Raw genomic sequence first — 115,064 nt, 5'->3', positions numbered from 1 at the left:
CCGAGCTGTTCAGGAAGGATTCAGGAACGTTGGTAACAACCTTGCACCTACTCCGTTCCTACTCTTGCGACAATTACCGCACGTTGCCTTCGGGTGATGTTAACCACTTATAGCCTTACACAGCCCATGTCCGTCCCAAATTTGACAACAGAAGAAGCCAGCCCTGTTTCTTCACTGCCTTCACAACCCACACCCATAGTTGATCAGGAAGTAACCGATTTAGTATGTTTTTCGCACCTGCGATGGGACTTTGTTTTTCAGCGCCCACAGCATTTACTTAGCCGGGCCAGCCGTCAATGGCGGGTCTGGTTTGTAGAAGAGCCAACGTATGGCGAAACGTACCAACTGGAACTTCGCGTTATTGACCCACATCTTACGGTAGTCGTGCCGCATATTCCCCACGGTAGCAGCCCTGAAACTAGCCTTGATCTGCAACGAAGAGCAGTCGATCAGCTGATAGCTCAGAATTCCATCCAGGATTTTATTAGCTGGTACTACACACCGATGGCACTGAGCTTTAGCCATCACCTGCAACCCAGGCTGGTTATTTATGATTGTATGGATGAGTTGTCTGCTTTTTTAGGGGCTCCGGCAAACCTGCTTGCCCAGGAGAAAGAGTTACTCAAACGAGCCAATCTGGTATTTACAGGTGGGCTTAGTTTATTTGAAGCCAAGCAGGCTCGGCATGCGCATGTATTTGCTTTCCCGAGCAGCATCGATTTTAATCATTTTGCACCAGCCCGAAAGGGACTATCTCAGCCTACAGATGTAGCGTCCATTCCGGGGCCACGGATTGGTTATAGTGGTGTTATAGACGAGCGGATGGATCTTCATTTACTTCGATCTCTGGCCCAGAAGCGGCCCGACTGGCAGTTTACGTTGCTGGGTCCTGTCGTGAAAATTGACGGATCAAACTTACCACAGGCGCCTAATATCCATTATCTGGGCTTCAAGCAGTATTTGTCGCTACCGAATTATTTTGCTCATTGGGATGTAGCCATCATGCCATTCGCAATCAACGAAGCAACCCGATACATAAGCCCTACTAAAACGCCCGAGTACCTGGCGGCTGGCCTGCCCGTGGTATCAACGCCAATCCATGACGTTGTGAGTATGTATGGCCATCTGGCACCCGTTGCCATTGCGAATTCGCCTGACGCTTTTGAACAGGCTATTGCCAGGGCGCTTCAGGAAAACAACCCATGGGAAGAGGTCGATGCCTTTCTGTTGAGCCATTCCTGGGATACAACCTGGGCCAGGATGAACCAACTCATTCAATCGCAGCTCGCCTTAGTGTTCGAATAGAGCCCAGATTATTGGCTGCAAAAGTAAGGCAATGGGCCGGTGGAGAGCAGTCAGTCAGGAGCTTGCCAGGGCTGTAGGCGTTGAACGGATGTCAACCGACGAAGCCATTCTTTACGTGGGTACCATCGCAATACGGTTTGTTGCTGCTGCCACCACACCGACAGAAAGCCGTCACTTTATTCTTTTGCGTTTCATGGCCGCTGGCATCTTTCACCCTAAGATTGCCATACACCAACAGCGGTCCATTGGGCAAAGGCTCGACGATACTTTCGGCCTGAATGTCGTCGGGTTTGATCGGCTCTTCATTTCGGTAATAGCTCAATGCCTTCGATGGGCAACGATCCACCTGTTCAACAATGCGCTGCGTCGTCGCTCCGTCCATATTGACCCACGGGCGTATTCGCGGGTTGAAAACCTCAGCCAACTGTGTCCAGCACATTTTAGAATGGATGCAGACGGCTGGTTTCCAAACCACTGTGACCTCCCCATTGGTGTAGGTTTTAGTCACGTCGGGCGCGGGCGAATGTTCCGATTGGTTCATAGGAGTTGGTTGGTTGAAGGTGTTGATAGGCTGATTGTAACGACAAACAGGCATCTGTTTTAGGGACGTCAGCCTATCCTAAACGGAATTTCACGTTTATTGGCCCCATTCGGATGGGTTCTGCCGCCAGGCAGCCAGTGATTGCATGGCATTGGCTGGAATATAGTCAAGCGCCTGGGCTTCTTTAAGGAGCGCGTCATAGTTGCTTAAGCAAACCAGGGGCACACCTTTATTGGAAAAATTCTGGTCAGCTATTGAGAACCCATAGGTAAAGATAGCGGCCATACCCAGCACTTCAGCCCCAGCCGCTCGTAGGGCATCGACTACTTTAAGGGAGCTGCCCCCCGTCGAAATTAAATCTTCAATAACGACTACCCGTTGGCCAGCCGTCAGATGACCTTCGATTTGTTTCCCCATACCGTGCGCTTTGGGTTCGGGCCGGACGTAGCAATACGGCAAAGACAGTACATCGGCTACCAGAACACCCTGGGGTATACCGGCCGTAGCTACACCTGCGATCACATCAGCCGTAGGGAATTGCTGCCGTATGGCCTGAGCTAAGGCATTCTTGATAAAACTCCGAACCTCGGGGTGAGCGAGTGTAATCCGATTGTCACAGTAAATGGGGGATTTCCATCCTGAACTCCAGGTGAATGGCTCAGTGGGCCGAAGCCGAACGGCCTGTACAGCCAGTAGATGCTGGGCTACCGTTTTTTGAATGAGTGAAGAATCCACAGAATCATAAAATAGTAAGGACTCAAAAGTACACAAACTCCGTTGGTCCATCAGCACCGAAGGACGAAAATCGCATGCGTGTGGAATTTTGAATGAACCACAAGGAGCACTACGGCCGATTCAGGCGCCAATTGTTCCGTTTCATCTGGCGAAGTGTTGTATATAGGGTATGTGGTCCACCAACTTTGACAGACCAAAGGAACTATAGATATGGCTTACGCGACTAAATCGATCCGAAACAACGTGACTGGACAGGAAATCCGCTTCCTGAAAACGAGTGAGGATACGGATGGCGAATTGCTGGACATGGATGCTACGTTCAAGGCGCATTCCAGGGAGCCTGCGCCCCATTATCATCCGTCCCAGGTTGAAGATTTTACCATCCGTTCAGGACAGTTAACCGTTCGGCTCAATGGTAGGCTACGGGTTTATAAACAGGGCGATTCTTTCCGGATTCCCCGGCATACGGTGCATTCAATGTGGAATGAGGCAGACCAGCCCACTGTGGTGAACTGGCAGGTTCGTCCGGCATTGATTACGGAGTATTTTTTAGAAACGGCCACCGGCTTGGCAAACGATGGCAAAACGAACGAGGAGGGGGTTCCTAATTTTTTGCAGGCAGTTCTTCTGTTGAATCGGTTTATGGGTGTTTATCGACTTCCGAAGCCTCCCCTGGCCATTCAGAAACTGGTTTTTACAACGTTAACGCCATTGGCCTATCTGTTTGGCTACCGGCCAACCTACAAAAAGTATATTGACTGATACAGTTGTGTTGGTCTACGTCCTTGCACGACAATACGGATGTTATTCCCGATTCAGATGTACTTTAACCGTATCGATGCGGGTACCATCCATGGAAACTATGGTGAACGTAAACGGCGAAAATTCGATGACTTCACCAACCTGGGGCACATCTTCGTGGGTAGCCAGGATAAGTCCGCCCAGCGTATCGTAGCTACCTTCCGGGATATGCCAGCCGTAGGTTTCGTTCAGGCTGTCGATTTCATGACGAGCGCTCAGTAGCCAGGTTCGCTCATCGAGTTGCTGTTCAACCCAATCTTCGTTGGTATCGTATTCGTCCTGAATTTCGCCGAATATCTGCTCCACCATATCCTCAACGCTGACGATACCAGCTGTTCCGCCAAATTCATCGACTACCAAAGCCAGACTTTTTCGCTCTGATAAAAACCGCAGGAATAAATCCTGGGCAGGCATGGTTTGAGGAACCGTAATGATTGGGGTAATGATTTCTTCAACCGTAGTCGGTTTTCTGAAAAGAGCGAGCGCATGACAGTACCCAATTACGTCGTCGATGGTATCACGGTATACGATAATCTTGGAATGGCCGCTGTCCTGAAAAGCCTGCCTGAGTTCTTCGACGGAATCATCGACAGCTACGGCCGCAATTTCAGTACGAGGTACCAGACAGTCACGCACGCGAACATCCCGAAACTCAATGGCGTTATTAAAAATTTCAGTGTCAACTTCCACTTCTTTTTCGGCATCGGCTTTCTGATTAAGCTGCTGCAGGTACTGGTTGAGATCGGTCAAGCCAAAAACTGGCCGAATTTCCGGGTTCCTTTTGCCAAGCACGTACCGGATAAAAAAGCGAGCAGTGCCAACCAATACCCGGACAATAGGGGCAATGGCTTTATATATAACCCAGAGAGGAACCGCCAGACCTTCCAGAAATCGGTCGGGATGGATCAGAGCCAGACTTTTAGGAATATAATCGGCAAACGGCAGAAAAATGATGGTCAGAATCAGCGTCTCAATGGCAATGATGACAAACTCATGCGTCGCCCAGGCTGGAGGCAGTACCAGCATCAGCAAAGGGTTCAGCGCCATCACCCCTAGTACCGTATATAAAACCAGGAAAAGGGTATTGCCGGTCAGCGTTGTTCCGATAAACAGAATAGGGTTTTTCAGGAAGCCCGACACCAGTTTCTCACTCAATGGGCCCTGCTTACTGTGCAGTTCAAAATACAGCCGGTTCACCGATACATAGGCCATCTCGACGGCCGAAAAAAAGCCAGCCAGTACCAGAGCCAGTAAAGCACCAAACAAAAGGGCGTAAGATTCCATAGGCAACGGAGAAATGAAGATTGAAGAATAGCAATACCTATTCCTCACCCTTCATTCTTCACTTCTTTTTCTTCTTCCGTTCTTCTATCATTTGCTTAATGGTAGGCGAAACGGCTTTTTCGCGTTCGAGTCGTTTGTTTTTAAAATATTGAAAAGCCAGCAGAAAACCCAGGCACAGCATCAGTAGCCAATAGCTTTCGGCAAAACTTGTGCGCTGATACTCGGCAATCCAGAGAATCAGAAAACCGGCAGCCGCCGACAGGAGTAAAATCTCAGAAAGTTTTAGCTTCATGGTACATTAGTCGTCAATTTTCATCGATTGACGACTATAGACTATCGACTCTTTTGGAATTCACGGTATCGGCGAACGGTCGAAATGCTTAGACCAAGCACCACCACCAGTGTTCCAATCCAGAGAATATTAATGAGTGGTTTCTCAACCGCTTTCATCACGATATAATCGCGTTGGGTACGGTTCACGGCAAAGGTAAATTTGCCCGTACGGGGGTCAATTTCGTTCAACTGGATACGTACGCCAAGTTCGTCGCTGATTTCGGCTGGGTGCGCCACCATTCGGTTCTTGATAACAAAGGCCGGACTCAGTATATGCTCGCCGTTTTTATCGAGTACACGCACACGCGCCCGAACGGCGGCATCTTCTGGTCCTACTTCAATGCCGTCGACTTCATTCGTGCGTACTACATCGTCCAGAATAGCCACGTAGTCGTTCAGGAAGAACGTGTCTTTAATCGCCACAGAATAGGTTTCGGTCTTTTCCCATTTATTCTCCGCATTCGGATCGGGTACCGACGACACATACGTATACATATCCCGGTCGACCTTATGCCGAATATCGGGCGATGCCAGCAGCCCCATTCGTTCGTTTACCTGAGCGCGTGGATACAGGCTAAATACCTTGCCGCCTGGCTCCCGGTATTCGACCTCATAGTAGGTGTTTTCGGGGTAAAGGGCCAGGGTATCTCCTTTTTTATAGTAGACTTTACCGTTCTGCTCAATATCTCGTTGGGCAATGCCGTGAAAATCGCCCTCGATAACCATCACATCTTTCCGGGAAAGATAGCCTGGTACGTCGCGGGCTTCGATCCGCTGCCCCCGGTAGGTTAGCTGGTAGGGACCCATGCGTTCGGGCTGGTTCAGCCAAAGCAGGGTATTCTCCTTATTTTCCTTATTGTCGTTCTTGGTAAACTCATCCTGTTTGGAAATGAGTAGCCCCGTCGTATTCAACGAAATGACTTTCGAAAAGCCTGCCGAGTAGAGAATCCCCAGCAGCATCAGCGCCATACCAATGTGGGCAATGGCTCCACCCGAAAACCGATAATTGCCCCGGATAACACCGATCAGAATAGAGCCGTTGGTAACCAGCGCAAACACGGATGCTACCAGCAAGGCCATATAAACCGGGTTTTTCATCGAGCCGAAGGCGATCAAACCGGCACTAATGAGTAGGGTAATGATACCCGGAGTAATAAGCGCATCCCATTTTTTAGCCTCTATTTTACGCCACCACATGTACTGTCCAACGCCCGTCAGCAGGCAGATGGCAACAAAAAACCAGACCTGGAATTTGTTATAGTGGGCAATCTGATCGGCAGGCAGGGCCAGATTGGTTATTTTACCGAACGATTCCAGGATTTTTGTATAAACCGGAATCGACGTTGTGGCAATCACCTGAAAAGCAGCCAGGCATAGAACGGTAGCACCTATAAAGAGCCAGAACTCTTTGGTATATATTGAGGCTTCCTTTTCATCGCTCGGTATGAATTTCCATTTGCTGGCGGCCAGCACAACCGATACAGCCACAAACACCAGCAGGTAAATCAGTAATTGACCGGAAAGGCCCAGATCGGTAAAGGAGTGAACCGACGCATTGCCCAGAATGCCACTACGAGTCAGGAAAGTAGCATACAGCACCAGCAGAAATGTACTGATAGCCAGGATAATCGCCGTTTTAAGCCCTGTTGAACTACGTTTGGCAATCAGCATGCCGTGAATGGAGGCCACCATGACAAGCCAGGGAACATAAACCGCATTTTCGACAGGGTCCCAGTTCCAGTAACCGCCAAAGTTCAGGGTTTCGTAGGCCCAATAGCCCCCCATCATAATGCCTACCCCCAGAATCATAGCCCCGAAAAGGGTCCAGGGAAGGGCTGGCCGAATCCATTCGGAAGGTTGATTCCGCCAGAGACCCGCCACACAAAACGCAAACGGAACGAGGGTCAGCGCAAAACCCAGAAACAGGGTAGGCGGGTGAATAACCATCCAGTAGTTCTGGAGTAATGGGTTCAGGCCGTTGCCATCTTTGGGAATGAAATTAGGATCTGTGGCGAAGATCGGCGCATCGGGTATGGCATCCCGGAGTAAAAGGAAAGGAGAAGAGCCGATTTTGAAACTATCGCCAAAAACAACGCCCAGAATCATTGACGCCAGAAAGGCCTGAACCAGGGCAAAGATGGTCATCATGGGGGCTTCCCATTTAGAGCCAGCCGTGCGGATCAGTATAGCCCCCAGAACTGCATTCCAGAATAGCCACAGTAAGAAGGACCCTTCCTGGCTTTCCCAGAAACAGGCAATCATGTATTTGACTGGGAGCGCTCGTGAGGAGTGACTCCAGGCGTAATGGTACTCGAAATAGTGATTGAAAATGATGTAGAACAGGCAGGCCGCAACACCAACGACCGCAGCACCATGAACATAGAAAGCCCAGCGCGCCAGTTTCTTCCAGTCGTCGCGAGCGGGTGGTTCCGTAACCTGAACCGTAGACTTGGCTTTACGTTTCGCTGTTTTTCCTCCAAAACTGGCTTCATTGGAGATCGACTCGCCAGCATAGGCTAGCTGGGGTTCTTCTACAGCCTTTGCCTGAACGCTGGCAGGCTTTCCAAGAGCCGACAAAAAATAACCTACCGTTGCCACCAAAGCCGTGACAAAGGACAGGATAACGAAAAAGTGGCCGAGGTTCCCGACGGTTGTGTGTATCATAATTTAAAAAGAGTGAAAGAGCGAAAGAGCAAAAGAGTGAAAGTGCCTAAGTCGCTCATTCACTCTTTCGCTCTTCCACTCTTTTTACAATTGTGCTGTTTTAGCTTCGTGTTCGGTCGTTTCGAGCTTGTTGTTCTGGTATTTCGACGGACACTTCAGCAGGATCTTCTTGCACTGGAAATGGTCGCCCTGCATCGCCCCAATAACCACCACCTGCTCTGAGCGGTCGAAATCCTGAGGTTTGGGACTGTTGAAAATCACTTTCTGCGCCCGTTGGTCATTATCGACCAGCGTAAACTCAAAATGGTTGGGGTCAATGGCCGGATTGTAGAACATATCGACAATTTGCCCGTGAGCATCCTTTTTGAGCTTGCCAACTACGTGAATCATCTTGTCGTCACCATCCTGCGCCATTTTTTCAGCCTTGGTGAAGGTCGTGTAAACACTGGCATCGCCTGCTGTGCTGGCAATGACGCCAATAGCGATGGCGATAACGATAATGCCGATAATGTGAGAGATTTTCATGGGATTAGTACTTGTTAGCTGTGGTTTATTCGTATTGAGGACTTACTAACTGACTACAGTCGGTTTCCGCTTAATGTCTTTTTCCAGTTTAGTGATTTGACGATCCAGCCGGATTAGGTAAATCACGATTCCAGCAAATACGGCAGCAATTACGGCAACAACCACCCAGATTTTACCATCGGCCCGAAGCCGATCAGCCATTTCAACACCGTCTGCAACGGGCTGCTGGGCAAAGAGAGGCTGGCTGAGTAACAGAAAAGCGGCTAGTGGCGCTTTTCGTAAAAATGACAATCGCATTTGACTACGAAATGGTTAGAAAAATAACGCAAAAATACACTGAATCATTCATGAACACTACATGAGTTTACTCATCGAGAGCCGCTTTTATGCGTCGGTAGCGCACACGCAGTTGGGTAATCCAAACCCCCAATAACGTAAATCCGATAATGGCCGGATAAAACACCATGCGCAGTTTATTGTCCATATCGTATTTACCAAATGCCGGATTACCACCATTTCCAGGGTGCAACGAGTCGGTTAGTCGAGGAACAATAAAAATGAGCGGGATGAATACAGCAAAGGCAAAAATGTTGTAAACCGCCGAGATCCGCGCTCGTCGCTGCTCATCATCGAACGAACCCCGCAGAATCATATAGGCCAGATACATCAGCATGGCAATGGCCACACTATTTAGTTTCGGATCGTTGGGCCAGGGCTCTCCCCAGGTAAAATTTGCCCAGATCGACCCCGTAGCACACCCCAAAATACCAAATAAGATGCCTGTGTTGGCAAACTCAACAGCCACGACGTCGTCATCGAACCGACCGTTGCGCAGGTAGCGGATGGAATAAACAGCGGAGGTAAGCAACAGGGTAATCATGCCAAACCAGAGCGGAACGTGGAAATACACATTACGGATGCTCTCGTTCAAAATAGGCTGCCGGGGCACTACGCCAAGCATCCCCTGCAAAATTACATAAGTCAGAATCAGGACGGCCAGGGCCTTCCACCAGTTTTTATTCATAATGTAACGCGGACATCCTGTCCGCATTTAGCTTTTTACATGCGGACAGGATGTCCGCGTTACTCAACTCCGCCATAAAAACGGAAACAACAGCCAGGACACCGTCAGAACAATGGCATCGATCGCCAGTACTGTCCCTACTTCACTCCAGCTCACAGATCGATCGAGACCGTCGAGGGCATTTTTGGCAATTTTCAACAACATCAACAACAAGGGCAGAATGACCGGAAAACTCATTACGGCCATCAATGTAGCGGGATTTTCCGCTTTGCTGGCAATGCCCGATACCAGGGTCAACGAGGAGGAAAACCCGATGGCTCCCAGCACCAGTGTTAAAAGATATAAAGGCATATCGCCTACCGGGTTTCCCAGCACAAAGGCGTATACACCGAATCCCAGAAACGCCAGTACCAGCATCAATAACGTATTGTACAGGATCTTTGACAGGATAATCTGCTGAGGGCTGGCGAGGGTATAGTAGTAAAGCTGCCGACTCGCGCGTTCCTGGACAAAGCTTTTGGCAATGGCGTTGATGGCCGTAAACAGCAGAATAATCCAGAACAAGGTATTCCAGACAATCGGTGTTAACTGGCCACGTCGGGCATTAAAGCTTAAATAGCAGACGAATACAGCACTGACAATATAGAGTAGCATGCCATTGAGTGCGTAGCGTTGCCGCCATTCGAGCAGAAATTCTTTCCGCATCAATGCTCCCATCTGCCTAACCGATTCGCCCATGCTGTTTTGTTTGTTACCGCAAAGTTACGGTAGGCGGAGGAAAGGAGGAAAGGAGATGGGGAGAAAAGCTGTGAAGCGTACAAGAATCTGTTTCAAATGATGATCTTTGCCGTTCATTCGTTTCTACATGGACTATAGTTCAATCGGTACACTTTGTTTTTTTTCGTTTCTGGCTGGCTTTATTGATGCCATTATTGGTGGAGGTGGACTGATTCAAACACCTGCCATTTTATTCACACTTCCGCAATACCCAGTACCTACGCTGATCGGTACCACAAAAATTCCTTCCTTGTCGGGCAGTCTTATGGGGGCTTTTCAATACAGTCGGCGGGTAAAGGTAGTCGGTCGATTTATAGCGCCCATGATGGCTATTGCCTTTGGCGCTTCGTGGTTAGGGGCGTTGACACTGACACGGGTGCCGAACAGTTTTATGAAGCCACTGGCCTTAGGCATCCTGATCGCTGTCTTCGTGTATACGTTTACCAAGAAAGATTTCGGAAAAGTGCCACAAGGTGTCGTTACGGAGCGGCAACAACGCATACGAATGTGGGCAATGGGCCTGATAATCGGGTTCTACGACGGTTTCTTCGGGCCGGGAACGGGTAGTTTTCTGGTACTTGGATTTATCGCCCTGATCGGTTTTGATTTTCTGAAGGCCAGTGCGCATGCTAAGCTGGTCAACGCATCGACTAATCTGGCCTGTACGATTTTCTTTATCCAAAAAGGGTTTATCCTTTATACAGCGGCCATCCCGATGGCCGTGGCTAATCTGTCGGGTGCATTCCTGGGGGCGCGACTGGCAATTCTGAAGGGGAATCGTTTTATCCGGGTTTTCTTTTTGCTGGTGATTGCCGCTACGATTCTGCGCTTTGCCTGGGATTTACTGACTTAGAAGTGGTCAGGATAGTCAAAGGTGGTCAGGAGTGGTCAGTTGTAGTCAAAGGTGGTCAGGCGTGGTTAAGGGCTATGACCACCTTTGACTATTCCTGACCACTCCTGACCCATTATGACCGGATCTTCTTCCACCATTTTTGCATGGGTTCCATCCAGTCAGGAACATCGAGCTGGGTTGGGTCCTGAATAATGTCCAGAACCTGTAAAGCCGTCGGCCGGCGTTCGGGCGATACCGTGAGGAGTTTATGAATGAGCCGTTCGCTGGCACGGGATAGACCTGGGTTTAATTTGACGGGGGAGAGGTAGTCCGCTTTTTGAATGAGTCGGCCGATTTCCGATTCTGTACTGCCCCCAAAAGGGGTATAGCCGGTTAATAATTCATAAAACAGGACTCCAAGCGCCCAGCAGTCGGAAGCGGCACTACTAACACCCGAAAATTGCTCGGGTGCCATGGAGGCCATTGTGCCTACTACGTGTCCCTGGCGGGTCAGGCGGGGGGTATTGGCCTGCCGGGCCAGCCCGAAATCCAATAACTTGGGCTGGCCTTCACGGGTGAGTTTTATATTCCCGGCTTTCAGGTCGCGGTGAACGATTCCCCGGCTATGCAAATGGTCCAGAGCCGACGCTAGCTGGCCTAGTATTTTCCAGGCTGAGGCTTCCGACATGGGACCATTCCGACGGAGTATCTGCTGCAGAGTTGGGCCTTCTACATACTCCATAACCAGGCACGGAAGCTGGCCGTCCACAAAAAATTCATAGATCAGGGCCACATGCGGATGGCGGACGGATGCCTGTAGAGCCGCTTCATTCCGAAATCGTTCGGCCTGCTCCAGTCGGCTTAAGAGCTTGATGGCTACAGTACGCTGCGTGGTGTCATGGATGGCCTGATATACCTCGCCCATACCGCCCGAACCGAGCCATTGCAGTAATGTGTATCCTCGAATAGGTTGATTCATAGTAGATTAAGTTTCAGGTTGAATAGTTGCCAACGTGAAACTATCCAAGTACGGTAGCGGCTAGTCGACTTAGGTTCAGTGTGCGGGCGTTTGAGTCTATAATATCCCGGTAAAGCCCCTTTACCTGATAGAGCGATTCATGGGAGCCCTCCCCAATTACTTCGCCCTCTTCCAGTACGTAAATCTTATCGGCATCCATAATCTGGCTGATGTTGTGGGAAATAATCAGAACCGTCCGGTCTTTTTTGATCGCGTCCAGGCTTTCTTTGATCTGTTCGGTCGTAATGGCGTCCAGACTGGCGGTAGGTTCGTCGAGGAACAGAACGGGTGGATTTTTTAAAAACAGTCGGGCAATAGCAATGCGTTGCTGCTGCCCTCCCGACAACGACCGGGCTTCGGTATTGTAGCCGTTGGGTAATTTAAGCACCTGTTCGTGCAGACAGGCTTTCCGGGCTGCTTCGATAACCTCTTCGAGCGTAGCCTCCAGACGGCCATAGCGGATATTTTCTTCGATGGTTCCGGCAAAAATGTGATTCTTCTGGAGCACGAGTCCTACATTTTCCCGGACAAACTCGCTGTTGTAGGCCGAAAGAGGCTGTTCGTCGAGTAGTACCTGCCCGTTTGTAGGGTCATAGAAACCAGCCAGCAGATTCAGTGCCGAGCTTTTACCCGCACCCGAAAGGCCCACGAGGGCAGTGACTTTTCCCGGCTCCAGCTCGATAGTGACATTACGAAGTGCCTGTTTCCCATTGGGATAGACAAAATCGACGTTTCGTAACGAAAAATGTCCTTTCCAGGTCGAGCGCGTCAATGAACCTGACTTTGGAAGGTAGGTATTATTTTCGATCATGTCGAAGAAGCCTTCGGCATACACAAGGGCTTCCGTGTATTCGTCGTAGATGCGGTGAAGATGCCGAACCGGAGCGGATACATTATTGAACAGCATAATGTGCAACAGAATCGCCCCAACCGTCATTTGCCGGTTCAGTACAAAGTAGATGGTAACCACAAACACCAGTATGATACCCACCTGTTCGGCCACACTTTTCAGCCCATCGAACAGATAATTGGTGCGGTGGTGGCGGATTTCGTTTTCACACAGGCTCCGGTTAATATCCCGCTGGCGTAGTTGCTCGTAATCTTCTCTTACAAAGGACTTTACGACGAAGATGGATTCCAGGAGCCCAAACAATGCGTTGGCCTTGTTTTCGCGAACCTCCTGAATGTTGCGTCGAATCTGCTTCTGTCGGTTGGTTTGTTCACGGCTGATGTACGCATAGATGGGCAAAACCAGCGTGGCAACAAACCCGACCCCACTATTTTTATTGTAGATCAGGACCAGCGCAAATACCGCATTGGCCAGCATCGGTACTATATCGACAAACAGATTCTTAACGGTTTTGGTCAGGTTCTCGATGCCTTTATCGATTCGCTTTTCGAGTTTGCCGGTCTGGTTCTGATTAAGCGCAAAAAACGATAAATGATAGGAGACAATCCGGCGGATGGTATACTCATAGAGGTCAGCTGCCATCCGAAACCGAATGCGGTCGCTCAGAAATTTTTGGCCTAGCTGAACCAGTAAACTCAGTACTTCTTTGGCCAACAGGATAGCCACCAGTGTGCCAACTACCCAGGTTACCTCTGCTTTATCAATAGGCTGCTTTAATAATCCCTGAACGGTATTGACTGTGTACTCCATTACCAATGGGGTAACCTGTGCCAGCAACGCACCAAGCGTGGTTAGCACCAGGGCCAGTACCAGACTACCCCGGTAGGTACGGATGAAAGGCCATAGTTTTTGTACGAGTAACCAGGTAGACATGAGTGTAGCTTGATTTATGAGTCGATCCCGACGGTTGGATTATTTCATGCTGATGTGGCCGATAAACTCCTGAGTATTCATACGGCCATCGGTCTGGTAGTCGTAGAAGAGTTCGGTCATGGAAGCAACAATGTGGGGGTCTTCGGTCAGGAAGGCGGTCAGTTTGGTGGCCCGTCCGCTGGCACTTGAACCGCTACCCAGGATGCAGACACAAAGACCTCGGAAAATACCCGGTTTATTTTCGCGGGGCGCGCTAATAAACAGTTGGACTGGCAGCGTTTTGTTGACCTTCGATACGCGGATACCCAGTTCCTGCATTTCCTGAATAGCCTGCGAATGATCTTTGTATAACTGACTAACCAGTAAAGACTTAGGATCGGTTGCGTCGTCGGCCGACGAGGGTACCAGAAACCGATTATGATGCGGAATTTCTTCCCGATTAGTCAGAATGGCGTTGCTGCCAGGCCGATACGTTTCAACAGAAATATGTTCGTTAACGACTTTGCCGAGGTATTTCAGAAAAGCATGCGTAGCTCCTTCGTTCTGGTCGTTGAGGGTTACGAATTCAACATGGGCATCACTTCCCATATTTTGCAGGTAAAGAGCCGCTCCTTTTAGTTTGTTTTCAATATCGGTACGGTCGCGCTGGAGTGCTTCGGCTTTGCGGGCGTAATCGAACTGAGTCGCGTTACGCAATTCATGCGGTTTCAGATGGGCGTGTTTGGCTACGTATTCCATACGATACGGAGCAATACCTTCGATGCGAGCCGTGTTGGATAATACCAGCAAATCATTCCCCTGCGACTGCGCCGACTCAACTACCTTGCCAATGCCTTCCAGCAGTTCATCGGCTCCTTCCATCAACTGCACTTTCTCGTTGACCTTGCCGCTTACATCGACCATCAACGTATTGAGCGACTGGGTTGCCTGAACCAGCAGATTGGTTTGTGTTTTGATATGCTCCATCTCCTGTTGATTGATCTTCTCTTTCTGGCGGTTGGCTTTCTCGGTCGATACCGTTACGAACAGACCAATGAAAATACCGACAATCCCGCCGAGCAGACCAGCGATGTCAAGCTCGCGAATGTAACGGTCGATACCGGGGCTGAAATAGACCTTCTGATCCGACCAGCCTCCTGTTTGGGGGTCGATCTGGAAATTGGACAGGTAATGAGCAGAGTCGTTGAAGACGTAAAACCATTTGAAACCCAGTGAGATCAGTAACGCCACGAAAGGGATCATAAACAGAACCGTGAACAGGACGGGGTGTCGGCGAATGATTTCGTACAGTACAGTAAAGAAGCCCTCGTCTTCTGGTCTGGAATCGGCGCCAGAAAATGCGGAAGGGGTAGGGGTAGGCAGAGCGTGTTGCATGAGTTCCTGATTGTTAAAGTGTTACAAAGTTCCCCTATAGCTGGCTGTGGTACTATCCACAAAGACCTACATTCTGACTACAGGAAAACCTATAAATTGGAGAAGTAAAGACTATGAAGTGAAGGCTGTAAACGGTCGTGAAGCCAAACGATCCGATCCGCCGGAAAAGTGAATCGGGCGTTGAATGCCTATTGCCTACAGACTGGTAAGTGATAGAAGGGTGTCGGAGTCGTTGAGGGCAATAATGACCAGCCCGATAGCGCCGAGTGTCAGAGCAACATATGGGGCTATTCTGTCGAGAAACCGGGCATGTTCCCGGGCATCTGCGGGCTTATTGGGCTGGTAAAATAAATGAACCGATTCACCAACAGCGGGTACAGGGGCATACGGACTGCAAAGGATAGCATAGGTGTAGGCAATGGTATGAATGGTATAGGCAACTGTGAGCACCTGCCACGCTTGACCGAATCGGTTGGCTTTTTGCCTGCTGATAACAGTGCCAGTTACTGAACTTGCTGCCTTAAACCAGTTGCGTTCGCGTTGGTACGTAAAAACCAACATACAAACGGGGATTAAAGCAATCAGCCACAAAGCGATTGGATGCCGCCATACATTGGCTACGTAACAGGCAAAAAGACCAGCCTGCATACAAACAATTCCTGAAATCAGGGCCACTGGTTTGAATAGAGTTGTCATGTTCATTTGGGTTTGTTTTTTGAAAAGGCAAGTGATGAATGAACATGACAAAGGTCATAGCCTTCCTTTTGCTGAACTATCGGCAAACACCTACATTTGGCGTACAGGAAAACCTATAAATTTCAGCTATATGTATTTTGTGGGGACCTTCCTTGGATTCTACAACTTTCCGTTGTAATCTTGCGTTAATTAAACTGAATCTAAATAAATATTAGCAGTACCCACCATGAGTAAGCGTAGTGTTGCTGATTTAAAAATAGGCGAGCGTGCCACCATTCAGTCGTTTGAGAACCAGGTGATGTCGCTTAAATTGCTCGAAATGGGCTGTTTACCGGGTGCCGAAGTATGTTTATGCGGGAAAGCTCCCCTTGGCGATCCTATTTGTCTGGATGTATCGGGCTATTGCCTGGCGCTCCGTAAATCGGAAGCCGCTACTATTTTTGTTGACTAAAGTTCTAGGCTTGTAGGGGCAAGATGCTTTGCCTTCACCAACCTGGTAGACTACAAACTATACCGAGTTGAGTTCCCCTGTCATTGCCCTTGTTGGCAACCCCAATGCCGGAAAATCCTCCTTATTCAATCAGCTAACCGGCCTGCGTCAGAAAACTGGTAATTTTCCGGGTGTTACGGTCGATAAAAAGTTTGGAACCTGGTCGATCGATTCGCAGACGGTTGCTACCGTTGTCGATCTTCCCGGCGTTTACTCCATTTATCCGAAGTCGCTCGACGAACAACTCGTTACGGATATTCTGGCAAACCCCGACCATGCCGATTACCCCGACGTAGCGATCGTTGTGGTCGATGCGTCGAACTTACACCGAAATTTATTGCTCTTTACCCAGGTTGCCGACCTGAGAGTACCAGTTATTCTAGCGTTGAATATGCTGGATGTAGCTCATAAACAAGCGAAGGAGGTTAATGCTGTCAAGTTGGCTATGCGGTTGGGCGTACCTGTGGTCCGAATCAATGCCCGGACAGGAGAGGGGCTTGATACCCTCAAAAAAGCAGTAACCAGCCAGATCGAGGAACCAACTCTACCCGGTAAATTATTTTTTGACCCTGCCGACGAAGCCCCTGACCTGATTGGCGACACGAAGCAGCAGTATGGTCTCGACAACAATTATCTGGCCTTACAATATCTTATTCAGCACGATGGCTTCACCTTTTTAAATCGGCAGCAACAGATTGGGCTGGATGCGATTATCGATAAGCATCAGTTCAATGAACAAACCTTTCAGGCGGGGGAAACCATTACAAGGTACAAGCGGATTGCGGCCATTGTGGCCGAAACGATGACCAATCAGCGGCCGATAGGTCAACCTACCTGGAGCCAGAAACTGGATCGTGTCTTGCTTCATCCGATTTGGGGCTATGCCATTTTTGGATTCATTCTCCTGTTGATTTTTCAGGCCATCTTCGCGTGGGCGCAACCATTTATGGACGCGATTGATACAGGGGTAGCCTGGCTGAACGGCCAGTTGAAGGAAAGTATGCCCGCCGGACCGCTTACCGACCTTCTTACCGATGGGGTTCTGGCCGGAGTTGGGGGTATACTGGTATTTATTCCACAGATCGCTTTTCTGTTCTTACTGGTTTCGCTACTGGAAGAGTCGGGATATATGTCGCGCGTGATGGTCATCATGGACCGGATCATGCGGAAATTTGGCCTGAATGGCCGTAGTGTAGTACCCCTGATCTCGGGGGTAGCCTGTGCTGTACCGGCTATTATGGCCACCCGTAGTATCGGAACCCGGCGCGACCGGCTGATTACAATTCTGGTAACACCGCTGATGAGCTGTTCGGCCCGGTTGCCGATCTATACCATTCTTATTGCTTTGGTGGTTCCGAGTCAGCGGGTACTTGGCCTGTTTAATTTACAGGGGCTGGCTCTGATGGGATTGTATTTGCTGGGACTGGCAAGTGCCCTGTTGGCCGCTTATATACTAAAACTGTTTTTGCGCACCAAGGAACGGAGTTTTTTCATTATGGAGCTGCCTACGTTTAAGCTTCCCCGTTGGAATCACGTTGGCCTTACCGTCTGGGAAAGCGTTCGATCGTTTGTTTGGGAGGCCGGACGCGTTATTCTGGCTATTTCAATTATTTTGTGGGTACTGGCCAGTTATGGACCCGGTGATGCCATGGAACAGGCCGAAGCCCGGGTTCGTCAGCAAAACCCCACACTAGCCACAGATCAACTTCAGAACCAGATTGCATCCGAACGGCTCGAAGCGTCGTATGCTGGGGTGTTTGGCCATGTCATCGAGCCCACGATTCGGCCACTCGGTTACGATTGGAAAATTGGTATTGCACTTCTGAGTTCGTTTGCTGCCCGCGAAGTATTTGTAGGGACGATGGCTACCATTTATAGCATTGGCAATGGCGCTGACGACGAAGGGGTTACTGTACGTGAACGGCTTTTGCAGGAGCGTAATCCGAATACAGGTGGACCTATGTATACGCCTGCCTTGGCCTGGTCGTTGCTGATTTTTTATGTATTCGCCATGATGTGCATGAGTACGCTGGCGGCTACAAAACGCGAAACCAAGAGCTGGAAATGGCCTGGTATACAGTTGCTGTATATGATGAGTCTGGCTTATTTGGCAGCCTTTGCTACCTACCAGTTTTTGAAATAAACCCGTTCGGTGTTTGAGCTTGCCTGATTTAAGATCAACATCAGGCAAGCTCAAACGGTAAACTACCTACCAAAATAAGCCTTTCGACAGGAGCGGGTAAATATGGTAAAGAATGTAGATCAACAGGGCAACGGTCAGGCTCCCTAAAGCAGTTGTTTGGTCGAAACCAAGACGGTCCTTTCGTGTGGGGCGGTTACCCCGGTGTGTAATTTGTTTCACGGGTGGGTCAGTATGATTTGGGTAGTACAAAATTGGGCGTTTGTCGGCTCTGAAAACACCGCAAAAACCCTCCTTTTTCATGCGTAATACTACCTGATCTGACAATCACCTGTTGGCATTACAGTGGCTGGCAGCGGCAGTTGGTTCATAAGACACCGCTGCGTCCATAAAGTAACGGTCTGGTTTATCGTTTTAGAGAATTTTTATTCAGTCCCAGCGAATCGCATCAATAACATCAGAAGCTGTCATGCCAATTGGGCCTCGTTGCTGGGCTATACGGTCGCCTGCCAGTCCATGCGTAAATACCCCCAGAACAGCGGCTTCAATTGGATCGTAGTTTTGGGCCAGTAGAGCAGTCAGTACCCCTGTCAGTACATCGCCGGTACCACCTGTGCTTAAGCCCGGATTACCTGTCGAATTGAAATGAATATCACCCTCTGGGGTTGCAACAGCCGAGAAAGCGCCTTTCAGTACGACAACCACCCGATGTTGTCTGGCAAAATCCCTCAGAATGTCCAGTTTCTGATAGTCGTTTTCCCATTTTTGGGTCAACCGTTCAAACTCTTTAGGATGGGGAGTGAGGATACTGTTCTGAGGAATGTATTTCAGTAGCTCGCGGTTTTCGGAAATCAGGTTTAGCGCATCTGCATCCAGCACCATTGGCTTCTTTACAGACTTCAACAGCCCTTTGAGCATATCCAGCGTTTCGGGAGCTTTGCCAATACCGGGTCCAACGCCTACTGTAGCATAATCAGCGGGGGTAAGGCTGCCTAGGTCACTAATCCCCCGGTCTACTGTACCCGTCAGTACATGGGCCCCTCCGTCGGGACGGCACATGGCTTCAGGAACGGCAGTCTGTACCACGTCGTAACCACAGCGGGGAATCTGAATGGTCAGCAGGCCAACGCCCGACCGCAGACAGGCTTTCGCAGCCAGTACGGCAGCGCCAATTTTACCATAACTGCCGACCATTAACAACGCATGCCCAAACGATCCTTTATGCGAATAGCGATCCCGTTTGCGAAGCAGGAGACGCGCGTCCTGAGGCTGGGTGAAATAATAAGGGGTTGGCGCCAGATCAATGTACCGTTTCCGGAGCCGGATGTCAACAATCTGCCAGTCGCCGACAAACTTACCGTTGGATGGCAGCATGAATGCCAGCTTAGGCAACTGAAACGTGACGGTATAATCGGGCTCAATAATGGCATCGGTAGCCTCATTGGGCTGATCCGCAAATAAGCCGCTGGCAATATCGACCGATACGACCGTTGCGGGCGAACGGTTGATGGATTCAATAACGCTTTTTACAATACCTTCAGTGGGGCGGGATAGCCCCGAACCCAGGATGGCATCAATAATGACTTCATTATGTCGTAAGGCTGGAATATCCTGAGCACGCTCCACATAATGAATGGTTTCGACGAGTAATTTGAGCCGCCGATGATTATGCATGAAATCGTCAGACTCGCGGGGAGCGTACCGAACCACATATACCTCAATCGGATAATTACGCTCCAGCAGTAATCGGGCAATGGCCAGTCCATCTCCGCCATTATTCCCCAATCCACAGAACAGCTTTGTAGGGGTTGTATTCGGGAATTGGCGGGCAAACCAGTCAACAAAGGCAAGCGACGCCCGCTCCATTAAATTAATGGGAGCTATGGGTTCATGTTCAATAGTGGATTGGTCAAGCGCCCGGATTTGGTTAATATTGAGGATTTTCATAGGATCGGTGCCATAAACACAGCGTAATTTTACAAAAGTATTTTCTGCAACCGAGAATTTTACTATCTTTGCGGCTCAATTCGCAAATACTTATCTGGCGATTATATACAGTCATGAGCGACTTAATCAAATTAGTGGAGGCAGACAACGCGCAGCGTCGCACCGAGTTGCCCACATTCCGGGCAGGTGATACGGTGAACGTACACGTTAAAATCCGCGAAGGAAATAAAGAACGTATTCAGGTATTTACGGGCACGGTTATTCAACGCCGGAACCCAAGCAGCGGTGGTGAAACCTTCACCGTCCGCAAAGTATCGAATGGTGTAGGTGTTGAACGTATTTTCCCATTGCTGTCGCCCAATATCGACAAAATCGAAGTAGTTCGGTTGGGTAAAGTACGTCGGGCCCGGTTATTCTATCTGCGTGGTCGTCAGGGTAAGGCGGCTCGTGTGAAAGAACGCAAGCCAAAAGCAGTGGCAGCTTAATTTCCTGTTTTGTTTGCCTGAAAGATCAAAAGCTGCCTGAAAAGGTGGCTTTTTTTGTTCGTTTATAACGTAATGCCATGACCTTCGACTTTTTTAAATACCAGGGCACCGGAAACGATTTTGTGATGATCGACGACCGTAGCCAAACCTTTCCGGCTTCTGATCAGGCATTGGTGGAGCGCATTTGCCACCGACGGTTTGGCGTTGGTGCAGACGGTCTTATTCTGCTTCAGAATGACCCCGAATACGATTTTCGGATGGTTTATTTTAATGCCGATGGGGCCGAAGGCAGCATGTGCGGCAATGGGGGGCGCTGTATTGTCCGGTTTGCGCACGACCTTGGGCTGTTTGAAAAAGAAACCCGCTTCCGGGCTGTCGACGGAGAACATATTGCCGTGGTAACCGACGAAGAGATATTCCTGAAAATGAGCAATGTATCAGGCATAGCGGATCGTGATGGCTTAACCTTCCTGAATACGGGGTCTCCACACGTGGTTCGGTTTGCCGACGATCTGGAATCGCTCGACGTGGTTGCCGAAGGACGGGCTATTCGCTACGATTCACGCTTTCAGCCCGGTGGTACGAATGTTAATTTCGCCCAGGTTATTGATGATAAAACGGTCTTTGTCAGAACGTATGAGCGGGGTGTTGAAGATGAAACGTATTCATGTGGCACTGGGGTCACGGCTGTCGCTCTGATAGCCAGTCAGCAACTGGGCATGACCGAACCCATTTCGGTTCGAACGCTGGGTGGTAATCTTCGCGTATCGTTCCAATCTGCCGGTGAAGGGCAGTTTGAGACTATTTATTTAATTGGGCCAGCCAAACGCGTTTTTACAGGGCTCATAACTGTTTAGGGGTATACGTAGTTAAGTACGTACTGATCTGACAGGTACGTATTTACTGACGAATGATTCACTACAAAAACAAAGGATTACTCTCTTCCATCTGGCACTTCCATACGGGCCCTACGGCCAAAGCCCTGCTTCGCCGACTTGTGGTGGTGGCCATCTACGTAACCATCGTAACGATTGGCGAGATGCACTATACAGACCTGATTTTAAAAGACACACCCGGTCCGTTTTTGAGTGCGATGGGAATCCTGCTAAGTTTACTGCTCATTTTCAGGACCAATACGGCATACGATCGGTTTTATGAAGGGCGGCAGGCCTGGGGTACGCTCGTCAATAACTGCCGAAATCTGGCTATATTTTTTAACGCCGTCCTGCCAGAAGGCGACACCGCAAGTCGGGCTTTCTTTGCCAAAGCCATTTCAAATTTTCCGTTTGCCCTCAAAAATCACTTGCGGGATAACCCTGGTGTTGACGAACTGGATATGGTTGAAGAAGGAGAACGCCGTGATCTACGCAATTTCGATCATAAACCGGCTGGGGTTTCTAATCAGCTTTGGGTCAAAACAGAAGTACTCTATCGGGAAGGGCATTTATCGGAGTCGCAGCACATTAATGTCAATCAGCATCTGACTACGTTGATGGACGTGTGTGGGGTTTGTGAGCGCATCAAAAGCACCCCTATACCATTCTCGTACATGCTGTTTATCAAACTATTTATTATGCTCTATGTGCTGTTGTTGCCGTTTACGGTTGTGTCCGTGTATGGCTATCTGACGATCCCGGCCGTACTGCTCACATCCTATATTCTGGTTGGGCTGGAAATGATTGGCGAAGAAATCGAGGAGCCGTTTGGTTTAGAGCGTAACGATCTTCCTTTGAACCAATTAAGTCAGTTGATTCGGGTAAATGTGCATGATATTCTACAGATATATCTGCCGCACGTTGAAAAGCAGGCAGCCCGCCCCGGATTCACCATCATGACGTAGGAGGGGGATGTATGATGTATGATGTATGATGTATGATGTGCATTATACATCTTCTGCTTCAATGATTCCGCCATGCAAATGATAAATTAATTTGTGTTGAAGCTCGGGTTGACGGAGTAAATCTTTGGCGGCTACCCGACTTCGTACACCATTTGTACAAATTACAATAATGGAATCATATGGCAGCAGTTCGGCTTTGCGTTGGCGTATATCGGGCAAAGGAATGTTTAATCCGCCAATATTGAATTCGTCGAACTCCCATTCATCGCGTACATCCACTACGATGGTGTTGGGTTGCATACGTATCCGTTCCAGTTCGGGTAACGTAATATCGGTGTATGAATGTGTAAGCATATACGTACACAACAGCCAAGTCCTGCAAGCTGTTCCGAAAGAATTCTAGAGTGTCTTTATTAATAAAATATGTATTTCGCTCACTTTATATCGATTTCCCCAGCCACATTCCAGATCGACCTGCTTGCCTGTTTCGATAAAGCGGACAATAGCCGTACGCTCTGATGGTTTTGGATTGGTAGGGAGGTCATTCAGGGCTTTTTCCAGAATGGGTCGCGTGGCCAGACTCGGTTTAAACAAATTAGCGGTCGCCTGGGAAGAGTTGCTATACACGCGAATGTGACTGTCGCAGCCGTCAACAAAAAGTTGGTTCTCGAAAAGCTCGGCTGCCTCAATGCGTTCAGGCCCTTGTGAAACAGTTTCGGAATGACAACCGATCAGAACAACTAGTATTAGCACGCAAAATATCTTCATGGCTGAGGCTTATTTTTGATATAGACTCTGGAAAACAGAGCAGGGTTGGAAAATGGATGCCAGAGAGTGGATAAAGAAACTCTGTCAATCTGTCAGCTTAGGGTATACTGGAACAGGATTTGAGAAAAGGCAGCTAGGTTATAAGACTATACTCATAGCTAACTATCTATTTATGGAAGCCGTACAGAATGAAAAAGGGCAGATTTCGATTCATACCGAGAATATCTTCCCAATCATCAAAAAGTTCCTTTATTCCGACCACGAAATTTTTCTACGCGAGTTAGTTTCCAATGCGGTTGATGCCACCCAAAAACTGCGTCAGTTGTCGTCATTTGGCGAATTTGGTGGTGAGCTGGGCGATTTGAAAGTGACCGTAGCGCTGGATGAAGAAGCCAAGACCATTACCGTCAGCGATAACGGTATCGGGATGACGGCCGATGAAATCAAAAAGTATATCAACCAGATTGCCTTTTCGGGAGCCACGGATTTTCTGGAAAAATATAAAGATAAAACGGACGATAAAGGGCAGATCATCGGCCATTTTGGACTTGGGTTCTACTCGGCCTTTATGGTGGCTGAGAAGGTTGAGATCGTTACTAAATCGTATCGGGATGGAGCCGAAGCCGCTCGCTGGGTGTGCGATGGATCAACCGAGTTTGAGTTGACACCTGCCGAACGGGCCGGACGTGGAACAGATATTATCCTACATATTGCTCCTGATTCGGAAGAGTTTTTGAATAAAGGGCGATTGCAGGGCATTCTGGATAAGTATGCCCGGTTCCTGCCTGTGCCGGTTGAATTCGATGGGAAGGTGGTAAATAACACCTCGCCAATCTGGACGAAATCACCTTCCGAACTGACCGACGAGGACTACAAATCGTTTTACCGCGAGTTGTATCCGATGAGCGAGGAGCCGCTGTTCTGGATTCATTTGAATGTCGATTATCCGTTCAATCTGACTGGAATCCTGTATTTCCCCCGAATCAAGAACGAGCTGCGTTTCCAGCGTGAAAAGATCCAGCTCTATAGCCGCCAGGTATTCATTACCGATGAGGTGAAGGACGTTGTGCCCGACTTCCTAATGATGCTGCATGGCGTGATCGACTCACCGGATATTCCACTTAACGTATCGCGAAGCTTCCTGCAGGCCGATGCCAATGTGAAGAAGATCAATGGCTATATCACCCGTAAAGTTGCCGATAAGCTGAATGAACTGTTCAATGCCGACCGGAAAGCTTTCGAAGAAAAGTTCGATGATATTGGTCTGTTTATTAAGTATGGGATCCTGAGCGACGATAAATTCTGGGAGAAAGCCAAAGCGTTCGTTCTGTTGAAAAACACGGAAGGCGCCTATGCTACCCTGGACGAATACCGGGAGAAGATTCAGGCCAACCAGACCGACAAAAACGGAACGCTGGTGATGCTCTACACGACCGATGTCAAGCAGCAGCATGCCTACATTGAGTCGGCTACGCGTCGGGGTTACGACGTGCTGAAAATGGATAATGTGATCGATGCGCACTTTATCAACGCGCTGGAGCAGAAGCTCGAAAAGGTACATTTCCAGCGTGTTGATGCCGATACGCTCGATAAATTGATCGACAAGGGGCTAAACAACGAGAGCGTTCTGTCGGAAGCCGATACCACGAAGTTGAAAGAGGTATTCGATGGGGTGCTGGATAATAAAATGCTCAATGTGAGTGTAGAAGCCCAACCCGTGGATGAACTGCCCGTAACCATTACGTTTCCCGAGTTTATGCGTCGTATGAAAGATATGGCGGCTCTATCGGGCGAACAGTCCTTCTATGGGAACTTGCCCGTTACATACAATGTCGTTGTCAACGCAAATCACCCGATTACGGCTCGCATACTGGCGGAAACAGAAGCGGATGCTCAGAAAGCGCTGGTAAAACAAGTATACGATCTGGCACTACTGTCACAAAATATGCTTTCGGGCGCAGACCTGACTGCGTTTGTAAAACGTACTGTAGCCGGACTATAGGGTTTTATTCTGTAAATACAGAGCGGGCCGATGCACAGACAATGTGGCGTCGGCCCGCTATTTTATAGCCGTCCATTACTGCTCCGGGGCATTTTGGTCATTGAGTTGCTTCCCTGTTTAGCAGGGCGGGTAAACCATATTTTCCGTCGGGCAATTAGTCGTCCGAGCACAAACAGAAGCAGTAGGCCAATCAGCACCATGGCAATGAGTGGCAAAAAGATGGTAAACAGGGATAGCCCCAGAGAGGCTGCGTTTTCGCCCGTTGCCACAACTGGATTGGCAACACCTCCTGTTGTAGCGGTAGAACCTAGTCGTAGTAAGCTGGTTCCGGCCTGAATAATACCTGCCGAACTACCACCAAGCATCAAACCAAGCCCCCAATGCAGTACCGGATTGTCGATGTGTAGAAAGGATGTACTGAGCAGAGTTCCGGCAATAATCGAAGTTGGTGTCGCGAGGGTGTCCAGAGCATTGTCGAGCCAGGGAATATAATAAGCCCCTATTTCGACCACAGTGGCAATGGTTAGTCCCAGAAGAGCGGGCCACTGACCTATCCATTCAAAGCCCTGTACGGTACCAATCAGCCCCAGCTTTGTACCAATACTGGCCACGAGTAGAGGGACAAAGATCCGAAAACCACAACAGGCTGCCAGGCCAACGCCAACACAGGCACTCATGATCCATTCGAGAGACATAAAGACGGATATTGTAAACCGATAACCTTTTTATGTAAAAAACTGTGGACTAAAATTCATTAAAAAAGCTTCATCGGTTGCCCTTGTTAAACCCGTATAAAGCCAGCGTACGAATTCGTCGTTGACCTGCCCGTCAGGCAGGAAACCCTGATCGATAAATATCGCACTCCACTGGCCCCCCTGGGCTTTGTGGCAGGTGAGTGCATAGGCAAACTTTACCTGAAGTGCATTCAGATACGGATCGCGACGGATGGCTTCGGTTCGCTCTTTTTTACTTTTGATATAAAAGTAGTCTTTCACCACACTTTCATATAAAGCTTTGTATTGATCGGAACTTAGCGAAGGCGATGGCGAATACAAGGTGTCAAGTATGATTTTAGCTTCAAAATCAGGCTGATCGTCATAGTCGACCATGTGCAACGTGACCGTAGCGAACCGGAAGCCGTGCATTTCCTCTTTATTGCGAATCTTCTGCACTTCCACAAACTCTCCATTGGCCAGAAATCCGGCGGGGGAGTCTTCGTCCAGAATGGTGTAGTTGTTTCGGGCAATCATCAGCATATCACCGGCGTCCAGCTCTTCTTCGCATTGGTCGATCATTCGTCTTACAAACTGATTATACTGGACGGCTGTTTTGTTCGACCGGCAAATGATAGCGGTATTTTCGCGGCCATATTTATCATAGGCATATCGGATACCATCTTCCAGCTTAGTCAGGGGCATTTTGTAGATGTCGCTGAACGGCTGAACAGCCAGCCGTATGGCTGGGACTTCGGAGGTTGAGCTACCGGGTTTATCGCTCAGTAAGGCATCGAAGCCAACCGCCTTAGGGGTTGGCGAAGGTGAGCCGTTGAGAAGCATGCGCAGGTTGGTAGCATTATAGAGAATACCCGATTCTTCATCCTGCCGCATCACTTCCGTAAGTTCCTGCTCATAAACGGTCATGTCGAACGAACTGGCGAGAAAGCCGCGATCAAGAGCTGGGCTCAACTCCTGACCGATAGGGGGTAGCTGAGCCGTGTCGCCAACCAGCATGAGCTTATTACCAGGGCCCTCAAAAACAAAGTCAATCAGGTCGGTCAGCAGACCTTTTCCGCCAAATTCGGCTTCATCGGAAATCATGGAAGCCTCATCGACGATAAAGAGGGTGTCTTCGTGGTAATTTTTCTGTCGTTGAAAAGCCAGTACGCCCGAACCCGGATCTGCTACCTGCCGGTAAATTTTTCGGTGGATGGTTTGGGCCGGTTTCTTGGCATAGCTGGTCATCACTTTAGCGGCCCGTCCGGTAGGAGCAAGTAATACGGATTTATAGCCAAATCGGGGAAGTACTTTGATGAGCGTTCCGACCAGTGTGGTTTTGCCCGTACCGGCATAACCACGGAGCAGAAAACAGTCGCGATAATGTTCGTATTCTTCGCGGGTGATGAACGCGCCGATCTGATCGAAAAACTGGATCTGGCCAGCAGTGGGTTTAAAAGGGAAACGTTTAGCCAGTAATTGAGCGGCTGTTTGGGTTTCGTTCATGCTTCTAAGTTACAAAAAAAGCAGCAAAGAAGAAAGGGTAAGGATAGGAGAAAGGGAAGCCGAAAGGGGAGATGGGAGGTGCAGGGAAATCAGAATCGGAGTAACTGATTTTTATCATTTTTTAATTCTTTATCCTGATCGCTTTCATCCCTAACTCCTTTTTTTTATCTTCACCCACCACTAAATCCTTCTAACTCAAATGAAAATACGTCAGATTCTTCAGGGTAAATCGGTTAATGCCCTCTATTCGGTTTCGTCAGGACAAACTGTATTGGCTGCGCTGGAACTTATGGCTGAAAAAAATATCGGGGCCGTATTGGTTGTGGACAATGGCGTGCTGACCGGGATCTTTTCAGAACGGGACTATGCCCGTAAAATTATTCTCAAAGGACGCCATTCAGACGATACGACCATTGCTGATGTAATGACGGCCAATGTGATTACCATTGCGCCAGACCAGAGCCTGGAAGAATGTATGCGCATCATGTCGGATAAGCATATTCGCCACCTGCCCGTAATGGACAAAAATGAGCTAGTAGGTATCATTTCGATCAATGACGTAGTAACTGCGATCATCCGTGATCAGAAAACCCGGATCGATTCGCTCGAAAGTTATATTTCAGGAACGTATTAAGTATTGAGAGCGAGAATGGCTTGCGCGTTCTTTTTAATGCGTCAGCCATTCTCACACGAACTCCTCGCTCCCAATACTCAAAAATGTCTACCTTTGCGTCCCCTAACATGGAACAGGACATGACACAGATAGATATGTCCCATCAGGAGGTACAGACGCTATATGGAAATCGGGTTCGGGTTCGGGTTTGTGGACTATGTCGCCAGGGAGATCGATTGCTGATGGTTCGTCACCGGGGGCTTAATCCAGCCAATAGGTTCTGGAGCCCTCCAGGTGGAGGAGTACAATTCAGCGAAAGTGCTCCAGATGCGTTGGCACGGGAATTTCTGGAAGAAACGGGACTCATTGTTGCGATTGGCGGCATGCTCTTTGTTAGTGAATTTATCCAGCCACCGCTTCATGCGCTGGAGCTGTTTTTTGTCGTTGACGTGAAGGGTGGTAGCCTTCGTTTGGGAGGAGATCCCGAAATGAGTCAGGATAATCAGCTTATCGATGAGGTAAAATGGATGCATTTTGATGAGATAAAGCAACATCCGGTTCAGGAGATGCACCAACTGTTTCAGCACTGTCAGTCACTTGACGATGTATTCCAACTGAAAGGGTATTTGCCATGGGGCAACTAAGGATTGGTTATTAGTTGATTGATTTATTTTTACTGCTTAGTTTTTGAATTTGTGCAACTTGCTGTGACCCTTTCACCTACTGTAACCATTCGAGCCGATTCGTTCGATCCACGACGTACCGACCAGTCAATTCTATGCCTGGAAGTCGGAAAAGATCGGTTTCAGGTATTGGTTCAAAATGGTCGTAAGCAGGCGTTATATCTTGAAGATTATACCTTTCCGTCGCTACTGACCGACCGTTTATTAACCAATGTATTGCCGGATATTTTTCGGGATCATAAAGTCTTATCGGCGGGTCCGTGGCAGGAAATTCGGATCGGTATTAATTCGCCCTCGTTTACGCTGGTGCCCCAGCAATTGTATCGGAAAGAATATGCAAGCAGTTATCTGGCACTGATGCGTGGGAGTGAGCTGCCGGCCCATGAATTTGCCCAGGCGTTTCTTCACGCCAATGAAGGGTTTCTGACGGTATTTAATCTGGAACATCCATTAGCCGATTTCTTCTCGGAGATGTATCCGCTTCAACCGTTGACCTTCGTTCATCAGACCAGCACCCTTGTGCGGGCTACGGCCGATCTGGATCGGCATTCACTAACGCCCAATACAGTTTATTTATATTTTGAAGACGAGTTTGTGACGATTCTGTGCCGAAAAGACCACCAATTGCACTATTGTAATCGATTTGGGTATAAGAATGTGCAGGACTTAGTGTATTACGTACTTTATATACTTGACGAGCAAGGGTTACCTACCGATAGTAGTAGTATATCGCTGTATGGCGAAATCACCCCTTTTTCGGAAGCCTATATTGAACTGAGCCGTTTTCTGCCAAATCTTTCGTTCGGACAGATACCCCCGGGTTTGTCGCTGGCCAATGAATTTGACGACTTGCCAGCCCACCGCTATTTAAGTTTATACGGATTAGGTTTACTTAGTGAATGAAGGAGGGAAAGAACGATAACTGCTCCAGGCTTTTATCCGCTCTTTCGCTCATTCACTCTTTCGCTCTTTTATGAAACGAATTGCTTTGTTTCCAGGCTCGTTTGATCCATTTACGAAAGGCCATGAAGATATTGTGCTGCGTGGTTTACGACTGTTCGATGAGATTGTGATCGGTATTGGTCGTAATGCCCACAAAGAACGTTATTTTCCGCTCGACCAGATGATCCGCCTGATTGAGGGCGCTTTTGCAAACGAGCCCGCCGTCCGTGTTATTAGTTACGATGGACTGACGGCCCATGTCGCTCAGGAAGTCGGAGCCCGCTTTTTGCTGCGTGGCCTCCGCAATACAACCGATTTCGAGTACGAAAATGGAATCTCGCAGGTAAACCGATACGTTTACGAAGGCGTCGAAACGGTATTTCTGATTACGTCACCTCATCTGGCCCCTATTAGTTCGAGTATCATTCGCGACCTGCACCGCTACGGCCAACATGTCAATGAATTTCTGCCCTATCCGTTAGATGACCTGCATTTGGTCAGGTAATAGGAATTAGGAGCGAGGAGTGAGAATGGTTCGCCCAATTTCAATACCTATCAACGATCAAAATATCTTAGCGACCGTTGATTCGCTTGTCTCTATCAAACCTTAACGGCTACGTTGCCTGACTAGTAATGGAAAGTTAATCGAGCTGCTTTAGCGAATTGGTCCCATCCGGCGAAAACCGATAAGCCCGCTCAATTCCAGTCAGACTCTGATTCGTAATCGTCGTGGTGAGTGCTCCAGCCGGAACGACAAATGCAATAGCGCCGTCTGGCGAGCGAATCGTTCCACCGTCAAGGTAATCCTGCAACTGCCCAATCTCGGCTATAGAAGCTTTAAAACGACAAACGAGGTTCGCTAGCCGAACTTAAGGAGCTGGTGGCACGGGAGCCGGAACCTTGTTTTCGACGGGTTTCAGCGATTTTAAATAGGTATAGACCGCTTTCATATCGTCATCAGTCATGCGTGAGTAGTTCGGCCAGGGCATTGGCGGCAGCAGCGGCCGGGTGTTATACAGTCCTTTGGCTTTATCCTGTCGCATAGCCTTGGTAAACTAACTGACGATACCCGTTGCATCTTATGTGAAAATTAAGTCGCACAACATCTGCCAGTGAATAGTTCGCCTGCTGCAATACTGTTTCCAGGTTGTCGAAACTCAGGTTAATCTGGCAACGCATGTCGGAATCGACAGGACGACCGTCAGCGTCCATAGCCGCCTGACCAGCGCAGTACAAGGTTCGGGTTGCCTGCGGGATTTCAATGGCCTGAGCGTACCCGAGTTGGTCTTGCCACTGCCAGGGATTGATAATTGACTTTTGCAGAGTTCTAAGTATTTGGAGAAGCTTTGTGTTAAACTTCTATGCAAAAGTAGGTTGTGCAGTAGGCCTGGTATTGAAGAAATGCGACAACCGAAAATTTTAACGTGAATTAGGATTGAAAGTCGCTGATGGCAGTAGGGGACAAGCCATAAGCGAAGCCTACGGAGCCAGCATAGAGGCTTCTCACTTGGGAGCGGTTAGGGCGAATGGTAGATTTGTACAGGTTCATGCTCTAATCGAAATAGGCCTTAGGAGAGGCCGCTCCGAATGTGTAGTTTATCGGGATTACGCACGTAAAACAAGCGATTGATTTGGTTAGCCGTGCAGCCAATATAGGTCATCGAGTCCAGCTCACCGTTTTCTCGGCGAAAAATGAGGGAGCCAGGTTGCCCGTTGATAAAAGCTGATCGGTGGACAAAATCATTACTTTGATTTTCAGGTAACTGCATCACCCCTAACAAAAAACGTAGCACCTTCTGAAGACCAAACAAGGGCTTGAGACCAGCGGCCCGTTTGCCTCCTCCATCGCTGAATAAGTCAATGTCAGACCGAAGCACCTCATTGAGTAAATCGCGGTCCTGCTGCTGTAAAGCCACCAGGAAGGCCTGGGTAAGGGCATGCTGGGTGGCGGGTTCTACCGACTGAGGTTTGTCACGCGCCAGTTTCGCCTGGGCTCTGTGCAACAACTGGCGGCAGTTGTCGACCGAGAAGCCGGTGAGCTGGGCGATCATACGGTAATCTTCTGAAAAGCTCTCCCGTAGGATAAATACCGCCCGTTCCATCGGATTGAGCCGTTCCAGGAGAAATAGCAGACCGTATTCAAGGGTCGGTGGTGGCTCTGCATCCAGGGTAATATAGGGTTCGGGTAGCCAGGGACCTATGTAGCTTTCCCGCTGTTTTTTTAATTCTTCAAGACGTTTAATACTTTTATTGACCGTCATGCGTCCCAGATAGGCCTTTGAATCGTTGACATTATCCACCGTCATCCATTTTTCGTACACGTCCTGAACGATGTCTTCCGCTTCCTCGATCATACCCAGCATATTATAGGCAATCCGAAACAGATAAGGACGGAGCTGAAGTATTTGCGGGGTGATTACCATACGTAGTTGACGGCAGGGCAATAGGGCCAGCCTTTTTGTTTAATTATGCCCTAGTAGTTATTCCCCTGGCATCGGGAATGACTTTTTTCTGTGCGATCTCGCAGATCATGTCAGAGTGAATATTGAGACCAATATTACCCATGTTATAATAAAATTCAGAGGCTACAATCCAGACAATTTCGCAGATCGAGCGTTCGTCATAATGCCGGGCCAGCTTATGGAACAACTCGGCTTCCATCTGGCGATCACGGGTCAGCCGGGTGACAAAATCGAGCAATACCTTTTCTTTTTCCGAAAATAGTGGACTGCGAGTGTAGTCAGGTAGGGCGTCGAACTTAGCCTGATTCATGGAGGCCATAATGGTGTATGCCCGGCCGATATCGATACAGAAAAGGCATACATTGAGTTGCGCTACCCGTTCCCGAACCAACATAACGGTTTCGGCAGGAAGTTTAAGCTTTTTATCGAGCTGGCCAATTTTACCGGAAAACGAGCCAAAGGCGACGGGTAGCCGGACGGCCATCACCTTCATAGGGGTAATGACTTTACCGAAGCGTTTTCGGGTGAAGAAGTAAAGCAGCTTCCAGAGTAAGCTCTTGGGCTTTTCAATAGGAGTCAGAAACGGAGTATCCATTGGCGTTCGTGTTTTAAGCAAAGACCGGCTACCACCCGTTTTGTGACAAGATAGATCAGGTTTTTTTACTCAGTGACTCCACTGCGTTAACCTTCCGAATAGCCGGGACTTAATCGCTTTTTTCCATAGAGCAGGAAATAGAACCATTGGTGTAGTATGTTTAGCAAAGTACTAGGCTATACACTAACTATGGGGGCTATTCTACTTAATACATTAACTTCTGCTTATATGCTATTCGTTAAAGCTATCGTATTGGCTAGTTTGATTTTACTGCCCAGGGTTGCTGTAGCTCAGTACTTTCATGGACAAATAGGCGACAATCGCACTTATAAACCTTTACCAGAGGCCAGCATTCAGGTAAAAGACAAACCGATTAGCTGCCAGGTGAACCCCGATGGTAGTTTTGAAGTCGACCTGTCAGCCGTCTCAGATACCGATACGGTCCTTATTAGTTGCCCGGGTTATACATCTAAAATCCTGCTGAAGCAGGAACTGATCGATGCCTGGTACGACATTAAGCTAAGTCCGGTCAAAGCGCCGGGTATGATGGGACTGAATGCCGATCGTTTGCCTTCCCAACGATTCCTGAAGGATTAAAACGATCTCTTTTATACACGTTCTCAAATCACTGCCTGGTCATGATATACAACTACGTCAAAATCGCCTGGAGAAACCTGTTAAAATATAAACTCTTCTCCCTGATCAATAGTATCGGTTTGAGTCTGGCTATTCCGACCGCCTTAATGGCTTTAATTCAGATCGTCAACTATTACGAGTACGATAATTTCCATCCCGATCAAGCCCGAATTGTACGGGTCATAACTGACGAAAAACATACCGACGGCTCCATCACCAACTGGGCATCCAGTCCGGAGCCATTGGCTGCTTATGCCAAAGAAAATCTGGTGGGCATTGAGAAGGCCACCACCTTAGTCAGGGAACCAGATTTTACATTGAGTAACGGACTCAAAACAAAAAACAGTAAGGCAATTTATACCGATCCCTTCTTTTTTCAGTTGTTTAACTTTCCGCTCGAAACCGGTTCCTATCCAACCGAGCCTAATACGATTGTGCTGACTCATGAGACGGCTCAGTGGTTTTTCAATGATTCCAATCCCATTGGCAGCACCCTGGAACATCCCCAGCTAGGCAGTTTTAAAATCGTGGGTGTTTTAAAACCATTCAATCCGCAGAAAACCCAGTTCAGAACCGATGTTTTTATACCCATTGCCAGCCATGGGGTCAGTAGGTATCAACCCAGTGACTGGACCAACTTAAAGGCGCATACCTTCTTGAAACTAGCCAACGGAATGACCCTGACCAGCCTCACCCAACAGCTAGCCAACACATCCCATACGATCAATGGCTTACTCCCGTCATCTGCTGGGAAGAAACTGTATTTCAAAGGGCAATACCTGGCTGACATTTCACCCGCCAAAGACATACTCAAAAATGACCCCTACATTCAAGACGTTCAAAGTATAGCCATCAATTTCGCCTTTCAGCTCATTATCCTTTTACTGGCTTCGTTGAACTACATCAATCTAACCCTGGCCCGATCGATGAATCGAAGCCGGGAGGTTGGGGTACGGAAGGTAGCCGGTGCCACGAAAGCTCAACTGGTTTTTCAATTTTTGGTTGAATCTGTCCTGGTTTCGTACATAGCTCTGATTTTTGGGCTGCTGATTTTATGGCTGATCAAGAGCTATCTTCCTGTTTCGTGGCTCACCTGGGATATTGATCATTTAGGCTACCTGATCCTGCTCTTCTTCGTTTTCAATCTGTTGTTGGGCTTACTGGCTGGGGCTATGCCTAGCCTGATTCTGTCTTCTTTTCAACCGATAAAGGTCTTGAAAGGACAAGTAGCACCCGCCAGTTTTGGGAAGCTAGGGTTCCGCAAATCCTTACTTGTCGCTCAATTTGCCATCGCCCTGATCTATCTCTTTTTTATCGGCCATGCCTACCACCAAATCAAGTATATGGCCAACGATAACGAGAACTACCAGCGTCATCATATCTTCAATATCAACTTACCTGATTCTGCCTATCAACTCTTTGCGAGTGATATCAATGCCCTTAAAGACGTACAGAAAATAGGCTATAGCTCGCTTACGTTTGGTAATAAACCTCCACAATCCACGATTAAACCCCTAAAAAGCGAGGCTGGTCACTCGACGTTTTATTATGCCACCGACCCTGCTTTTATCAGCAATATGGGCTTGAAGTTTATGGCCGGAACCAATCTGGTGCCCAGTCATAGCGGGCAGGTGTCACCGCTGATTGTGGTCAACCAAAAGGCAGTTGAAAAGCTGGGCCTCGGTTCACCCCAGGAAGCCATCGGCAAACTGGTCATTCTGCATGATACCCTTTCCGCAACCATCATCGGAGTTGTGGCTAATTTTTGTCACTATGATTATGAACGTAAGATCGAGCCGGTCGTTTTCCAATACGCTCCTTCCTTATTTAAGGTGATGTGTTTACAGACAAACCCCCTCAGTGATCGGGAATCGGTCGAAGCATCCCTGCAAAGCCTATGGCGTAAACGCAATCCTCAGCAGGAGATGGCTTTTTCATGGCTTGATCAGGATTTGTATGAGCGTTACTTTCCCCGCCATGAAATGCAATTAATGAGCCTGGAAGGTCTGGTTATCTTCGTGATTGCGATCCTGGGACTCATCGGTATACTGACCTACAGTGTAGAAAAACGGGCTAAAGAAATCGGGATCAGGAAGGTCATTGGAGCTACTACGCTGGAAATTATAAAATTGATGTCGAGGGAGTTTATTAATCTATTGGCCTTTGCAACGATCATCGCCCTACCGAGTGGAATCGCCATTGGGATGTACATGAATACGTATTTTGTCTTCAATAATGGGTTAAGTTATGGGATAATGGGTTTTCTGTGGTTGCTCGTTGTTGGGGTTGCGTTAGGGGCGGTAGGGTATTTTTCAGGAGCAGCCGCTCAAACCAATCCTGCTAAAACCTTGAAGAGCGAGTAAATGCGGCTAACTGACATATGGTGTATGATTCAGGCTTAAGTGCTTGAGTTGCCAAAGGCGTTAGGTTATTGAATCGAATGAATCTATGGGCTGCAAATAGAAAGGCCGAACTGAAAATCATTTTCAGTTCGGCCTTTCTATTTGCAGGTTGACTATGGATCTTTTCCACCTCGTCGGCCAGAACTTTAAAACAGGTGCTGCACAGGTCAATTTTGCGATCTCAAGCAAACAACACCGTCTACATGAATTTACTTGTCAAAACGTCTCTTTTGTTCGCTATTATTGCCCAGGTAGGACTCACCGCTAAAGCACAGATGTACCAAAACAGTATTGGGCTGTCTATAGGAACATTTCGACTCTACTCACTTGATGAGCAAGCCTCTCCACTTCGGTATGCTGGCGTGCTAAAACCACTGGTTGGACTATCCTATCATCATCATTCAGAAAATTCACACGTCAATCTGCGGCTGTCTGGTGGGGCAGGTACCATGAACCCCGAGCGTTTCGGCGCTCGGACGTACACAACGACGTTCGATGATGGTACTCCCTATACGTACCAGATTTCGTCAGCATTGTACCATATGAATCTCGAAGTGGATTACCTCCGGCGCATCGGTCCGGTTGAACCAACCCGGTTGACTACCTGGGTAGGCGGTTCATTTCAGGAGTCACTGCTGTATGCAGATGAAGTGGCTAATTTCCCATGGGTTGTCAACACCGCCACGTTGTCGCCCCTCATCCAGAGCGAGTATAGGTTTGCCGCCGATCACAGCCTGACCTTACGTGTAGATATGGCCGTTGTGGGATTAATCACCCGCGCCATTTGGGCCAACTTCCCTAAGTCCACTCGAGATAATAACGTTACTGCCTTTTTTAAGCAGGGTACGAATCCAGCCACAGTGAATAAGATGGGTAAGGTGAACGTACAGCTTGGGTATACGTATCGGATCAGCCCACGGTTTAGTTTGGGAGCCATGTACCGGGCTCGTTACCTATCCTATCCGGACCCTCGCCCGATTCGCGCTTTAACCAGCTCTGTTTCTCTGGAAGGTGAAATCCATTTTTAAACAACCTCGAAAACGACCATGAAATATCGCCGTACATTCTTCCTATTGTTGTTGGTTAGCGCTCTGTTCACTTCCTGTTCCAACCGACTTATTGGTCCTGAATTACCCAATACGCCCATTGCCAATTTCGACTATCTGTGGAGTGAATATGATAAACTTTATGGAGCTTTTGAGCCGAAAAAGCTCGACTGGAACGCCCTTTATCAAACCTACCGGCCACAGGTGAACCAGCAGACGACCGATGCCGAACTCTACCGGGTTATGGTTGCCCTTCTCAATCACCTGGACGATAACCACGTGTATCTGCGACCTACTGCCAATACGCAGCTACCCTGGTATAATGGGGGGATTCTGGGGCGCACCAAGATAACGGATTATGATGGCACCGTGGTAAAAAAATACCTGACCGAAAGTCGAACAATTACCAGCGAACTGGTCTGCGGAAAATTAGCTGATCGGGTGGGTTACATACTGCTGAAAGGCTTTGAACAGAATATGGATACGTATGAGAAATCAATGGATTCGGTACTAACCTATCTTCAGGATACCAAAGGCTTAGTGATTGATCTGCGTGAGAATGGGGGAGGGGAAGACCGAGTCGGGCAGTATATCGCCAATCGATTTGCTACGGAACGGCATCTATCCTTCACTGCCCGTTTGCGCAATGGCCCCCAGCATACTGATTTTGGGCCCGAACTGCGATTTTATACCGAACCAGCCGGCCGTTTTCAGTATACTAAGCCGATCGTTGTGCTTACCGATAGAACGACTTACAGCACGGGCGAAACATTCATGCTGGCCATGCTTCAGAACAAAACCGTCACGCAGGTAGGCGACCTCACAGGCGGTGCATTTTCGGACGCGGTGACGCGTGATCTACCCAATGGCTGGAGCTTCCGCGTACCCCTTGCCGATGTGCGCGACGCCAATGGCCATAATCTCGAAGGTATCGGTATCAGGCCTCAAGTGGTCGTTATTAATCAGCCCGAAGACCTGAAGGCGGGCCACGATCGGGCGCTGGAAAAGGCGCTGGAATTGCTTCGCTAAGCCTACTAACGTATATTGGTTTTCAGAACCTGCCCGTATGACTCGTTTAAATGACCTCTGGTTTCGCCTGGTCGGTATCCCCGTAATTGCGTTGCTGGGTGACTGGATTTTCTACGACCAGATTAACCGGCAGCATGGCCTTTCTTTCTGGCTCGACTATGGCGTTAGTTTAGTCGAAGTATCCCTGCTGTGGACCATCAGTCGCTACGGTATTTACCGTTCGCGAAAGCGGTATCCAACCTTGAGTCAGACGCAGCAACGGATTATCTTTCAAGTCGTGTGGTTTATTCTGATCACCGGCCTGTTCAGGCTAATTACGTCAGCGATTTACGATGTAACAATGATCTGGGGTTACCACTATACCCCATTGCGTTACCTGTATAATATTGCCGTGGGTATCTTCTGCGTAATTCCCGTTGCGGCTATTTACGAAGGCCTATATCTCTACCGACAGTGGCGATTGACTTATTTTGAAGCAGAAAAATTAAAGAAAATCACCCTGCAAACCCAGCTTGAATCACTTCGGGAACAGGTCAAACCGCACTTTCTGTTTAACAGCCTGAACACCCTGCAAGGATTGGTGATGGAGGACGAAAAAGAGCAGGCTATCACATTCATCATCAACCTCTCGCAGGTTTATCGCTTCTTGTTACAGAGTAATGAACAGTTAGTTATTCCGCTGGCGAAAGAACTGGAGTTTATACGAGCCTATGTCGATCTTCTCAAAACTCGTTTTGAGAACGGGTTACTGTTGCAGATCGACATTGCCCCTGAACTCATGGCCTACCGTCTTCCCCCGCTGACCGTACAGATGCTGATCGAAAACGCCGTTAAACATAACAGGGTTTCTGCCATCCAGCCACTTACGATTCGGATTTACACGGACCCGGCTCAGAATCTTGTCGTCGTCAATAACCGACAACCCAAACAATCTGCTGTGACCTCGAACCGAATGGGGCTTACCAATATTGCGGCTAAATACCGACTATTGAATCAGGCCGATATTATTATCCATCAAACCGAGACAACGTTTCAGGTTTCCGTACCACTACTTAAACCAACCCCGGCATGAATATCCTGATTGTTGAAGATGAAGCAGTAGCTGCCCGCCAGTTGAAAGCCATGCTGAGCCGGGCAGGCGACGATATTGTTGTCCTGGCGGTATTAGACAGCATTGAAACAACGGTCGCCTATCTGCGCAATGCACCTCGTCCCGACCTGATCTTACTGGATATCGAACTCTCCGATGGGCAGAGTTTTGCCATCTTTAGTCAGGTAAGCGTAACAAGTCCAATTATTTTCACGACCGCTTACGATGAATATGCCCTGCGGGCTTTCGAAGTAAATAGTGTGGATTATCTGCTCAAACCCATTGACGAAGCCTCTCTGACGAAAGCCCTGGATAAATTTCGGCAGTTACGCCAAACATATGGGGGGATTCATCCGAACCAGCTTAGCAGCACCAGTAATCTACTAACACCAATAGAGGAACTGGTTCGCCAGATCAATCAGTACCAGCACCCGACTAATTTGTTCCGGGATCGGTTTCTGGTACATATGGGGCAGCGGTTAGTGCCGCTGGAGGTAGCGGAAGTGGCTTATTTTTTCTCAGCCAATAAATTAACCTATCTCAAAACCCAGTCTGACAAGCAGTATGCGATCGATTATTCGCTCGATGAGCTGGAGCAATCGCTCGACCCCCGCCAGTTTTATCGAGCGAATCGGCAGTTTATTGTCAGTCATAAGGCCGTGCAGAAAGTCCATTTCTATTTCACCAGTAAGCTGAAAGTAGATCTCAGCCCATCGTCGGATGAAGATGTCATTATCAGTCGGGAAAAGGCGATGGCGTTTCGTCGCTGGTTGGGAGAATAGCCAGACAAGGGCAGTAGCTGAGTGCCACCATGAAGCCCAGCGCCCAAGTTAGGCGTACCAGCATTGGCCAGAAAACTTTAGTCGTGAAAATGGTCGGGCCATTTTCACGACTAAAGTTTTCACCCCTGACTACTCCACTTTTTGCCCCTTTCCGGCTTCGTCAATTACGTAACGGATGGAACTGAAGGAGTTGGTTAAGGCCAGTTTCGTTTCGCGCCAGTTGAGCCAGGCTAATTTTTCGATGTCTTCATCTTCCTGCGGAGTCATCTGGCTGTCGTCCAGTGCGGCCATCCGATACCAGCGTGTCCGTTTCAGGATACGACTACCATTCAGGGTGTAGGTGTGCCAGGTGGTACAGATTCGTTCGCCAACGGCTACCTCAACGCCAGTTTCTTCCTCTACTTCACGAACGGCCCCTTCTTTTGAGGATTCACCTGGATCTAATTTTCCTTTTGGTAAATCCCAGACGCCCCGTCGAAACATAAGCAGAATTTTGTCGTCTTTATAGACCACGCCACCGGCTGCTTTAATGACTTTAAACGGCTTTTTCATTGCTTCTTCACAGGCATCTTTATCCAGGCAGCCTAGTGTTACGGAAAGCAGATTACTGGTTTCCGACCGTTGAAGGAGAGAAAGGAGCTTGCTGACCGTTGCCGGATTGGCGTTCAGAATCAGTAAGTGTCCATGAAGAGAATCCGCTTTAAGCACCTCTAAACGGGCATCGACAATTTCGTCATAATCTGTAAACGTTGGTTGAGATACCGACATGGAGCCGGTTAACTGAGCAGCGGCTTTGGGGCCAATGAGCCGAATTGGCTGGTCGTTAATGAAAACAATCATCAGAGCATAGGCGGTTCGAACCGTAAAAGTAGTAAAATGGATGGTCAGTCGTATGACCGAAACAGTTGCAAACCAGTTCAGTTTCTATATTTTTGCAGCAGGACAACCTTCTTCCTTCGTGGAACTCCTTATCATTCTACTATTGACGATCCTGAACGGCGTGTTCTCGATGTCAGAAATTGCCTTAGTTTCTTCGCGCAAGTCTAAATTAGAAACCGCTGCCAAAAACGGTGATCGTCGGGCACAGGTGGCGCTCGACCTTTCCAATTCACCCAATCGCTTTTTGTCGACGGTGCAAATCGGTATTACCCTGATCGGTATTTTGCTCGGTATTTTTTCGGGCGATAAACTGACGGACGACGTTCAGAATTTTGTAGTTCAGGTTTCGTTCCTACAGCCTTACGCCCACTCGATTGCCGTTGTGCTGGTACTGCTCCTGTTAACCTATCTGTCGCTGGTGTTTGGTGAACTTGTGCCCAAACGAATTGGGTTGTCGAATCCGGAAGGGATCGCCAAAACAATGGCGGGGCCAATGATCCTGCTTTCAAAGATAACCTCACCTTTTATCGCCCTGCTCACCGTTTCCAGCGATTTGCTGCTGAAAGTACTGAATATCAAGCCCAACGAAAGTGCCGTAACCGAAGAAGAAATCAAAAGCCTGATTCAGGAGGGGACTTCAGGAGGAGCTATTGAAGAAATTGAGCAGGAAATTGTACAGAATGTCTTTCAGCTTGGCGACCGCAAGGTTACCTCTTTGATGACGAACCGTCAGGAAATTGTTTATCTTGATCTGGAAGATGACCTGGCCGAAAACAAAGCCAAAATTCTGGACTACAAGCACTCTGTTTATCCGCTTTGTAACGGTGGGGTCGATGATGTAGTGGGCCTGATTTATTCCAAAGATTTTCTGGGGAAAGATCTGGATACTGAACTGATGCATTTGAACGACATCAAACGGGATGCTTTGTTTGTTCCGGAGAACAACCGGGCGTATCAGGTGCTGGAACGTTTTCGGGAACGACGTCAGTATGTAGGGGTTATTGTTGATGAATATGGAGGAATTCTAGGTATTATCACGCTCAATGACATTCTGGATGTGCTGGTTGGCGATATCAATGATGATGTTAATGCCGATTACGAAATCCGTGAACGTGAAGACGGAAGCTTCCTGATCGATGCCCAACTGCCATTCGAAGACTTCCTGTCGTATTTCTCCATCAATATCAATGCACAAACCAAACGGGAGCTGACAGGCTTCGACACCCTGGGTGGCTTTGCGCTCCATATTCTGAAAGATATTCCGAAAACAGGCGAGTCATTTGTTTGGCACGGTTACCGCTTCGAGATTATGGATATGGATAAAAGCCGGATTGATAAGATATTGGTTAGTAAAATAGGGGAAGAATAAGTGCTCAAGATCGAACGTATACGGCGCCCGGCAATTTGTCGGGCGTTTCTGTTTACTGGAGATGGACGGAATATCCTCAAATTCTAGGATGTGAAATCGTTAATTCTAAGGATTTATAGGCAATCTGAAAACGCACATTTTTGCCTCATCAGTCAACAGCGATAATGAAGTAGTGAAACCAGGTAATAAAGATAACGTACATAAAATTAGGCTTTTGTGTATTTATAATTCAAATTACGGCCCAGTTATCAGTTACATCCACGTCCATGCGTATTCTACTTGCCGAAGACCATCGAATTTTGCTGGATAGTTTAGCGATGCTCCTGTCGAGCCTTGAAGGCATTGAGGTGGTTTCTAAGCATACCAATGGCAAGCAGGTACTGACTGCACTGGAAATAGAACCCGATATTGACCTTGTCGTTTCTGATCTGCAAATGCCGATCATGGGAGGTATCGAACTGACGCTTCAACTCCGCGAACGATTCCCTCGTGTCCGTATCTGTTTGCTCACTGTAGCCGACCAGCCTGACGCCATAAAGGAAGCGGTACGTGCTGGTGCCGATGGCTATGTATTGAAAAGTGCCGATCGGTCAGAGCTGGAAATGGCGTTGTCCATGATTGAAAAAGGACACAAATTCTACAGCCAGCAGGTGCTGATGCAATTGGCCAACGAAACCGGGTTGGAGTTAGCCCCGGCGCTTGATAAACCCCAAAAAATTGCTATTACCCAACGCGAGCTGGACGTACTGAAACTGATTGCACAGGAGTATTCAGGTACGCAGATTGCCGAAAAGCTATTTATTAGCCCGACTACTGTCGAAACACACCGCAAGCATTTAATGCAGAAACTAGGTGTTCAGACCACGATTGGCCTAGTGAAATACGCCCTTAAATTTCAGATTGTTTAACTAAATCAGTTCACCTTTTAACTTCCACTATTGGTATGATTGATCCAGTACACCGACTGATTCCTTTGCAGAGTTTTGCCCGTATTAGCGGAAATACAGCTGTGCTCATTGATGAAAAAGGCGACCTCATAGGTCAGGATCCACTCTATTTTGCAGATGGTGCATTAGCTAATGACGTAGCCTTTACAACAATGATTAAAGGAGAACCGATTAGCTTCATAAATACACGGGTTGAGTTGGATGAGCCTTCGCTTGCAACGTATCATGAACTTGCCCGAACGTTCAAGGAATCTGGTAAGCCTTCATTTGCTACTGCAGCGGCCTACAAGATACTGTCGGAATCGACAGATGGTAAAAACCCGATTAAACGTCCTCCATTAGAAATGGAATTGGAACCGCCACACTTATAATTAATGTGAAATAGAATAACTACCATTGTCCGAATCCCCATTGGTCTGAACGATTTCAATGGGGATTTTTATATGTATACGCGTTCCTTTGTCGGTGGGTCGAATCGTATCGAACGCCCCACCAAGGGATTCTAATCGAGTTTGTATATTTTGTAAACCAACTCCCCGTCTACCATGACTTTGGCTTAAACCAATGCCATTATCACTAACCCCCACATTGATACTGAATGCTGTTCGGGTTAAGCGAATATCGACCAAGGTAGCCTGAGCGTGTTTAATAGCATTATTGATCAACTCCAGCACAATAGTATACACGTTGAATTCAATAGCTAGTGGAAGTCGTTCGGTTAAGGCGGTTGTTGTAAGCGAGAATTGGAGAGGAGAATTCTGGTTTAGTTTATTGACCAATGTGGTCAGCGTTGTATTTAAGCCTTCTTTTTCAAGCTCTGCGGGCAGAATGTTGTGTGAGATATTTCGTACTTCAGAGTAAGCGTTCTGGATTAGCGATTTTACATTTTGATAAACGGATTGTTCTGATTCCGATAGATTTTTCGGGTTAATATACTGAATACTCATATTGACTGCACTAAGCAAACTGCTCAGATTGTCATGAAGCTCGATAGCTACTCGTTTTCGTTCTATCGTCTGCCCTTTAAATAGCGCTTCCTTTATCTCTTCATTTTTTTGAATAAGTTCAGTATTAGCCCTGACAAGTTCGGTTGTGCGTTCATGTACCCGTTTTTCAAGCGTTTTGTTGATGTCGGCAAGCTGTTTTTGCGCATTTTGAAGGAGAACTCTCTGTTGATCTATTTCCTGATTTTTGGTTTTTAGTCGTCTGTTATTCCAAAAGAGCAAGCCTGCGATGAGTACTATAACGGCAATACCTAAAAACAACCCATTACGTGTTTGAGCCAGTTGTTGATTTTGATTTTGCTGAGCCAGTAATTGAACCTGTTTTTGTTGTAAGTCATTTTCTTTCTGTACATTGTCGTACTGAGCCTGTAGTGATTCGATACGTTGTTCATCCCGTTCTTTCGATAAGCTATCTTTCAGTAAGACGAAGTTTTCGTAGGCTTTTAAGGCTTTTGCTGGTTGGCCTGTGTGCTTAAAAATAATATAGTATAATTCCTCTGCTTCACGTGACACACTACTGATATTGGACCGAGCAGCCATTTCTCGGGCCATATGGCAATATATTAACGCCTGCTGCCATTTTTGCTGTTTTATATATAAGCGACTTATATTGAGCAGAATAGCGCCTTCCATGTCTTTGCTACCTACTTGTCGGGACAGTCTCAACGATTTCTGGTAATAGACTAGTGCCTCGGGTAAATTTCCCATTGCTTTGTAGACCCATCCAACGGCATGGAGGCCCTGCGCTTCGAACCATTGATCGTGTTGACTTTTGCCCAGCTCATAAAGTTCCTGATTGATTCGCAAAGCATCTTTTAGTTTACCTTGCTCCCGATAAACCGATCCTAGCGAATTCAATATTGGTAACTGAATTTGTGGATCAGGATGCTTGCGTAGAAGGGCGAGCCCTGCCAAACAAAGTTTCTCCGCCTTTTGATAATCGTTCAGACTTGTGTAAGCGTGAGCCAGAGCCCCTTGCGACATAGCTATTCGGCCGTATTGGTTTAATTTTTCAGCTAGTAAAAGTGCTTTGTAGTGAAACTGGATACTCTGATAATGATCTCCTTTTACCTGATAGAGATAACCTGCAAACTGGTAAGCGTAGATAAGCTCTTTCTGCAAGTTTGGACGGCTACAAAGCTTAAGCATCAGATTTGTGTAATGCACCGATGAGTCTAGGTTAATATCGACAAAGTCGTTCATGACCGCTCTTAACGTTTTGTAAAGAAGCGTGTCTCTGGCAGGCCCATCTGGCTGTTTGTCCAGCAATCTTAACTCCCGTTTTAAACTGTCGAGTTTAGGGGGCTGCGCCAGGCAGACCTGGGCAGTAAGACATAAGGCAAGTATCAGCTTTTTCATAGAATGGTGGATTACGAACAAACATACTAAGTCTCACTTAATTTCCAATCTGGCTGGCTGGGTTGACATAGCACGGCAATATCCTAGAATTCAGGGATATAAAATCATAAAAATCCGGGATTTCGGCAGGAGACATCGATGCGGACCTTTGACCTGTTCATTTAGAGTTCGGTATGGGCTCTATGTATAGACTGAAATCAAATCCGTTCGTTCAGTTATTCCCAAATCAACTAAGCCATGAAATCCTCATTTCCGCTTCTCTCCACTCTGTTTTGCCTCCTGTTGTGGGGTGCCTCCTGTAAGAAAACAGAGGATACTCCAACGCCAGGTGGGGGTACTACCACATCAGGCACCAAAAGCTCGGCTAAATCGATCACTGCCTTTGCGTTTAACGCGCTTAGCCCTGCAGTTACTGGAACGATTGACGTTACGACCAAAACCATTTCGGCCACCGTTACCAATGGAACCGACGTAACGAAACTAGTACCCACCATCATGGTGTCCGACAAGGCGACAGTTTCACCCGCTTCGGGATCGGTGCAGGATTTTTCGAAAGCTATAACCTATACCGTCACAGCCGAAGATGGTAGTACGCAGGCGTATGTGATGACCGTTACAGTAGCGAGTGCAGGAACGAACAGCGCAGTGTCGTCGGATCAGGTTATCTACTTTTTTATCTCAGAGGGCAAAACGGATAATACTACCGGCAAGTATTCTTCCATAAAAAGCATTGTGGCTATTGACGCCCTATCTGGGAAAAGCGCTGGCTCTTTTAACCTGGGAACTGAAATTCCAAATAATAGCGCACCCTACATTAGTACGTATATTCCCGGAACAAGTGGTGATGGTAATACGGCCTATCCGAGACTGTATGACAATGGACTATTGTACACATTTCAGACAAAGAAGGTAAATGCCATCGACGCGAAGACCGGAGCTATAAAATGGTCATCAACCATTGATGATTACTCGTCGTCAGGTGGTGAGCCTGTAGTGGATAATGGAATGCTATTCGTTAGTGGTAGTAAGCATATCTATGCGCTGGAGACAGCAACGGGGAAATTAAAATGGGATTTCTCGTATACCGACCGGATCAATACCTTCACGGCCTCGAATGGATTGCTGTACGTTGGGTATGGCGATGTTAACTATAGTGGCGGTTTGCTGGCTATTGATATTGCCACCGGAAAAGAAAAATGGACTGTAAAAACAATCGGCGTTGTCACGAATCCAGCGGTGTCGAATGGGGTTGTGTATTACGGCGATGCTAAAAATAAAGTGTATGCAGTTGATGCCGCAACTGGAACCAAAAAGTGGGAATACCTGACCGGTGGTATGGTACAGACCAGTCCGACAGTGTCAGATGGAATCGTGTACATTGGCAGTGAAGACCGGAAGGTATATGCATTAGATGCGGCCACGGGTAGCAAAAAGTGGGAGTTTACAGCCGCAGGAACGAAAAGTACTTATGGTGGCTTAATCGCAGATGCCGATAATCTCTACTTCTCAGCTTACAACGGTTCGGCCTTCGTCATCAATGCGCTTGATAGAAAAACAGGAGCAAAAAAATGGGAGGCTACCTCGTCTGAGGAAAGTGTACCCGTTGTAACAAACGGAATCCTGTATTATGGTCAGCAGGCATTTGATACGGCAACAGGTGCCAATAAAAACTGGGGTCTAAAGAACCTGTCCAGTCCATGCATTGTCAGCAAAGGTAAATTTTTCGCCAGCAGCAATAGCGGTATGGTTCAATAGTTCGCCTACCCCTTTGTTACTCTTCTTCGCCTTTAGTTCCGACAGCAATTGATTCAGGTACCATCTTTTCGTTCGATAAAATAATCATGAAAACATCCAGCTTTACGCTGCTTTTGGCGGCTCTTATCACCGTCTTTTTAACGTCCAGTAGTTCTTCCTGTAGCAAAGAGGACAAAACTCCCGCTCCTGATTTGTCGAAAGGTTACCCCGATGCCTTTACGAACAAAATGTCGCCCAAGAAGCTGGCGAACCTGAAAAAAGCTGGTGCCACCATTTACGAAGGCCAGGACCCACCCGCCCTCGACGGTATTTTCAAAGCGGTTGAGTTCATTTATTCAGATTCAGACGGGATAGATGTGGGGGAGAAGCTTACCGGGTTTACCGATTTCCAGTTCTCAAAATTTGAAGACCATAATAAACAATGCCTGATCGACTGGGCGCAATGGAATGATAAAGACGGAAGTCTGATTGGAATCTCTGAAGGAGGAGGCAAGTATTTTCCAATGGCTGGGCATGGCAACAACTTCACGGTGGATGCCGCCGAGCAGATCACGGATGCAAAGACTGGAAAAAAGTACGACTACTACAGCTTTTATTCTGGACAGGTAACGGCCGATGGAATCAGAAATTGGGAGAGTGGCCTCTACGAAGTTGATCAAAATGACAACATTACCTGGATACGCATTTTTCACGACACAGATAATTTTCTACCAAGAGAGATTGTAAAACCCGGTGGGCGTTTATCGGCCCGGCCGGTTGCCGATGTGGGAGGAAAGTCCGATAGTCAGCTCGAGCAGTTGATTTTACATCGGCATCGGTAAAAACAGCATGCTTAAGATGTCGTTAGTGTGGCCTAATTTATCAGGCGGCATGGGTGGGGTAGCCTACCATGTGATTCAACGAATTTTTTAAATTTTAAACAATAACAGCTATGCCAGAATTAGTAGAGTTCTATTTTAATGTGAAAACAAAAATTCACGATGCTGATCCATGGTGGGATTCAGATGAAGAAGAATCTTTTTCTTGGTCAGAATCACTTAAACTAGCAAAGGGTGGTGAGCAACAAACCAAGATCAAAGAATTTGAGGTAGATACCGAAGTTCTTCTCAGATTGCATCTAACCTTCGTTGTACTCATAGATGGACGTGTAACAACTACTGTTAGGTGGGAATTTTATGAAGGAGATAAAAATGGAAAGGAATTGAAAAGCACCGAAATTACAGAACCGCATAGTGTGGCAAGAGGGGTAAAAGCGGTTATCACCAGTATTCAAAAGAACGGCGATGATGAAGGGGATTGGTTCAATCTGGATGTAGAAGTCGTAAATGAAACACCTCCACCAGTCCCTACTTCTGAAATTAAGGAGAAAGTCTATCAAAGATCGAGTATTACTGTGCCTTCTTCAACGTCTGAACCTGTTCTGGACGTTTCTGGAACTATTTATAAAAAATGGAAGCAAAATTCATGGTTAGGGTATCCTATTTCAATCGAATCCAGTTGTCCAGATGGAATTGGGAAATTCGCTCACTTTTCGAATGGTTCGGTTTTTCAAGTCCCCGGAAATGGAACTGTTGAAGTACATGGTTCTATTCGGGAAAAATGGGCAGAAACTGGCTGGGAAACGGGAGTGCTGGGTTATCCTTTAACCGATGAATTAGATACGCCTTTAGGGAATGGAAGGCTTACAAATTTTCAGGGTGGTTCGATTATATGGTCTGGAAATACAGGTGCACATGTAGTTAAAGAAGATATTAGGAACAGATGGATGCAAATGGCTTTTAAAGACGTTGGTTTTCCTGAAGAGGATGAGGTGGAAGGCACCGATACTAGTATTAGACAAAAATTCCAGAAAGGCGAGTTTGTTAGACAAGGTAATAATTTGGAGTTCAAAGCCAGGTCGATTGCTCCAATCATAACATCTCATCATACCATCGTAATTCCAGGGTGAGAGTAATATTTTCCATTTGAAGATGCCATACAGGATTCATTAGAAGAAAATAGATGGCTTCTTCAAATGGGTATTGCTGAAAAAAGACAACCTACTCACGATACAAACCCTGTGTCTTCGTTATTTATATTCGAATTACCCAAACAACAGTAGAATCTATCAAATCGTATAACCTTTCAGTATAACTTGTGTCAAAATGGTTTAGTAAGAGTTAAATAAGATTCTTGAGCAAAAAGGAGTTATTGATTGGGTACATAGAGTGGAAGGCCGAGTCTTTTCGCAGTGGGTAGTAAAGAATCAAGGATATATTAAAGTTAGGGAGGTATTCGATTAGGTAAAGCCCTTGCTTCAAAAACACATGAAGCAGTTTTTAGGTTATAGGTGAGAATCAAACTCATTGACACCATGCGATATTTCATGCCCAACTCCAGCGAACTGAACGGTGGTGATCCCAGTCAACGGGACGTCGAGGCAGTACCTTCGGTAATGGACAATGATCCGAACGCCGATGAGGAAGTGATTGATCAGCAAACGGGCGAAGACTATCCTAAACCCGTTAGCACCGATCAAGACCAGCCGGAAACTACGCAGTCAGCGAAAATTGCGCCCGATGATCTGGCCGATTCCATTGCCTATGCATTGGATGGTAGTGGGCCCGGGCCAACCAATGCTACACCCAATGTGTCGGGGCATAAGGTTATTACAGAGGGAGTTACTGGAGCAGGGCCCGAGGAAGAAGAAGAAAATCTTCGGCGTTAAGTGCTTTAGTCGTCTACAACGATACCTTCTTCAGCCAGATACCGGGCAATATTGAAGGTATGTCCGTCCATGAGTTCGATATCGGTATCCCATTCGCGTACCTGCCAGTCACGATTCGGTTCCATTACAGTGACCGTTTTCGTTCCAATCATAATCCAGATAATACGCTCTACGCCAAAATCGAGTAATTTTTTCGATTTTTTGTACGTATAACCAAAACCCGTAAGCTCAGACGTGTCGGCTTCGGTATCGATTTCAATCGCAATCTTTGGCGGTACGTCAGGGTATTTTTTGTTGATCTTGTCGGCTGTCAGCACCGCTTTGTCGTAGATGGCAATGTCGTTCGAAAGATTGTTCCGAATATCGATGTGGCTGCCAATTTCGTTGGTGAGTACACGATATTTCTTTTCGTCAAATACCCGAAAAATGATTCGTAGCAAGTAGCTAACTAATTCAGCCTGAAGCGAGCTGCATCCCATAATATCCTCCAACGTTTTGGTTTTGTTGAGGACGGACTGGTAACCTTTGTAATAAATAGGCTTGCCGTCCATAACCTCATAGACCAGATAATCTGGTATTTTCCGTTTCCGTTTTGGAGTAGTTTTGGTTGTTACAGGCGTAGGCATACGACAAGTAGCTTTTCTCAAATATACAAAAAACCAATAACGAACTACACAACCTCCTTGTACTGCATACGGTACAGGTTGGCGTAGAATCCTTCGTGTTGAAGCAACTCTTCGTGATTGCCCTGCTCCACAATCTGACCTTTGTCGACCACAATAATGTTATTCGCTTTCTGGATCGTCGACAGGCGGTGGGCAATAACGATAGCGGTTCGGCCCTTCATCAGTTTGCTGATCGCGTTCTGAATCATTTCTTCGGTTTCTGTATCGACCGATGACGTGGCCTCATCCAGAACAATGATTCTGGGGTCTTGCACCATAGCCCGTACAAACGAGATCAGTTGCCGTTGACCGACCGAAAGCGTAGAGCCGCGTTCCATCACGTTATACTGATAGCCACCCGGCAATCGCTCGATAAACTCATGCACCCCAACCAGTTTGGCCGCTTCCACAATCTTATCGTGACTAATCGACTTATCGCCCAGGGTAATGTTGTTTTCAATGGTGTCGGAAAACAGGAATACGTCCTGTAAAACGACCCCAATATTCCGGCGGAGATGACCGAGTTCGTAGCTATGAACATCGATGCCATCGACGGTAATCTCGCCCTTATTAATGTCGTAAAAGCGGCTGAGTAAATTGATAATAGACGATTTTCCAGCCCCTGTAGCGCCAACAAAAGCGACCGTTTCGCCCGCTTTCACCTGAAACGAGATGTTGCGGAGTACCCAGTCTTCGTTGTTGTAGGCGAACCAAACATCCTTAAAGGATACATCGCCCCGAATCGTGGAAGGCACGTATGTGCCATCGTTTGCCGTGAACTCGTCACTGTCCAGTAGCTTCAGAATCCGGTCGGTGCTGACAATACCCATTTGGAGCGTGTTGAAGCGGTCGGCCAGCATCCGAATGGGGCGGAAAAACAGGTTGATAAACATCACAAAGGCCGTAACCGTACCGAACGTAACGTCGGAATGAATAATCTGCGTGGCACCGTACCAAACCACCAGCCCAACCGCTACGGCCGAAATAATATCGGCAACCGGGTAGTAAATCGAGTAATACAGAATAGAGCGGATGTTGGCATTGCGGTGTTCAGTATTGATGGCGCGGAATTTTTCGGATTCGATTTTTTCACTGCCGAAAATCTGCACGATGTTCATGCCCGTGATATGCTCCTGAACAAAGGCGTTCAGATTCGCTACCGCCGTCCGCACCTCATTGAATGATTTTTTGATCTTTTCCTTGAAAACGTAGGTGCTGAACAGCATCAGCGGAATGGTCGATAAACTAATGGCTGCCAGCCGCCAATCGGTATAGAACATCACCCCAATGATGAGGATCAGTTGTAGAATATCGCCTGCAATGGCTGCCATCCCCTCGCTAAATACGTCGGCCAGGGTTTCTACGTCCGAAATAGCGCGGGTAACCAGTCGACCGATGGGCGTATTGTCGAAAAATTTCAGCCGGAGGTGGAGAATTTTCCGGTAAAGTTGGGTCCGAATATCCCGAATCACATATTGCCCCAGCCAACCCGACAGGTAGGTATTGGAGAATTGAACCAATGCCTGAATGACCAGTACCCCAATCATCACAATCAGCATTTGATTGAGCCGATGATAATTTCCGACAGCAATGATATTGTCGATGGTGTATCGAATAAGCAGGGGTAGCAACGGGGCCAGGCAAGCCGCCGTCAAAATGATGCCAATCAGTAAATAAAAACGAGCTTGATAAGGCTTAACAAATGCGTAGAGTCTTCGGAGAATAACCCAGTCGAAAATCCGGCCGCTTTTCTGTTCTTCGTTCACGGGGAAATAAAAAAGGCGAGTTCAAAGGGAGTAACAGGATTTTTTGGCTGAACGTTTCCCAAATGGGAATCCTAAACGCAGGAATCAGTAAAACCAGGCTACATTGCCGCTTTACGGTACTAAACCAGAAGCTTCCCTGTTATGAATCGCCGACAATTTGTTCAGAATACCGCCGTGGCTGGATTGGCTACGCAGATTTTGCCATTCCCCATTTTTGGTCGAAACGCACCCAGCGAAAAAATCAATATTGGGCTGATTGGCGTTCACTCGCGGGGAAGCTGGCTGGCGGGTATTTTTTCCAAATTGCCCGGTGCCGAAGTGGGCTATATCTGCGATGTTGAAGATGGAGCCATCGCAAACGGATTAAAGGCTGTTGAAAAAGCCGGGCAAACGCGTAAGCCTACCGTCATTAAAGATCTTCGGAAGCTGCTGGAACAGAAAGACCTCGATGCCGTTGCCATTGCCGCTCCTGACCATTGGCATGCCCCGGCAGGTATATTGGCTTGTTCGGCCGGGAAGCACGTATACGTCGAAAAGCCATGTGGGCATAATCCGCAGGAAGGGGAGTGGCTCCTGGAAGCCGCCCGTAACCACAACCGAATTGTACAGATGGGGAGCCAGCGCCGGTCGTGGCCAACGCTTCAACAGGCTGCACAGGATATTCGCGATGGAGCTATCGGGCGACCCTATTTTGCCCGGGCCTGGTACTACAACAACCGGAAACCCATTGGCAAAGGCAAAGCGATTGCAGTGCCACCAACGCTCAACTGGGAGTTGTGGCAGGGACCGGCCCCAAGAATGAATTATCAGGATAATGTAGTGCATTATAACTGGCACTGGTTCTGGAACTGGGGTACGGGCGAAGCCTGCAACAACGGCACCCACGAAATCGATTGCTGTCGTTGGCTGATGGGCCTTGACTTTCCGACGAAAGTAACTTCGGCAGGTGGGCGCTATGCCTACTCCGGCGACGACTGGCAAACGCCGGACACTCAATTGGCTACCTTCGAGTTTGGCGATAAAGCCACCATTACCTGGGAAGGCTTGAGTTGTCAGGCGTTTGGCCCCGAAAAAAGTGGCCGTGGGTTTACGATTTACGGCGATAAGGGCGTACTGTCGGCACCGGAAAGTGGACCCGATTATCAGATTCTGGATTTGGCGGGAAAAGTAGTAAAAGATGTAAAAGGCGATGCCCCTACGAGTGCTTCATCAACCAATGCGGTAAGCCCCGGCGGGGAGCGTCTTGATGCCTATCACCTGGACAATTTCCTGGAAAGTATCCGGGGGAAAGCCAAGCCCAATGCCGACATTGCGCAGGGGCATAAGTCGGTGTTGTTATGTCACTTAGCCAATATTGCTCAGCGGACCGGAAGTATTATTCACACCGACCCAACAAATGGCCACATTCTGCACGATAAAGAAGCGCAAAAATACTGGAGCCGCGAATACGAAAAAGGCTGGAAACCAATTGTATAGATTTGAGGCCAATCATGGTCAATCTTGGTAATGCGATACCTGACAAATCCTGACCACGCTTGCCCATCTCTACTACCTGACTAGTTAATTCAATGAATCGACGGACTTTTGCCCAGTTGGCGGCTACATTTCCACTTAGTTTTCCGTTCAAACCGGGAGCCGAACGTTCAGCTCTGCTTGAACCCAATGCGACTGACGATCGGGCCTACTGGCTGCAAACCTTATTGAAAATAGCCGATCCGGTATTGTCGGCCTTAGCCCAGAATCGACTAAAAGCAACTATGCCAGTCGAGTCGGCACCGGGGCAGGAGGAAGGTCGTAAAGTTGTATCGCATCTGGAAGCCCTCGGACGCACGATCACTGGTCTGGCTCCGTGGCTGGAGTTGGACGTTGATAATACATCGGAAGGTAAACTTCGGCAACGTTATCTGGAACTGGCAAAAAATGCCATTTCGAACGGGGTTAATCCGCAATCGCCCGACTATTTAAATTTTACCAAAGGGGGGCAGCCGTTGGTCGATGCCGCTTTTCTGGCGCATGGACTCGTGCGGTCGCCAAAACTCTGGAAAGCGTTACGTGCTGACGAACAGGCGAATGTGGTGAAGGCATTACTAGCCAGCCGGGTAATCAAACCCGGCTATAATAACTGGTTGCTGTTCAGTGCCATGGTCGAAGCGGCTTTGCTGAAATATACGGGTTCGGGCGATGAACTACGCATGGATTATGCCATTCGACAGCATCAGAGCTGGTACAAAGGCGACGGTGCATACGGCGATGGCCCTGATTTTCATTGGGATTATTACAATAGCTATGTGATTCAGCCGATGTTGCTAGACGCTGTACAGGTGCTTGTTGAGGCTGGGAAAGCAGAGAAAGCGTTATATGAATCGTTGCTGGCAAGGGCGCAACGGTACGCCATCGTGCAGGAACGACTGATTGCGCCCGATGGCTCCTTTGCGGCTTTTGGTCGTTCGCTGGCTTATCGGTGTGGCGCATTTCAGTTGCTGGCTCAGATTGCCTTGCAGAAAAATTTACCAGCCGAACTGACACCCGCTCAGGTACGATCGGCACTTACGGCGGTTATCAAACGAACCATGGATGCGCCCAATACCTTCGATACAAAAGGGTGGCTGCAAATTGGCTTGTGCGGTCATCAGCCGTCTATCGGTGAAACGTATATTTCAACCGGGAGCCTGTATCTGTGTTCTGTAGCCTTCTTACCCCTGGGCTTATCGGCGTCAGACCCGTTCTGGGCATCGCCAGCGGCCGATTGGACGGCCAAAAAAATATGGTCGGGGGAGGATGTTAAAACCGATCATGCCTTTAAAGGCTGATACTCTTTCTATAGGGTACAAAAAAGCCGGAACGCGAATGGCTTCCGGCTTTTTTGTAATAGAGTAACGAACGAACTACTAGCTTACTGTTCCGCCATTCCAGACCGTTTCGCCGGGGGTAATCAGGGATAGCTTACCGTCACGGTCTTCAGCCATTAGAATCATTCCCTGCGATTCAAGCCCCATCATTTTGCGGGGAGCCAGGTTGGCCAGAAACGTTACCTGCTTGCCAATCACTTCTTCAGGGGAAAAATGTTTGGCAATACCGCTCAGAATCTGCCGCCCACCCAGACCATCATCGACTTTTAATTTTAGCAGTTTATCACTTTTAGGGACCCGTTCGGCTTCGGTAATGGTGCCGACCCGAATATCCATTTTGGCGAAATCATCATAGGTTATTTCGCTGCGGATTTGAGGCACTTCTTTCGTGGCTAATTCATTCATTCGTTTGGCATTCAGTAATTTTTGAATCTGTTTGTTGATCTCGTCGTCTTCAATTTTAGCAAAAAGCAGATCGGCTGGACCGGCTGGAGCCTGTCCAAGTACATGCCCTTCGACCAGTAAATCGGCTCGGCCCGCATTGATCCAGGTAAACTGATCGGTGATAGCCAGTTGAGTGCGTAGTTTTTCTGCCGTAAAAGGTAGGAATGGCTCGCACACGATACTCAGATTTGCCGTGATCTGAAGGGCAATATTCAGAATAGTATGGGCTCGTTGCGGATCGGTTTTGATGGCTTTCCAGGGTTCGGTTTCGGCCAGGTATTTATTGCCCAGCCGTGCCAGATCCATCAGATACCCCAACGCTTCCCGGAATCGGTAGTTGCCAATCGACTGGCCAATTCGATCCGGAAACAGCGCCAGCTCGTCCAGTACCTGCTGATCGTATTCGGTAAGAGCGCCCAATACAGGTACACGCCCATCGGCCATTTTGTGCGTCAACACCACTGCCCGATTCACAAAGTTGCCGAGGATGCCGACCAGTTCGGAGTTGTTGCGAGCCTGAAAATCTTTCCAGGTAAACTCGCTGTCCTTGGTTTCGGGGGCGTTGGCGGCCAGCACATAGCGAAGCACATCCTGCTTGCCCGGTAACTCTTCCAGGTATTCGTGTAGCCACACCGCCCAGTTGCGCGACGTACTGATTTTGTCGCCTTCGAGGTTCATAAACTCGTTGGCAGGTACGTTGTCTGCCAAAATGTAGCTGCCCTCAGCCATCAGCATGGCCGGGAAAATGATGCAGTGGAATACGATATTGTCCTTTCCGATGAAGTGCACCAGCTTGGTATCTTTATCGCGCCAGTACAATTCCCAGTCGCGCCCCTGTTCGGCGGCCCACTCTTTGGTCATCGAAATGTAGCCGATGGGGGCATCGAACCATACGTACAACACCTTCCCTTCCGAATCGGGTAGGGGAACTTTGATACCCCAGTCGAGATCGCGGGTCATGGCGCGGGGGCGCAAACCTTCCTTCAGCCAGGATTGACATTGACCAAATACGTTCGTTTTCCACTCAGTATGGCTGTTGACGTATTCCTCAATTTTGGGCTGCATCCGATCCAGAGGCAGAAACCAGTTTTTAGTGGCCTTTAGGATTGGCTTCGAGCCGGAAAGCATCGAATGTGGTTCGATCAATTCAGTCGGGCTGAGGGCGGTTCCGCATCGCTCGCACTGATCGCCATAGGCATTCGGATTTCCGCAGACAGGGCAAGTACCGACAATGTATCGGTCGGCCAGAAACTGCCCGGCTACTTCATCATAATACTGCTCGGTTACTTCCTCGTCAAAATCACCATTGTTGTAGATGTTCAGGAAGATTTCCTGCGAGGTTTCGTGGTGAATCGGATTCGAGGTGCGGGAATAAATGTCGAACGAGATGCCGAAGTCCTCGAATGCCTTTTTGATCTGGACGTAGTATTTATCGACTACCTGTTGTGGGGTGATCCCTTCCTTTTTCGCCTTAATCGTAATGGGTACACCATGTTCGTCGGTACCGCTGATAAAGGCAACATCTTTACCCGTTGAGCGTAAATAGCGCACATAAATGTCGGCGGGCAGGTAGCATCCGGCAATATGGCCGATATGAATCGGGCCGTTGGCGTAAATCAGGGCCGCCGTAACGGTATAGCGTTGTGGGTTTTCGAGCATTATTGAGTCGTCAGTCAATCGTCGGTAATTAACAGGGCTACCGACTAATTTTCGCAAAATTAGCAATTCAGGCCCGAACCTTGTTATGTTTACGCAATCAGTACAGCCGAACTGCTATGGATAACAATACCCCTGATACGAATAATTTCCTCAACTGGGTCGAAATCAAAAACTTCAAGTCGATCAAAGACCTGCGGTTCGACTGCAAGCGGGTGAATGTCTTCATCGGCAAGCCGAATGTAGGGAAGTCAAATATTCTGGAAGCGTTGGGGTTGTTAGGAATAGAATACAGCGACCAAACATTTTTGAAAAACTTAATACGCTATCGTGAGATACGCCATTTATTTTATGAGAATAACAGTGAAGCCATAATTTCCGTAAGGACAGATAAATGCATAGCATATTTAAAGCAGAAAAGCGATAGTGTCTCTGAATTCGAATATTATTCAAAAGGAGATATAGAAAATTTAAGAAATGAGCGAGGGTATGATAAATTAAGCGATCCATCTTCATTTCAACCTAAAAAATTCGATTTCGTAATCTCAAAGGAGGGGTCTTTTGATAAGAAATTAGCGAACAGAGGATTTGACTTTGAACAGATTCATTCAATCAAGAAATATGATTTTGATAACCTGGAAAAAGTCAATGCACCATTTTCGCAATTTTTATTGCCTCCTTATGGAAGTAATCTTTTTAATGTTGTTGATCGTAGAGACGATCTGAAGGAAGAATTTGGACGACTTTTTCGAGAGCAAGGGTTAGAATTTGTTCTTGACCGAGAGGCACAGGCCTTTGAGTTGCAGCGAAGAGCAGGTTATTACGTTTATAAGTTTGATTATTACACTATCGCCGATACCTTCCGGCGGTTTATGTTTTACATCACAGCTATCGAATCCAATAAGAATTCCGTCATTGTATTTGAAGAGCCTGAAGTGCATTCATTCCCTCCCTATACACAGGAAATGGCCTATCGGATGATTTATGATGACGAAAATCAGTATTTTATCTCAACGCATAGTCCGTATTTATTACACACATTCATTGAAAACTTAGAAGATGATCAGCTTAATGTATACATCACCTATTATGAGAATTATGAAACTAAAGTCCATGCGTTAACAACTGAAAACTTGCGTGATATTTTGGACTTTGGCACCGACGTATTTTTTAATTTGGATAAATTTATTCCTAATGCCGGACGTCCTATTTCTGCCTGAGTGCTTTGCTGACACGGCTCTAATTACAATGCTTTCTCCACCTGCTGTTATTGTTGATCACATTTCTGGTGTCTATAACGTAGTCAAAGAAATGAAGAATACAGCTATTAATCGACCAACGTATACTGTTGTTGGAATAGTAGATAAGGACGTTACATACAAGCCAGAGAGAAAACCCGCGTACTTCGATGACTTTCAACTAGAAGAAGTAGGTGACCGACTGACTTACGGAAGAAAGCCAGGTACTAATCAGCACTTAATTTTAGTAGACAAAGCCATAGAATCCTTCTTACTTTGGAATGCGGAGAAGGTAAGGCTAGATGTTACTTTGTACGACTTTTCTGCGTCCATTAAAGTATTTTGCAAGCAAGTAAAGAGTACTACCATCAGCTCTGATCCCAACTACATACAACTTCTTACGGACCTTCATGCGCTAAAAGCGCCCGGCTTTCTTACACTTGAACGCATCCTGAATGACTTCATCGTTACCTAATCCTGTTTTTGTTACCGGGGCCACTGGCTTTATTGGTTCACACCTCGTTCGTCGGTATCTGGCCGATGGGCATCCGGTTTCGGTGTTGTATCGGCCATCCAGTGGGTACGGCATGCTGGCCGATGTGGCCGATCGGCTTACCTGGCACGAAGGCGATGTGCTGGATATACCCTCCCTGGAAGCGGCTATTCTGTCTGGGACAGAACCCGGTATTCTGGATGTGATTCATGCGGCCGCCATTGTTTCATTTGTTCCGAAAGATCGGGATCTGATGGAGCGGATCAACGTTGAAGGAACCGCCAACGTGGTAAATGTGTGCCTGAAAGCAGGTGTACGCAAGCTTGGCTATGTCAGTTCGGTAGCCGCCATCGGTCGGCCAATTACACATAGCGACGATTCTCAGACTCCGTTTCTAATCAATGAAAACCAGAAATGGGAAGATTCTCCGAATAATTCGGTTTACGCCAAAACTAAGTACCGAGCCGAGCTGGAGGTTTGGCGGGGCGTTGCCGAAGGGCTAAAGGCCGTTATGGTGAATCCGTCTATCGTGCTTGGTGTCGGCGACTGGAGCCGGAGCAGTCTACAACTCATCAAGTACGTGTACGATGAAAAGCCCTTTTACCCGGCTGGCCTGGTCAATTATGTCGATGTACTTGACGTGGCGGATTCATTAGTTCGACTGATGCAATCCGATACAACCGCCGAACGCTACATTCTGAATGCAGGCACCATTTCGTACCGTTCGTTGTTAGAACAGATAGCTGCCGTACTGGGTAAGCGTCCACCAAGGTTTCGGGTGCCTGCTGCGTTGACGCGTGTGCTCTGGCCCCTGGAGGCTATGCGGGCATGGCTAACGGGTAAAAAACCGCTAATCACCCGCGAAACAGCACGGTCGGCGAGTTCGCATTACCAGTACGATGGTCGGAAAATTGAGCAAGTGCTTCGTTTTCAATATAGGCCCTTGAGCGATACATTAAAGCGGGTAGCAACTGCCTTTAATACGCGCCCCACGAGTCGGTAATTTTCTCGGTTGAGGGGTTGCAGTTTCGCTTTTTTGGGTATATATTTCACTGCTAAAGGATAAATCGCACTGATTGATGCGGCCCCTATCCTGATTTACGGTGTACGGTTTATAGATCATGATTCAATTGTGACGTATGAACCGCAACTCGTGAATCGTACCAGAACCGGCTGCCCGGTTGTAAATTATCTATACATGGAGCAAGAGTTCGAAGAACGAGAAGGCGATATAAAAGAATCTATCCGGCGTTTTGAGCAGATGCTGGACCAGCAGCAAAGCCAGTTTTTCGATCTGGATGTCTACGAGCAAATGGTTGAACATTACCTCAACCAGGGCGATTTAGACAAGGCGCTCAAAGCCGCCGAATCAGGTCTGGAGAACTTTCCCTATGCGCTGGAGTTGATGCTCGACAAAGCCCAGATTCTGGCTAATTACCAACGATTCGACGAATCGCTGGAGTTACTGGAACGGGCTTCGCTGTTTAATCCCGGCGATCTTGATGTGCCGTTCATGCAAGGCTCTGTCCTGAACATGGCCGGGCGCTACGAAGAGTCGATTCAGGTGCTGGAAGAATTGCTCGACCGGGCCGAGGATAAAGACGACATCCTCTTTCAGTTGGGCCAGAGCTATCAGAACTGGGGCAAATACGACGAAGCCATCAAACAGTACAAAAAGTCGATTGCGCTTAACATCAACAATGAAAATGCCCTCTACGAACTGGCCTTTTGCCTGGACGTAACCGGCGAACTGGAGAACAGCCTGAGCTATTATCAGCAACTGATCGATACCGATCCCTATTCGTACAATGCCTGGTATAACATGGGCATTGCCTACAGCAAGTTAGGGCGGTATGTCGATGCTGCCGAAGCCTACGATTATGCCGTACTGATCAAGGAAGATTTCGCGTCGGCTCATTTCAACCTGGGCAATACGTACATGAATCTGGGGCTTTTCGAAAAGGCTGAGCACTGCTACCGGGAGACCCTGAAATACGAGGAACCAACAGCCGATACATACTGCCATCTGGGCGCTAGCTTGGAAAAACAGGATCGGTTGCCTGAAGCCATCAAAGAGTATCGGGAGGCTTTAAAACTCGATGCCATGTGGGACGAAGCCTGGTATGGAATCGGGGTTTGTCTGAGCGAATCGGGCAAATGGTACGAAGCGTTGCCTTTCCTGCAAAAAGCAGTCAAACTGAATGATCAGAACGGCGAATATTACATTGCTGTGGCTGAGACCGAATACAAGGTTGGGAATGTAATTTCGAGCATCGAAGCCTTTGAAAAAGCGGCCGAAGTCGATGCCGAAAACCCGGATGTTTATCTGACCTGGTCGCTGGTGCCTTTTGATCAGGGGGATTTTCTGCGGGCTAACGACATTATCCAGTCTGGGATCAACGATATGCCTACTGAAGCCGATTTGTACTATCGCTCAGCGGTTTATCTGATTCATGCGGGTCATTATCGCGAAGCGCTGATCCAGCTCGAAGCGGCCCTGTCGCTCGATTATGATGGGCACGTTCAACTGTTTGAGTTTTTTCCGGAACTGGAAAAGCAGAAAGCGCTCTACAAGATTATTCAGCAGTATAAGAAGGATTAATTCCGAATACATAGAACGCTGCTTGTTATGATGATTATGATCTGTGTAAATTATAATCATCATAACAAGCAGCGTTCTATCATTAATACGGTTTTGGGTCAAGCACAGCCAGTCGTTTGATGATTTCGGTCTTACTCAGAAAAATATCCGGGTTGGGCCAGTGGTTTTGCTGGCAGGTGTTGTAAAACCATTGATTGACGTCTTCCAGATTGCGCAACCGTTTGAGTTTGCCATTTTCATCCCAGACAAATAAATAATCGCCAATCTTCCCTTTGTCTTCGTTAATCGCATATACCTGATCGAACAGAGCGATTTTGCCAATGGTCAATCGTCTATATAGGCGGGTTTTAATTCGGAAAAACGCGGTTGAATCTGATCGGGGCAGAACAGACGTATCGGCACCCGCAAGGGTTAATTCTTCAAACTGGAAGAAAGGGATTTTCACCCCCTTGGTGTGGCCATTCTGATAAAAAGTAAACAGGCTGCCTTTGTTATACAGAAAACGACCTTGTAATAGGGAGCCATCGCCTAACCGACCGACTCCATCATGAAGTTGGTAAACAATCGGAATAACATAGGCAGATGGATGGGTAACAATAACTGGGGGACTATAGCGGTATACAGTTGGCCGACTAGTTTGGCCATACCCGATGAGGCATGATAAAAGCAGAATGCTCGTAATAATCCAGGACTTCATATGCGTGCAGATTTTGTTGTATTTCTACAACGATATTTATGATTGTATGGATATGGTTTAATATACTTTTAACTAACTACATACTACCTGATAGACAGAAGGTGAGCAGATTATGAGTCGATTGTAAACTCGATGTATATAGTGGCCCGAATTTTGATAGGCTATCACCTGTGCCCTGTACCGTCCGTAGGTATTGATCCGTGATGACTAGTTAGGGCATAATAGCATCATTATGGCGACACATATGGCTCTTAGCAAACAAGCTCTTCTGGCGGCTAGTCTATTGACCCTAAGTACAATCTGCCAGGCACAGGTAGGTGTTCAAAAGAAAATAATTCGGTTGGCAAAAGCCCAAAATGAACCTACCCCCATTATCAATCAGGCTACTGGTCAACGGATGACCATCAGTGAGTACAATGAACTCGCTAAAGTTGATCCCTTTGCCTATCACCTGGTGCCCAATTACGACGAATTTGGTCAGTCCACTACGTATACTATGCGGGCCGCTACGGCAGAAGAGCATGAAACGCATCGGTTCCGCGACCGCGACCCGGCTAAACAACCCAAAGCAGGCCAGCCAATCGCTCCTTTTGTAATGACGGATGTGGAAGGAAATACCTACCGATCGGCTGATCTTTTGGGCAATGTGGTGGTACTTAGTTTCTGGATAAGTCTGGACAAATCAGTTTGGGATGACAAACAGGCGGCTGCTTTTGCCGAAGCGTTACGGCCATTTCAATCAAAAACAGCTCCGGTTGTTCTGGGCGTACTAAACAGTGAACAAACTAAGGGTGAAAATGGTAAATCCCTGCCATTTAAACCTATTCCAAATGCGTATGGCTTTCACAATAAGTACCACATCACCACAATACCGACGATCGTAGTGATTGGCAAGGATGGAAAAGTAGTGGCTAATTTGCAGGGTGCTACCAGTATTGATAAACTCAAGCAAGTCTTGTCGACGGTTTTATAGGTTTGCATGATCGGTTTCAAGGGCCATAAATGAACGGAATGTTAAGCGAATAGGTTAGTCAACACGTTACCAGTGATGATTAACCTATTCGCTTATATGCCTAAGCCGACTGGCAGTCTGTCCCCTTTTTATCTGCGATTCGTTTGCATAAGCACCTTCTGGATGCTGGCGTCGCTGAGTACGATTGCCCAGCCGGACTCCCTACCGTCTGTTTCTGTTAAGCGGCAGTATGTTTCGAAGGCTGACTCCTCGGCCGATATATGGGATGTCTATTACGGGTTTATCAATAAAAAAGGGCATCGTTCGGCCGAAAGTGAGAAGCCGGGATTTCACCCATCCTTTTTTCCTGAGCTAGCCTACGCGCTGCAAACGGGCTTCGCGGTTGGCCTCAATGCTAATCTTTCCTTTACCAGCGCTGATCCCCAGCAAAACGTTTCGGTTATTTATTCAACTCCTCAATACACCCAGTATCAGCAGGTTATTATCCCCATTGAAGCCAATCTTTGGACCAAAGACAACCGCTACAACATCCTGACCGACTGGCGGTACTACAATTACTCCGCTGATAATTTTGGGTTGGGCGATAACTCACGTTCTGATGTGGACGACCATCTGGAATATTCCTATCTGCGGCTGTATCAGTCCGTTTTGCGGCAGGTAGCTCCTAATTTTTCGGTGGGAATTGGGTATGCGCTTGATTATCACTGGCGGATTCGGGAGGAGAATAGTACTCCTCAGTTGAATAATGACTTTCAGCAGTATGGAAATACGGGCCGCTCGGTATCGTCGGGACCAACGTTTACGCTACAATACACGAACCGCCGGAACCCAAACAATCCACAAAACGGATTTTTCGGTAGTGTCATGTTTCGGCCCAATCTGCGTTTGTTGGGCAGCGATCAGAACTGGCAGTCGGTGCTGGCCGATTTTCGGAAGTATATTCCGTTGACGGCCGATTCGAGGCACATTCTGGCACTCTGGAACGTAAACTGGTTAAGCCTGGGTGGGCAGGCTCCCTACCTGGATTTGCCGAGTACGGGTTGGGACACCCATGCTAATCTGGGCCGTGGCTACACACAAGGTCGGTTTCGGGGCCAAAATCTGTTGTATTTCGAAACAGAATACCGGGCGGTTATTCTGAACAATGGCCTGCTGGGCGGGGTAATCTTTGCCAACATGCAGACCTACAGCGATTATCCGAATACAGCCCATTTCGGAAAACTACTGCCGGGCTGGGGAGTTGGGTTACGTATAAAAGTCAATAAACATTCGAACCTCAATTTTGCCTTCGATTATGGCTTCGGCATTGGCGGTTCACAAGGGGTGTTTCTGAATCTGGGCGAAGTGTTTTAGGTTCAACTTAATTTAATGGCCGGACTGCGCAAGTTTCTGTTTCAGATCAAACGTCTGGGCGGCAAAAACCATCAAAATCTGATTGTTGTCAAAGGTTTGCTTCAGGGTAATCATGGCTTCGCTTAGGGCCGTTTGCGCGTTTGTGACGGCCGGGTTAATCCAGAAATGGAGCACAAACTGGACATTGGCATCGGCAAACTGGCGGTAATGCAACTCGACCGGATGCGATGGCAGGACGAAGGGTAGCGTAGAAACCGCAGCCTGAGCCAGTTGTTTCGCTTTGGTCATATCGTCGAGGTAGGAGATTCCCGCTACTACGTCGATGCGCCGTTGACCCATTCGCGAAAAATTGGTAATGGGTTTCTGGAAAACATCCTTACTCGGTATTTCGACGGTTTGGCCTTCGCCATTGTCGATGACGATAGAACGCAATTTAATGTCGAGCACCTTACCTGTGTAGCCGTTGGTTTCTACCTTGTCACCCACCTGAACGGGCCGGGCGAACGCAATCATCGCTCCTGATATAAAATTGGTGGTCAGATCCTGAAAGGCGAACCCAATTGCCAGCGCAATAACCCCTGCACCAGCCAGAAGAGAGGTTACGGTTTTGTCGAGTCCTAAAATACCCAGTGCCACAAACAGCCCAGCCGACATGACGATGACCCGCATGACTGCTCCCGTGAGGTTAATCAGGGATACATTACTACTAACCCGGTCGAGCCCACGAACTACCCACCGACTCAGCCAGCGGGATAGAAACGTAAAGAATAGCAATAAAAGAATGGCAACGGCCAGTTTGGGCATATAGCGGATGGCGGCCCGTATCCAGGTTGATAATTCGGCGTACATAAGCCCGGCCGCCTGTGAAAGATCCATAGTCTATGCGAATTGTGGTAGTAAAAGAACGGTGCAAAGAAAGCAGATCGTCCTTTGTGAAGAGAAATGATTGAAAGGGTAGACTCCGGGATTTAATCACTCTTTCGCTCATGCATTCGTTCACGCTTTAAAAACCCGTACCTTTGCCGCATCGACAAACAAGCCTACCGATGACACCAAACGCTGCCGTTTATTTAGATAATGCTGCTACCACCCGACTTGATCCTGAAGTACTTGAGGCCATGCTGCCTCTGATGACCGAGCATTTTGGTAACCCATCGTCCATCCATAGTCACGGGCGTACCGTTCGAACAGCTATCGAAAAAGCGCGTAAGTCCGTAGCGTCCTTATTAAATACCTCGCCTGCCGAAATTTTCTTTACCTCGGGGGGGACCGAAGCCGATAACACAGCCATTCGGAGTAGTATCGAAACCTATGCTCTGAAACACGCCATTACCTCACCGCTGGAGCATCATGCCGTTCTGCATACCTTGCAGCATCTGGCCGAACAGGGTACCATTCGACTAAGCCTGGTAAATATTGATACTAAAGGGCATATTGATCTTGACCATCTTGACCAACTGCTGCGTTCAAATAGCCGTTCGTTGGTGTCTTTGATGCATGGGAATAATGAAATTGGGAATCTGCTGAATCTGAATCGGGTGGGAGAGCTGTGTCGGCAGTACGACGCTATTTTCCATTCCGATACGGTACAGACGATGGGCCATTTTCGTCATGATCTGCAGCAATTACCCGTTGACTTTATTGTTGGAGCCGGGCATAAGTTTCATGGCCCCAAAGGAGTTGGTTTTCTATATGTAAATGCCGACCGGGTGAAAATCCATCCCTTTGTGTATGGCGGTGCTCAGGAACGGAATATGCGGGGCGGAACAGAAAACGTCTATGGTATCGTAGGGCTGGCTAAAGCTCTGGAGATCGCCTATCGCGACATGGAGGCCCATAAGCAGCATATTATAAACCTGAAACGTCGGATGATTGAACGGCTGCGTGCCCAAATGCCCGACGTGCAGTTCAATGGTGATTCGGGAGATGTTGATGCCAGTTTATATACGGTATTGAACGTTAGCCTGCCCGTTTCCGATATAAGCGATATGCTCTTATTTAGTCTGGATATTGCCCGCATTTCGGCATCGGGAGGGTCTGCCTGCTCGAGTGGTTCGAATGTAGGCTCACATGTGCTGGCCGCTTTACCCGGCTTAAATCCTGATCGGGGTTATGTCCGTTTTTCGTTTGGGAAGTACAATACTGCCGAAGAGATCGACTACGCCGTTGATACGTTGGTAGGGCTTTACCAAAAGGAACTAGTGAAGTAGGTAGTTACCCGTATTTCTGCTGCCACTCTTTTTTTAGGTTTTTATAATCCAGGTCTTCACGAGCTTCAAGGTATTTTCCATAAAAAATACGGGCCGATTCGGCTTTCTCCGGGTCTTCATCGCGGGGCAGTTGTGCGCGTCCATGGGACCCACTTTGACCTTTTTTATCGTTAGGTACGGGGCCGTCGTATTTCTGACCGCTGGCGTGGTTCGCATAACGTCTGGACCGGGTGTAGCCCATCTGAAGAAACTTGCGGGCCATATCCATGCCGATAAAGTCACCCTTTTGTTTGTAGTCCAGAAAAAGCTGATAAATTTTCTCCGACGACTCGCGGGCAATTTCCGGGGTTTTGAATTTCCATAAAGGTAGTATTTCGTCTTTATACGGTCTGACAAGCAGCACGCCCTGTTCCCCTTTGCCAACGCGGTAATACTCAGGATGCTCCCGTACGTTCAGAGTCCGGTAATCAAGATCGTAGTCGAAAGCACGATTCGTTGTTGCCATAATGCGGTTTCACTTGTTGCTACCAGCTATAACAACAAACCGGACAAAATGGCTATTGCCGCAACAGACGTGGATCAAATTGATACGCACGTTTATCTAAAATGACCACTTCGGATGCGCGGGGGTGAACGGGGTTAATCAGAATATTATAGTCCCCCGCTACGACGGCCGATGGGACTTTGAGCAGCAGGAAGTGGTTTTCAGATATCCAGTTTTGCGTAATTGTCTTGATGGCATCAGGCGGAGTCAGGCTGTTCCAGCCAATAGGCAGACTGTCGAGCGGCACACTTTGCAGCGAATCGTCGGGAACCAGTAGCGTAAGCATCTGATAAAAGTCGGGTACGTACGATGCCGGACTGTGTACGAGTACTTCCAGCGTGGCCAGGGCTCTGGAACCAGCGGTGTATAGAACGGGCGTCCCGACAAAATTCCAGCGACCACCTGTCAAACGAGCCCCTGTCCCGGTCAGGTCGTCGGCACGTCGGGCGTTGGCTAATCGATACACGTCCATCAGGCTAATACTCCCCAATCGATTCGGGTAAGCTCGTCACGAACGGCCTGAAAGCCAAACTGGGTATCGAGTAATTCAATTGGTTTTTTGCCGCCAAAAAATGGGCTGGGGTGGTTCATCCAGCCGTGAAATTTCCAGGTTGCTCCGAATACGTCCTCGCCGTATTTGTAGAGGTTAGCCAGTTGTAAGGCTTTTTCGGTAACGTCCTGAGGGAGAAGTTTTTCGTCGGTATAACGTTGCCAGGTACGAGCCGAAATATGCAGAATAATAAATAAATCGGACTGCGTAAGTCCCAGATGACGCGCCATGGTAGCCACGGCTTTTTTTGACAAGCCTCGCCGACTTAATTCAATCAAATCAAAAATGGATTGAATCGGTGGGGCATTTTTAGCACCGAAATAGTGGTTTATGGTCGTTGTACTCATGGCAAAAGCGTCAATTGTCGCGAATATAACGACAGTTGACGCTAAGTGGTTCGCTTGTCCGATAAAATCGATGGGTGTTTTCCTGCTCGCTTAATCAGTCTGTAATCAGCCCATTGGACCAATCCAAAACCAGCTAAGACCAGTAGGGCAGGCACACCAAACCGCGAGCCTGTTTCCATCAGTTTATGAATGGGATAGCCGGGAGCTAGTATCAGGATACCCACAGTGACAGCTGGAAGGAGCAATAGACTTAAGCCGTACAGAACCCATGCTCGTCGTTCGCTACGGGCCAATTCCTTTTTTTGAATCTGGCGCGTTACGTTAGCGGCAAACGAATAGGGAAGAACCGTTTGCGGAGGTTCGGTAGCCAATGCCTCGAACAAGTGTTGGTAGAGCCCAAAATCGTCATTCGCTATGTCCGGGGGCGGTGTGTTGTTGTGCTGGCGGAACTGCGCGTCGAGAAGTTCCTGAAGTTGCTGGTCGGTCAATGGATTCATCGGTTTTTTTCGCGGGTTTGATACGGCTCCAGGGCCGTTTTTAATAGTTTACGAACCCGAAACAGGTAATTTTTAACCGTTCCCTCGGGTAAAGCCGTAACCTGGGCAATTTCTTCATACGAAAGCTCATCCAGATGGTACAGGGTCAGAATGGTTCGATAATGGAGCGGTAACCTGTCGATCTGGTGGTGCAGAAAGGTTCGCCAGTCATCGAATACTACGACGTCTTCTGGTGTGGGCAGGCCGGAGTCTGTGTCTAGTTCTGTCAGTAAATCGGTGGCTGATGTAGCGTTGTCTTTTCGATATTTCTTTAAATAATTAATGCTGGTTCGGTAGGCAATGGTCGCGATCCAGGTCGAGAGTTTCGCATCGGATTGGTAGTCCGATAAGTGCTGATAAACTTTGATAAATACTTCCTGACAGACATCCTCTACATCGGCGGGTTGCTGAACAATCCGGCGAACCATGTGCAGCACGAGTCGCTGATAGCGTTCGACCAACGTTTGATAGGCCCGAACGTTACCCTGCAAAATTTGCCATACTAATGCCTGTTCGTCATTCATTGGCCTATGAGACAACGACTTTATGGGAAAGGTTGCAGTTTCAAAATTTTTTTCAGCAACTGCAACATTCCCAAACCTGATGCTGTCACATGGGCAAACATGACCAGCAATCCGATGGAAGAAGAATATGGTTTACAGGCCGCGTATGTCATCCTGTCGATGGCCATAGGCATTTATCTGACCCTGCGTCCACTTACTACCTACCTGCTCCGTAGGCGACTGCTTGAATTAGGACAGTGGACCGAACAAACGCACAAACAAATGGAACAGGAACGTGATGCACCCTCTGAAAGCCTCAAATGGGGGCTGATTCTACTCTTTTCAGGAATCGGACTGATTGTCGTTCATTTTCTGCCCGTACCGCCCGAATCCAGCCTGAACTATGGGGTTATTATGGTGTCGGCAGCCCTCGGTTTTCTGGTGTATTATCGAATCATAACCACAAAAACGAACTAATGCAGACGATAACATTCACGACGACTACTTCGGCAGAGCAGCGCGTTCAGGGGCTTTCGATGATCCTGGCCCCTTTATTATTTCTGTTATCGACGTTCTACTGGCAGCAGGGCGAATATACCATTACGGGCGGTACGCTCCTGGTGGTGGCAACCGTTTTCTGGATACCGGCTCTGACGGGGCTGTTTGCGAAACTAAAGCACACAATGCCTATCTATGCCAGTTGGGGATTATTGATTGCTGTATGTGGAGCCATCAGTGGCAACAATTTTGGCATGCGAGGTATTTACGCTGAGGTGTTTGGCATTTCGAAGGAAACATTGCTGCACGAAGCGGCTATTCATTCCCTGAGCTTCAACATAACCATGTTTATGTCAGGGCCGCTATTCCCATTGAGTTTACTGGTGCTGGGTGTTCAGCTTCTACGGAAAAAAGCAGTTCCTTACTGGGTTGGGTTCGTTTTGTGTGCAGGAGCCATAGCTTTTCCGGTCAGTCGGATTTCGCGGATCGAATGGATCGCCCACGTAGCCGATCTGCTGCTTTTTATTCCCATCGCATATCAGGGCTGGCAACTGCTTACGAGAAATCAGGGAGCCAGCCAGGTCATTTTAGATTCCGGCTCGTACTGAAAACGGGCGCGTATTTGTCCTTCGGGACTTAGGTACAGATATTCCATCGCCAGCACGCGGCATTCAATAACCGCGAAATTTTTACGGGCCGACTGATTGGCTTCCTGAGATAGCACCTTTTCAGAAACATCGTCGGGATAACCTGGATAGGGGGCCGATAGCTCTGTACCCGGAACGTGCTCCGAAAAATACAACTTGCGCTCCCGTTCCGTAGCCGATTCCCAATGCTCATCGGCTATGTAATCGTCGGTGTGCAGTCGGGTTTCTACCATCAGGCGGAGTTGCACATGGCGTTTTTTGTCCCAGAAAAGCAGTGTAGCCGTTGGAAAGGCTTCCAACTGTAGCACCTTCTCCGTACGGGCATCGGTATGAAACCAGACGTATTTATGAGATGTATCGACCCGGCGGAGCACGACAACACGCGCATCAGCCCCGCGATTCGTACAGGTCGCAACGGTCATGGTTTTGAAACCATCATGTTCGTGTTCAACACCGGAAGCAAGTTGATGCCAGCAGGCATTTTCCAGATCGTTCAGATTAGTTGACGTGATAGGTTGTACGGTTGGGTCGTTGTCAGGAGCTTGGCTCATACATTGACAGGCTTTAAATTCAGTGGTCGGAGAAGGTTGAGTGAACCCTAAAAGCGGTCATCCGAAAAATTGAAAGAAATCGCGGAATCTGTTCGCATGGAGGTAACCTGAACGTCAATTTATTTGTTTATCCAATACGGACATTTCATAAGCGCTGAATTAGATCGATTCAGGGCTTGCCGAGATTTATGACCGTTTTCTGATAAACCCGAAAAGCCGATGTGTTACCATAAATCGCTGAATGTAAAGGGCTCTGAACTCGAAGAGCGATACGAGGCCAATCTGCCCGAGGCTTCTGCGTTTCAGCCCGTTTACCACGCCAATGCTTACCAATTTCCCGACTGGCCCATCCTGACTCATCAGCAGCCCGACCAGTTTCAGTATATGCGTTGGGGGCTGGTGCCCCACTGGACCAAAACCTCAGACAATGCCGCTGAGATACGTACCCGCACATTGAATGCCCGTTCCGAATCAGTGTATGAGAAGCCCTCATTCCGATCGGCGGCTCAGACCGGAAAGCGATGCCTGATACCCGTAACCGGGTTTTATGAATGGCATACGATGGGCAGCAAGAAATTCCCGTTTTATATCAATTCGACGGCGCAGAAGATTGTTTCCATAGCCGGACTTTGGGATGAATGGGCAGACCCCGAAACAGGTGAATTAATTCATACCTATACCCTGTTGACAACGGATGCCAACCCCTTGCTGGCGGCTATTCACAACTCGAAAAAGCGGATGCCCTGTCTGTTATCGGAAAAAGATGAACAGATATGGCTGCACGATGAGCTGAACGAACGGGATGCGCTGGCATTGCTGAACAAACAATATCCGGTCAGTAAGCTACACAGTTACAGCATCAGCAAACGAATCACCTCCCGTTCAGAGCCCAGCGATGTACCGGAAGTGTTAACGCCCAGTACCTATCCCGAATTGACGAAGCATCCCGAATTGTTTGCTGCGTAAGGCCCGGGCACTTGTTAAATGAGTGGTGTATTGGTGAAAATTAGATTTTTTCAGGAAATTTGCGGCCAATTTGGCCAATCGGGTTGCCTTTTGGGCCAGTTTTTGACACGAAGCCTACTATATACTCATTTGCTTTACTAGTTACTCGAATACAATCTGTCTATGAAAAACGTATTACGTTCTCTTTGTCTAAGTGCCTCTTTGCTTACGCTATCAATCGGAGCCAGGGCGCAGTTTCCAACTTTACCCGGCGGTGGCCAGCAACAACGGCCAGCCGCCATTCCCGGTACATCAAGCGATGCTTCGCCACGGGGGAATGCCAAGCTTACCGGAGTCATAACCGATTCGACTACCGGAAAACCCGTTGAATTTGCCAGTATTGCACTGATCGATTCAAAAACTAAAAAGACGATCGACGGAACCGTGGCCGACGATAAAGGGAAATTCACCCTGAACAAATTGCCCGAGGGCGACTTTCAACTCCTGATTTCGTTTGTAGGGTATCGCAACAAAACCGTTTCGAGCGTTAAGCTGAATCGCAAAGGCGATGTTGATCTGGGGTCTGTAAAATTGTCGGCCGACGTACGAACACTGAAGGAAGTCGAAGTGGTTGGGCAGGCATCGCTGGTCGAAGAAAAGGTGGATCGACTGGTGTACAATGCCGATAAGGATATTACGGCTAAAGGGGGGGATGCAACCGATGTGATGCGGAAAGTCCCTCTGCTATCGGTCGACCTGGACGGTAATGTGAGCCTGCGCGGAAGCAGCAATGTACGGGTATTGATCAACAATAAACCCAGTACGATTGTCGCCAGCAGCGTAGCCGATGCCTTAAAGCAGATTCCGGCTGATATGATCAAGACCGTTGAAGTGATTACCTCGCCATCGGCTAAATACGACGCCGAAGGGTCAGCGGGCATTATCAACATCATTACCAAGAAGAATACGCTTCAGGGATTTACGCTCAATCTGGATACGGGGGCCGGTAACCGGGGAGCCAACCTGGGCTTGAACGGTAATTTGCGGACGGGTAAAATGGGCTTTAGTCTGAGTGGTTTCGGACGGGCGAATTACAACGTAGTCGGAAGTTTTGCAAATTCGCAGAAAACGTTTGGCAGCAATGGAACCACGACAACCGAGCAATCGGCCGATACCCGCAATCATGGCTTGTTTGGCCAGTATACATTAGGCTGGGATTACGACATCAGCAAAAACAGCGCGATCACGGCCAGCCTTCGGTATGGAGCCCGAAACAACTATGTAAATCAGGACAACTTTATTACCCGCACGGTTTCGCCAACATCTTATTTTCCTGTCGTATCGGATCGGAACGTACTGACCAAAGATTTGTCGGGTACGGTCGATGCCAACATCGATTACACACGCACCTTCAAGCCGCAACAGGAACTTAGTTTCTCGACGCAATACAGCCGAAACAACCGTAATAATGATTTTACGGCCGATATAATGAGTTCGTCGGATTTCTCGACGATTGCTTCGCGGCTACAAAACCTCAACAACAGTTATAATCAGGAGAGTACGGTGCAGGGGGATTACCAGACGCCCATCGGGAAAAATCAATTGATAGAGTTTGGAGGTAAGGGAATCTTCCGGCAGGTCGAAAGCGCCTACAGTTACAATGTGGCAGCCGGATCGGGGGCGTTTGTTCCCGACCCGACCCGTACGGCTAACACCTTAAATTATGATCAGACCATCGGGGCAGGCTACGTATCGTATACGATTACAACCAAAAACAAATACACCCTCAAAGCCGGTACCCGTTACGAGCATACAACCATCAATGCCAACTACAGCCAGAATCAGACGGGCGATCAGAGTGTGAAAGCTGGGCAGGATCTGGGTATACCGAGTTATAATAATTTTGTGCCCAGTGTAAACATCTCAAAAAGCCTGAAAGGAGGGAAAACAATCAAACTGGCCTATAACCGTCGGTTACAACGGCCCGGTATTCAGTTCCTGAATCCAAACGTGAATACGTCCAACCCAACCAACATTACTAAAGGGAACCCGTATCTCTCGCCCGAACTGACCGATAACTTTGAGTTAAGTGGAAGTGCTTACGTAAAGAGTGTTTACCTGAACGTGGCTCTATTTGCCCGTCAGACCAACAACTCCATTACCAGCGTTCGGGATACCGTCACAACAGGTTTAGGTCAGGTAACGAATCCGACACTTTCGCAGGCGATTCAGACAACCTATCTGAACATTGGCCGTGAATCGGCTTACGGAGCCAACATTTTCGGGAATGCTACCTTGTTCTCAAAATGGCAGATTGGGGGCGGGGTCGATATGTATTATGCCTACCTGACCAACAACAACTCGCTTCCGGCTTACAACGCGACCAACTCGGGTTGGGTCGTAACGGGCCGTTTCTTTACGAACGTAACCCTTAAAAATGGCTGGGGAATGCAGGGATTTGGGTTTATTCGGGGTAAGCAGATTCAGTTGCAGGGCTATCAGGGCGGGTTTGCCTTTTATAGCCTGGGTGTGAAGAAAGACCTGAAAGATAAGCGTGGTAGTTTCGGGATTGCGGCAGAGAACTTCTTCAACATGCCCTTCACGATCCGGTCTGAATCCTCGTCGCCCCTGTTTGCACAAAGCACTACCACCAGCCTGTACAACGCCGGTATTCGGGCCAACTTTAGCTATAAATTCGGTAAGTTGAGTTTCGACCAGCCGCAACGTAAACGTGGCCGCTCTGTCGATAATGACGACCTGAAAGCAGGAGAAGGAGGAGAAGGGGGGCAACAGCAGCAACAGCAACCCGCTCAGGGTGGAAACCGGGGCGGTGGACGGCCAAGATAAATAAGCAAATGGTCAGGGGGTGAGGGCATAGGGTTAGTTTTTTATCAACCCTATGCCCTCACCCCCTGACCATTATAACATCGCTGCGCCAAAAACTCCGGCACTGTCACCTAGCTTAGGTTTGAGAAAGTGCGTGTTCAGATCCCCACTGTTGAACACATATTTACGGGCGCGTTCTACACCCTGCGTATACAGTAAGTCTACATTACCTACGCCACCACCAATCACAATGACGTCTGGGTCAATGATGTTGACGATTACGGATATAGCGCGACCAAAATATTCCAGCAGACGGTTTATGGTCTGGCTGGCCACCAGATCATTTCCCTGGTGGTAACGTTCCATGATTTCCTGCATGGTACGCTGCTCGCCACTAATCTGTTGGTAATAATGCTGAAGTGCGGGGCCTGAAATTACCTGTTCGACGCAACCCCGTTTGCCGCAATAGCAGGGATAGCCTTTTTCTTCCAGGGCATTATGGCCCCATTCGCCACCCAGCCCCTGAAAACCGTTGAGTACAAACGGACGATCGTAGGGCTGGCTGTATTTACTCCGAACCACGATCCCTCCGCCGACGCCTGTGCCCATAATCACCCCAAAAACACTTTGGTAGTCGGGGACCATTTCGGGTACAATGCCCATCGTAGCTTCGGCCAAAGCCAGACAGTTGGCATCGTTGGCAATTTCGACGGGTAAACCGAGCAGGCGGGTCAAATCCTGCTTCATGGGCTTACCATTCAGAGAGGTTGTGTTGCAGTTTTTCATGGCCTGCCGTGCCGGATCGAAGGTTCCGGGAGTAGAGAAGCCAATGCGTTCGGGCGTTAACCCGGTTTCAGCTTTGAGCATTTGAATCAGGCTAACAACCTGATTCAGGATATGGTCGTACCCGTTCTGGGCTTCGGTATCAATACGCTTTCGGATCAGGACCGCATCGGGCGAAGGTGCCGAAAGGACTACGCCCTCAATTTTAGTTCCGCCAAGGTCTATGCCCCAGTATGATTTCATAGAAGGGTTTAGGGTTAAAGGAGTTGAGCTTTATCGTTAGTAATCCACGAAGTACGAGTTTAAGTCGCTTTGCCGCAATTAAATAATAATTATAATCTACTTCTCACCCTCAGGAAGTTGACTGCTATTATGTTATCCAGCGGTAAAATAGACTTTGATTTTAGGTTGCATTCGATCTATTTTAACCTGTCTCAGTTTTAAGATCAGGATACTGGACACATTAATTATTCATAATTTATCATTCGCCACATGGCCTGGTACCATACTTTTTTTCACGGATTACCTCAGGAAGCCTGGAAAGCAGCGCAAACGGAAGAACAAACCCAGCTTGATCTCGAACTACTGGTCGATACACTAGAGTTTGGGCCGGGCGATCGGATACTGGATGTATTTTGTGGCTATGGGCGTCATGCCTTACCGCTTGCCCGGATGGGCGCTCACATAACAGGTATCGATATTTCGTCGGAGTATGTAACCGAACTTCAATCGGTGTCTAAGACAGAGAAACTGCCTATCACCGCAATTGCCGATGATTTCCTGACCATAGCAGCGACTAGTTTAGGTGATGAACACACATTCGATGCGGCTTATTGTCTGGGTAACAGTTTTAGCTTTTTTCCGCTGGCAGATATGGTAGCGTTTTTATCCAGGGTTGCTTCGTTGCTAAAACCGGGTGGGCGATTTCTGGTTCATTCTGAGATGGTTGCCGAGGCCGTGTTGCCCGACTACCAGGCTCGGAACTGGTTGCCCATCGAGACTACCGATGGCGAACCGATTCTGTTTATGGTGGAGAATGACTACCTACCAATGGAGGGGCGGATTGATTCGCACCTGACCTATGTTAAGGGAGGTATTACACAAACCCGACTGGCACAGCATTACATTTATACGTTGTCGCAACTGCGGCATTTGTTTACGCAAGCAGGACTAAAAGTCATAGACTGCTATGGAACGGTTACAGGCGATTCCTTTGCACTTGGCGATGAAGCTGTATGGTTATTGGCTGAAAAGTAAATAGATGTAATCTATATTTTAATTACACTTCATATAAGTTACTGTGAATTTTGGGTGGTAAACTCAGAAAAGGCCCTTTGGAAGTAGGAAAATTGCGGTATTTTTTAAGAAATTATACATTAATGTTAGAAAATTTCGACATTAATCTGTAGTTTTCAGTCAATTAACACCGTTAACTGAGATTACTTTTACTAACCTGCTTTTATGGAAATAATTGAGCGTAAGCCGCGTAACCGTGAGCAGACTCGCTCCGGCATTCTGAAAACGGCTAAAGCTATCGCCCGCCGGGAAGGATGGCAGGCCGTTTCGATTCGTAAGATCGCCGATGCCATTGAGTACAGTGCCCCCATTGTTTATGAATACTTCGACAGCAAAGATGTGCTGCTGGACGAAATCCGAAACGAAGGTTTCCGTCACTTGTATCAGGAGTATGACCGCATCCTGACACTCTATCGGGACCCTGAAAAACGCCTGTTCGAAATCTCGCTGGTGCAGTGGGAATTTGCCCGTCAGCAGCCCGAAATCTATCAGGTGATGTACAATCTGGATGGTGCGCTTTGCTCCCTGCCCGTTCATCAGTCTGAATCCATGCAAGCCGTCAGTCGTATTGTTTGCAAAACGATCTTTTCATTTATTCCGAAAGCTGAAGAAAGCATCAGACGGCTCTATTTTCAGTGGTGGTCGGTTTCGCATGGGATGATTACCCTGGCCATGCTGCTGAAAAATGAACAGCCTATTGAGCAATCGGAACAGGTTTATCGCGAAACGATGCGTCGGTTTGTTCGGGATTTACGGTAAATGAACGGTTGGCCTGTGGTGCGGGGGCACTAAATGGGATCGACCAATTCTCTGGATTCGTATAGCGAGTTTTTACCCGCCTGAGTAGATATGCGCATTGCAATAGTAGGTGCAACGGGTATGTTGGGCCAGCCGGTTACGCGTGAACTGATTCGGGCTGGTTTTCCCATCAGGCTCATTGCCCGTGATGTGGCCAAAACCAGGACACTATTCCCCAATGTTGATGTTGTTTCCGCTGATTTGTGTGATGGGGAAACACTACGGGATGCGTTGGTGGGTATGGATACTGTCTATTTGAACCTGTCCATCAAACAGGGCGAAAAACAATCCGATTTTCATACTGAAGCTGAAGGGCTACAAAACCTGATTCTGGCTGCACAGAAGGCAGGGGTTCGCCGGGTCGGGTATCTCTCGTCGATCATCATGCGCTATCAGTACCGAAATGGCCGACGATGGTGGGTGTTTGATGTAAAGAAGAAAGCTGTCGAACTGATCAAAGCGTCGGGACTTCCGTATAGTATTTTTTATCCGTCCTGTTTTATGGAGTCATTGAACGGGACACAGCGGGTGGGACCGTTTATTTTGCTGGTGGGGCGTTCTTCTGTAAAACCTATGTACGTCGCTGCCAGAGATTATGGCAGGCAGGTGGCCCAGTCGTTTCTGATTGCTGAGGATGGCCAAAATCAGGAGTACAGTATTCAGGGACCGGAAGCCCTAACGCAACACGAAGCGGCAGAGCGCTTTGTTGACGCCTACAAAAAAGAAAAGCTAGGAATTGTAACAGCTCCGCCCTTTTTGTTAAAGGTAGGCCGTCTTTTTACAGCGCAGGCCGATTATGGATGGCACATTACTGAAGCGCTGAATCACTATCCCGAAGTGTTTGAGTCCCAAAAGGCCTGGGACGACCTAGGGAGGCCTACAACAACAATCGAGCAATTTGCCCGTAGTTTATACTGACATGTTGTCTCAATAGGGCCAGCTTCAGGATTCATAGCCAACAAATCTAAAGCCGACCCTATTGGGGCGATATACTTAGGAAGCGCTTCCTGCCCGGCGTTTTTCGTCTTCAGCTCCCCCCGTTCGTCGACGCGATGGCACTACTGTATCGCTGCCGAAGCGGTACGAAAACGAAATAGTAGCTACGCGCGTGTCCTGCCGTTGATTCAGCCGTTCAATGTAGTTCGTATAGGTCGACGTTGCTCGTAAGGGGCTGGTGTAAAAAAGGTCGGTCATATTCAATTTCAATACCCCTTTCTTCGCCAGCATGGCCTTTTGCAGACCTACATTGAGCTGCCCCTGCGGACGAATGTCGAAGAAACCATACACTTGTTGCGATTGATAGAAGCCCCCCAGGTCGGCTGTCCAGCCGTTTCCGAGCGTGAGCGTATTAGCTATATTGATACTGTAGGCTGGCTGCCCTGTATTGAGCGAAGTGCCTGCCAGGTCACCTATAAATCGGTTGTAGAAAGCCACAAGGTTATTATCCATCGTCCACCAGGAGGTTGGCTGTACTGGAACGGTTAATGTGAGGCCGTAGTAATCCGATCGGGTCAGATTCTGGAATGTCGACACCACTTGCCGATTTCCTTCGGGGGCTGGCTGAACGACACTGATGATGGGCTGGTCGGTACGACTGTAGCTAAATGACGTGATGAACTTTTGCTTGAAGGTATGGGTGAGTTCAATCGAATAGCTTAATTGAGGATACAACGATGGATTACCGGAGAAGTATGTTGTGGCGTCAATGTAGGCCCGGAATGGATTGAGTTGATTGTACGTTGGACGGTCGATTCGACGGCTGAGCGAAATACCCAGATCATGGCTTTTTGACAGATTTTGCTTAATAAACACACTGGGAAACAATTGAAAATAGTGACGATCGAAGTCGTCGTTGCCAACGAGTTGAAGGCCTCTGGCATTGGTTTGTTCACCCCGTAGGCCAGCCTGAATCGATGTCTTTTTAATGGTTCGGCTTAGGTTTATATAAGCCGCACTGATGTTCTCATCGTAGCGAAACTGGTTGCTCTTACCCGTATCGATTATGGTTGTTCCTTCGCTGGTATTGGTAAACAGCACGGCATTGTTGGAGTGGACCCAACTTGTTTTGATCCCTGCTTCCAGACGGGTCTTGTTTTTAAGGGTATGTACATAATCTACCTTCGCCGAACTGATATTCAGATCCCCATTCAAATTGCCATACAGCGTAGTAGCTGGCCGAACGGGAATGGTAAAGGTGGTGGCCAGGTTTTGCAGTCGATGGGTTTCGTAATGGGCAAAATCAGCATCGGCCGTCAACTCACGATGCCCCGTTGAGTCGAAGCTATGCTTCAGGTTCAGGTTGACGGCTGTATTGGGTGTAGATAGAGTTCGGTGGTTGGCCGACTGATAGCTGGATTGGAGGACACCGCGCTCATTATACGTTTGGGTTTCATTCGGGATATGCGCTTCTGCGTTCATAATCAATCCATTGACTACCACCCCCGCCAGTGTTCGTTTCGATAACGTATAATCCAGGCCAGCCCGGTAGGTGTCGGATATGTACCGGGTTTTTCCAACGTTGTCCTGATCGCTACTGCCGGCAAACTGATTAGCCTGATAAAAGTCTCGATGAACGGTCAGGCGAGTATACACATTTCGATCATTATGATTGAAGCTGCCGAAAAGATTCACTTTTTTGTGGCGGTGATTGAGCGAAATACCACTTGTTAATTTGCCATACTGACCGTAGCCATAACTGGCATTTACACTCCCGTTGGTGCCCTGCCGACTATCTTTTTTGAGTTTAATGGAAATAATCCCAGCGCTGCCAGCCGCGTCGTATTTGGCAGGCGGATTGGTGATGAGTTCAATTTTGTCGACGGAATTAGCCGGTAGCCCTCGCAGCATTTCGGCAAGTTCGGTGCCAGTCATGGGTACTCGTTTGCCATCTATCAGAACCAGTACACCCTGTTTGCCACGTAACGCCATGTTGTCATTCTGATCGACCGTAACTCCTGGTGAACGGCTAAGAACTTCTAGGGATGTGGCCCCGGCACTCAAAGGGCTGCCATCAACGTTAACGACGATCCGGTCGGTTTCTCGTTCAAAAAGCGGCTTACGCGCCTGAACCGTAACTTCTTTGAGTTGTGTTTTGCTGCTGGGTTTTAGTAGGATAGGGGCCAGCGATTTGTCGTCGGAGGCCATCAAAAAAGGGGCGGTTTGCACCCGATCAAAACCAACCTGCGAAGCCGATATAAAATAGTTGCCAGCGGGTAAATGATCGAAATGAAAGCTTCCCGATTCATCGCTGAACTCCGTTTTAACGACTGTCGAATCGGAAGCGCGGTGTAAGGCAACGGTGGCAAATTCGACGGTTGAACCGGCCGGGTCACGAACGGTGCCCGTTAGTACAGGGTCTTTTTTAGCAACTACGAGATTGCTGTTCGCAACAAAAAAGAGAAGAAGAAAACAAATGCGTAAATGAAACGTCATGATGGAGATTGTTTAGGTTGTTGAGATGATCCGATTTGATAAAAAGACCGGAAACTGATTGCTCAACATGGCAATACTCCATAAACGGGCTAAAATGGGTATCAGTGGTGAAGGTTTTTTTGCACATTTGCCCGTTTGCTCTAGCATTGGCAAACGGGCAAATGGTAATCGGTAGTGATCGATCAATGCAAGGGCAGACTTTTTACTTTACCACCTGCCACATCATCGACGCTGTGTTGAATGATAAAAGCATTTGGGTCGATCTCAAGCGCTATAGATCGTAGTCTGCTGATTTCCAGTCGGGTGACAACGGTGTATAGAACGCTGTCGGTATGTTGGTGGCTGCCATGTTTACCATATCCCCCCTGACCATTTAAAATAGTAACTCCCCAACCTTTGTCGATAATCCGCAACCGAATCGCTTCGTGATGCTTCGATATGATCAACAAAGCGGTGTACTCTTCAATACCATGAATGACAAAGTCAACGGTTTTGGACGCAGCAAAATAGGTAATCATGGAATACAGGGCTGGGCTAACACCCAGAAAGAAAGCAGCGGCCCCGAATATGAGCACATTAAGCACCAGAATAACGTCGCTGACCTTCAATACAGGACTGCCTCTGCTAATTAATAGGGCTGCGATTTCAGTACCGTCCAGTACAGCGCCACCCCGTATAGTCAGACCAATGCCTGCCCCAATGAAGAATCCACCAAAAACGGCTGTCAGAAGCAGGTCAGGCGTAACGTCAGGATAAGGAATAACCGCCAGGCTTATCGATAGTCCGGCAATGGCCAACGTACTTCTGAACGCAAATTGACGTCCAAACTGTCGGTAACCCAGCCCAATAAAAGGGAGGTTAATCAAAAGCAGCCAGATGGGTAAAGGAACCTTAAACAAAGTTGCCAGAAGCATCGAAACGCCGGTAACTCCTCCGTCGATAAAATGGCTTGATGTGAGAAAGCCTTTAATACCCAGGCCTGCACTAAGGACCCCGGCAATAATAAATAAAGAATCTTTTATCAGTCGAAAAGAAGACGATTGTTGAGTCATAGAGGTGTAGTAAATGGAGTCGGGAAAGCAGTAATATACTGCCTACATTCCACTAATACAACCCGTCGATAGATAGATACCGTTCCCCGGTATCGTAACAAAACGTCAAAATTCGGCTTCCAGTAGCAATATCAGGGAGCTTTTTGGCAATGGCCGCTAGTGATGCTCCCGATGAAATTCCTACGAAAACGCCCTCTTCTTTAGCCGATCGACGTGCCATTTCGAAGGCTTCATCTTTGCTTACCTGAATGGTTCCGTCCAGAATGTCGGTATGCAGGTTTTGCGGAATGAATCCCGCGCCGATGCCCTGAATAGGGTGGGGGCCGGGTGCTCCTCCGCTAATAACAGGCGACAAATCCGGTTCAACGGCATAGACTTTCAGGGATGGAAATTTCTGTTTCAGTACTTCGCCTACGCCTGTTAGGTGCCCACCTGTACCTACACCTGTAATCAGTACATCGAACCCGGCCGGGAAATCGGCCAGAATTTCCTGCGCTGTCGTGCGTATATGAATATCAATGTTGGCTGAATTCTCGAACTGTTGAGGCATCCAGGCACCGGGAGTCAAGGCAACCAGATCGTGAGCACGTTCAATGGCTCCACGCATACCTTTTTCGCGGGGAGTCAGATCAAATTCAGCTCCGTAGGCTGCCATGATTTTTCGACGTTCGATACTCATCGATTCGGGCATGACCAGAATGATTTTGTACCCTTTTACCGCAGCTACCATTGCTAAGCCAATGCCGGTGTTGCCCGAAGTGGGTTCAATGATCGTACTGCCGCTTTTGAGTAAACCTTTCGCTTCGGCGTCCTCGATCATAGCGAGCGCAATCCGATCTTTTATACTGGCACCTGGATTGGCCCGTTCAAGCTTCGTCCAGACTTCATAGCCTGGAAATAGACGATTAATCCGAACGTGTGGCGTTCGACCAATGGTATCGAGAATGGTAGTCGCTTTCATAAGTACTTAAATGACAAAATTGATTGGTTCGACGGTTTCCAGCGATTTTAGACGCACTTCCGTCTGATGCTGGTGAAAAACGAGCGAGTGCGGCTCAACGCTGCTAGTCAACCAGACGTTACCCCCAATCACCGAATCGTGCCCGACTACTGTATGACCGCCCAGAATAGTTGCATTCGCATAAATTACCACGTTATTCTGAATCGTTGGGTGCCGTTTTTTCTGCGCCATGTTTTTGGCCACGTAGGTGGCCCCAAGTGTAACCCCCTGATAAATTTTGACATTATTGCCGATCACGGTTGTTTCGCCAATAACCACCCCCGTACCGTGATCTATAAAAAACGACTGGCCAATCTGAGCACCTGGGTGAATATCGATACCAGTTTGCCCATGGGCATATTCGGTCAGCATACGAGGGAGCAGAGGAACGTCTTGTTTCAGTAACTCGTGGGCGATTCGATAGACGGCAATCGCATAAAATCCAGGATAAACCGCCACAACTTCTTCCACTCCAATCGAAGCGGGGTCATTATCGGCGATAGAATGGGCATCGAGCAACAAATCGTCGTAAATGGCAGGCAATCGGTCGAAAAACTGGGCGGTGATTGCTTCAGGGCTGGCCGTTACGTTTTTCTCCAGTGGACACAGAAGTTTGATAAGCTGCTCATGCAAGGCCTGATAGGTTTCCTCAACATGTTGTGAAACCGACTTGCAGTCCTGCGTAACCGGGAAAAGCAACCGCATTAACTGGTCAATAAACCGACCGGCGTCGGGGCGAGATGGAAGTTTGTAGCGATACTGAGTGCGCTGGGCCTGTAGGTGATCGAGAAAAGTATTAGTCGCCGTGGTCATGGGATCATCTTTAGCTGTAAAACCATTCGGAAGTTGTAGACGTTCGATTCAGGACGGGTAAAATTAGTGTATCGTTTTCGATTTATGGATTGGCCTGAGCGGTCATAACCTACTGTTAACCTGGATTCAGTCATTCCAGCCTAGGTAAAAGTAGAGCCTCTACCCCATATTGTGGAAAGACTACACGGCCTGTCAGTACAGGAAATGTACGGGAAACGGGCTTATGGTAGCAATCTACTGGCTTTTGTACAAAATACGGGCCGAAAAATCGTATAGCTGAAGTTGGACCTTTTTTTGTAGCCAGATCACCAACAAATACTATGAACCTTAATGATAAGTAAAGCAATCATCGCGTTAATGATCTCATTGGTAGCTACAGCAGGTGTGGCCTGGCTGATCGCGTCAGCCTGCGAACCCGCTCAGGCCGAAGAGGCTGTGGGAGTAGCTACCCATGAGATCACCTCAACTGCCGTGTCTGCCAAAGTAGTTAACGCCTACCCAAAACTCAGCTTCAATTCACCAGTCGAATTTACGCATGCCCAGGATGGTACCAATCGGGTGTTTGTTGTTGAGCAGGATGGGCGCATTCGGGTGTTCAACAACGATCCAGGAGCAACCTCTGCCGAAACGTACCTGGATATTCGCCAGAAAGTAGCCTCTGGGGGCGAAATGGGGCTATTGGGGCTGGCTTTTCACCCAAAATTCAAGGAAAATGGCTATCTATATGTCAACTACACGAAGAATAATCCGCGCGAGACCATTGTCAGTCGCTTCAAAGCTTCGTCGACCAATGCCTCAACAGTAGATCCAGGCTCTGAAGTCATTCTGTTTCGGTTCGAGCAGCCTTATTCAAACCACAACGGCGGAAAGGTGTTGTTCGGCCCCGATGGCTATTTGTACGTCTCGACGGGCGATGGAGGCAGTGGGGGAGATCCGCAGAACAATGCACAGAACCGGAGTAGCTGGTTAGGGAAAATACTGCGCGTAGATGTCAATAGTATCGAAAAAGGGCATTACGGTATCCCGGCCGACAACCCGTTCAAGGGGAATGCCAGCGGCTATCGGGAAGAAATTTATGCTTATGGGTTACGAAATCCCTGGCGAATCAGTTTCGATAACGAAGGGCGCTTGTGGGCGGGCGACGTTGGCCAAAATACCTTTGAGGAAATTGACCTGGTAACCAAAGGCGGTAACTACGGCTGGCGAATCAAAGAGGCTGGAAAAGACTTTAAAGCTAGCGGAAGCCCTGCCGACCCGGCTCAGTTAATTCCACCTGTTTATCAGTATGGGCGTGATAAAGGCGATGTATCAATCACTGGTGGTTACGTGTATCGAGGTCTGTCGAATCCAGTATTGACAGGTAAATATATCTATGCCGACTATGCAAGTGGTCGTGTATGGGCACTAACGATGAAGGGCAACCAGGCCACCGATAACCAGGAGTTGATCACCAGAGCAGGGTCTATTTCGGCTTTTGGAGAAGATCAGAAAGCTGAACTCTACCTCTGCGATCATAGTGGTGGTAAAATCCTGAAACTGGTTTCAGAATGACAGTTTGGACTTTAAAAATATGATAAAACAGAAACGCCTTCGAGCAATCACTCGAAGGCGTTTCTGTAAGAAGCCAATTCCGTTGAGTCGCGAATGGCGGTTAGGAGGGTGAATATTTCTATTAATTGCGCTTGCTCATTTCATCGCGAATCTTGGCCGCTCGTTCGTACTCTTCGTTACCGAGGGCTTCTTCGAGCATTCGCTGTAGTTCTTCTGAAGAGGCATTTTTCAACTGATCGCCAAACGACCGGGCTGTGGGGCGGTTCGACGAACGGACCAGCTCTTCCTGCTCTTCCTCTTCATCGTTGCCACTGGCGGTAATACCCGCTTCGGATAAGATTGACTCATTGGTATAAATGGGTACATCGAAGCGAATTCCGATAGCGATGGCATCGGACGGACGGGCATCAATAACCGATTCGCGTACGCCATCGAAGCAAACAATTTTCGCAAAGAATATGCCTTCGCGTAAATCGGAAATAACGATCTCACGAACCGTAAACTTGAATTGTTCGGCAAACTGCTTAAACAAATCATGGGTCATCGGACGATTCGGAACGATCTTTTCAATTTCAATTGCAATGGCCTGTGCCTCGAACATGCCAATGATTATAGGCAACCGCCGATTGCCATATTCTTCACCCAATACCAGTGCAAACGAACCCGATTGCGACTGACTGGGGGAGAGTCCTAATATTTCCAGCTTAATCTTATCCACGGCGTAAATTTAACAAATTTTAGTCGTCAGTTATTAGTCAACAGGTACCAGTAATGAAGAAAAATAATCACTTCTAATACCTATTGACTAACACCTGCTCCGGTTTCCGGCGACGACTACAGAGCCTGCACGGCCTTCGTAAGGCGGGGAAGGATGTCGAATACGTCGCCGACAATCCCATAATCTGCCGATTTGAAGAAAGGGGCATCTGGGTCTTTGTTGATAACAACAATTACCTTCGAGGAGTTTACACCCGCCAGATGTTGTATAGCACCGGAGATTCCACAGGCGATATACAGGTTTGGGCTAATTTTAAGCCCTGTCTGACCTACGTGTTCTGAATGGGGGCGCCAGTCCAGATCCGATACGGGTTTTGAACAGGCGGTAGCTGCATGAAGGGCTTTGGCCAGATCTTCAACGATTCCCCAGTTTTCAGGCCCTTTCAGGCCCCGGCCAGCCGAAACCACCAGATCAGCTTCCGGCAGCAGAATATCGCCTGATGACTTATCGGTGCTTTTGATCGAAATGGCGAAATCGCCATCATTCAGCGCTGGCGAGAAGGGCTTCACCTCGGCCGAAGCGTCTGTTTCTTCAGGAGTGATGGTATTTTTCTTGATGGCCAGAATTTTAACATTGGCTTTCAAGTCATTGTAAGCAAAGGCTTTGCCGGTATAGATACTGCTTTTAACCCGGAAGCCGTTCGATAAATCGGGAAGCTCAACCACATTGGCGGCTAATCCGGCTTTTAGTTTACCAGCCAGTCGGGCTGTCATGGCATCGCCCAGCGACGATTTGGCCAGAACGATTATCTTGCTGCCTTCCTGTTGAGCCGCCTGAGCTACGACCGTTGCGTAGGCCATGCCGTTGGGTTCGGCCAGTTTGGCATCGCTGGCATGCAGTACAATAGTTGCGCCAAAACGACCAGCTGAAGCTAGTTCGTCGTCGCTGGCCTGACCAATGACGATAGCGGTGGCCGATGTACCCAGCATCTGAGCTACTTTGGCCCCGTAAAAGATAGCCTCCTGGGCCGATTTCTTAATCTTACCTTCGTCTAATTCAGCAAATATGAGGACTGACATAATTGAACGTCATTAAAGGGTCATAGATAATCATTCGTCGTCACTCAGTCGGGGCCGAAAGCAATCAAAGACTCCTTCTGACCTCCTCATGACAACAAATGACAATTAAATTACTTTGGCTTCAGTGTGCAGGAGCTGGATGAGTTTTTCGGCCTCATCGGCAGGAATCATCTTAACGGCTCCGCGAGGGGCTGGGAGTTCGTAGCTGGCTACAGTCGTAAGTTTGTCAGTTCCGGTAGGCTCAACCACTTTGAGAGGTTTTGTACGGGCAGTCATAATGCCCCGCATATTCGGAATTTTCCATTCAGCAATAGGCTCCTGGCAACCGAGGACAAGGGGTAGGTTGGCTTCCAGACTTTCTTTGCCACCTTCGATCTCGCGGGTAATTTTAGCCGTATCGCCTTCAATATCAAGCAGCATCACGGGCGATATGGAGGGGATACCCAGCATCTCGCCCACTATGCCATGGACTTGACCGCCGTTGAAATCGATGGATTCGCGCCCCATCAGGATCAGGTCGTAATTGGCTTCTTTGGCAATAGCCGCAATTTGCTCGGCTACAAAATAGGCATCGGTTGGCTCGGCATTGACCCGGATCGCATCGTCAGCACCAATGGCCAGGCATTTACGAATGACGGGTTCGGCATCGGCCTCACCCACGTTCAGAACCGTGATGGTAGCGCCTGTTTTTTCTTTCAGTTCAACGGCCCGCGCCAGCGCATAATCGTCGTAGGGGCCCGTGATAAACGTGACGCCTGCCTTGTTTAATTTGGTGTTGTTATCAGTGAAGGCAATCTTGGTAGTGGTGTCGGGGACACTCGTTACACACACTAGTATTTTCATGCTTTCTGGGGTTTAAAGAGTGAATCGTCGTTTGTTGTTAGTTATCAGGTGATGATTGAGGCAACACCGACAAGTAATCATGACTACATTTACGGCTCAAAAATACTAATCAAACTTAAAAAATAGTATGCTTGCATACTATTTTTCTTGACCGGATGAATACCCTACGTATTGAGCAGTTGAAGCAATTTATAGAGGAAGAACCGAACGAGCCGTTCAATGTTTATGCTCTGGCTATGGAATACCTGAACGTCCAGCCGGATGAGGCTCGTGTTTATTTCGATCAGCTATTGGCAAAGTATCCGGATTACCTGCCTACCTATTATCATGCGGCTGCGTTATATGCCGAACGGGACGAGCGCGAGCGGGCGGCAGCATTGTATGCAGAAGGAATTGCTCTGGCTCAGAAACAGCAAAATCAAAAAACGCTCCTTGAACTGAAGCGGGCTCAACAGGCATTTGAGGAGGATGATGATGACTGGTGAAGCGATTTTATCGTCTTCTGGGTCTTTTTTGCTGCTGTACAAGCTCCTGTTTGAACAGTAACGGGACCGTAGAAAGCTCCGGGATGGTATAGCTGATAGCCAGGTAATGAGCGTTGGGTACTTTAGGTAAATACACAAAACCTCGTACCGATTCGCCCGCTGGAAGAGAGCCCGCTTTGAGAGCTAGTTCACGCCAGCGATATTCTTCATAATCATACCGCTGCATCCGATTCGCGAAATTACTGTAGTTGACCACGCGCTTCACAGCCAGAGATTGATACGCCAGATTGCTCAGGGTTCGATTTCTGAGGTATTCACCATACGTACGGCTATTGCTGGACGATGAAGCATCGGCCGCAATGACGGCTACCATCAGTAGGGTATTGACAACCTTCGCTCGTTTCAGCCGTTTCGTTTCTTCTTTGCGCTTGAAGTCCATGCGTCCTATTTCATAGGATGGGTCGGCTGCCGAGCGAGCCAGGAGTATAGCCGGATTGAGCGGATCAGTGAGCGTATCTTTCACTGAGTTCATGGCCGTAAAATGAAAATCCGCCGGGTTGATCTCAATTGGATGATCGGTATGGTTTTTCAGTTCGATGTCGAGGGCTACATACTCTAAATCTTCTTTTTCGAACGAAGCCACCACACTTACCCCATTCTGCTCTGCTTTTGTGACCAGCCGACCATCGATTCGGGCAATATCACCCGAAGCTGGTTCGAGTTGGTAGGTGGTGGTCAGGTTAGGCGAGCAACTACTTAATGTGCCTGCCAGTAATCCTACGGCAATAAAATAACGACAACAAGCTATGTAGAGTGGCTTCATAGGGGGAGAATTGATTAGACCCAGGTAAACCATTTGCTTCTATAAAAATACTGTTGAAGGTAATTTGTTCCTGTTAAAACACAATTAGTTTTTTTACAAACGGCATAGCTTCAGTTAGGGTTGCCAATTTTCTAGGAGCGTCGAGGGGGGCATTGCTGTTTCTATCCGCCACTGTCCATGAGTGGACATAAATTCGTCCGTTTCTGGACAGTGTTTTCGAGCCCAATAGGCTTCTCTGTATCTTAAACAGCATTTTTGAATTCTGGTCCTATATTTGATTTAAGATATTGTATCTAATGGTTGATTAGACAGAATAGATGAAAAAGACCGTATTAGGTGAGTTAGAGGAATTGGTTCTTCTGGTGGTAGCTGCCAGTGCTGAGGATGTGTATGGCGTGCCCGTGATGGAGCAATTACAGCAGCAAACGGGTCGAAGCTTTACGATCAGTGCAGTGCATACTACCCTTTACCGACTTGAAGAGAAAGGCTATCTGTCATCGTCAGTGGGTGGGGCAACGGCTGAGCGGGGAGGACGGAGCAAACGACTGTTTAGCTTGACAACAGAAGGCGGAAAAGTACTTCTGGAGATTCAACGGATGCGGACTCGACTTTGGGAGGCTATTCCGCAAGCTAAACTCCAGCTTCTGGGACTTTAAGCTTTTTTATGACCTATGCTCAAAAAGACCTCTTCTTCGCAGCCAGATCGTCAGTCACCACCCCGCTGGGCTGATCGATTGCTGGAATGGTTCGTCGCTCCTCATTTGCTTGAATATGTGCAGGGCGACTTACACGAAACTTTTTATAAGCAAGTAGACCAGGTGGGTATTGGCCGCGCCCGACGTTCGTATATCTGGGCTGTACTCAATTGTTTGACACCCTTCTTTGCCAAACGTCAAAGGCCTGATCCTTCCAGAATCCATTACAATAAATATCCTAAACCGCTGTTTTCTGATATGCTCTTAAACTATCTGACTATTGCGCTGCGTAATCTATGGCGGCACAAGGCGTTTACAGCCATTAATATTGTCGGCTTAGCTGTGGGACTGGCAACCTGTCTGCTGATTGTGCTGTACGTACTACACGAGTTGAGCTATGACCGCTATCACGCCGACGCCAACCGCATTTATCGGATGACCCTTTATGGCCGAATGGATAATAAAGACATCAATTTGGCTTATACGAGTGGGCCGGCTGGTCAAGCTCTACTAAAAGAATGCCCAGGTGTGGAGGCCGTCACACGTTTGCGAAGAGAAGGCGCTTTTCTGGTTAAATACAACGACCGTATCATTAAAGAAGAAAATGTGGCTTTTGTTGATTCGAATTTTTTCTCAGTCTTTAACCTCCCTATGCTTAAAGGGCATCGAGTAAGGGCACTGGTTGAGCCCAATACACTCGTTCTGACAGAAACGATGGCCCGAAAATATTTCGGGCAGACTGACCCGATCGGGAAAACATTGTCGATGGGTAACCTGGGCCTTTTTCGGATAACCGGCGTCTGTGAAGATGTTCCATCAAACACGCATTTTCACTACGATGTGTTTGGCTCATTACAGTCTGTCAAAACAGGCAGCAAATGGTTTGCCAGTGGTGCTTACACCTATGTACGACTTCGGGAAGGATACCCGATCCAACAGGTCGAAGCTATAAGTAACGGATTCGTTCGTAAATATATGGCGTCGGAAGTACAGGAGTTCTTTGGCATGACGCTTCCTGAATTTTTGCAAAAAGGCAATCGCTTTAGCTTTGTCTTCCAGCCTCTAACTTCCATTCATTTACAATCCAATCTGGATGACGAACTGGAGGCTAACAGCGACATCAAATACGTCTACATCTTTTCAGTAATTGCCTTGTTCATCCTGTTGCTGGCCTGCATCAATTTTATGAACTTATCGACCGTCGGATCAGCAGGCCGCTCCAAAGAGGTGGGTATCCGCAAAGTACTGGGTTCTGTCCGTATGCAGTTAGTTAGTCAGTTCCTGGCCGAATCGGTTCTGCTTACCTTTCTGGCGCTGGTATTGGCAATGGGTCTCGTCTTGCTTCTGTTGCCGGGTTTCAACGAACTGGCCGGAAAGCAGTTCACCTTTAGTGCCATTGCCAACGTAAAGATGCTTGGGGGGGCGGTACTGGCCTGTCTGATGGTCGGCCTGTTAGCGGGAAGTTACCCTGCCTTTGTGTTATCCTCATTCAAACCGATTACAGTGCTAAACGGCAGAATGCAGGTCAGTTTACGGAGCGGGTGGTTCCGTAATGCGCTGGTAACCGTTCAGTTTGTTGTATCGATTGGGATGATCATCGCTACCATTGCGGCTAATCAGCAGCTGCAATTTATGCAAAACAAAAAGGTCGGTTTCGACAAGGAGCAGGTGCTGGTACTGCATGATACGCAGGTTCTCGGGCCGAAACTAAGTGCATTCAAAGCCGAACTGGCCAAACTGGCTTCCGTTGTGCAGGTATCAAAGGCTGGCTTTTTACCTGCCGGATCGTCGAGTCAGAGTGTGGATGGCATTCAGATTCAGGACGGAACACGAATCGGCACCTATCGAACAAAAAGCTATTTCGTCGACGATGATTACCTGTCTACGTTAGGCATTCGGTTGGCACAGGGGCGCAACTTTTCGAAAGATTCTCCGGCCGACAACTCAGCAGTATTATTGAACGAAGCGGCTGTTCGGACCTATGGATTTAAAAACCCAATCGGTAAGCAGCTTTCAACTGTCGGCGACGGTACCGAAGGGAGTAAACGGACATACACAATTATTGGTGTGGTGAAAGACTTTCATTTCGAATCCATGCACCAGCCTATTGCGCCATTACTCTTGTTTTATGGTGGCGATAGTGGCCAGTTAGCCTTGCGTATTCGAACGGATGATATTCCAAGTCTGCTGACAAACATTGAACAGCGATGGAAAGCGGATACAGACAACCCTTTTGCGTATTCGTTCTTGAATGACCGATTCAATACCATGTATCGGTCCGATCAGCGGATTGGCCAGCTGGTTAGTATTTTCGCGGGTTTGGCGGTATTGATTGCCTGCCTGGGTCTGTTTGGGTTGGCAGCGTTTACGACCCATCAGCGAACGAAGGAAATCGGTGTCAGAAAAGTATTGGGAGCCTCTGTCGCCAGCATTGTAACACTGTTGTTAACTAATTACCTGAAGCTTATTCTTGTCGCACTGCTGATTGCATCGCCCATTGCCGGATACGTCATGAGCGAGTGGCTTCGGGACTTTGCCTATAAGATTGAGATGGAATGGTGGTTCTTTGCATTAGCTGGCGGATTAGCCGTTGCCGTAGCGGTGCTGACGGTAAGTTATCAGGCCATCAAAGCGGCTTTGGGAAATCCTGTCAAAAGCTTACGGACCGAATAAGAGAGAGGCTATCGCTCAGCTAAAACGCATGCAAGCAAACCGATATTTTTTAGTTTTCCGGCGCCCGTATTCTCAACTAAGTGCCGTTTGATAAAACACGCGTACGTGCTTGACTTAAAAACCGCAAATTCGTTGCAGTCGGAAGAGCTTAATTCTGTTCAATGCCATGCGCGTTTTTGCTTTGGGAGTTCTTGGATCAATGCTGTTGATCAGTCATATGGCCTTAAGTCAAACCCTTGTGGGGAGCTGGTCAGGTCTGTTATCTTCGCCCAATGCACCTGGAGCTACTCTACAAAGTGTTATTTCGTTGCATAGTATGGGGAGGCAACTGAGTGGTGAGCTACGGGTACAATCGGCTGGAAAGCAGGATCAGTATGTGTTAAAGGGAATGGCTGAAAAGCAGCAGGCACAAGGAACGGCTACGTATCCAACGGATGGTACGGTATTCCAGTTTGAGGCTCAGCTTCAAAATAATCAGCTTTTGTTTGCTGTAGGCCAGCATGGCAATGTACTGATGTCGGGCGTACTGATTCGTCTGGAAACCCCCTCAACTGTAGGCAAATCCCCCCAGGCAACGAGGATAACTCCTCCCGCTTTATCGGCAAAACCGGAGGGTCTTTACCGCGATCCAGCCCTAATCGGTGCCTGGCGTTTAGAAACGAATTATGGAGGAGGAATTACTGATGGCGGATTTTATGGTAGTACCTCATCGACTCTCCTGCTAAACGCCGATGGTACACTAGGCGATGGTGGGTCGTCGGGATATGCCAGTGGGGCAGGTGTTTCGGTGCAATCGTCGGGGAGTGGTAATACCCAATTATATACTCAACTGGCAGCGGCTGGGGCAAAGTGGTATACCAAAGGGAATCTGTTTTGTATTCGGTTGAAAGTGAACGGTCAGTGGCAGGATGTACCTTCTGCTAACTATTATGTCGAGAATGGCAAGGTATTGATTACAGATCTGAAAACCGGAAAGAAAACGCTTTATTCCAAAGCCAATTAAGAAGATATACAGTCTGGTTGAAAGTCGCATTTGGTAACGGTAGCAGCTATTTGGAAATACACAGTCTGAACATGAGTGGCTTAATTACCGAATAGTAGATTTTAGGCTAATCAACGTATTCATTCATAGTGAATTGGTAATATCAGTTCGGAATGATTTTTGCTATATTTACTATGTATTTCCGTAGCCATTTTTATTATGAAGGTTTCTACTCTCGTTTTATTCCTGACCGTCTCTGGCCTGATGGCAGAGGTCCACGCCCAAAGTCAGGTAATCACACCTGATAATCAGGCTGTCAGTTTCCAATCGCCTAATGGTACGTATAACCTGATCATCGGCCAGAGTACCAGCGCGGTTGTGGGTGGATCTGGCACGTATAATACGTTTATGGGAAGTCAGGCGGGGCAGGGCAACACGACCGGCTCGTACAATACGTATTTTGGCTACAAGGCCGGTTTCCCGAATACAGTAGGTAGCCATAACACCTTTGTCGGCTACGAAGCGGGTAAACTCAATACCGATGGGAGTGATAACGTGTTTATCGGTTTCAACGCTGGTCAGGGTAACCAACGCGGTAGCCGTAACCTGTTCATAGGGCCTAATTCGGGCGTTGATGTCTTGAACGGGCAGGATAATACGTTGATCGGAGCAAATGCCATAGGGGTAGGCGTTGGCCTGTCGAATGCAACTGCCATTGGGGCCAATGCCCGGGTACTAACCAGCAATGCTATGGTTCTGGGTAATAACGTTAACGTAGGGATAGGCACCTCTGCCCCACAAAACCGACTCGAACTGACAGCCGGTATGGATGGACGTAGTGGCCTTCGACTAACGAATATGACGGCCAACTCGCCAGTCAATAACGCAACGGCTGCTAAATTCCTGACGGTCGATGAGAAAGGGGATGTCACCTTGGGAGCGCATTTGTCGGCTACGGCCATGCGCGTGCAACCGACTTCGGAGAATCAATGGGCCGACTATGTATTTGCTCCAGCCTATAAACTGCCTTCTTTGACCGAGGTAGAAAAATACATTCAGCAAAACAAGCACCTGCCGGGTATCCCAAGCGCTACTGAAATGGTAAAGCAGGGCGCTGACCTGACTACTCTGCTGGCCACGCTGGTAAAGCAGAATGAAGAAATGACCCTCCGCCTGATTGAACAGCAAAAGCGAATCGAACAGCTTGAGCGTGAGGTAAATAAAAAGAAATAAGAATGAAGTCATAACAAAAAAGGAGACTGCTAATCAGTCTCCTTTTTTGTTATGACTGGAAGGCCAGCCAGACATTCCATAGACCCAAAATAGCTGTTACGAGCACAACAAGGCCCATGGCCAGATTTTGAGGCAACGAATTTCGGTATGTATCCCCCAGTAAGATTCGGTTATTGACGGCCGCGAATAAAAAGATCGTCACAAACGGTAGTAAAATGCCATTGATAGCCTGAACGGCAACAATCACCTCGATGGTATTGACATTGGACAAGCCCACCCCAAGGCCAGTAAGCATAACGACCAGCCATATACCTCGATAGGTGGGCGAGTTCTTGCGAACACCTAGCAAACTTTGTGCCGTAACTGCAGCCGCCAGCGGTGCCGTGATCGACGAAGCCAGTCCGGCAGCAAATAAGCCGAAAGAAAACAAAGAGCCAGCCCATGCGCCCAAGCGGTCGGTAAGTACCTGGGCCATGTGCGGATATGAGAAATCACCAGGAATCAGCAGACCCGCCAACAACAATACCACCGAAATAATACCACCCAGAACAACGGCTACCCAGATGCCCAGGCGCATCTCACTTAGCGATTGACCGGGCACAATGCTGGAACCAAAGAATAAATTATAGGGAACGATGGTTGTACCGATCAGACTATTGATCAGCAATAAAGAGCCCGAAGGAAAGTTAGGTACAATCAGCGCTTTGGTAAGGTCGGCTGGTGTAACGGGAGCGCCAAATGCCACATAAACAAAGGCCCCCCCCATGGCAAAAACAATAATCCCCAGGAAGTTTGCCAGATTTTGAGTTGAACCTACCCAAAGAAGGATAATACACATTATCCCTACACCAACGGTTAGCGTAGGAACAGAGGCTCCTGTCAGTAAAGCCAGCCCAGATACAGCGCCAAGAATGTTCCCGGCCTGATAAGCAGCGCATCCTAGAAAAATGGCCAGAAACAATGACCAGGCTACCCATTTTCCCCTGGCTCCGGTATATGTTTGGGTAATTACCTGACCTAAATCGTTCCCGGTTGCGATGGTAATTCGGGCGGCTGCTTCCTGAAGCCAGACCGTCCCCAATGTGGCAAATGTCAATACCCAGAGCAAATCTAAGCCAAACTGGGAGCCTGCTTTTGCACAGGCCGTTACCGAACCAGGCCCGATAAATGCGGCTGAAATAACCGACCAGAATAACACACTACCAAGGCCAGAGCGAAGCGAAAGCGATTTAGGCACGTAAACGAGAAGAGTTAACAGTGAAAACGATGAATATAGAGAAAATCCCTATAGCTCACTAGCCTTCACTATTAACTCTTCATTCTTTACTGAGCTACGAAAGGTATTTCCGCAGCATCCAGGCCATCGCTTCGTGATCTTCCATCGACTTGGTCAGGAAATCGGCGGTGCCTGCGTCGTTTAGTTCATCGGCACATTTATCTACGTCGTCGCGAAGTTCACGAATGATTTGCTCATGATCGGAGAGTAGATTTTTGAACATATCGGCCGTACTTTTAGGGGTGCCGGTATCTTCTTTCAGGCTGGTATTATGGAGAAACTCGGCCATGGTGGCCAGCGGCTTGCCCCCTAACTGACGAATCCGCTCAGCTACTTCATCAATTTCGGCTTCGATGGCTTTGTACTGGCTTTCAAAGAATTTGTGGTATTCCATGAAATTTGGCCCGGCCACATTCCAGTGATACTTTCGGGTTTTGATATATAGAACGTGCAAATCTGACAGGAAATCATTGAGTAAGGTGTTGTCCTGTTTCAGAACATCTTCTTCGAGACCAATATTGGGTTGCATAATGCTAACGTGAGTTTAATTGTGTTGGTAGTTATGTGATCGCTGGTAAGCAGCCATCAGCATGAATAACCGTCAATCAACCTCTTTGTTTCATTATCCGATCAATCCCGAAAATACCTCTTTTGCGTAAACTAAATCCTGTTTGTGGGCTTCCACGGGGCCCTTTGTGTTCGGGGAGTCTTTTTCCAGGCATTGTTCCAGAACCAGTAGGGGACGAACCTTCAACGCAGTTAGCTCAGTCGCCAGTCGACGATAATCAAGATCCCCGTCACCAAATGTTTCCTGCCAGATTCCTCCGCGCGATTGCCGGATGTGAACTTCTGCAATGCGCTTTCCGTAGAGTTTAACCACATCGAACAGGGCAACCTGTGAATTGCCCGAGCCCCGGTACACCCAGTGCGCATCCAGACAGAGCGACACATTTTTAGGGTCTGTGCCCAGCAGCATGTGATGGAATTCACGGGCGGCCTGTCGATGCTCCGGAGCGTGGGTATGATACGCCAGAGTAATGCCACGTTTGCGCAGTTCTGCGCCTAATCGGTCAAGATTTTTGGCCTGTTCGTTTAAGTCCGCATCGGTCTTATCCTGTTCGCTCCCCCAACGGATCGGGCTTGGATTGGTAACAAAGAGGGTAGTACCCGCCTGACGGGCGGCTTCGGCAATGGATAAGACGGAATCAATCGATTTCTGAGCTTCATCGGGCCGATGAAGTGTACTGTTTACGTACAACGAAGGCATTGTCAGTTTATACGTTGCCAACAATGGAATCAATTTCCGAACATCATCGGCTGTGTTTACCGCAGGCTCATAAGCGGTCAGCCCTGATTGAGTAAACTCCTGAAAGGAGGCATCCGGATCGGCCATCCAGGTTTTTCCCTGACGGCCATAGAATGTTAGCCAGGAATATGAATTACAGGAAATCGCTTTGGGTTTGGTAAGCGAACCGGCCTGTATAGCCTGACTTGCTGGGAGCAGCGATGCACCCATGCTGGCTGCTAAAGTACGTAAGAAAGGGCGACGACCAACGGGCATAGGAGAAAAGGTCAGTCTAAAAAAATGAGCGAACGGTTAACCTGCCAACTCAATAACCTGCCCTTCCTGGCAACGCAGTACGCGAGCCGGGTATTTGTTGAGCAGGTCGTAATTATGCGTAGCCATCAGTACGGCTGTACCGGCATTGTTGATGGCCTGAAATACTTTCATAATCTGGTCCGACACCGATGGATCGAGATTTCCGGTTGGTTCGTCGGCAATCAGAATCAGGGGTTCATTGAGCATGGCGCGGGCAATAACAACCCGTTGCTGTTCGCCACCCGAGAGCTGATGGGGCATTTTTTTCTGGGCTGTTCCCAGGCCCACCTGCATCAGCACGTCGGCAATGCGGTTGTTCATGTCTGCTTTGTTATTCCACCCTGTTGCTTTCAGAACAAACTTTAGGTTGTCCTCTACCGAACGGTCGAAAAACAGTTGAAAATCCTGAAAAACGATACCAATCTTCCGGCGCAGCATGGGAATGTCGCGGGGTTTAAGCGAGTCGAGTTGGAACCCGGCTACTGTGCCTTTCCCATTTTGCAGCCATAGATCGGCGTATAAGGTTTTCAGTAAGGATGTTTTTCCACTTCCCGTGCGGCCAATCAAGTACACAAAATCGCCCTTGTCAATTCGGAACGATACATCGCCTAAAATTAACTTCTTGCCCTGATAAATATCGGCGTGGTCGAGGGTAAGAACGGGGTCAGAGGAAAACATAAATCGATTTTCGGTTTACAGTATACCGTTTATAGTGAGCTAACGCAACCGTAAACGCATTAGCTACTATAAACGATAAACCGAATACCATAAAAATTACTTTTTCTCAGCTTTAGCGTGGTCGGCTAGGAATTTAGCCAGGCCAATGTCGGTCAATGGGTGGTTCAGCAGCATTTTCATAACGCTCAACGGAGCCGTCATGACATCTGCTCCGATTTCTGCACATTGGATAACGTGCATTGGGTGACGTACCGACGCGGCCAGAACTTCGGTTGTATAGCCGTAGTTTGTGTAGATGTTTACGATTTGCTGAATCAGTTCAATCCCATCCGTCGAAACATCGTCCAGCCGACCTACGAACGGCGATACATAAGTAGCCCCTGCTTTTGCTGCCAGCAGTGCCTGACCAGCCGAGAATACCAGCGTGCAGTTGGTACGAATGCCTTTTTCTGAAAAATATTTGATGGCTTTGATGCTGTCGGCACTCATCGGCACTTTTACTACGATGTTCTCATCGATCTCAGCCAACTCTTCGCCTTCTTTGATCATTTCTTCGTAGGTAACCGAGATAACCTCTGCACTTACGTCGTTCTGAACGATATCACAGATCTCTTTGTAATGGCGCATTACATTGTCTTTGCCCGTGATGCCTTCTTTGGCCATGAGTGAAGGGTTGGTTGTTACCCCGTCGAGAATCCCCATTTGCTGGGCTTCGCGAATGTCGGCCAGATTGGCCGTGTCAATGAAAAATTTCATGGTAAAATAGAGTTGTTAATTGATCTGCGGTCAGTACGTGTATAAGTCTTGTTTTGGCTTATTTACTTGCCGACCTATTGGTTTTTAATGATACCTGTCCCATTCTGGATTTTACAGACGTGAAGGTACGTATCTTTAGCGGTTTGGGCTTTGTATTGTTTGGTAATCAATTCAGTAAATGAGTCAAGGGCCTCTTCGCGCACCAGATTGATCGTGCAACCGCCAAAGCCTCCTCCCATCATCCGTGCGCCAAATACGCCCGGATGCGTACGGGCAATGTCGACCAGAATATCCAGTTCGGGGCAGCTTACTTCATAATTCTTGCTCAATCCCTCGTGCGAACCATACATCAGTTGGCCAAAGGCGGCAATATCGTTAGCTTCCAGGGCTTCAACGCCTGCCAGCAACCGAGCGTTTTCCTGCACTACATACGCACAACGGCGGTAGATCAATGGTTCTGTATCGCGGAGGTGCTGGTCGAGCATTTCCATCGTTACATCGCGGAGGCTTTTGATTTCAGGGTAGAAGGTCTGAAGGAAACGGACGCCCGCTTCGCATTCGGCCCGGCGTGTATTGTATTCAGATGTTACCAGCGAATGTTTGACCTGCGAATCGCACAGGACGATGCTGATGCCATCCATTTGCAGGGGGGCGTAAGTATATTCGAGAGATCGGCAATCGAGTTTGATAACATTGTCAGCCTTGCCCATCATACTGGCAAACATATCCATAATCCCTACTTTCGCTCCCACAAATTCATTCTCTGCCCGTTGCGACAATTTTAGTAAATCAATGCGGTCAAGGCCTAAGCCAAACAGTTCGTTCAGGGCGAAGCCTACGCCATTTTCCAGGGCTGCCGACGACGAAAGACCAGCACCCATCGGAATCGTTCCACTGAAAATACAGTTGAATCCGGGAAAGTCGTAACCGGCCAGCCGCATCTGTGCCACAACCCCGAGAATATAGTCGGCCCAGGTGTGAGTCGGTTCCAGATGGGCTAGCGACCCCTGAAAGGTTTTGTTCAGGTCATGCGCTACAACGTGTAGTTCGTGGTCAGTCCGAGGGCCAACAGCCAGGTAGATGGCTTTGTCGATAGCCGCCGGAAGTACAAACCCTTCGTTGTAGTCAGTATGTTCACCAATAAGGTTGACACGGCCTGGGGAGCAGATTAGCAGCGGGTCGGCCTGAAAGAGTTGCTGAAACGAGGTAGTAAGCTGGTTCAGTAGATGCATGTTGGGTGTTAGGTATTTAGCGGCCCTATAGTGCTAAATGCATGACCCCTAAACGACATAACCGCAATTGGCGGAAATAAAAAATGGCAAACCAATGTCTCACCGCTACAACCACCTACCCTTGCTTCGGTCAAGACCTGGGGGATTCAGCAGGAGCTGGTAGCACCGATTTGCCGATGCAAAGTTATACAACTATTCGTTAACGACAAATTTTCACGCATACCTTTGCAAAAAATCAATTGCGATTGAGCGATTGCGTGATTGAGTGAATTCGGCTTTAGCCAGCTAATCACTCAATCACGCAATCGCTCAATCGCTCATCACGGAATGAAGCGATTCGTATACATTTGTTTATTGACATGCGTTGCCTGCTCCTCGTCAGACAATTACGTAGAACAGGGAAGGGCGTATTTGAAAGAGGGGAAATTTCGGGAAGCGATTCAGGCTCTGAATCAGGCAATCGATGCCGATGCCGGAAATGCAGAAGCATTCAATTCGAGAGGAGTGGCTTATTTTGAGTTAAAAGAGTATGCGAATGCTACTCTGGATTACGACCAGGCCATTAAACTTCAGCCCAATTTCTATCGGCCGTATTATAACCGTGGGTTGCTTAAGGTGGCTCAAAACGACCTGACGGGTGCGCTGAAAGATTATTCGGATGCGATTCGGCTGGCCCCCGATACCAGCAAGCAGATTAGTGCTGAACTCTTTCTGAACCGAGGTCAGTTGTTTGCGACCCAAGGACAGGTTCAACCAGCTATAACGGATTTTTCGCAGGCTATAGCGTTAGATTCACAAAATGCTCTGGCTTTGTATAATCGGGGAAACCTTCGCTTTCAGCAAAAGGATTTGCCGGGAGCTATTGCCGATTTTCAGCAGGCCGTTAAGGCGGATCCTAAATTTGGGAAAGCATTTTATGGCCTGGGAGTTGCACAGGTTTTGCAAAACGACCGTGAATCGGCCTGCCTGAGCCTAAAACAGGCTCAAAATCTGGGGTATGCCGATGCGGCCAATGCTGTTAAGGCATATTGTAACTAGTGGATTGATTTTAATCAGGTTTGGGAAGTCAGTAGGATCGTAGCTGGCAAAACTTATGAACCTGTCTAAACTTTTCCTGATCGAACTACAGTGGGTATGTTTTGTCATCCCGAGGAATGAGGGATCTTCGAGTGAGGGCTTTTTAATCAGATTATCCGAAGATCCCTCGTTCCTCGGGATGACAAAAACGCTACGGGGACAAAAGCTTAAACAGGTTCTATGTCATCCACTGTAGTTACCGTTCTTTCTCCACTTAATTTTTTAGCAAACCATGCGTAAAACACTGGCGATCATTTTCGGACTGTTGTTTGTTTTATTTGCGGCATTCCAGTACAACGATCCGGATCCTGAAGTCTGGATTCCAATTTATGGCGTGGCGGCTGTAGCCTGTTTTATGGCCTATGCCAATCTGGGGCGCTGGTGGTTTTTTGTGGTACTGGCGCTGCTGTTCTTTGCATCGGCCGTGTATCAGTGGCCTCCGAAGTTTGAAGGGTTTCTGTTCAGCGAGGTGGGTATGCGTAGTCTGAATATTGAAATGGCTCGGGAGGCCGGTGGACTGGCGATCTGCGGGCTTGTGATGCTCATGTTTGCCTTTCTGACGCGCCAAACTGTACGTCGATGAAACTAATCGAGTGCCCTCGTGATGCAATGCAGGGGCTGGACCATTTTGTCCCGACGGACTTAAAAATTCAGTATCTGAATACCCTCTTACAGGTTGGTTTTGATACACTGGATTTTGGAAGTTTCGTGTCGCCCAAGGCGATTCCTCAAATGCAGGATACCGCCGAGGTTTTAGCGGGGCTCGATCTTTTATCTACTCAAACAAAACTGCTGGCTATTGTGGCCAATCGGCGTGGAGCCGGGCAGGCGGCTGCTTATGCGCAAATTCAATACATCGGATTCCCCTTATCGGTTTCTGAAACATTTCAGCAGCGCAACACCAACAAGTCAATCGCTCAGGCGTTTGCGGAAGTGGCCGACATACAGCATCTATGTGTAGATACAGGAAAGCAGTTGGTCGTTTATTTGTCAATGGGATTTGGCAATCCATATGGTGACCCGTACAGCCCTTCCCTGGTAAGTGCGTTTACCGAACAACTTCTGCAACTGGGAATTGGCATAATTGCACCGTCTGACACGATCGGTTCTTCGACGCCCGAAGCGATTGAGTCACTTTTTTATGCGTTACGTCAATCCTTTCCGTCGGTTGAGTTTGGGGCTCACCTGCACGCCCGCCCAGGGGAGGCATCGGTGAAGGTACGGGCAGCAGTTCGGGCAGGAATTAACCGTATCGATGGGGCGCTGCGCGGCTTTGGCGGATGCCCAATGGCTGCTGATGCGTTAACCGGGAACCTGCCAACCGAAGAAATTATTCAAACGCTTCAGGAAGAGGGGATTGGCTTGTCTATCAATCAGGCGGCTCTACAAAAAGCCATGATGATATCGACAGCTGTGTTTTGAGGTACGAGGCATTGGAGAAAGGGACAGAGTTGCCTAATGCGACATCATCCCAGGCTCTCCCCTCAATGCCCAACCTCATTACATAAACATTGCCTGAATTTCTTCTTTTACCGCCCGAAGCGCATCGGCAGTGGGTTGGCGATCTTTTTGGATAATCCGTTCAAAAATGCGTTTCGAAAGTTCAAGGGCTGGTGCATCAGGTCGTGTATCGCCCGATGCCTGGTTGATCAGGGTAACCACTTCGTTCATAGCCGCCTGTATCTGATCCCAAACCTTCTGGCTCATGTACACCTGTTGCGATAGGTTGTGGTTGTACTCATCCCTGATCTCCTGAAGAAGTCGCTGCTGGAATTCGATTACGGTCGTTGAACTATTGCCCAGTCGTAACAATAAATTATTGGGGCTGATACGTTCCAGAAACAGGACCATGCGTTCATAAGCCTGTAAACGGATCGGTACTACCGTCTCTGTATAGCGTGCCTGTACGTCATAACGATGCCTATCGGCTTCACGTTCGAGTAATAATTTGACCGTCAGGTACATTCCATAAAGTACTAATCCTGCAGGCACAATCAGTTTCAGAAAATCGCTTACTAGATCCATAAAAAGAAGGAACGTTGTCCCGTAAAAATGGTAATTTTGATAAAAGGGTTTAACAGTTAATGGGTTTTACGTTTTTGAGAAACTGCTCCGGGGCCTTGGCCCTCAAAAACGACAACCTCCAGAATGTATGCTTACAATAGATAATCCCATTCGCGTTCGACCTGAGGCTCGTCAACAGATACTGGACACGCTTCAGGCAAATAAAATTCCCGGCGAGTACGGATTACGCATAGGCATCCGGGGAGGAGGATGCGGGTCGTCATGGCTATTGGGCTTTGACCTGCCTGGTCCCTCCGACGAAGTGTATAACGTAGAAGGTGTACAGGTCATTATTGATCGGAAGCATTTGCTGTACGTATTTGGTGCCGAAATCGGGTATGAAACAGGGGGCTACACCGTAGAAAAAGGCTCAGCTAACCAATAGTCGATAGGGTTAGTAATCAGTAGGCTATTGAACGAAATGATTACTAGCCCTATCGACTATTGGTTCTGGTCTGAAATCTTGGCATGATTTTAGGGATGGTTTTGAGGAAGACAAGATTGCCCACCTGGTGAAGCGTATAGAGAAACATATTTTCCTGCTCCTGGCTGCAGTAACCATCGGCTGTTCGATTCTGTATTTCCTTTTGCTGGAGCAAAACGAGCCAGGTGCTACTGATGAGCAATACCTGAGTGCAGTGCAACAACGGGTGAAGGAGGAGATGCAGGTGAGTACATCCGAGCTGGATAGTGTGTCGGCGTTGCTGGTACGGAGTCCAAAACCCAAATTCACTGACTATTTTAGGTTACCTTCCCATTATCCTTTCTTTGTTTTTCGCGACGGCCGGTTAGAGTATTGGTCAGATTATCGCTTCGTGCCCGAATTCAATCAGTTGTCGGTCGTAACGACCATACCAAAATTAATAGACTTTGAACAGGGGCGTTTTATTGTCAGCCATCGGCGTATACCGGCTGGAGGCAATGTGCTGGATGTATACTCACTGGTCAATATTCATCGGTATTATCACAGCAACAATGCCTATTTACAGTCAGGGTATAATCCAGATATATTTTCGCTTGACCCACAGTCTGTTACCGACAAACGGCTAAATACCTACGAGGCTATCTACGATAACACATCGGCCTTTTTATTTTCGGTTGTACCGCCCAAAGTTGATGCTTATCGAAATCATTCAACGCCGGTCAATACGGTTATTCTGGCTACACTGGGGGTGATTTTCCTGGGCCTCTATGTGCTGCAATTGATGGTTCGGCTGCGGAAGAAACGGCGGTATGAATGGGGGTTTGTGGCATTGGCAACGTATCTGCTGCTACTGCGGGCCGTTATGCTTTTCTTTGGGGTTCCGTTTCTATTCATTGAGTCGGATCTGTTCAATCCTAAATACTACGCATCCTCTATACTCGTTCCGTCGTTGGGCGACTTGCTGCTGAATGCACTGGTCATTGCTATTCTGGCTTTTTACTGGGTAAGGTATTATTTCCGCTCGCAGCTCTACGTATGGCTTCTGAATCAGCCCCACTGGCTGAAACTTGTGGTGTCGGTAGCGTGTGTTGTGCTCAGTTATGTAACCTTTACGCTTTGCTACATTGAATTAACGAATATTTACGAAAAGTCGCAGTTTACACTTGATATTACCCTCAACATCCATTTTTCATTTCTGAAAATTGCGTGTCTGGTTGTCTTTATTGTCATATCCTGTATTTATTTCCTGATTACCCATTTACTGGCCAGCCTTTTTCTGCGCTTCAACCGAATCAATCACGTCGGAATCGGGCTGGCTCTGATCATGGCTGGCTCGGTGTTAAGTGCGGGCATCTGGTTGTTGATGGGGGGGGCTCTGGAACCTGTATTTCTGCTAAATGGGATTTATTTTCTGGTTGTGTATCTAAGCCAGTTACCTAAAACGCTCTACACATTTCGTTATAAGACCTCCATTTATCTGTTTCTGGCAGCTTTCATTTGTGCGGTGATGACCTCTTACGTCGTCTACAATCAGGAAATCCGGAAGCAACTAAGTCACGAACAGGAATTTGCTGCGCAACTTCTGGCCGAAAACGACGTATTTGGCGAATTCCTGATGAGTAAAGCACAGGAGTCGATCCAGAAAGATGCAGAAATTGGTCGTGCTTTACGGACCGATACGCTGCTGGTTCGTGAACGCATTCAGCAACGCGTGAAAAGCTTACACCTGGATAAATATTTCGACAAGTACGATATCGAAGTGTTTTCGTTTCGGGCCAATGGTCGTCCACTCGATATTAGTCCTGATCCGGTATCGTTATCGTCGCTCACAAGCCGGTATCGTCAGGAATCCTATAAAACAGAGTATGCAGGTATATACTTTGTCAGTGAAGCAGACAATCAGTTTGTTAAGCAATATGTATGCTTTGTGCCGATTCAGCGGCCGGTAGCAGCGGGTTCTGCGGGGCCATCGGCATCCGATACCCTGGGGTATGTGGTTCTTGATCTGCGACTTCGGAAAGAACGACCCAAGGGAGTGTATCCTGGGTTGCTGGTCGATACAAAATTTACTCAAAATCAGGATACGCAGGAGTACAGTTATGCCTTTTTCACGGGCCCCGATCCGGGGAAGGCTGCTACCGGACCAGTCCAGTACAAGCTTTGGTATAGCTCTCCCGGAAATTATAACTATGATCGGCAGCTTGAACTGTCTCTGCTGAATAATCCCGCATTATTTACAACCGGAATCTCAAGTAATCATTACCAGCACATTGCCCAAAGAGGCCAGAATGGGCGTGTGGTTGTGGTATCGTCGCCAGAGTATCCGTTTCGGAATATCTTTTCCAACTTCTCATTTCTGTATCTGCTGCTGGTGCTGACGGTCATTCTGGTCATTGCCTGCTATGCTATCAATTATCGGTTCTCCAAATTCAATATCAATTATTCGACCCGGATTCAGATCCTGCTGAACCTGGCCTTTTTTCTTCCGCTGATCTTCGTTATCCTGATCATTCTGGGTGTCATTAGTTCTAATTATGTTGACAATCAGAAGGATACCTATATTGTAAATACCCGAAATATTGCATCGAATTTTCTGATCTATCTTGACGAGCATCTGTATGCGCAAAAGCGGAGTAAGGCGTCGATGGAAGAAGAGCTAGGGAAAATTGCCCGTGATGCCAACATCGATATCAATCTATTTGACGCTCAGGGGAAGCTGTATACCTCGACACGACCGATTATCTACGAACGAGGCTATCTCTCCAAACGAATCAATCCCGACGCCTATAATCACATTATTGAGGATAAGGAAAACCAGGTTCTGCTCGATGAATCGTTGGGAACGCTGAATTACCGGACGGCCTACGCCTGTATAAAATCGTATGATGGGCACTTGCTGGGTGTGTTGAGCATTCCCTATTTCTACGCCCAACCCGAACTTGACCGGAAAATCATTGAGGTTATTGCCACATCGCTGAGCATTTTCACGGCTCTGTTTCTTTTCTTTCTGATCTTATCCTATTTCGCGTCGCATATGCTAACAAAGCCGCTTCGCTTACTGACGCAAAAAATCAGGAAAACCAACCTGGAGCGCCCGAACGATCCGCTGCCCTGGCAGTCGGATGATGAGATTGGCCTGCTGATTCGGGAGTATAACCGAATGCTGTTGAAACTGGAAGAAAGTAAACAGGCGCTCGCCCAGACAGAGAAACAATCGGCCTGGCGGGAAATGGCCAAACAGATTGCGCATGAGATCAAGAACCCATTGACACCCATGAAGTTAACCTTACAGCATCTGCAACGGACATTCCCAAACAACGGGAAGGATGCGGCAGGGCTCAATGGAGATCCTTCGCGCAAGGTGATACTCCGAACGTTCGACTCGCTGTTGGATCAGATTGATAATATCAGTGATATTGCCAACTCATTCACAGAGTTTGCCAAGATGCCGATGCCCAAAAAGGAAGAGTTTGAGGTGACAGGGGTATTTAATAAAACGGCCGATCTGTATGCTGATGACAAACGGATTATGCTTCGGAGAGAAAGCGTCGAAGGGCCAATCCTGGTGGTTGGAGATCGGCAGTTTATGGGGCGAATCATGACTAACCTGCTTATCAATGCTATTCAGTCCGTTCCACCCGACCGAAAACCAGTGATCGATCTGAAGCTGTCAACGAGTAGCGATTCGGTGCTGATCGAAGTGCACGATAACGGGGTAGGCATACCTGAAGCAATTCGGAACAAAGTCTTTTTGCCCAATTTTAGTACAAAAGGTGGTGGGTCGGGCCTTGGACTTTGGATTGCCAAGCGCGGTGTTGAACATGCCGGGGGGTCGATCTGGTTCGAAACGGATGAAGGAGTAGGGACTTCCTTTTTTGTCTCGATGCCTCTGGCAGGCGCACCAGGACTTGGTGTTGGCGCAAATGTGAATTATTAAAAAAGTCCTGACAAAGACCTCATAGAACCGGGCCCGGTGTATGAAATCTTTGCCAGTGAAACCCCATCCTAATTAGAACGACCAGTAGTATAGATTCATTCGTATGGAGATTTCTTCGTCGGGTGTAACTAGGTTTCTCGCCAAAATGATTACTCAATCGTAACATGTTTCCAGTTTTCGCCCGACCGAATCCGGTTCAGTTGGGTGTGCGTGATACCAAACTGTTTGGCAATCATCTTTAACCGGTTTTTGTCGTTTAGTAGAAGTTTCTTGATGATCTTGACCTTACTTTCGGTTAGTTTATAATTACGGGTCTGACGAGGCAGTTGCCGATTTTTAAGGCTGGGATTGTTTCGATTGTGTTCAATCATGTCGGCCTTAGTTACCCATCGCAGATTCTGAAAGTGATTGTTAAGCTTGTCGTGATCAAGATGGATGACAAACGTTTGATCAGGATGATTACGAGAAACGAAATGCTCGGCAACCAGCTTATGGATATACCGATTTATGGTTTTCCCTCCTGATCGAATATTGAGGGATCGGTAGCCCTGAATAACAGAGCCTTTTATTGGTTTGCCCGGTGTAGTTCCCGAGGGACTTGCTGAACGATTGGTGGGAGTAGATTGGAAGCTTCGCAGTCGTCCATAGTTGGAAACTTCGTAATGAGGGGGATTCTCAATGCCTTCAAACACGATCGGTGTCCACTTTTCATTCCAAAAATTCTGTTTTTCTTTGGCATCCATGACCGATGATTTTTGTGATTAGCCGTGAATTTCAGCCGGATAAGAGCTTTCTGATGAGTGCTTAACAACTATAGGGCAAAATAGTTGTAACATAATGATTTTACTACCAAGATTCTTTTAAAATGCTCACTTAATAGGGTAAGCTATTGATAATGAACAAATTTATACCATATGTAGCGGAGTTGATCAATTCAATAGATTCCGTGGGTGCAAATGACGTCGAAACTGGTTCTTCACCAGATTGGTTAAAGATACAGACATGCAAATAATGCATGCGTACGGTTATGACAATAGATGCTCAGGGAAAAAAAACACTCATCGTTGGCGCAACGGCAAAAGAGGGGCGTTATGCTAATCTGGCGGCTTATCGGTTGCTTCGACATGGACATGACATTGAATTACTGGGTTTACATGAGGGCGACATCGAAGGCCACCCCATTCGCACCGGCGAGCCTGATTTGCAGGGAATCGATACCGTAACGATGTATGTAGGGCCTCAGAATCAACCTAAGCTGTACGAATATATTAAACGACTGAAGCCCAAACGCGTTATCTTTAATCCTGGTGCCGAAAATCCCGAATTTGAAAAGCAACTTCAGGCAGAAGGCATCGAAACCGTTGACGCCTGTACCCTCGTCATGCTATCGGTTGGAAACTATTAATTGTGAAAGAGCGAATGAGTGAAAGAGCCATTAGAACGCGTCAGCCATTCACTCACTCATTCACCATTTAATTAATGCAGAAGCCCAGGTGAAGCCGCTGCCAAAAGCGGCCAGGCAAACCAGGTCGCCGGGTTTAATACGGCCTTCTTCAAAAGCTTCGGTCAGGGCAATCGGTATAGAAGCCGCTGTGGTATTTCCGTACTCTTGAATATTATTATAGACTTTTTCTTCGGGCAGGTTCATCTGCTGACGAACATATTCGGAAATTCGAATATTGGCCTGGTGAGGAACCAATAAGGCCAAATCTTCAGGGGTATAGCCGTTGGTTTCCAGACTCTCATGAATAACTTCCATGAACCGCACAACGGCGTGTTTGAATACGGCATTCCCGTTCATGGTCACGTTGTAGTTGCCTCCTGCCAGTGTTTCTTCAGTTAGCCAGCGTCCTTCACGGCTACTGCCAGGGTCCCGAACATATAATTCTTCAGCATACCGCCCATCGGCATGCAGGTGAGTCGATAAGATACGATGGTCTGGATCGGTAGTGGCCTGTACAACAGCCGCCCCGGCTCCATCACCAAAGATGACTGCTACCCCCCGTCCTTCATTGCTTTTGTTCAAAAACGTAGACTGAATTTCTGAGCCTACTACCAGAATGGTTTTATACATGCCGGTTCTGATGAACTGATCGGCAATGGAAAGGGCATAAACAAATCCCGAACATTGATTGCGGATATCGATCACCCCAATACCTTCCAGGCCTAGTTCACGCTGCATGAGAAAGGCTGAACCAGGAAAATAATAGTCGGGGGTGATGGTTGCGTAAACGATCAGGTCAACCTCGTTAGCCTCGACCTGGGCGCGGTCGAGAGCCATGCGTGATGCGGCCGTAGCCATACTGGCGTTGGTATCTTTACCATAGGTGAAGTAACGCCGTTGCTTAATCCCCGTCCGTTCCTGAATCCAGGCATCCGAGGTGTCCATATATTGGGTTAAATCCTGGTTCGTTACAATGGTTTCAGGAACGTAGAATCCTAACCCTTTAATACTAGCGTAAGTGGTATTCATTCGTTATAATCAAATAGTCGGCAAAGGTACAAAGGAATAAGTCAGAATCGTGTTTGTTACAAATGCAAAGGCACAGCTAACACCTGGAAGGACGCCTAATAACCAGTTAATTATTGGCCGACGTTCTTTGGGTGGGCTGTGCCTGTATGCTAAAGCGTATCTACAATTAAGCGGGTTGCAGCTCAAACGAATATTCTTCCATAATCAGGTTGGCCAGTAGCTGGCGGCAAGCCGAATCAACGGTTGAACGGGCCTGGTCTTCGGTGTCAGCATCTACTTCAAGCCGGATGTGTTTTCCGATGCGAACATTATCGATGGTGTCCATCTGGAGGTTATGTAAACCCAGTTTAACGGCTTTGCCCTGAGGGTCCAGAATTTCCGAACGGGTCATGATGTTGATTTCGGCGATGTACTTCATTTTAATGAGTGAATGATTGAATCATTGAATTCTTGAATGAGTAAAGTGGCTGTGTACCAGAGTCAATCATTCAGTTATTCAATCATTCGATCATTTAGAGATTAGTGAAACAACGATATAAAGCAGAATAATTAGGGGAATTGCTGCAAACTGCAAAAATAACAGTAGTAATGCGGAAGCAATCAGAAAACTATATTTTATTCGGTTTTCGGCCCAGCCAAACGATTTAAATTTCAGGGCAAAGAGCGGAATTTCAGAAACCATCAGGAACGAAAAAGCGATAATCATGCCCAGAGCAAAATCATTTTGCCAGAATGCATCGTACTGAGGCTGGTACGTGTGCATAAGCGGGAATGCCGCAATCAGCATGGTGTTGGCCGGGGTAGGCACACCGATAAACTGGTCACTTTGCCGGGTATCGATATTGAATTTGGCTAACCGCAGCGCCGATAATACAGCGATCAGAAAAGCCCCGTACGAAATACTACCCAGATTCTGGTACCAGCAGAGCTGAAAAACTATGGTAGCCGGAAGCGCGCCAAACGTAACCATGTCGGCCAGAGAATCCAGCTCCTTGCCAAACGGCCCGGAAACCTTAACCAGTCGGGCCACAAACCCGTCGCCAAAGTCAAGGATGGCAGCGATGCCAATTAACCAGGCTGCCGTATCGAGGTAGCCACGCAGGGTCATGACCAATCCAATACACCCACAGAGCAAATTGCCGCAGGTCATGGCATTGGGGATATGTTTAAGCAGATTCATATCTGTAAAACGGACTAGCTGTCCATTAAGCCATTTGAGTTTGTAGATTAAAACGGCCCGACGGCCAACAGACTACCCGTTCGTTCCTACAGTTTGACGTATGGGTTTGTTCGTTTCTCACGACCAATGGTGGTTGGCTCCATGTGTCCCGGATACACCGTATAATCGTCGGGCAAGGTATACAGTTTTGTTCGAATACTGGTCATTAAGTCGGTATAGCTACAATAGGGGAGATCGGTGCGGCCAACACTACCTTTGAAGAGTACATCACCACCGATTACGTAGCGTTCGGCATGATTGACAAACGCCACATGGCCAGGAGCGTGGCCAGGCACGAACAGGGTATCCAGCACTATACTGCCAAAAGTAAACTGATCGCCTTCCTGAATAAACTCGTCAATCTCCGACGGTTCGTAGCCACGCAAACCAAAAAGCGCACAACGGGACGCAACATCGTTGTAGATAACCATATCCAGTTGATTCAGATAGGCCTTTACCCCAAACTTTCGTTTTACGTAAGCAACCCCAAATACATGATCCAGATGGGCATGAGTCAACAGTAAGTACTTAACCGTCAGTTTATGGCTTTCAATGAAACGCCATAAGGTTTCCTTTTCAACTTGTTCGTAGCAGCCGGGGTCGATAATAACAGCCTCATGGGTCGTATCGTCGGCAATGACGTACGTATTTTCCTGAAACGGTGAAAACGTGAAGGAGTGAATCATGCGTAACGCGGACATCATATCCGCATGGTTAATGACAAGGCGGACATGATTCGGAAGCGTCCGCCCACCCGCCTTACAACTACAAAAGTAGAAACACGGTTGGTTTTTTTCGTAAATCCGGTACCTTCGATTTCCATTCACGAATGGTTAATGTGCGCACAAAGGCATCGGGTGCTGTGAGATTACAGGCTATGCATAGCCTTGTAGTGGCCTGACAAGTGGCTAGTACATCCGCCAAAAGCGCATCATTTCGATATGGTGTTTCCATGAAGATCTGGGTTTGCTGGCGTTGCTGGGCTTCTTTTTCCAGATTACGCAACGTGCGGGCCCGGTCCTGTCGATCAATCGGTAAATAGCCGTGAAAAACAAACGATTGGCCGCTCATACCCGATGCCATTAGGGCCAGCAGAATGGATGAGGGCCCCACCAGTGGTTCAACGCGCCATCCCAATGTGTGCGCCATTCCAACCACGACAGCACCCGGATCGGCCACACCCGGGCAACCGGCTTCCGACAAAACCCCCGCATTTAGTTTTCGCTCGGTCAGTTCCTGAATCTGCCGACGGGTATCGGTTGGGGGGGTATCTTTTGTCAGTTCGAAAAAAAGTGTCTCGTCAATAACACGGGCTGTTTTTAAACCACTGATAAATCGACGGGCCGAGCGTACATTCTCAACGAAATACGTATCCGTTTTTTCGATTACCTCCCGAATGGTAGGAGGGAGCACCATCTGTGCCGTATCGTCGGCGAGTAAGGTAGGAATCAGATAAAGCGTTGGCATTTTTTGTTGATCGGCGTTTTCGAAACAAAAGCGTCAGTTTGCCCAGACGCCGAACCTGAATCAGGATTTATGTTCGATAAAGTTCAACAATACCTCAACAAACTCAACTGGCTTTTCGGCCTGCACCCAATGACCCGTTCCCTGAATCGTTTCAATTTGAGCATTGGGGAAAATTCGTTTAATGGTCGGTATATCGTCGTCAAGTATATAAGGGGATTCGCTACCCCGAATAAATAGAGTTGGCTCGGTAATAATGCGGGGATTGGTTAGCTCTTCGCCAATTCCATGTAGTTCGCGCTCAATAACAGGGATATTTATGCGCCAGTCAAACCCTCCCTGCTCATTTCGGTATAAGTTTTTTAGCAGAAATTGCCGTACAGTCAGCGACGGTTCATAGGCTTGTAGAACGGCATCGGCTTCTGTACGCCCTTTGATGGACGTTAGATTAATGGCTTTCAGACCCCGAATGAGTTCAGCATGATGAACGGGATAAAACTTGGGGGCAATATCGACTACAACAAGTTTCTGATAGGTGCCAGGATAAAGCATGGCGTACTGCATGACGGCTTTGCCGCCCATCGAATGCCCCACCAGGATAGGATCCGTAAGCTGGTGTTCGGTAAGAAACTCGTGCAAATCGGAAGCCATGCTCTGATAATCATGTTCATGCCCTCTTGGCGACTGTCCATGATTCCGTTGATCGACCGCAAAAACGCGGTAACCTCGTGAGGCAATGGCTTTACTTGTTGTAAGCCAGTTATCTGACGAACCAAATACGCCGTGCAGAATAACAATGGCCGGACCCGATTCGCCAGTTTGGCGGTAAAATAATTTCATAAATGGGGGAGGAGGGAAGAAGAAGATCAAGTAAGAACGAAAAAATAACAATTACGTATCCATTCCCCCCGCTCGATTCCTCCTTATTTAATTGACATACACTACTTTTTCCCGTCGGGGGACCAGTTCTCCAAACGATTTCAAATGGAAACCGCTCTCCGTCGCTACCCGTTCGAATTCCTCCGTACTGTCGGGGGTTACAGCGATGAGTAAACCGCCAGACGTTTGCGGATCGGCCAGAACGTACCGTTGTACATCCGTCAGTTCGGCTACTTTATGTCCGTAACTATCCAGATTTCGCATAGTACCGCCCGGAAAGCTTTTTTGCGCCAGATACTCGTCGAGCATAGGCAATTTCGGAACCGTTTCGAACTCGACAATAGCGCTAAGATTTGACCCTTCGGCCATTTCGATGAGATGCCCAAGCAGCCCAAAGCCAGTTACATCGGTTAAGGCCTTAACATAAGGCAATTTGCCCAGTAAAGCCCCAAAGCTGTTAAGCTGGGCCATCTGGCGGGGCGCTATATCGGTATGTTCGGGCTTAAGCAGCCCCTTTTTTTGGGCTGTGGTCAATATGCCCACGCCCAGTGGTTTAGTGAGGTAAAGCCGACAGCCCTGGGTGGCCGTATTGTTCTGTTTGAGGTGGTCGAGCCGCACCCGGCCAGTCACTGCCAGGCCAAAAATAGGCTCGGGAGAATCAATGCTATGTCCGCCAGCCAGTGGAATACCTGCTTCCCGACAAATTGCCCGAGACCCTTCCAGCACCTGTCCCGCTACTTCGGGCGGTAATTTGTCTAGGGGCCACCCAAGAATAGCAATCGCCATCATAGGTTCGCCACCCATGGCATACACATCACTAATGGCATTTGCCGACGCAATCCGGCCGAAATCATAGGCATCATCCACAATGGGCATGAAAAAGTCGGTTGTGCTGATAATGGCCTCCCCATTGCCGATATCCATCACGGCGGCATCGTCGCGCGAGTCGTTTC

115 protein-coding genes (1 of these 115 cut by a window edge) are annotated in these 115,064 nt (G+C 48.0%); 54 read left to right on the top strand and 61 right to left on the bottom strand.

What is annotated here, in order from left to right; translation table 11 throughout:
- Positions 1–126: 126 nt before the first annotated feature.
- Complete coding sequence (locus tag B153_RS0104905; RefSeq protein ID WP_020595560.1) at positions 127–1,305, top strand: glycosyltransferase family 1 protein; 1,179 nt, start codon at positions 127–129, stop codon at positions 1,303–1,305.
- 91 nt (positions 1,306–1,396) lie between these two features.
- Here the strand turns inward: B153_RS0104905 and B153_RS0104900 are convergent, their stop codons facing one another.
- Together B153_RS0104900 and pyrE are read right to left on the bottom strand one after the other, a co-directional pair.
- The gene (locus tag B153_RS0104900) at positions 1,397–1,846 is read right to left on the bottom strand and encodes a (4Fe-4S)-binding protein (RefSeq protein ID WP_020595559.1); all 450 of its coding nucleotides are present in this window, start codon (positions 1,844–1,846) and stop codon (positions 1,397–1,399) included.
- A 96-nt stretch (positions 1,847–1,942) separates the two neighbouring features.
- Complete coding sequence (gene pyrE / locus B153_RS0104895) at positions 1,943–2,581, bottom strand: orotate phosphoribosyltransferase (RefSeq protein ID WP_026261914.1); 639 nt, start codon at positions 2,579–2,581, stop codon at positions 1,943–1,945.
- Positions 2,582–2,791: 210 nt separating this feature from the next.
- On the opposite strand from pyrE, the gene B153_RS0104890 reads away from it, so the two are divergent.
- A complete protein-coding gene (locus tag B153_RS0104890; protein WP_020595557.1) occupies positions 2,792–3,343 on the top strand; it encodes a cupin domain-containing protein in 552 nt (183 codons plus the stop codon).
- A gap of 42 nt (positions 3,344–3,385) precedes the next feature.
- Here the strand turns inward: B153_RS0104890 and B153_RS0104885 are convergent, their stop codons facing one another.
- The 7 genes from B153_RS0104885 to B153_RS0104855 all read right to left on the bottom strand — a co-directional run bounded on the left by B153_RS0104885 (position 3,386) and on the right by B153_RS0104855 (position 9,950).
- Positions 3,386–4,666, bottom strand: coding sequence for a hemolysin family protein (locus tag B153_RS0104885; RefSeq protein WP_020595556.1), 1,281 nt, complete (start codon positions 4,664–4,666; stop codon positions 3,386–3,388).
- Positions 4,667–4,724: 58 nt separating this feature from the next.
- Positions 4,725–4,958, bottom strand: a complete 234-nt coding sequence (locus tag B153_RS0104880) for a hypothetical protein (protein WP_020595555.1) — start codon at positions 4,956–4,958, stop codon at positions 4,725–4,727.
- A 41-nt stretch (positions 4,959–4,999) separates the two neighbouring features.
- Positions 5,000–7,663, bottom strand: a complete 2,664-nt coding sequence (locus tag B153_RS0104875; protein ID WP_020595554.1) for a heme lyase CcmF/NrfE family subunit — start codon at positions 7,661–7,663, stop codon at positions 5,000–5,002.
- A gap of 84 nt (positions 7,664–7,747) precedes the next feature.
- On the bottom strand, positions 7,748–8,188 hold the full coding sequence (locus tag B153_RS0104870) for a cytochrome c maturation protein CcmE domain-containing protein (protein ID WP_020595553.1): 441 nt from the start codon (positions 8,186–8,188) through the stop codon (positions 7,748–7,750).
- A gap of 45 nt (positions 8,189–8,233) precedes the next feature.
- Positions 8,234–8,485 (bottom strand): CcmD family protein, encoded by a 252-nt coding sequence (locus B153_RS0104865; protein WP_020595552.1) that lies wholly within the window; start codon positions 8,483–8,485, stop codon positions 8,234–8,236.
- Positions 8,486–8,552: 67 nt separating this feature from the next.
- On the bottom strand, positions 8,553–9,212 hold the full coding sequence (gene ccsA / locus B153_RS0104860; RefSeq protein WP_020595551.1) for a cytochrome c biogenesis protein CcsA: 660 nt from the start codon (positions 9,210–9,212) through the stop codon (positions 8,553–8,555).
- Between the two features lie 63 nt (positions 9,213–9,275).
- On the bottom strand, positions 9,276–9,950 hold the full coding sequence (locus B153_RS0104855) for a heme exporter protein CcmB (protein ID WP_020595550.1): 675 nt from the start codon (positions 9,948–9,950) through the stop codon (positions 9,276–9,278).
- A gap of 127 nt (positions 9,951–10,077) precedes the next feature.
- Between B153_RS0104855 and B153_RS0104850 the strand changes: the two genes are divergently transcribed.
- On the top strand, positions 10,078–10,842 hold the full coding sequence (locus B153_RS0104850) for a sulfite exporter TauE/SafE family protein (RefSeq protein WP_020595549.1): 765 nt from the start codon (positions 10,078–10,080) through the stop codon (positions 10,840–10,842).
- A gap of 112 nt (positions 10,843–10,954) precedes the next feature.
- Here B153_RS0104850 and B153_RS34640 read toward each other — a convergent pair whose 3' ends face one another.
- The 4 genes from B153_RS34640 to B153_RS0104830 all read right to left on the bottom strand — a co-directional run bounded on the left by B153_RS34640 (position 10,955) and on the right by B153_RS0104830 (position 15,692).
- Positions 10,955–11,800 (bottom strand): serine/threonine-protein kinase, encoded by an 846-nt coding sequence (locus B153_RS34640; protein WP_020595548.1) that lies wholly within the window; start codon positions 11,798–11,800, stop codon positions 10,955–10,957.
- Between the two features lie 40 nt (positions 11,801–11,840).
- The gene (locus B153_RS0104840; protein ID WP_020595547.1) at positions 11,841–13,622 is read right to left on the bottom strand and encodes an ABC transporter ATP-binding protein; all 1,782 of its coding nucleotides are present in this window, start codon (positions 13,620–13,622) and stop codon (positions 11,841–11,843) included.
- Between the two features lie 39 nt (positions 13,623–13,661).
- Positions 13,662–14,996, bottom strand: coding sequence for a hypothetical protein (locus B153_RS0104835; protein ID WP_020595546.1), 1,335 nt, complete (start codon positions 14,994–14,996; stop codon positions 13,662–13,664).
- Between the two features lie 195 nt (positions 14,997–15,191).
- Entirely contained in the window at positions 15,192–15,692 is a 501-nt protein-coding gene (locus tag B153_RS0104830) for a hypothetical protein (RefSeq protein ID WP_020595545.1), read from the bottom strand.
- A 226-nt stretch (positions 15,693–15,918) separates the two neighbouring features.
- On the opposite strand from B153_RS0104830, the gene B153_RS0104820 reads away from it, so the two are divergent.
- Positions 15,919–16,143, top strand: a complete 225-nt coding sequence (locus B153_RS0104820; protein WP_020595543.1) for a FeoA family protein — start codon at positions 15,919–15,921, stop codon at positions 16,141–16,143.
- A gap of 67 nt (positions 16,144–16,210) precedes the next feature.
- Complete coding sequence (feoB, locus tag B153_RS0104815) at positions 16,211–18,325, top strand: ferrous iron transport protein B (protein ID WP_020595542.1); 2,115 nt, start codon at positions 16,211–16,213, stop codon at positions 18,323–18,325.
- A gap of 66 nt (positions 18,326–18,391) precedes the next feature.
- Here feoB and B153_RS38180 read toward each other — a convergent pair whose 3' ends face one another.
- Both B153_RS38180 and B153_RS0104805 read right to left on the bottom strand, forming a co-directional pair.
- Complete coding sequence (locus B153_RS38180) at positions 18,392–18,544, bottom strand: hypothetical protein (RefSeq protein ID WP_211221652.1); 153 nt, start codon at positions 18,542–18,544, stop codon at positions 18,392–18,394.
- A 207-nt stretch (positions 18,545–18,751) separates the two neighbouring features.
- On the bottom strand, positions 18,752–20,269 hold the full coding sequence (locus tag B153_RS0104805; protein ID WP_020595540.1) for a bifunctional ADP-dependent NAD(P)H-hydrate dehydratase/NAD(P)H-hydrate epimerase: 1,518 nt from the start codon (positions 20,267–20,269) through the stop codon (positions 18,752–18,754).
- A 113-nt stretch (positions 20,270–20,382) separates the two neighbouring features.
- Here B153_RS0104805 and rplS point away from each other — a divergent pair, with 113 nt between their 5' ends.
- The 3 genes from rplS to B153_RS0104790 all read left to right on the top strand — a co-directional run bounded on the left by rplS (position 20,383) and on the right by B153_RS0104790 (position 22,594).
- On the top strand, positions 20,383–20,754 hold the full coding sequence (gene rplS, locus B153_RS0104800) for a 50S ribosomal protein L19 (protein ID WP_020595539.1): 372 nt from the start codon (positions 20,383–20,385) through the stop codon (positions 20,752–20,754).
- Between the two features lie 77 nt (positions 20,755–20,831).
- A complete protein-coding gene (dapF, locus tag B153_RS0104795) occupies positions 20,832–21,611 on the top strand; it encodes a diaminopimelate epimerase (protein WP_020595538.1) in 780 nt (259 codons plus the stop codon).
- 53 nt (positions 21,612–21,664) lie between these two features.
- The gene (locus B153_RS0104790) at positions 21,665–22,594 is read left to right on the top strand and encodes a bestrophin family protein (protein WP_020595537.1); all 930 of its coding nucleotides are present in this window, start codon (positions 21,665–21,667) and stop codon (positions 22,592–22,594) included.
- A gap of 42 nt (positions 22,595–22,636) precedes the next feature.
- Here the strand turns inward: B153_RS0104790 and B153_RS0104785 are convergent, their stop codons facing one another.
- Both B153_RS0104785 and B153_RS0104780 read right to left on the bottom strand, forming a co-directional pair.
- Entirely contained in the window at positions 22,637–22,948 is a 312-nt protein-coding gene (locus tag B153_RS0104785) for a rhodanese-like domain-containing protein (protein ID WP_020595536.1), read from the bottom strand.
- A gap of 45 nt (positions 22,949–22,993) precedes the next feature.
- A complete protein-coding gene (locus tag B153_RS0104780; protein WP_020595535.1) occupies positions 22,994–23,362 on the bottom strand; it encodes a hypothetical protein in 369 nt (122 codons plus the stop codon).
- Between the two features lie 172 nt (positions 23,363–23,534).
- Between B153_RS0104780 and htpG the strand changes: the two genes are divergently transcribed.
- Positions 23,535–25,364, top strand: coding sequence for a molecular chaperone HtpG (htpG, locus tag B153_RS0104775; RefSeq protein WP_020595534.1), 1,830 nt, complete (start codon positions 23,535–23,537; stop codon positions 25,362–25,364).
- A gap of 62 nt (positions 25,365–25,426) precedes the next feature.
- On the opposite strand, the gene B153_RS0104770 is transcribed toward htpG, so the two are convergent.
- Together B153_RS0104770 and B153_RS0104765 are read right to left on the bottom strand one after the other, a co-directional pair.
- The gene (locus tag B153_RS0104770) at positions 25,427–26,059 is read right to left on the bottom strand and encodes a DUF4126 domain-containing protein (RefSeq protein WP_020595533.1); all 633 of its coding nucleotides are present in this window, start codon (positions 26,057–26,059) and stop codon (positions 25,427–25,429) included.
- A 30-nt stretch (positions 26,060–26,089) separates the two neighbouring features.
- The gene (locus B153_RS0104765; RefSeq protein ID WP_020595532.1) at positions 26,090–27,583 is read right to left on the bottom strand and encodes an ATP-dependent DNA helicase; all 1,494 of its coding nucleotides are present in this window, start codon (positions 27,581–27,583) and stop codon (positions 26,090–26,092) included.
- A 199-nt stretch (positions 27,584–27,782) separates the two neighbouring features.
- Here B153_RS0104765 and B153_RS0104760 point away from each other — a divergent pair, with 199 nt between their 5' ends.
- The 4 genes from B153_RS0104760 to coaD all read left to right on the top strand — a co-directional run bounded on the left by B153_RS0104760 (position 27,783) and on the right by coaD (position 30,326).
- The gene (locus B153_RS0104760) at positions 27,783–28,217 is read left to right on the top strand and encodes a CBS domain-containing protein (RefSeq protein WP_020595531.1); all 435 of its coding nucleotides are present in this window, start codon (positions 27,783–27,785) and stop codon (positions 28,215–28,217) included.
- A 119-nt stretch (positions 28,218–28,336) separates the two neighbouring features.
- Entirely contained in the window at positions 28,337–28,840 is a 504-nt protein-coding gene (locus tag B153_RS0104755) for an NUDIX domain-containing protein (RefSeq protein ID WP_040760852.1), read from the top strand.
- A gap of 51 nt (positions 28,841–28,891) precedes the next feature.
- The gene (locus tag B153_RS0104750) at positions 28,892–29,782 is read left to right on the top strand and encodes a DUF3822 family protein (RefSeq protein ID WP_026261913.1); all 891 of its coding nucleotides are present in this window, start codon (positions 28,892–28,894) and stop codon (positions 29,780–29,782) included.
- A 70-nt stretch (positions 29,783–29,852) separates the two neighbouring features.
- Positions 29,853–30,326: a pantetheine-phosphate adenylyltransferase gene (coaD, locus tag B153_RS0104745; protein WP_020595528.1), complete on the top strand. Its 474-nt coding sequence runs from the start codon at positions 29,853–29,855 to the stop codon at positions 30,324–30,326.
- Positions 30,327–30,462: 136 nt separating this feature from the next.
- Here the strand turns inward: coaD and B153_RS37585 are convergent, their stop codons facing one another.
- The 5 genes from B153_RS37585 to B153_RS0104725 form a co-directional block, all read right to left on the bottom strand.
- A complete protein-coding gene (locus B153_RS37585) occupies positions 30,463–30,633 on the bottom strand; it encodes a hypothetical protein (RefSeq protein WP_020595527.1) in 171 nt (56 codons plus the stop codon).
- A 57-nt stretch (positions 30,634–30,690) separates the two neighbouring features.
- Positions 30,691–30,864 carry a cytochrome c family protein gene (locus B153_RS37580; RefSeq protein WP_020595526.1) on the bottom strand — a complete coding sequence of 58 codons (174 nt, stop codon included), beginning with the start codon at positions 30,862–30,864 and terminating at the stop codon, positions 30,691–30,693.
- A complete protein-coding gene (locus tag B153_RS38835) occupies positions 30,851–31,129 on the bottom strand; it encodes a RidA family protein (protein ID WP_425423140.1) in 279 nt (92 codons plus the stop codon). Before B153_RS38835 ends, B153_RS37580 begins: the two co-directional genes overlap by 14 nt.
- A gap of 260 nt (positions 31,130–31,389) precedes the next feature.
- On the bottom strand, positions 31,390–32,244 hold the full coding sequence (locus B153_RS0104730) for a sigma factor-like helix-turn-helix DNA-binding protein (RefSeq protein ID WP_020595525.1): 855 nt from the start codon (positions 32,242–32,244) through the stop codon (positions 31,390–31,392).
- Positions 32,245–32,287: 43 nt separating this feature from the next.
- Positions 32,288–32,878, bottom strand: coding sequence for a carboxymuconolactone decarboxylase family protein (locus B153_RS0104725; protein ID WP_020595524.1), 591 nt, complete (start codon positions 32,876–32,878; stop codon positions 32,288–32,290).
- Between the two features lie 228 nt (positions 32,879–33,106).
- On the opposite strand from B153_RS0104725, the gene B153_RS0104720 reads away from it, so the two are divergent.
- From B153_RS0104720 to B153_RS0104695, 6 genes are all read left to right on the top strand, one after another.
- On the top strand, positions 33,107–33,475 hold the full coding sequence (locus B153_RS0104720) for a peptidase associated/transthyretin-like domain-containing protein (RefSeq protein WP_157634573.1): 369 nt from the start codon (positions 33,107–33,109) through the stop codon (positions 33,473–33,475).
- A 41-nt stretch (positions 33,476–33,516) separates the two neighbouring features.
- A complete protein-coding gene (locus B153_RS0104715) occupies positions 33,517–35,877 on the top strand; it encodes an ABC transporter permease (protein WP_020595522.1) in 2,361 nt (786 codons plus the stop codon).
- A gap of 242 nt (positions 35,878–36,119) precedes the next feature.
- Positions 36,120–36,944 carry a hypothetical protein gene (locus tag B153_RS0104710; RefSeq protein ID WP_020595521.1) on the top strand — a complete coding sequence of 275 codons (825 nt, stop codon included), beginning with the start codon at positions 36,120–36,122 and terminating at the stop codon, positions 36,942–36,944.
- A gap of 18 nt (positions 36,945–36,962) precedes the next feature.
- Entirely contained in the window at positions 36,963–37,991 is a 1,029-nt protein-coding gene (locus B153_RS0104705; RefSeq protein WP_020595520.1) for a S41 family peptidase, read from the top strand.
- A 37-nt stretch (positions 37,992–38,028) separates the two neighbouring features.
- Positions 38,029–39,063, top strand: coding sequence for a sensor histidine kinase (locus B153_RS0104700; RefSeq protein WP_020595519.1), 1,035 nt, complete (start codon positions 38,029–38,031; stop codon positions 39,061–39,063).
- Positions 39,060–39,863 carry a LytR/AlgR family response regulator transcription factor gene (locus tag B153_RS0104695; protein WP_020595518.1) on the top strand — a complete coding sequence of 268 codons (804 nt, stop codon included), beginning with the start codon at positions 39,060–39,062 and terminating at the stop codon, positions 39,861–39,863. Before B153_RS0104700 ends, B153_RS0104695 begins: the two co-directional genes overlap by 4 nt.
- A gap of 129 nt (positions 39,864–39,992) precedes the next feature.
- Here B153_RS0104695 and B153_RS0104690 read toward each other — a convergent pair whose 3' ends face one another.
- Positions 39,993–40,703: an NUDIX hydrolase gene (locus tag B153_RS0104690; protein ID WP_020595517.1), complete on the bottom strand. Its 711-nt coding sequence runs from the start codon at positions 40,701–40,703 to the stop codon at positions 39,993–39,995.
- Positions 40,704–40,821: 118 nt separating this feature from the next.
- Between B153_RS0104690 and B153_RS0104685 the strand changes: the two genes are divergently transcribed.
- From B153_RS0104685 to B153_RS0104675, 3 genes are all read left to right on the top strand, one after another.
- The gene (locus B153_RS0104685; protein WP_157634572.1) at positions 40,822–42,111 is read left to right on the top strand and encodes a hemolysin family protein; all 1,290 of its coding nucleotides are present in this window, start codon (positions 40,822–40,824) and stop codon (positions 42,109–42,111) included.
- 266 nt (positions 42,112–42,377) lie between these two features.
- A complete protein-coding gene (locus B153_RS0104680; RefSeq protein ID WP_020595515.1) occupies positions 42,378–43,019 on the top strand; it encodes a response regulator in 642 nt (213 codons plus the stop codon).
- A gap of 35 nt (positions 43,020–43,054) precedes the next feature.
- Positions 43,055–43,429, top strand: a complete 375-nt coding sequence (locus tag B153_RS0104675) for a hypothetical protein (protein WP_020595514.1) — start codon at positions 43,055–43,057, stop codon at positions 43,427–43,429.
- On the opposite strand, the gene B153_RS0104670 is transcribed toward B153_RS0104675, so the two are convergent.
- Positions 43,430–45,421, bottom strand: a complete 1,992-nt coding sequence (locus tag B153_RS0104670) for a tetratricopeptide repeat-containing sensor histidine kinase (RefSeq protein WP_020595513.1) — start codon at positions 45,419–45,421, stop codon at positions 43,430–43,432. It lies immediately after the preceding gene.
- A gap of 237 nt (positions 45,422–45,658) precedes the next feature.
- Here B153_RS0104670 and B153_RS36500 point away from each other — a divergent pair, with 237 nt between their 5' ends.
- The 4 genes from B153_RS36500 to B153_RS0104650 all read left to right on the top strand — a co-directional run bounded on the left by B153_RS36500 (position 45,659) and on the right by B153_RS0104650 (position 49,883).
- On the top strand, positions 45,659–47,176 hold the full coding sequence (locus B153_RS36500) for an outer membrane protein assembly factor BamB family protein (RefSeq protein WP_020595512.1): 1,518 nt from the start codon (positions 45,659–45,661) through the stop codon (positions 47,174–47,176).
- A gap of 86 nt (positions 47,177–47,262) precedes the next feature.
- Complete coding sequence (locus tag B153_RS0104660; RefSeq protein WP_020595511.1) at positions 47,263–47,997, top strand: hypothetical protein; 735 nt, start codon at positions 47,263–47,265, stop codon at positions 47,995–47,997.
- Between the two features lie 110 nt (positions 47,998–48,107).
- A complete protein-coding gene (locus tag B153_RS36495; RefSeq protein ID WP_051097218.1) occupies positions 48,108–49,124 on the top strand; it encodes an LGFP repeat-containing protein in 1,017 nt (338 codons plus the stop codon).
- A 405-nt stretch (positions 49,125–49,529) separates the two neighbouring features.
- Positions 49,530–49,883 carry a hypothetical protein gene (locus B153_RS0104650; protein WP_020595510.1) on the top strand — a complete coding sequence of 118 codons (354 nt, stop codon included), beginning with the start codon at positions 49,530–49,532 and terminating at the stop codon, positions 49,881–49,883.
- A 5-nt stretch (positions 49,884–49,888) separates the two neighbouring features.
- Here the strand turns inward: B153_RS0104650 and B153_RS0104645 are convergent, their stop codons facing one another.
- Positions 49,889–50,509 carry a hypothetical protein gene (locus B153_RS0104645; protein WP_020595509.1) on the bottom strand — a complete coding sequence of 207 codons (621 nt, stop codon included), beginning with the start codon at positions 50,507–50,509 and terminating at the stop codon, positions 49,889–49,891.
- 44 nt (positions 50,510–50,553) lie between these two features.
- Positions 50,554–52,314, bottom strand: coding sequence for an ABC transporter ATP-binding protein (locus B153_RS0104640; protein ID WP_020595508.1), 1,761 nt, complete (start codon positions 52,312–52,314; stop codon positions 50,554–50,556).
- A gap of 141 nt (positions 52,315–52,455) precedes the next feature.
- Between B153_RS0104640 and B153_RS0104635 the strand changes: the two genes are divergently transcribed.
- Positions 52,456–53,790, top strand: a complete 1,335-nt coding sequence (locus tag B153_RS0104635) for a Gfo/Idh/MocA family protein (RefSeq protein WP_020595507.1) — start codon at positions 52,456–52,458, stop codon at positions 53,788–53,790.
- Positions 53,791–53,882: 92 nt separating this feature from the next.
- Positions 53,883–55,124: a DUF2264 domain-containing protein gene (locus B153_RS0104630; RefSeq protein WP_020595506.1), complete on the top strand. Its 1,242-nt coding sequence runs from the start codon at positions 53,883–53,885 to the stop codon at positions 55,122–55,124.
- 78 nt (positions 55,125–55,202) lie between these two features.
- On the opposite strand, the gene metG is transcribed toward B153_RS0104630, so the two are convergent.
- Positions 55,203–57,266 carry a methionine--tRNA ligase gene (gene metG / locus B153_RS0104625; RefSeq protein ID WP_020595505.1) on the bottom strand — a complete coding sequence of 688 codons (2,064 nt, stop codon included), beginning with the start codon at positions 57,264–57,266 and terminating at the stop codon, positions 55,203–55,205.
- 116 nt (positions 57,267–57,382) lie between these two features.
- Between metG and B153_RS0104620 the strand changes: the two genes are divergently transcribed.
- The 4 genes from B153_RS0104620 to B153_RS0104605 all read left to right on the top strand — a co-directional run bounded on the left by B153_RS0104620 (position 57,383) and on the right by B153_RS0104605 (position 61,596).
- A complete protein-coding gene (locus B153_RS0104620) occupies positions 57,383–58,483 on the top strand; it encodes an AAA family ATPase (protein WP_020595504.1) in 1,101 nt (366 codons plus the stop codon).
- A gap of 28 nt (positions 58,484–58,511) precedes the next feature.
- The gene (locus B153_RS0104615; RefSeq protein ID WP_245564831.1) at positions 58,512–58,976 is read left to right on the top strand and encodes a hypothetical protein; all 465 of its coding nucleotides are present in this window, start codon (positions 58,512–58,514) and stop codon (positions 58,974–58,976) included.
- The gene (locus B153_RS0104610; RefSeq protein ID WP_020595502.1) at positions 58,957–59,997 is read left to right on the top strand and encodes an NAD-dependent epimerase/dehydratase family protein; all 1,041 of its coding nucleotides are present in this window, start codon (positions 58,957–58,959) and stop codon (positions 59,995–59,997) included. The genes B153_RS0104615 and B153_RS0104610 overlap by 20 nt, the downstream gene beginning before the upstream one ends.
- 195 nt (positions 59,998–60,192) lie before the next feature.
- Positions 60,193–61,596 carry a tetratricopeptide repeat protein gene (locus B153_RS0104605; protein ID WP_020595501.1) on the top strand — a complete coding sequence of 468 codons (1,404 nt, stop codon included), beginning with the start codon at positions 60,193–60,195 and terminating at the stop codon, positions 61,594–61,596.
- 82 nt (positions 61,597–61,678) lie between these two features.
- On the opposite strand, the gene B153_RS0104600 is transcribed toward B153_RS0104605, so the two are convergent.
- On the bottom strand, positions 61,679–62,293 hold the full coding sequence (locus tag B153_RS0104600) for a hypothetical protein (RefSeq protein WP_020595500.1): 615 nt from the start codon (positions 62,291–62,293) through the stop codon (positions 61,679–61,681).
- A 232-nt stretch (positions 62,294–62,525) separates the two neighbouring features.
- On the opposite strand from B153_RS0104600, the gene B153_RS0104595 reads away from it, so the two are divergent.
- Together B153_RS0104595 and B153_RS0104590 are read left to right on the top strand one after the other, a co-directional pair.
- Positions 62,526–63,266, top strand: a complete 741-nt coding sequence (locus B153_RS0104595; protein WP_211221651.1) for a TlpA family protein disulfide reductase — start codon at positions 62,526–62,528, stop codon at positions 63,264–63,266.
- Positions 63,267–63,362: 96 nt separating this feature from the next.
- Positions 63,363–64,619, top strand: a complete 1,257-nt coding sequence (locus tag B153_RS0104590; protein WP_040760796.1) for a BamA/TamA family outer membrane protein — start codon at positions 63,363–63,365, stop codon at positions 64,617–64,619.
- Between the two features lie 12 nt (positions 64,620–64,631).
- On the opposite strand, the gene B153_RS0104585 is transcribed toward B153_RS0104590, so the two are convergent.
- A complete protein-coding gene (locus tag B153_RS0104585; protein WP_020595497.1) occupies positions 64,632–65,495 on the bottom strand; it encodes a mechanosensitive ion channel family protein in 864 nt (287 codons plus the stop codon).
- A 170-nt stretch (positions 65,496–65,665) separates the two neighbouring features.
- Between B153_RS0104585 and B153_RS0104580 the strand changes: the two genes are divergently transcribed.
- A complete protein-coding gene (locus tag B153_RS0104580; RefSeq protein ID WP_020595496.1) occupies positions 65,666–66,829 on the top strand; it encodes a cysteine desulfurase family protein in 1,164 nt (387 codons plus the stop codon).
- Between the two features lie 4 nt (positions 66,830–66,833).
- On the opposite strand, the gene B153_RS0104575 is transcribed toward B153_RS0104580, so the two are convergent.
- The 5 genes from B153_RS0104575 to B153_RS0104555 are packed head-to-tail and all read right to left on the bottom strand — an operon-like array spanning position 66,834 to position 69,330.
- The gene (locus B153_RS0104575) at positions 66,834–67,334 is read right to left on the bottom strand and encodes a DUF4385 domain-containing protein (protein ID WP_020595495.1); all 501 of its coding nucleotides are present in this window, start codon (positions 67,332–67,334) and stop codon (positions 66,834–66,836) included.
- 52 nt (positions 67,335–67,386) lie between these two features.
- Complete coding sequence (locus B153_RS0104570) at positions 67,387–67,863, bottom strand: RES family NAD+ phosphorylase (protein ID WP_157634571.1); 477 nt, start codon at positions 67,861–67,863, stop codon at positions 67,387–67,389.
- Positions 67,845–68,270 (bottom strand): type II RES/Xre toxin-antitoxin system antitoxin, encoded by a 426-nt coding sequence (parS, locus tag B153_RS34615; RefSeq protein ID WP_020595493.1) that lies wholly within the window; start codon positions 68,268–68,270, stop codon positions 67,845–67,847. Before parS ends, B153_RS0104570 begins: the two co-directional genes overlap by 19 nt.
- A gap of 41 nt (positions 68,271–68,311) precedes the next feature.
- Positions 68,312–68,767, bottom strand: coding sequence for a hypothetical protein (locus B153_RS0104560; protein ID WP_020595492.1), 456 nt, complete (start codon positions 68,765–68,767; stop codon positions 68,312–68,314).
- Entirely contained in the window at positions 68,764–69,330 is a 567-nt protein-coding gene (locus tag B153_RS0104555) for an RNA polymerase sigma factor (RefSeq protein WP_020595491.1), read from the bottom strand. The genes B153_RS0104560 and B153_RS0104555 overlap by 4 nt, the downstream gene beginning before the upstream one ends.
- Before the next feature lie 6 nt (positions 69,331–69,336).
- Here B153_RS0104555 and B153_RS36490 point away from each other — a divergent pair, with 6 nt between their 5' ends.
- Together B153_RS36490 and B153_RS0104545 are read left to right on the top strand one after the other, a co-directional pair.
- Positions 69,337–69,786: a DUF6249 domain-containing protein gene (locus tag B153_RS36490; RefSeq protein ID WP_051097216.1), complete on the top strand. Its 450-nt coding sequence runs from the start codon at positions 69,337–69,339 to the stop codon at positions 69,784–69,786.
- On the top strand, positions 69,786–70,415 hold the full coding sequence (locus B153_RS0104545) for a hypothetical protein (RefSeq protein ID WP_020595489.1): 630 nt from the start codon (positions 69,786–69,788) through the stop codon (positions 70,413–70,415). The genes B153_RS36490 and B153_RS0104545 overlap by 1 nt, the downstream gene beginning before the upstream one ends.
- Here the strand turns inward: B153_RS0104545 and B153_RS0104540 are convergent.
- Complete coding sequence (locus B153_RS0104540; protein WP_020595488.1) at positions 70,373–71,005, bottom strand: pyridoxamine 5'-phosphate oxidase family protein; 633 nt, start codon at positions 71,003–71,005, stop codon at positions 70,373–70,375. The two genes, B153_RS0104545 and B153_RS0104540, sit on opposite strands and share 43 nt — an antisense overlap.
- A 219-nt stretch (positions 71,006–71,224) precedes the next feature.
- On the opposite strand from B153_RS0104540, the gene B153_RS0104535 reads away from it, so the two are divergent.
- Both B153_RS0104535 and B153_RS0104530 read left to right on the top strand, forming a co-directional pair.
- Positions 71,225–71,971 carry an SOS response-associated peptidase gene (locus B153_RS0104535; RefSeq protein ID WP_020595487.1) on the top strand — a complete coding sequence of 249 codons (747 nt, stop codon included), beginning with the start codon at positions 71,225–71,227 and terminating at the stop codon, positions 71,969–71,971.
- Between the two features lie 162 nt (positions 71,972–72,133).
- Entirely contained in the window at positions 72,134–74,797 is a 2,664-nt protein-coding gene (locus tag B153_RS0104530) for a TonB-dependent receptor (protein ID WP_026261911.1), read from the top strand.
- Positions 74,798–74,869: 72 nt separating this feature from the next.
- On the opposite strand, the gene B153_RS0104525 is transcribed toward B153_RS0104530, so the two are convergent.
- Positions 74,870–75,802: an ROK family protein gene (locus B153_RS0104525; RefSeq protein ID WP_020595485.1), complete on the bottom strand. Its 933-nt coding sequence runs from the start codon at positions 75,800–75,802 to the stop codon at positions 74,870–74,872.
- Positions 75,803–76,051: 249 nt separating this feature from the next.
- Between B153_RS0104525 and B153_RS0104520 the strand changes: the two genes are divergently transcribed.
- From B153_RS0104520 to B153_RS0104510, 3 genes are all read left to right on the top strand, one after another.
- Positions 76,052–76,816 (top strand): class I SAM-dependent methyltransferase, encoded by a 765-nt coding sequence (locus tag B153_RS0104520; RefSeq protein WP_020595484.1) that lies wholly within the window; start codon positions 76,052–76,054, stop codon positions 76,814–76,816.
- Between the two features lie 204 nt (positions 76,817–77,020).
- Complete coding sequence (locus tag B153_RS0104515) at positions 77,021–77,614, top strand: TetR/AcrR family transcriptional regulator (protein ID WP_020595483.1); 594 nt, start codon at positions 77,021–77,023, stop codon at positions 77,612–77,614.
- 90 nt (positions 77,615–77,704) lie between these two features.
- A complete protein-coding gene (locus tag B153_RS0104510; protein WP_040760794.1) occupies positions 77,705–78,571 on the top strand; it encodes an SDR family oxidoreductase in 867 nt (288 codons plus the stop codon).
- 75 nt (positions 78,572–78,646) lie between these two features.
- Here B153_RS0104510 and B153_RS0104505 read toward each other — a convergent pair whose 3' ends face one another.
- From B153_RS0104505 to B153_RS0104490, 4 genes are all read right to left on the bottom strand, one after another.
- Positions 78,647–81,085, bottom strand: a complete 2,439-nt coding sequence (locus B153_RS0104505; protein ID WP_020595481.1) for an outer membrane beta-barrel family protein — start codon at positions 81,083–81,085, stop codon at positions 78,647–78,649.
- A 182-nt stretch (positions 81,086–81,267) separates the two neighbouring features.
- A complete protein-coding gene (locus B153_RS0104500; RefSeq protein WP_020595480.1) occupies positions 81,268–82,137 on the bottom strand; it encodes a YitT family protein in 870 nt (289 codons plus the stop codon).
- Positions 82,138–82,189: 52 nt separating this feature from the next.
- The gene (gene cysK / locus B153_RS0104495; protein WP_020595479.1) at positions 82,190–83,098 is read right to left on the bottom strand and encodes a cysteine synthase A; all 909 of its coding nucleotides are present in this window, start codon (positions 83,096–83,098) and stop codon (positions 82,190–82,192) included.
- Between the two features lie 6 nt (positions 83,099–83,104).
- Positions 83,105–83,950 carry a serine O-acetyltransferase gene (locus B153_RS0104490; RefSeq protein WP_020595478.1) on the bottom strand — a complete coding sequence of 282 codons (846 nt, stop codon included), beginning with the start codon at positions 83,948–83,950 and terminating at the stop codon, positions 83,105–83,107.
- A 357-nt stretch (positions 83,951–84,307) separates the two neighbouring features.
- On the opposite strand from B153_RS0104490, the gene B153_RS0104485 reads away from it, so the two are divergent.
- The gene (locus B153_RS0104485) at positions 84,308–85,501 is read left to right on the top strand and encodes a PQQ-dependent sugar dehydrogenase (protein WP_020595477.1); all 1,194 of its coding nucleotides are present in this window, start codon (positions 84,308–84,310) and stop codon (positions 85,499–85,501) included.
- Positions 85,502–85,622: 121 nt separating this feature from the next.
- Here the strand turns inward: B153_RS0104485 and B153_RS0104480 are convergent, their stop codons facing one another.
- From B153_RS0104480 to B153_RS0104470, 3 genes are all read right to left on the bottom strand, one after another.
- Positions 85,623–86,219 (bottom strand): bifunctional nuclease family protein, encoded by a 597-nt coding sequence (locus B153_RS0104480; protein ID WP_020595476.1) that lies wholly within the window; start codon positions 86,217–86,219, stop codon positions 85,623–85,625.
- A gap of 116 nt (positions 86,220–86,335) precedes the next feature.
- Entirely contained in the window at positions 86,336–87,298 is a 963-nt protein-coding gene (locus tag B153_RS0104475; protein WP_020595475.1) for an electron transfer flavoprotein subunit alpha/FixB family protein, read from the bottom strand.
- A gap of 105 nt (positions 87,299–87,403) precedes the next feature.
- On the bottom strand, positions 87,404–88,141 hold the full coding sequence (locus tag B153_RS0104470; protein WP_020595474.1) for an electron transfer flavoprotein subunit beta/FixA family protein: 738 nt from the start codon (positions 88,139–88,141) through the stop codon (positions 87,404–87,406).
- A gap of 155 nt (positions 88,142–88,296) precedes the next feature.
- Between B153_RS0104470 and B153_RS0104465 the strand changes: the two genes are divergently transcribed.
- Entirely contained in the window at positions 88,297–88,626 is a 330-nt protein-coding gene (locus B153_RS0104465) for a hypothetical protein (protein ID WP_020595473.1), read from the top strand.
- Between the two features lie 7 nt (positions 88,627–88,633).
- On the opposite strand, the gene B153_RS0104460 is transcribed toward B153_RS0104465, so the two are convergent.
- Entirely contained in the window at positions 88,634–89,449 is an 816-nt protein-coding gene (locus B153_RS0104460) for a hypothetical protein (RefSeq protein WP_020595472.1), read from the bottom strand.
- A gap of 317 nt (positions 89,450–89,766) precedes the next feature.
- On the opposite strand from B153_RS0104460, the gene B153_RS0104450 reads away from it, so the two are divergent.
- From B153_RS0104450 to B153_RS0104435, 4 genes are all read left to right on the top strand, one after another.
- On the top strand, positions 89,767–90,105 hold the full coding sequence (locus B153_RS0104450) for a PadR family transcriptional regulator (RefSeq protein ID WP_020595471.1): 339 nt from the start codon (positions 89,767–89,769) through the stop codon (positions 90,103–90,105).
- Positions 90,106–90,120: 15 nt separating this feature from the next.
- Positions 90,121–92,817 carry an ABC transporter permease gene (locus B153_RS0104445; RefSeq protein ID WP_020595470.1) on the top strand — a complete coding sequence of 899 codons (2,697 nt, stop codon included), beginning with the start codon at positions 90,121–90,123 and terminating at the stop codon, positions 92,815–92,817.
- Positions 92,818–92,983: 166 nt separating this feature from the next.
- Positions 92,984–93,820: a hypothetical protein gene (locus tag B153_RS0104440; RefSeq protein WP_157634570.1), complete on the top strand. Its 837-nt coding sequence runs from the start codon at positions 92,984–92,986 to the stop codon at positions 93,818–93,820.
- 198 nt (positions 93,821–94,018) lie between these two features.
- Positions 94,019–95,032 (top strand): hypothetical protein, encoded by a 1,014-nt coding sequence (locus B153_RS0104435; protein WP_020595468.1) that lies wholly within the window; start codon positions 94,019–94,021, stop codon positions 95,030–95,032.
- A gap of 49 nt (positions 95,033–95,081) precedes the next feature.
- On the opposite strand, the gene B153_RS0104430 is transcribed toward B153_RS0104435, so the two are convergent.
- The 6 genes from B153_RS0104430 to galK form a co-directional block, all read right to left on the bottom strand.
- Positions 95,082–96,269, bottom strand: a complete 1,188-nt coding sequence (locus B153_RS0104430; protein WP_040760793.1) for an Nramp family divalent metal transporter — start codon at positions 96,267–96,269, stop codon at positions 95,082–95,084.
- A 94-nt stretch (positions 96,270–96,363) separates the two neighbouring features.
- Positions 96,364–96,837 (bottom strand): Dps family protein, encoded by a 474-nt coding sequence (locus B153_RS0104425; protein WP_020595466.1) that lies wholly within the window; start codon positions 96,835–96,837, stop codon positions 96,364–96,366.
- Positions 96,838–96,930: 93 nt separating this feature from the next.
- On the bottom strand, positions 96,931–97,869 hold the full coding sequence (locus tag B153_RS0104420) for a sugar phosphate isomerase/epimerase family protein (protein WP_020595465.1): 939 nt from the start codon (positions 97,867–97,869) through the stop codon (positions 96,931–96,933).
- Positions 97,870–97,905: 36 nt separating this feature from the next.
- Positions 97,906–98,586: a cell division ATP-binding protein FtsE gene (locus B153_RS0104415; protein WP_020595464.1), complete on the bottom strand. Its 681-nt coding sequence runs from the start codon at positions 98,584–98,586 to the stop codon at positions 97,906–97,908.
- Positions 98,587–98,682: 96 nt separating this feature from the next.
- Positions 98,683–99,342, bottom strand: a complete 660-nt coding sequence (fsa, locus tag B153_RS0104410) for a fructose-6-phosphate aldolase (protein ID WP_020595463.1) — start codon at positions 99,340–99,342, stop codon at positions 98,683–98,685.
- A 74-nt stretch (positions 99,343–99,416) separates the two neighbouring features.
- Positions 99,417–100,574: a galactokinase gene (galK, locus tag B153_RS0104405; protein ID WP_020595462.1), complete on the bottom strand. Its 1,158-nt coding sequence runs from the start codon at positions 100,572–100,574 to the stop codon at positions 99,417–99,419.
- Positions 100,575–100,901: 327 nt separating this feature from the next.
- Between galK and B153_RS0104400 the strand changes: the two genes are divergently transcribed.
- From B153_RS0104400 to B153_RS0104390, 3 genes are all read left to right on the top strand, one after another.
- Positions 100,902–101,612, top strand: a complete 711-nt coding sequence (locus tag B153_RS0104400) for a tetratricopeptide repeat protein (RefSeq protein WP_026261907.1) — start codon at positions 100,902–100,904, stop codon at positions 101,610–101,612.
- Between the two features lie 271 nt (positions 101,613–101,883).
- Positions 101,884–102,234, top strand: a complete 351-nt coding sequence (locus tag B153_RS0104395) for a transmembrane 220 family protein (protein WP_020595460.1) — start codon at positions 101,884–101,886, stop codon at positions 102,232–102,234.
- Positions 102,231–103,073, top strand: a complete 843-nt coding sequence (locus B153_RS0104390; RefSeq protein ID WP_026261906.1) for a beta/alpha barrel domain-containing protein — start codon at positions 102,231–102,233, stop codon at positions 103,071–103,073. Before B153_RS0104395 ends, B153_RS0104390 begins: the two co-directional genes overlap by 4 nt.
- A 78-nt stretch (positions 103,074–103,151) precedes the next feature.
- On the opposite strand, the gene B153_RS0104385 is transcribed toward B153_RS0104390, so the two are convergent.
- Positions 103,152–103,676: a DUF7935 family protein gene (locus B153_RS0104385; protein WP_020595458.1), complete on the bottom strand. Its 525-nt coding sequence runs from the start codon at positions 103,674–103,676 to the stop codon at positions 103,152–103,154.
- Between the two features lie 127 nt (positions 103,677–103,803).
- Here B153_RS0104385 and B153_RS0104380 point away from each other — a divergent pair, with 127 nt between their 5' ends.
- Positions 103,804–104,100, top strand: coding sequence for an iron-sulfur cluster assembly accessory protein (locus tag B153_RS0104380; RefSeq protein WP_020595457.1), 297 nt, complete (start codon positions 103,804–103,806; stop codon positions 104,098–104,100).
- Between the two features lie 127 nt (positions 104,101–104,227).
- A complete protein-coding gene (locus B153_RS0104375; RefSeq protein WP_020595456.1) occupies positions 104,228–108,076 on the top strand; it encodes a sensor histidine kinase in 3,849 nt (1,282 codons plus the stop codon).
- Positions 108,077–108,225: 149 nt separating this feature from the next.
- Here B153_RS0104375 and B153_RS0104370 read toward each other — a convergent pair whose 3' ends face one another.
- On the bottom strand, positions 108,226–108,819 hold the full coding sequence (locus B153_RS0104370) for an HNH endonuclease (protein ID WP_020595455.1): 594 nt from the start codon (positions 108,817–108,819) through the stop codon (positions 108,226–108,228).
- 284 nt (positions 108,820–109,103) lie between these two features.
- Here B153_RS0104370 and B153_RS0104365 point away from each other — a divergent pair, with 284 nt between their 5' ends.
- Complete coding sequence (locus B153_RS0104365; RefSeq protein WP_040760838.1) at positions 109,104–109,481, top strand: CoA-binding protein; 378 nt, start codon at positions 109,104–109,106, stop codon at positions 109,479–109,481.
- Positions 109,482–109,541: 60 nt separating this feature from the next.
- Here the strand turns inward: B153_RS0104365 and B153_RS0104360 are convergent, their stop codons facing one another.
- The 7 genes from B153_RS0104360 to selD all read right to left on the bottom strand — a co-directional run.
- A complete protein-coding gene (locus tag B153_RS0104360; RefSeq protein ID WP_020595453.1) occupies positions 109,542–110,549 on the bottom strand; it encodes a 3-oxoacyl-ACP synthase III family protein in 1,008 nt (335 codons plus the stop codon).
- A 166-nt stretch (positions 110,550–110,715) separates the two neighbouring features.
- On the bottom strand, positions 110,716–110,967 hold the full coding sequence (gene purS, locus B153_RS0104355; RefSeq protein ID WP_020595452.1) for a phosphoribosylformylglycinamidine synthase subunit PurS: 252 nt from the start codon (positions 110,965–110,967) through the stop codon (positions 110,716–110,718).
- 90 nt (positions 110,968–111,057) lie between these two features.
- Positions 111,058–111,729, bottom strand: a complete 672-nt coding sequence (gene pssA, locus B153_RS0104350) for a CDP-diacylglycerol--serine O-phosphatidyltransferase (protein ID WP_020595451.1) — start codon at positions 111,727–111,729, stop codon at positions 111,058–111,060.
- Positions 111,730–111,815: 86 nt separating this feature from the next.
- Positions 111,816–112,454: an MBL fold metallo-hydrolase gene (locus B153_RS0104345; RefSeq protein WP_020595450.1), complete on the bottom strand. Its 639-nt coding sequence runs from the start codon at positions 112,452–112,454 to the stop codon at positions 111,816–111,818.
- Positions 112,455–112,533: 79 nt separating this feature from the next.
- On the bottom strand, positions 112,534–113,235 hold the full coding sequence (locus B153_RS0104340) for an SAM-dependent methyltransferase (protein WP_020595449.1): 702 nt from the start codon (positions 113,233–113,235) through the stop codon (positions 112,534–112,536).
- 60 nt (positions 113,236–113,295) lie between these two features.
- A complete protein-coding gene (locus B153_RS0104335; protein ID WP_020595448.1) occupies positions 113,296–114,072 on the bottom strand; it encodes an alpha/beta fold hydrolase in 777 nt (258 codons plus the stop codon).
- A gap of 87 nt (positions 114,073–114,159) precedes the next feature.
- On the bottom strand, positions 114,160–115,064 hold the 3' portion of the coding sequence (gene selD, locus B153_RS0104330; RefSeq protein WP_020595447.1) for a selenide, water dikinase SelD. The gene runs 181 nt beyond the window's last position; 905 of the gene's 1,086 nt are visible here — the last part of the coding sequence; the start codon falls outside the window, past its right edge; it ends in the stop codon at positions 114,160–114,162.

The sequence above is a fragment of the Spirosoma panaciterrae DSM 21099 genome (assembly GCF_000374025.1).
GTDB lineage: Bacteria > Bacteroidota > Bacteroidia > Cytophagales > Spirosomataceae > Spirosoma > Spirosoma panaciterrae.
The sequence above is the reverse complement of the archived record's forward strand: the minus strand, read 5'-3'. Positions and strand labels throughout refer to the sequence as shown.

What these genes read in the sequence shown, in the direction of transcription:
- B153_RS0104365 (WP_040760838.1), top strand. Translation starts at nt 109,104, where the DNA reads ATGACAATAGATGCTCAGGGAAAAAAAACACTCATCGTTGGCGCAACG.
- B153_RS0104890 (WP_020595557.1), top strand. Translation starts at nt 2,792, where the DNA reads ATGGCTTACGCGACTAAATCGATCCGAAACAACGTGACTGGACAGGAA.
- B153_RS0104345 (WP_020595450.1), bottom strand. Translation starts at nt 112,454, where the DNA reads ATGATTCACTCCTTCACGTTTTCACCGTTTCAGGAAAATACGTACGTC.
- metG (WP_020595505.1), bottom strand. Translation starts at nt 57,266, where the DNA reads ATGCTCGAAAACCCACAACGCTATACCGTTACGGCGGCCCTGATTTAC.
- B153_RS0104400 (WP_026261907.1), top strand. Translation starts at nt 100,902, where the DNA reads ATGAAGCGATTCGTATACATTTGTTTATTGACATGCGTTGCCTGCTCC.
- rplS (WP_020595539.1), top strand. Translation starts at nt 20,383, where the DNA reads ATGAGCGACTTAATCAAATTAGTGGAGGCAGACAACGCGCAGCGTCGC.
- B153_RS0104435 (WP_020595468.1), top strand. Translation starts at nt 94,019, where the DNA reads ATGAAGGTTTCTACTCTCGTTTTATTCCTGACCGTCTCTGGCCTGATG.
- B153_RS0104670 (WP_020595513.1), bottom strand. Translation starts at nt 45,421, where the DNA reads ATGAAAAAGCTGATACTTGCCTTATGTCTTACTGCCCAGGTCTGCCTG.
- B153_RS0104585 (WP_020595497.1), bottom strand. Translation starts at nt 65,495, where the DNA reads ATGGATCTTTCACAGGCGGCCGGGCTTATGTACGCCGAATTATCAACC.
- B153_RS0104515 (WP_020595483.1), top strand. Translation starts at nt 77,021, where the DNA reads ATGGAAATAATTGAGCGTAAGCCGCGTAACCGTGAGCAGACTCGCTCC.
- B153_RS0104840 (WP_020595547.1), bottom strand. Translation starts at nt 13,622, where the DNA reads ATGTCTACCTGGTTACTCGTACAAAAACTATGGCCTTTCATCCGTACC.
- dapF (WP_020595538.1), top strand. Translation starts at nt 20,832, where the DNA reads ATGACCTTCGACTTTTTTAAATACCAGGGCACCGGAAACGATTTTGTG.
- B153_RS0104725 (WP_020595524.1), bottom strand. Translation starts at nt 32,878, where the DNA reads ATGGATACTCCGTTTCTGACTCCTATTGAAAAGCCCAAGAGCTTACTC.
- B153_RS0104555 (WP_020595491.1), bottom strand. Translation starts at nt 69,330, where the DNA reads ATGAATGACGAACAGGCATTAGTATGGCAAATTTTGCAGGGTAACGTT.
- galK (WP_020595462.1), bottom strand. Translation starts at nt 100,574, where the DNA reads ATGCATCTACTGAACCAGCTTACTACCTCGTTTCAGCAACTCTTTCAG.
- B153_RS0104590 (WP_040760796.1), top strand. Translation starts at nt 63,363, where the DNA reads ATGCCTAAGCCGACTGGCAGTCTGTCCCCTTTTTATCTGCGATTCGTT.
- B153_RS0104635 (WP_020595507.1), top strand. Translation starts at nt 52,456, where the DNA reads ATGAATCGCCGACAATTTGTTCAGAATACCGCCGTGGCTGGATTGGCT.
- B153_RS0104415 (WP_020595464.1), bottom strand. Translation starts at nt 98,586, where the DNA reads ATGTTTTCCTCTGACCCCGTTCTTACCCTCGACCACGCCGATATTTAT.
- B153_RS0104730 (WP_020595525.1), bottom strand. Translation starts at nt 32,244, where the DNA reads ATGGTAATCACCCCGCAAATACTTCAGCTCCGTCCTTATCTGTTTCGG.
- B153_RS0104675 (WP_020595514.1), top strand. Translation starts at nt 43,055, where the DNA reads ATGATTGATCCAGTACACCGACTGATTCCTTTGCAGAGTTTTGCCCGT.
- B153_RS0104850 (WP_020595549.1), top strand. Translation starts at nt 10,078, where the DNA reads ATGGACTATAGTTCAATCGGTACACTTTGTTTTTTTTCGTTTCTGGCT.
- B153_RS0104680 (WP_020595515.1), top strand. Translation starts at nt 42,378, where the DNA reads ATGCGTATTCTACTTGCCGAAGACCATCGAATTTTGCTGGATAGTTTA.
- B153_RS0104575 (WP_020595495.1), bottom strand. Translation starts at nt 67,334, where the DNA reads ATGGCAACAACGAATCGTGCTTTCGACTACGATCTTGATTACCGGACT.
- B153_RS0104885 (WP_020595556.1), bottom strand. Translation starts at nt 4,666, where the DNA reads ATGGAATCTTACGCCCTTTTGTTTGGTGCTTTACTGGCTCTGGTACTG.
- B153_RS0104580 (WP_020595496.1), top strand. Translation starts at nt 65,666, where the DNA reads ATGACACCAAACGCTGCCGTTTATTTAGATAATGCTGCTACCACCCGA.
- ccsA (WP_020595551.1), bottom strand. Translation starts at nt 9,212, where the DNA reads ATGAATAAAAACTGGTGGAAGGCCCTGGCCGTCCTGATTCTGACTTAT.
- B153_RS0104385 (WP_020595458.1), bottom strand. Translation starts at nt 103,676, where the DNA reads ATGGATCTAGTAAGCGATTTTCTGAAACTGATTGTGCCTGCAGGATTA.
- B153_RS0104450 (WP_020595471.1), top strand. Translation starts at nt 89,767, where the DNA reads ATGAAAAAGACCGTATTAGGTGAGTTAGAGGAATTGGTTCTTCTGGTG.
- B153_RS0104500 (WP_020595480.1), bottom strand. Translation starts at nt 82,137, where the DNA reads ATGACTCAACAATCGTCTTCTTTTCGACTGATAAAAGATTCTTTATTT.
- B153_RS0104765 (WP_020595532.1), bottom strand. Translation starts at nt 27,583, where the DNA reads ATGAACGAAACCCAAACAGCCGCTCAATTACTGGCTAAACGTTTCCCT.
- B153_RS37580 (WP_020595526.1), bottom strand. Translation starts at nt 30,864, where the DNA reads ATGCGACAGGATAAAGCCAAAGGACTGTATAACACCCGGCCGCTGCTG.
- B153_RS0104690 (WP_020595517.1), bottom strand. Translation starts at nt 40,703, where the DNA reads ATGATTGTTTTCATTAACGACCAGCCAATTCGGCTCATTGGCCCCAAA.
- B153_RS0104560 (WP_020595492.1), bottom strand. Translation starts at nt 68,767, where the DNA reads ATGAATCCATTGACCGACCAGCAACTTCAGGAACTTCTCGACGCGCAG.
- B153_RS0104830 (WP_020595545.1), bottom strand. Translation starts at nt 15,692, where the DNA reads ATGACAACTCTATTCAAACCAGTGGCCCTGATTTCAGGAATTGTTTGT.
- B153_RS0104335 (WP_020595448.1), bottom strand. Translation starts at nt 114,072, where the DNA reads ATGAAATTATTTTACCGCCAAACTGGCGAATCGGGTCCGGCCATTGTT.
- B153_RS0104715 (WP_020595522.1), top strand. Translation starts at nt 33,517, where the DNA reads ATGATATACAACTACGTCAAAATCGCCTGGAGAAACCTGTTAAAATAT.
- B153_RS0104505 (WP_020595481.1), bottom strand. Translation starts at nt 81,085, where the DNA reads ATGACGTTTCATTTACGCATTTGTTTTCTTCTTCTCTTTTTTGTTGCG.
- B153_RS0104390 (WP_026261906.1), top strand. Translation starts at nt 102,231, where the DNA reads ATGAAACTAATCGAGTGCCCTCGTGATGCAATGCAGGGGCTGGACCAT.
- B153_RS0104595 (WP_211221651.1), top strand. Translation starts at nt 62,526, where the DNA reads ATGGCGACACATATGGCTCTTAGCAAACAAGCTCTTCTGGCGGCTAGT.
- purS (WP_020595452.1), bottom strand. Translation starts at nt 110,967, where the DNA reads ATGAAGTACATCGCCGAAATCAACATCATGACCCGTTCGGAAATTCTG.
- B153_RS0104395 (WP_020595460.1), top strand. Translation starts at nt 101,884, where the DNA reads ATGCGTAAAACACTGGCGATCATTTTCGGACTGTTGTTTGTTTTATTT.
- B153_RS0104470 (WP_020595474.1), bottom strand. Translation starts at nt 88,141, where the DNA reads ATGAAAATACTAGTGTGTGTAACGAGTGTCCCCGACACCACTACCAAG.
- B153_RS0104425 (WP_020595466.1), bottom strand. Translation starts at nt 96,837, where the DNA reads ATGCAACCCAATATTGGTCTCGAAGAAGATGTTCTGAAACAGGACAAC.
- B153_RS0104630 (WP_020595506.1), top strand. Translation starts at nt 53,883, where the DNA reads ATGAATCGACGGACTTTTGCCCAGTTGGCGGCTACATTTCCACTTAGT.
- B153_RS0104610 (WP_020595502.1), top strand. Translation starts at nt 58,957, where the DNA reads ATGACTTCATCGTTACCTAATCCTGTTTTTGTTACCGGGGCCACTGGC.
- coaD (WP_020595528.1), top strand. Translation starts at nt 29,853, where the DNA reads ATGAAACGAATTGCTTTGTTTCCAGGCTCGTTTGATCCATTTACGAAA.
- B153_RS0104755 (WP_040760852.1), top strand. Translation starts at nt 28,337, where the DNA reads ATGACACAGATAGATATGTCCCATCAGGAGGTACAGACGCTATATGGA.
- B153_RS0104420 (WP_020595465.1), bottom strand. Translation starts at nt 97,869, where the DNA reads ATGCCCGTTGGTCGTCGCCCTTTCTTACGTACTTTAGCAGCCAGCATG.
- cysK (WP_020595479.1), bottom strand. Translation starts at nt 83,098, where the DNA reads ATGAAAGCGACTACCATTCTCGATACCATTGGTCGAACGCCACACGTT.
- B153_RS0104805 (WP_020595540.1), bottom strand. Translation starts at nt 20,269, where the DNA reads ATGAAAATCCTCAATATTAACCAAATCCGGGCGCTTGACCAATCCACT.
- B153_RS0104380 (WP_020595457.1), top strand. Translation starts at nt 103,804, where the DNA reads ATGCTTACAATAGATAATCCCATTCGCGTTCGACCTGAGGCTCGTCAA.
- B153_RS0104865 (WP_020595552.1), bottom strand. Translation starts at nt 8,485, where the DNA reads ATGCGATTGTCATTTTTACGAAAAGCGCCACTAGCCGCTTTTCTGTTA.
- B153_RS0104695 (WP_020595518.1), top strand. Translation starts at nt 39,060, where the DNA reads ATGAATATCCTGATTGTTGAAGATGAAGCAGTAGCTGCCCGCCAGTTG.
- B153_RS0104340 (WP_020595449.1), bottom strand. Translation starts at nt 113,235, where the DNA reads ATGCCAACGCTTTATCTGATTCCTACCTTACTCGCCGACGATACGGCA.
- B153_RS0104785 (WP_020595536.1), bottom strand. Translation starts at nt 22,948, where the DNA reads ATGCTTACACATTCATACACCGATATTACGTTACCCGAACTGGAACGG.
- B153_RS0104905 (WP_020595560.1), top strand. Translation starts at nt 127, where the DNA reads ATGTCCGTCCCAAATTTGACAACAGAAGAAGCCAGCCCTGTTTCTTCA.
- B153_RS0104700 (WP_020595519.1), top strand. Translation starts at nt 38,029, where the DNA reads ATGACTCGTTTAAATGACCTCTGGTTTCGCCTGGTCGGTATCCCCGTA.
- B153_RS0104660 (WP_020595511.1), top strand. Translation starts at nt 47,263, where the DNA reads ATGAAAACATCCAGCTTTACGCTGCTTTTGGCGGCTCTTATCACCGTC.
- B153_RS0104820 (WP_020595543.1), top strand. Translation starts at nt 15,919, where the DNA reads ATGAGTAAGCGTAGTGTTGCTGATTTAAAAATAGGCGAGCGTGCCACC.
- B153_RS0104510 (WP_040760794.1), top strand. Translation starts at nt 77,705, where the DNA reads ATGCGCATTGCAATAGTAGGTGCAACGGGTATGTTGGGCCAGCCGGTT.
- B153_RS0104485 (WP_020595477.1), top strand. Translation starts at nt 84,308, where the DNA reads ATGATCTCATTGGTAGCTACAGCAGGTGTGGCCTGGCTGATCGCGTCA.
- B153_RS0104440 (WP_157634570.1), top strand. Translation starts at nt 92,984, where the DNA reads ATGCGCGTTTTTGCTTTGGGAGTTCTTGGATCAATGCTGTTGATCAGT.
- B153_RS0104705 (WP_020595520.1), top strand. Translation starts at nt 36,963, where the DNA reads ATGAAATATCGCCGTACATTCTTCCTATTGTTGTTGGTTAGCGCTCTG.
- B153_RS0104710 (WP_020595521.1), top strand. Translation starts at nt 36,120, where the DNA reads ATGAATTTACTTGTCAAAACGTCTCTTTTGTTCGCTATTATTGCCCAG.
- B153_RS0104520 (WP_020595484.1), top strand. Translation starts at nt 76,052, where the DNA reads ATGGCCTGGTACCATACTTTTTTTCACGGATTACCTCAGGAAGCCTGG.
- B153_RS0104605 (WP_020595501.1), top strand. Translation starts at nt 60,193, where the DNA reads ATGGAGCAAGAGTTCGAAGAACGAGAAGGCGATATAAAAGAATCTATC.
- B153_RS0104360 (WP_020595453.1), bottom strand. Translation starts at nt 110,549, where the DNA reads ATGAATACCACTTACGCTAGTATTAAAGGGTTAGGATTCTACGTTCCT.
- B153_RS0104540 (WP_020595488.1), bottom strand. Translation starts at nt 71,005, where the DNA reads ATGAGCCAAGCTCCTGACAACGACCCAACCGTACAACCTATCACGTCA.
- B153_RS0104475 (WP_020595475.1), bottom strand. Translation starts at nt 87,298, where the DNA reads ATGTCAGTCCTCATATTTGCTGAATTAGACGAAGGTAAGATTAAGAAA.
- B153_RS36495 (WP_051097218.1), top strand. Translation starts at nt 48,108, where the DNA reads ATGCCAGAATTAGTAGAGTTCTATTTTAATGTGAAAACAAAAATTCAC.
- B153_RS0104460 (WP_020595472.1), bottom strand. Translation starts at nt 89,449, where the DNA reads ATGAAGCCACTCTACATAGCTTGTTGTCGTTATTTTATTGCCGTAGGA.
- B153_RS0104770 (WP_020595533.1), bottom strand. Translation starts at nt 26,059, where the DNA reads ATGTCTCTCGAATGGATCATGAGTGCCTGTGTTGGCGTTGGCCTGGCA.
- B153_RS0104880 (WP_020595555.1), bottom strand. Translation starts at nt 4,958, where the DNA reads ATGAAGCTAAAACTTTCTGAGATTTTACTCCTGTCGGCGGCTGCCGGT.
- B153_RS0104370 (WP_020595455.1), bottom strand. Translation starts at nt 108,819, where the DNA reads ATGGATGCCAAAGAAAAACAGAATTTTTGGAATGAAAAGTGGACACCG.
- B153_RS0104465 (WP_020595473.1), top strand. Translation starts at nt 88,297, where the DNA reads ATGAATACCCTACGTATTGAGCAGTTGAAGCAATTTATAGAGGAAGAA.
- B153_RS0104545 (WP_020595489.1), top strand. Translation starts at nt 69,786, where the DNA reads ATGCAGACGATAACATTCACGACGACTACTTCGGCAGAGCAGCGCGTT.
- B153_RS0104615 (WP_245564831.1), top strand. Translation starts at nt 58,512, where the DNA reads ATGCTTTCTCCACCTGCTGTTATTGTTGATCACATTTCTGGTGTCTAT.
- B153_RS0104780 (WP_020595535.1), bottom strand. Translation starts at nt 23,362, where the DNA reads ATGAAGATATTTTGCGTGCTAATACTAGTTGTTCTGATCGGTTGTCAT.
- B153_RS0104620 (WP_020595504.1), top strand. Translation starts at nt 57,383, where the DNA reads ATGGATAACAATACCCCTGATACGAATAATTTCCTCAACTGGGTCGAA.
- B153_RS0104790 (WP_020595537.1), top strand. Translation starts at nt 21,665, where the DNA reads ATGATTCACTACAAAAACAAAGGATTACTCTCTTCCATCTGGCACTTC.
- pssA (WP_020595451.1), bottom strand. Translation starts at nt 111,729, where the DNA reads ATGAATCTGCTTAAACATATCCCCAATGCCATGACCTGCGGCAATTTG.
- B153_RS0104535 (WP_020595487.1), top strand. Translation starts at nt 71,225, where the DNA reads ATGTGTTACCATAAATCGCTGAATGTAAAGGGCTCTGAACTCGAAGAG.
- fsa (WP_020595463.1), bottom strand. Translation starts at nt 99,342, where the DNA reads ATGAAATTTTTCATTGACACGGCCAATCTGGCCGACATTCGCGAAGCC.
- B153_RS0104720 (WP_157634573.1), top strand. Translation starts at nt 33,107, where the DNA reads ATGCTATTCGTTAAAGCTATCGTATTGGCTAGTTTGATTTTACTGCCC.
- B153_RS34640 (WP_020595548.1), bottom strand. Translation starts at nt 11,800, where the DNA reads ATGAATCAACCTATTCGAGGATACACATTACTGCAATGGCTCGGTTCG.
- B153_RS0104490 (WP_020595478.1), bottom strand. Translation starts at nt 83,950, where the DNA reads ATGACCACGGCGACTAATACTTTTCTCGATCACCTACAGGCCCAGCGC.
- B153_RS0104530 (WP_026261911.1), top strand. Translation starts at nt 72,134, where the DNA reads ATGAAAAACGTATTACGTTCTCTTTGTCTAAGTGCCTCTTTGCTTACG.
- B153_RS0104875 (WP_020595554.1), bottom strand. Translation starts at nt 7,663, where the DNA reads ATGATACACACAACCGTCGGGAACCTCGGCCACTTTTTCGTTATCCTG.
- B153_RS0104525 (WP_020595485.1), bottom strand. Translation starts at nt 75,802, where the DNA reads ATGAAATCATACTGGGGCATAGACCTTGGCGGAACTAAAATTGAGGGC.
- B153_RS0104760 (WP_020595531.1), top strand. Translation starts at nt 27,783, where the DNA reads ATGAAAATACGTCAGATTCTTCAGGGTAAATCGGTTAATGCCCTCTAT.
- B153_RS0104650 (WP_020595510.1), top strand. Translation starts at nt 49,530, where the DNA reads ATGCGATATTTCATGCCCAACTCCAGCGAACTGAACGGTGGTGATCCC.
- htpG (WP_020595534.1), top strand. Translation starts at nt 23,535, where the DNA reads ATGGAAGCCGTACAGAATGAAAAAGGGCAGATTTCGATTCATACCGAG.
- B153_RS0104835 (WP_020595546.1), bottom strand. Translation starts at nt 14,996, where the DNA reads ATGCAACACGCTCTGCCTACCCCTACCCCTTCCGCATTTTCTGGCGCC.
- B153_RS0104445 (WP_020595470.1), top strand. Translation starts at nt 90,121, where the DNA reads ATGCTCAAAAAGACCTCTTCTTCGCAGCCAGATCGTCAGTCACCACCC.
- B153_RS0104900 (WP_020595559.1), bottom strand. Translation starts at nt 1,846, where the DNA reads ATGAACCAATCGGAACATTCGCCCGCGCCCGACGTGACTAAAACCTAC.
- B153_RS0104600 (WP_020595500.1), bottom strand. Translation starts at nt 62,293, where the DNA reads ATGAAGTCCTGGATTATTACGAGCATTCTGCTTTTATCATGCCTCATC.
- parS (WP_020595493.1), bottom strand. Translation starts at nt 68,270, where the DNA reads ATGAGTACAACGACCATAAACCACTATTTCGGTGCTAAAAATGCCCCA.
- B153_RS0104645 (WP_020595509.1), bottom strand. Translation starts at nt 50,509, where the DNA reads ATGCCTACGCCTGTAACAACCAAAACTACTCCAAAACGGAAACGGAAA.
- B153_RS0104870 (WP_020595553.1), bottom strand. Translation starts at nt 8,188, where the DNA reads ATGAAAATCTCTCACATTATCGGCATTATCGTTATCGCCATCGCTATT.
- B153_RS36490 (WP_051097216.1), top strand. Translation starts at nt 69,337, where the DNA reads ATGAGACAACGACTTTATGGGAAAGGTTGCAGTTTCAAAATTTTTTTC.
- B153_RS36500 (WP_020595512.1), top strand. Translation starts at nt 45,659, where the DNA reads ATGAAATCCTCATTTCCGCTTCTCTCCACTCTGTTTTGCCTCCTGTTG.
- B153_RS0104855 (WP_020595550.1), bottom strand. Translation starts at nt 9,950, where the DNA reads ATGGGCGAATCGGTTAGGCAGATGGGAGCATTGATGCGGAAAGAATTT.